The sequence below is a fragment of the Streptomyces sp. SP18CS02 genome (assembly GCF_036322365.1).
Lineage (GTDB): Bacteria > Actinomycetota > Actinomycetes > Streptomycetales > Streptomycetaceae > Streptomyces.
On sequence record NZ_JAQYXC010000245.1, the window covers coordinates 1 to 107,199 of the forward strand.

Below are 107,199 nucleotides of genomic sequence, written 5' to 3' on the forward strand. Positions count from 1 at the left end.
CCGCCTCGACGGCTACGAGATCCGCACCGCCGCCGTCGCCCGCGGCGTCCCCTGCCTCACCACCGTCCAGGCCCTCGCCGCCGCCGTCCAGGGCATCGAAGCACTCGGCCACGGCGACGTCGGCGTCCGATCACTCCAGGAACACGCGGCGCATCTGACCGCGGCCCGCGACTAGCAGCCCACAAGGGGGACACCGGAAACGGTGTCCCCCTCTTGGTGAGGACCCTTACATGTACAAGTTCTTCTTCAACCTGGTCTTCAAGCGGATGGACCCTGAGGACGCCCACCACCTGGCCTTCCGCTGGATCCGACTGGCCGCCCGCGTCCCCGTGCTGCGCACCTTCGTCGCCGCCGTCCTCGCACCCCGCCACAAGGAACTGCGCACCGAGGCCCTGGGCCTGCGCATGCACGGCCCGTTCGGTCTGGCGGCCGGCTTCGACAAGAACGCCGTCGCCATCGACGGCATGTCGATGCTCGGCTTCGACCACGTCGAGATCGGCACCGTCACCGGCGAGGCCCAGCCCGGCAACCCCAGGAAGCGCCTGTTCCGCCTCGTCCCGGACCGCGCGCTGATCAACCGGATGGGTTTCAACAACGAGGGCTCCGCGGCCGTCGCGGCCCGCCTCCAGGCGCGTGTGCCGGTCTTCCGGACCGTTGTCGGCGTCAACATCGGCAAGACCAAGGCAGTACCCGAGGCCGAGGCGGCCGCCGACTACGTGAAGTCGACCGAGCGGCTCGCCCGCCACGCCGACTACCTGGTCGTCAACGTCTCCTCGCCCAACACCCCGGGCCTGCGCGACCTCCAGGCCACCGAGGCGCTGCGGCCCCTGCTCAGCGCCGTACGCGAGGCCGCCGACCGCACCGTCACCGACCGCCGCGTCCCGCTGCTCGTCAAGATCGCTCCGGACCTCGCGGACGAGGACGTCGACTCCGTCGCGGACCTCGCCGTCGAGCTCGGCCTGGACGGCATCATCGCCACCAACACCACCATCGCCCGCGAGGGCCTCGGCCTGAAGTCCGACCCCGCCCTGATCAAGGAGACCGGCGGCCTGTCCGGCGCCCCCGTCAAGGCGCGCTCCCTGGAGGTGCTGCGCCGCCTCCACGCGCGCGTGGGTGACCGCATCACCCTGATCGGCGTCGGCGGCATCGAGAACGCCGAGGACGCCTGGCAGCGCATCCTCGCGGGCGCCACGCTGGTGCAGGGCTACAGCGCCTTCATCTACGAGGGCCCCTTCTACGCCCGCGCGATCCACAAGGGCCTCGCCGCCCGGCTGGGCGCCTCCCCGTACGCCACCCTCGCCGAGGCGGTAGGCGCCGACAACCGAAAGGCCGTGAAGCGGTGACCCTGGAACCCTTCGGTGCCCGACTGCGCCACGCCATGGACAGCCGCGGCCCGCTCTGCGTCGGCATCGACCCGCACGCGGCCCTGCTCTCCTCCTGGGGCCTGAACGACGACATCGCCGGCCTGGAGCGGTTCACCTTCACCGTCGTCGAGGCGCTCGCGGACTCCGTGGCCGTCTTCAAGCCGCAGAGCGCCTTCTTCGAGCGGTTCGGCTCGCGCGGCATCGCCGTACTGGAGAGGGCCGTCGCCGACCTGCGGGAGGCGGGCGCCCTGGTCGTCATGGACGCCAAGCGCGGGGACATCGGTTCGACCATGGCGGCCTACGCCGAGACCTTCCTGCGCGAGGACTCGCCGCTGTTCTCGGACGCCCTCACCGTCTCGCCCTACCTCGGCTACGGCTCGCTGCGGCCGGCCGTCGACCTGGCGCGCGAGAGCGGCGCCGGACTGTTCGTGCTCGCCCTCACCTCCAACCCGGAGGGTGCCGAGGTCCAGCGGGCGGTGCGCACCGACGACCCCGCCGGCCGCACGATCGGCGCGACCATGCTCGCCCACCTCGCGGGGGACAACGCCGGACAGGAGCCCATGGGCTCCTTCGGGGCCGTCGTCGGCGCGACGCTCGGCGACCTCTCCTCCTTCGACCTGGACATCAACGGTCCGCTGCTGGCCCCCGGCATCGGAGCCCAGGGCGCCACCCCCGCCGACCTGCCGCGCGTGTTCGGCTCCGCCGTGCGCAACGTGGTGCCCAGCGTCAGCCGGGGCGTACTGCGCCACGGTCCGGACGCCACGGGCCTGCGCGGGGCGGCCGACCGGTACGCGGACGAGGTGCGCCGGGCCGTCGGAGGCTGACCCCGGCTCCCCGGACGGAAACCCGTGCCCGCCCGGTGGCGGACGCGGGTTTCGGCGTTCCTGACGTGTGACGTCGATCACGTCGGAAGCCCCGCCGGTGGTCTCCTGCGGGCCGGGTGGTCCGTCCGTCGGCGGCCTCGTGCGGGCCGGGTGGTCCGTCCTGCGTCGGCTCGCGGTGGAATCTTGGCGCAAAACCCGGTCATTATGACTGGAATGTCTGGGTAGCTCGATGCTGACCAGGACTTTTCGTCTGTTCTCGCTGACTCCGGCGGTCATGGCCGCTAGTCTCCGTCGCAGAGCCAACGCGCATTTCGGTGCTCGTTGCTCCCCTGGTGTGGGCCGACTAGGTTCCTCACCGGTCCGTATCCGACAGTTCGACATCCGAGGTGACGTAGGCGTGGCTCTTCCGCCCCTTACCCCTGAACAGCGCGCAGCCGCGCTCGAAAAGGCCGCCGCGGCTCGCCGGGAGCGGGCCGAGGTCAAGAATCGACTCAAGCACTCCGGCGCCTCCCTCCACGAGGTCATCAAGCAGGGCCAGGAGAACGACGTCATCGGGAAGATGAAGGTCTCCGCCCTCCTCGAGTCCCTGCCCGGCGTGGGCAAGGTCCGCGCCAAGCAGATCATGGAGCGGCTCGGGATCTCCGAGAGCCGCCGGGTGCGCGGTCTCGGCTCCAACCAGATCGCGTCCCTGGAGCGCGAGTTCGGCAGCACCGGCGCCTGACGTCGAGGGCACCCCCGGGAAGCTGGAATAATCGCCCCATGGCTGCAACATCCCGGGGGACGACCCCCGAGCCCCCGGACGCACGTCCGCGGCTGACCGTGCTCTCCGGCCCCTCCGGGGTCGGCAAGAGCACGGTCGTCGCTCATATGCGCAAGGTCCACCCCGAAGTCTGGCTCTCGGTCTCCGCCACCACCCGCAGGCCGCGCCCCGGCGAGCGGGACGGCGTGCAGTACCACTTCGTCACCGACGAGGATTTCGACAAGCTGATCGCCAACGGCGAGCTGCTGGAGTGGGCCGAGTTCGCGGGCAACCGCTACGGCACGCCGCGTCGCGCCGTGCTGGAGCGGCTGGAGGCCGGCGAGCCCGTGCTGCTGGAGATCGACCTCCAGGGCGCGCGGCAGGTCCGTGAGTCGATGTCCGAGGCCCAGCTGGTCTTCCTGGCCCCGCCGAGCTGGGACGAGCTGGTCCGCCGGCTCACCGGCCGCGGGACCGAGTCGGCCGAGGTCATCGAGCGACGTCTCGACGCCGCGAAGATCGAACTCGCCGCCGAGGCGGAGTTCGATGTCACCCTGGTCAACACCTCCGTCGAGGACGTAGCACGTGAGCTGCTAGCCTTGATGCGAGTTGTTTGATCTTTGTTCCCTTTTTCTGGTTTTTCCAGAAGTTTTCGGAAGGTAGAGCGTGTCCTCTTCCATCACCGCGCCCGAGGGCATCATCAACCCGCCGATCGATGAGCTGCTCGAGGCCACTGACTCGAAGTACAGCCTCGTGATCTACGCGGCCAAGCGCGCGCGTCAGATCAACGCGTACTACTCGCAGCTCGGTGAGGGCCTGCTGGAGTACGTCGGTCCGCTGGTGGACACCCACGTCCACGAGAAGCCGCTGTCGATCGCCCTGCGTGAGATCAACGCGGGTCTGCTGACCTCCGAGGCCATCGAGGGCCCGGCCCAGTAGGCATATCCCTGCACGTCATTCACAGGCCCGGCAGTGGGCACCTCCCAGCGTCACACCAGGGGGAGTGTCCGCCGGGCCTGTGGTGTGTGAGGGATCGTGCAAGCGAGCAGACACGTAGTCGTACGAATCATCGGAGCGGGGAGACACGAGTGCAGAAGCCGAAGGTCGTCCTGGGCGTCAGTGGCGGCATCGCCGCGTACAAGGCGTGCGAGCTGCTGCGGCGGCTGACCGAGTCGGGCCATGACGTAAGGGTCGTCCCCACGGACTCGGCCCTCCACTTCGTGGGCGCCGCCACCTGGTCGGCCCTCTCCGGGAACCCGGTGTCGACCGAGGTCTGGTCGGACGTGCACGAGGTGCCGCACGTCCGGATCGGGCAGCACGCCGACCTCGTGGTCGTGGCCCCCGCAACCGCCGACCTGCTCGCCAAGGCCGCCCACGGCCTCGCCGACGACCTGCTCACCAACACCCTGCTCACCGCCCGGTGTCCCGTGGTGTTCGCGCCCGCGATGCACACCGAGATGTGGGAGCATCCCGCCACCCAGGAGAACGTCGCCACGCTGCGGCGCCGCGGGGCCGTCGTCATCGAGCCCGCCGTCGGCCGCCTCACCGGTGTCGACACGGGCAAGGGCCGGCTGCCCGAACCGGGGGAGATCTTCGAGGTCTGCCGTCGGGTGCTGGCCCGGGGTGTCGCGGAACCCGACCTCGCCGGGCGCCATGTCGTCGTCAGCGCGGGCGGTACGCGCGAGCCGCTGGACCCCGTCCGGTACCTGGGGAATCGTTCCTCCGGGAAGCAGGGGTACGCGCTCGCCAGGACCGCCGCGGCCCGGGGCGCACGAGTGACCCTGATCGAGGCGAACACGGGCCTCGCGGACCCCGCCGGTGTCGACGTCGTCCACGTGGGGACCGCCGTCCAGCTGCGCGAGGCCGTCCTCAAGGCGGCCGGGGACGCGGACGCCGTGGTGATGGCCGCGGCCGTCGCCGACTTCCGCCCGGCCGTGTACGCCGGCGGGAAGATCAAGAAGAAGGACGGCCAGGAGCCGGCGCCCGTCGAGCTCGTCCGCAATCCGGACATCCTTGCCGAGGTCTCCGCCGACCGCGCCCGACCGGGCCAGATCGTCGTCGGTTTCGCCGCCGAGACGGACGATGTTTTGGCCAACGGTCGCGAGAAGCTCCGCCGCAAGGGGTGCGACCTCCTCGTGGTGAACGAGGTCGGGGAGCACAAGACGTTCGGATCCGAGGAGAACGAAGCCGTTGTCCTGGCGGCCGACGGCGGGGAGACCCCCGTTCCGTACGGACCCAAGGAAGCCCTCGCCGACACGATCTGGGATCTCGTGGCACTCAAGTTGCGGTAAAGGCCCCATGAATTTCGCATTCGCCCCGACGGGCGGATGAAACCCCAAGAAAACCGGCGTTCCGGCCCGTCACGGGAGCCGATCCCCCCGTCGCGGAGGCGGTGAACGTGGCCGATCAGACTCCCACCGTGCGAGACACCTGGTCCGATGGCCGAGAGCGCCCGATAAACTGTTCTCGGAACGACGCGGGGCGCAGCCCCCTGCCGGTCCGCAAATGATCAGCCAGCAGCCGCTGCAAACACAGGGAGCGTTGTGTCCCGTCGTCTCTTCACCTCGGAGTCCGTGACCGAGGGTCACCCCGACAAGATCGCTGACCAGATCAGCGACACGATTCTCGACGCGCTGCTGCGGGAGGACCCCACCTCCCGCGTCGCCGTCGAGACGTTGATCACCACCGGCCTGGTCCACGTGGCCGGCGAGGTGACGACCAAGGCGTACGCCGACATCCCCACGCTGGTGCGCAACAAGATCCTGGAGATCGGTTACGACTCCTCGAAGAAGGGCTTCGACGGCGCTTCCTGCGGCGTCTCGGTCTCGATCGGCGCCCAGTCACCGGACATCGCGCAGGGTGTCGACACGGCGTACGAGAAGCGTGTCGAGGGCGACGAGGACGAGCTCGACAAGCAGGGCGCGGGCGACCAGGGCCTGATGTTCGGGTACGCGTCGGACGAGACCCCCGAGCTGATGCCGCTGCCGATCCACGTGGCCCACCGGCTGTCCCGCCGGCTGACCGAGGTCCGCAAGAACGGCACCATCCCCTACCTGCGCCCCGACGGCAAGACCCAGGTCACCATCGAGTACGACGGCGACAAGGCCGTCCGCCTCGACACGGTCGTGGTCTCCTCGCAGCACGCTTCCGACATCGACCTGGAGTCGCTGCTCGCGCCCGACATCCGCGAGTTCGTCGTCGAGCACGTGCTCAAGCAGCTCCTGGACGACGGCATCAAGCTGGAGACCGAGGGCTACCGCCTGCTGGTGAACCCGACCGGCCGTTTCGAGATCGGCGGCCCGATGGGCGACGCCGGCCTGACCGGCCGCAAGATCATCATCGACACCTACGGCGGCATGGCCCGCCACGGCGGCGGCGCCTTCTCCGGCAAGGACCCGTCCAAGGTGGACCGCTCCGCGGCCTACGCGATGCGCTGGGTGGCCAAGAACGTCGTGGCGGCCGGTCTCGCCTCCCGCTGCGAGGTCCAGGTCGCGTACGCGATCGGCAAGGCCGAGCCGGTCGGCCTGTTCGTCGAGACCTTCGGCACGGCCAAGGTGGACGTCGAGAAGATCGAGAACGCCATCGGCGAGGTCTTCGACCTCCGCCCGGCCGCGATCATCCGCGACCTCGACCTGCTGCGTCCGATCTACGCCCAGACCGCCGCCTACGGCCACTTCGGCCGCGAGCTCGCGGACTTCACCTGGGAGCGCACCGACCGCGTGGACGCGCTGCGCAAGGCCGCCGGCCTCTGACCGGCCCGCACCTGCTGACGCCCGGCCCCGGACCGAATCGGTCCGGGGCCGGCGTCGTTCCGCTCCACGGTCCCGGGCTTGACCACCGGCCACGGGGGAACGGGAAACGCGAGGCGCGGGGTGCGGCAGGGAACGCCGCGGGCCGCGCCCGCCGGATCGACGGCCGCCGTGGGGCCCGGCCTCCGGCCGCCGCCGCTGTCAGTGCCGTCTGGTAGGAATTTGGCTGTGAGCAGCGAGAACGGGAACGACGAGAGCGGGGCGGGCGAGCAGCCCGAACAGCTCGCGCTCATCCGGGAGACCGTGCGCAGGGCGAAGGTGCCGCGGGCCAAGCCGCGGACGTGGCGGGGCGCCGCGCTCGCCAAGGAGCTGCCCGTCGCGCGGGTCGTGGTCAACAAGGGCGTGCTGCACCTCGACCAGTTCTTCGACTACGCCGTGCCCGAGGAGCTCGACGCGATCGCGCAGCCCGGCGTCCGTGTGCGGGTGCGCTTCGGGGCCGGCTCCTACCAGGTGAGGGACGGGAGGCGCGAGGGCGGGCGGCTCATCGACGGATTCCTCGTCGAGCGGCGCGCCGAGTCCGACTACAACGGGCCGCTCGCCGCGCTCGCCGACGTGGTCTCGCCCGAGCCCGTCCTCGGCCCCGAACTGCTCGCACTGGCACGTGCCGTCGCCGACCGGTACGCCGGGAGCCTCGCCGACGTGCTCCAGCTCGCCGTTCCGCCGCGCAGCGCCCGGGCCGAGGCCAAACCCTCCCCGCCGCCCCTGCCGCCTCCCCCCGCGCCGGAGCCGGGGACCTGGGAGCGTTACGCACAGGGGCCGGCGTTCCTGACGACGCTCGCCCGGGGCGGAGCACCCCGGGCCGTGTGGAACGCGCTGCCCGGGCCGTTCTGGGCCGAGGAACTGGCGCGGGCCGTGGCGGCCACGCTGGCATCGGGGCGGGGCGCGCTCGTCGTGGTGCCCGACGGCCGGGCGGCCGCGCGGGTGGACGCCGCGCTGACCGCTCTCCTCGGCGAGGGGAGGCACGCACTGCTCACCGCCGAGGCCGGTCCCGAGAAGCGGTACGGACAGTGGCTCGCGGTGCGGCGGGGCGCCGTGCGCGCCGTCGTGGGGACCCGTGCCGCCATGTTCGCCCCGGTGAAGGACCTCGGGCTCGTGGCCATCTGGGACGACGGCGACTCCAGCCACAGCGAGCAGCACGCTCCGCTGCCGCACGCGCGCGAGGTGCTGCTGCTGCGCGCCGCCCACGACGGGTGCGGCTTCCTCCTGGGCGGGACGAGCTGCACCGTGGAGGCGGCCCAGCTGGTCGAGAGCGGCTGGGCGCGGCCGCTGGTGGCCCCCCGCGAGCAGGTGCGCGCGGCCGCCCCGCTCGTACGGACGGTGGGGGACGGGGAGCTGGCGCGGGACGAGGCGGCCCGCGCGGCCCGGCTGCCCAGCCTGGCGTGGCAGACCGTACGGGAGGGGCTCAGGACGGGGCCGGTCCTGGTGCAGGTGCCCCGGCGGGGGTACGTACCGCGGCTCTCCTGCGAGCGGTGCCGGACGCCCGCCCGCTGCCGGCACTGCGCGGGGCCGCTGGAGGCCCCCGAACAGCGGGAGCTGCGGTGCGGCTGGTGCGGGCGGGGCGAACCGGGCTGGCACTGCGCCGAGTGCGGCGGCACCCGGCTGCGGGCCCAGGTGGTCGGCGCCCGCCGCACGGCGGAGGAGCTGGGCCGGGCCTTCCCGGCCGTCCCGGTACGGACATCCGGACGGGACCACGTACTGGACACCGTCCCGGGCAGGCCCGCGCTGGTGGTGAGCACCCCCGGAGCGGAGCCGGTCGCCGAGGGCGGTTACGCCGCCGCGCTGCTGCTGGACGGCTGGGCGATGCTGGGGCGGCCGGACCTGCGGGCCGGTGAGGAGGCCCTTCGGCGCTGGATCGACGCGGCCTCGCTGGTGCGGGGGCAGGGCGAGGGCGGCACGGTGGTCGTGGTGGCCGAGCCGACGCTGCGTCCCGTCCAGGCGCTGGTGCGCTGGGACCCGGTGGGCCACGCCCAGCGAGAACTGGCCGAGCGGGCGGAGCTGGGCTTCCCGCCGGTGTCCCGGATGGCGGCCGTCACCGGGCGGCCCGAGGCGGTCGCCGCCCTCCTGGCCGCGGCGGACCTGCCGCGCGAGGCCGAGGTGCTGGGGCCGGTCCCGCTGACGCCCGCACCGGCGGGCGGCCCCCGCAGACCGGGTGACGTCCCGCAGGGCGAGACGTGGGAGCGCGCCCTGGTGCGGGTGCCGCCGGGCAGCGGGGCGGCGCTGGCCGCCTCGCTCAAGGCGGCCCAGGCGGCGAGGCTGGCCCGCGGCGCCGCCGCCGAGCCGGTACGCATCCGGGTGGACCCGCCCGACATCGGCTGAGCGCCAGGACCCGCCCGGCCGACGGGTCCGCCGCGCGGCCCGCTCCCGCCACCCGCCCGGTCCTCCGGCGGCCGCCGCGCCGGGCGGACACGACGGCCGCCCCTGCCGGGTCCCGGAAGGACGCGGGGGGCGGCCGAAGCGGCGTCAGCCGTTGCGCGGGCCGGGGAAGGCGGTGGGACGGGCCTCCTCACGGAGGGCCTGGGAACCCGCCGTGGGCTGCGGCGGCATCGAACGCGCCGCCGGGACCGCGGGCACCGCGGGCAGGGTCCGGGTCGTGCCCGGCTCCACCGCGCGCTCCGGCTCCACCGCTCCCGTCTGCGGAGCCGCCGCGCGCCGGGCACCGTACCGACGGTGCACCGCCTGCTTGGTGACCCCGAGCGCCGAGCCCACGGCGTCCCACGAGAAGCCCAGCGAGCGGTCGAAGTCCACGGCGGCGGTCACCAGTGTCTCGACGCTGTCCCGCAGCTCCTGGGCGAGCCGGACGGTGGGGGCCGGGGCCCTGCCGTAGACGACGAAGCCCGTGGAGGGCCCCGATCGCCGAGGGCGGTACACATTGCCCAGCTGAGCGGTGAGCGTGCGCAGTGCGTCCACCTGCCGGCGGACCCGCTCGATGTCCCGGACCAACAGGTGCAGGCTTGCCCGGGCTTGGGCGTCGTGGGTTGCGTGGTCGGCCATTTACAAGCCTCTCGAACCGGCGTTGAAAAGGGGCGGGCCGCACCGGTGGCGGCCCGTTTCGGTCAATCTCTCTTGACCAACGCGCCACCCGTGGTCGGGGTCACGCTGCGGGGGCGTATCCGCATAAGCGCGGGGCGCATCGGCATACGTACGCCCCCTGTCGCCCCGGTGTCTAGACTGGTGAGCTGCTCACCTCCGCCCCGAAACAGACAGGCAGTCAGCCACCGATGAAGCTCGTCTTCGCAGGCACCCCCGAGGTCGCCGTACCCGCCCTTGACGCCCTGATCGCCTCGGACCGGCACGAGGTGGCCGCCGTCGTCACCCGGCCCGACGCCCCGGCGGGTCGCGGCCGTCGGCTGGTCGCCAGCCCCGTCGCGCAGCGCGCCGAGGAGGCCGGCATCGAGGTGCTGAAGCCGGCCAGGCCCCGGGACGAGGAGTTCCTGGCCCGGCTCCGGGAGATCGCCCCTGACTGCTGCCCGGTCGTCGCCTACGGCGCGCTGCTGCCCCGGGTCGCCCTCGACGTGCCCGCCCAGGGCTGGGTCAACCTCCACTTCTCGCTGCTGCCCGCCTGGCGCGGCGCCGCCCCCGTCCAGCACTCGATCATGGCCGGTGACCAGGTGACCGGCGCCTCCACCTTCCAGATCGAGGAGGGGCTCGACTCCGGTCCCGTCTACGGTGTCGTCACCGAGGAGGTGCGGCCCACCGACACCAGCGGCGACCTGCTCACCCGGCTCGCCTTCGCCGGCGCCGGGCTGCTCGCCGCGACCATGGACGGCATCGAGGACGGCACCCTCAAGGCCGTACCGCAGCCCGTCGACGGCATCTCCCTGGCACCGAAGATCAGCGTCGAGAACGCCCACGTCGACTGGACGGCCCCGGCGCTGCGCGTCGACCGCGTGGTGCGCGGCTGCACGCCCGCGCCCGGCGCCTGGACCGTCTTCCGGGGCGAGCGGCTCAAGCTCGTCCAGGTCGCCCCGGTCGCCGACCGGGGCGACCTGGCCCCCGGCGAACTGTCGGCGGCGAAGAACAACGTGTACGTCGGGACCGGTTCCCACGCCGTCGAACTGCTCTGGGTCCAGCCGCAGGGCAAGAAGCCGATGCGGGGGGCCGACTGGGCGCGCGGCGTACGGATCGCCCCGGGCGAGCGGGTCGGCGGGACGGACGTAGGCTGAGGGGGTAAGACCCGTACCGAAAGCGGAGCACCTTTTGAGCGAGCAGTCCCGTCGCCGTCCCCACCAGCCGCACCGGCGCCCCAAGAAGGACCCCGTGCGGATCCTCGCCTTCGAGGTGCTGCGCGCCGTCGACGAGCGTGACGCCTACGCCAACCTCGTCCTGCCGCCGCTGCTGAAGAAGGCGCGGCAGAAGGAGGACTTCGACGGCCGGGACGCGGCTCTCGCCACCGAGCTGGTCTACGGCACGCTGCGCCGCCAGGGCACCTACGACGCGATCATCTCGGCCTGCATCGACCGGCCGCTGCGCGAGGTCGACCCGCCGGTGCTCGACGTGCTCGCGCTCGGCGCGCACCAGCTGCTCGGCACCCGCATCCCCACGCACGCGGCGGTCTCCGCCAGCGTCGAGCTGGCCCGGGTGGTCCTCGGTGACGGGCGGGCCAAGTTCGTCAACGCCGTACTGCGCAAGATCTCCCAGGACGACCTCGACGGCTGGCTGGAGCGGGTCGCCCCGCCCTACGAGGAGGACGCCGAGGACCACCTGGCGGTCGTGCACTCGCACCCGCGCTGGGTCGTGTCGGCGCTCTGGGACGCCCTCGGAGGCCCCCGCGCCGGCATCGAGGACCTCCTGGAGGCCGACAACGAGCGCCCGGAGGTCACCTTGGTGGCCCGGCCGGGACGGTCGACCACCGGCGAGCTGCTCGACGTGCTGGGCGAGGAGTCCGGGCTGCCCGGCCGCTGGTCCCCCTACGCCGTACGGCTCGCCGAGGGCGGCGAGCCGGGTGCCATCGAGGCCGTGCGCGACGGCCGGGCGGGCGTCCAGGACGAGGGCAGCCAGCTCGTCGCCGTCGCACTCGCGAACGCCCCCGTGGACGGCCCCGACGAGCGGTGGCTCGACGGGTGCGCGGGACCCGGCGGCAAGGCCGCGCTGCTCGGCGCCCTCGCGGCCGAACGCGGCGCCTCGCTGCTCGCCTCCGAGAAGCAGCCGCACCGGGCGCGCCTGGTCGAGCGGGCGCTGGCCGGCAACCCCGGCCCGTACCAGGTCATCGCCGCGGACGGGACGCGCCCGCCGTGGCGCCGGGGGTCCTTCGACCGCGTCCTGGTGGACGTGCCGTGCTCCGGCCTGGGCGCCCTGCGCCGCCGCCCCGAGGCGCGCTGGCGCCGCCGTCCGGAGGACCTGGAGGGCTTCGCCCCGCTGCAGCGCTCCCTGCTCACGGAGGCCCTGCACGCCGTGCGGGTGGGGGGCGTCGTCGGATACGCGACGTGCTCGCCGCACCTGGCGGAGACCCGCGTGGTCGTGGAGGACGTGCTGAAGGGGCGCGGCGGCGACCACGGCATGGAGGTCGAGTGGATCGACGCCAGGCCGCTGATGCCGGGCGTCCCGGCGCTGGGCGAGGGCCCCGACGTACAGCTGTGGCCGCATCTGCACGGCACCGACGCGATGTACCTGGCCCTGCTGCGGCGTACGGCCTGACGGGGGAGCGGGGGCTCTGAGGAGAGCCCGCCCGGGACGCTGACCGGGGAAGGCCGTCGCGGATCACGGCCCGTCCCGTCGGCCGTCTGCCCGGTTGCAGCCGAGAACGCCGTACGCCCCCCCGACCGGTGCCTGACGCCACCGCGGCACAGGCCCGGGGAGCGGCGCAGAACCGCGTGCGCGCGGCGCGGGGACGTCGAAGGGCCACCGTCAGCGGCGGCCCTTCACGGGCGGACCCCCCACCGCCCGTACCGCCGTGCCCGCCGTCGGGGCCCATGCCGCCGCGATCCCGTCGCACGGCGCCCACGGGCGCCCGTCGCGCCGTGCCCGCCCCGCGCACCGCTCGCCGGGCGGTCCGCCGGGCCCGGGAGAGCGCTCCGAAAGGCCGGGAATGCGCGGAACATTCCCGGCCGCCGGAAAGCCGGAGGGGCATCGGGGCAAGGAAGTGCCCCGGGACATGGCAGGCTTGGCACATGGCTCAGATCAACCCCAGCATTCTGTCCGCCGATTTCGCCCGCCTCGCCGACGAGACCAAGGCCGTGGAAGGCGCCGACTGGCTCCACGTGGATGTCATGGACAACCACTTCGTGCCCAACCTCACCCTGGGCGTGCCGGTCGTGGAAGCGCTCAGCCGGGCGACGCAGACACCGCTGGACTGCCATCTGATGATCGAGGACCCCGACCGCTGGGCCCCGCAGTACGTGGAAGCGGGGGCCGGCTCGGTCACCTTCCACGTCGAGGCGGCCGCCGCCCCGGTCCGGCTGGCCCGCGAGATCCGCGCCAAGGGCGCGCGCGCCTCGATGGCGCTGAAGCCCGCCACCCCGATCGAGCCGTACGAGGACCTGCTCCCCGAGCTCGACATGCTGCTGATCATGACCGTGGAGCCGGGCTTCGGCGGCCAGGCGTTCCTGGACATCATGCTGCCCAAGATCCGCCGTACCCGGGAGCTCATCTCCAAGCACGGTCTGGAGCTGTGGCTCCAGGTCGACGGCGGGGTCTCGGCCTCCACCATCGAGCAGTGCGCCGAGGCCGGGGCCGACGTCTTCGTCGCCGGCTCCGCGGTGTACGGCACCGACGACCCGGCCGCCGCGGTGCGCATGCTGCGCGCCCAGGCCGACGAAGCGACCGCCTCGGCCGCCTGGGCGTGCGGCCACTGAGCCACGGGCAGATGAACGCAGCCCAACAGGACCGATCAAGGACCGCCGGATCTGCAAGGATGGCGAGTCCCTAGTGTGAACAGCAGTGAGGAGAGCGCGGTGTCTGCTATGTCGGCGGGACGGCCAGCCCTGCGGATGGGACCCGCGGAGTTGGTGCAGGCGGCGGCCATGGCCCGCCGCTTCTATCTCGAGGGCAAATCCAAGATCCAGATCGCGGAGGAGTTCGGCGTCAGCCGCTTCAAGGTCGCCCGGGTCCTGGAGACCGCTCTGGAGCGCGACCTGGTACGGATCGAGATCCGGGTGCCCGCCGAGCTGGACGCGGAGCGCTCCGACGCGCTGCGCGCCCGCTACGGCCTGCGTCACGCGGTCGTGGTCGAGTCCCCGCCCGAGGGCGAGGACGAGTCGCCGGATCCGGAGAACCTCGGCGAGGTCGCCGCCGATCTGCTCGGCGAGCTCGTGAACGAGGGCGACGTGCTGGGCCTGGCCTGGGGCCGGTCCACCATCCACATGGCGGCCGCGCTCGACCGCCTTCCGCCCTGCACCGTCGTCCAGCTGACCGGTGTGTACGACGCCGGGACGGCGGAGCGCGGCTCGGTGGAGGCCGTCCGGCGGGCCGCCCAGGTCTCCGGCGGCGAGGCGCACCCCATCTACGCGCCCATGCTGCTGCCCGACCCGGCGACCGCCGCCGCGCTGCGCAGCCAGACCGGTATCGCCCGGGCCTTCGAGTACTTCGACAAGGTGACCGTCGCCGCGGTGTCCATCGGCTCCTGGGAGCCCGGCATCTCCACCGTCCACGACATGCTCACCGACGAGGAGCGGGCCCACTACGCCTCGCTGGGTGTCGCCGCCGAGATGTCGGCGCACCTCTTCGACGCCGCCGGCCGCCGGGTCGGGCGGGACCTCGGCGAGCGGTGCATCACGGTGGAGGCCGACCGGCTCCGCCGTATCCCGGAGGTCGTGGCCATCGCGGGCGGTCAGCGCAAGGCGGCGGCGATCGGCGCGGTGCTCCGCTCCGGACTCGTCACCAGCCTCGTCACGGACACCTCGGCCGCCGACTACCTGCTGACCGAGTCGGCGCCCGCCCCGCGCCCCGCGCTGGACCGCGCCGACCCGGACGACTGACCGGAACCACCACAGCGCCCGGAGGGTGACCCGGCCGGCGCACACAGAAACGCACAAGGGGCCGAAGGGCCCCGGTATCAGGCCCGCCCGGCCGTCGGGCGGGCCTGACGGCGTTCCACGGGTTTGGAGGAACGCACCAGTGCGTTCCCCGAGGCCTGGAGTTTTCGTCCGGCCCCGCCACGACACCCCTCATGGGAGAATGAAGTACGTGCGTTCTCCCCCCGGCTGAAATGCCCGGGGGCCGACTCCGAACGACTGGGATGTTCTGCACGTGCGTTTCCTCAATGACCTGAAGCCGCCGTACGACCTCACGTACGACGATGTGTTCATGGTGCCTAGCCGCTCGGCCGTGGGCTCCCGCCAGGGAGTGGACCTCTCGTCCCCCGACGGCACCGGCACCACCATTCCTCTGGTCGTCGCCAATATGACCGCCATCGCGGGCCGCCGCATGGCCGAGACCGTCGCCCGGCGCGGCGGCCTCGTCGTCATCCCCCAGGACATCCCGATCGAGGTCGTCACCGACGTCATCGGGTGGGTCAAGAGCCGTCATCACGTGCTCGACACCCCGATCGTGCTCAACCCGGCCCAGACCGTCGCCGACGCGCTGTCGCTGCTCCCCAAGCGGGCGCACAACGCGGGCGTCGTCGTGGACGCCGACCACCGGCCCGTGGGTGTCGTCACCGACCGGGACCTGACCGGCGTCGACCGCTTCACCCAGCTGTCCGAGGTCATGTCCAAGGACCTGCTGCTGCTCGACGCGGACATCGACCCGCGCGAGGCGTTCAACACCCTCGACCACCACAACCGCCGCTACGCCCCCGCGGTCGACAAGGACGGCCGTCTCGCGGGCATCCTCACCCGCAAGGGCGCGCTGCGCGCGACGCTCTACACACCGGCCCTCGACGCGCGGGGCAGACTGCGCATCGCCGCCGCCGTCGGCATCAACGGCGACGTCGCGGGCAAGGCCAAGCAGCTGCTCGACGCCGGCGCCGACACGCTCGTCGTGGACACCGCGCACGGCCACCAGGAGTCCATGATCGCCGCGATCAGGGCCGTCCGGGGCCTGGACCCGCACGTGCCGATCGTCGCGGGCAACATCGTCGCCGCCGAGGGCGTGCGCGACCTCATCGAGGCGGGCGCCGACATCATCAAGGTCGGTGTGGGCCCCGGCGCCATGTGCACCACCCGCATGATGACCGGCGTGGGGCGGCCGCAGTTCTCCGCCGTCCTGGAGTGTGCCGCCGAGGCCAAGAAGTACGGCAAGCACGTCTGGGCCGACGGTGGCGTCCGCCACCCGCGCGATGTCGCCATGGCGCTCGCCGCCGGCGCCTCCAACGTGATGGTCGGTTCCTGGTTCGCCGGTACGTACGAGTCCCCGGGCGACCTCCAGCACTCCGCCGACGGCCGTCCGTACAAGGAGTCCTTCGGCATGGCGTCCGCGCGCGCCGTCCGCAACCGCACGAGCGAGGAGTCCGCCTACGACCGGGCCCGCAAGGCGCTCTTCGAGGAGGGCATCTCCACCTCGCGGATGTTCCTCGACCCGGCGCGGCCGGGCGTCGAGGACCTGATCGACTCCGTCATCGCCGGCGTCCGCTCCTCGTGCACCTACGCGGGTGCGGGCACGCTGGAGGAGTTCGCCGAGAAGGCCATCGTCGGCATCCAGAGCGCGGCCGGTTACGCCGAGGGCAAGCCGCTGCACGCCAGCTGGAGCTGACACCGACCGGGCGGGAAACCCGGACGCGTGACGGCCGAGCCGTCCCCGCCTTCCGCGGGGGCGGCTTCCGCCTTGTCCGGCCCGCGGCACCTGCTCCGCCCGGAAGCCGTGACGTCCTCCGCGAGCGCCCGCCGCGCCCCGGACCGGTGTCTTCGCGCGCCGGACCGGTGTCTTCGCGCCGCGGCCGGCCGACCACGGCCGGATCCGTACGCGTGACCAGACCCCCCGGGGGTACACGGGCCCCTGCCAGTACGGCGACGGAAGCGGAGGGCACAGTGTCCATGGCGTCCACGATCTCGACCGGTACCGCAGCAGAGGCGGCCCGGATGCCCGGCCCGCACGCCCGTGAGCTCCCGCAGATCGTCGATCCGGGCGAGGTCGCCCCCCGGGACGCGAAGGAGCTCTCCAAGCGGTTCTTCGACCGGCTGGCCGTGCTGGAGGAGGGCACCGAGGAGTACCAGTACGTACGGAACACCCTCATCGAGCTGAATCTCTCCCTCGTCAGGTTCGCCGCGGCGCGCTTCCGCAGCCGGTCCGACCAGATGGAGGACATCGTCCAGGTCGGCACGATCGGTCTGATCAAGGCCATCGACCGGTTCGACCTGAGCCGCGAGGTGGAGTTCACGACCTTCGCGATGCCGTGCGTCGTCGGCGAGATCAAGCGGTTCTTCCGGGACACCAGCTGGTCCGTGCACGTGCCGCGACGGCTCCAGGAACTGCGCATCGACCTGGCCAGGGCGTCCGACGTCCTCTTCCAGCGGCTCGACCGCTCTCCGACGGTCCCCGAGCTCGCCGAGCACCTGGGCCTGGCGCAGGACGAGGTGGTCGAAGGGCTCATCGCCGCGAACGGCTACTCGGCGGGCTCCCTCGAACTGCCCCTCGACGACACGGCCGACAACGGCTCGCAGACGCTCGTGGACCGGCTGGGCGAGCCGGACCGGGAGCTGGAGACGTTCGAGAACATCCAGGCCCTCAAGCCGCTCATCGAGCGGTTCGAGGAGCGGGACAGGCGGATCCTCCATATGCGCTACGTGGACGAGATGACCCAGGCCCAGATCGGGGCCGAACTGGGCGTCTCCCAGATGCACGTCTCCCGGCTGCTGTCGAGGATCACCGCGCGGCTGCGCCGGGAACTGCTCGACGTGGAGTGACGCGCCGGGGCTTCGCGTCCCGCGCCGGCACCGGCCCGTGTACGTCTCGCTCTGCCGTCGTGGGCCGGGGGAGACCCTGTGGACACGAGGGGCGACCCCATGGACACGCCCTAGGCTTCGCGGGCCCGGGCGGAGAGCGAGGGCCGGTCCCAGACCGCTCGTACCGTCTTGCCCGTCGGCCGGGGCCTGATCTCCACCCGCCCCGCCAGGCGGCACACCATCGGCCAGCCGAAACCGCCCCCGCCGGTGAAGTCCGGCGTACGGGCGACCGGGACGGACCGGCTTGAGTCGTCGACCTCGACGCTCAGCTCGTCCGGTTCGGCGCGCAGCCGCAGCCGCCACCAGCCCTCGGTGTGCCGCAGCGCGTTGGTCAGCAGCTCCGTCACGACCAGCTGGACGTCGGCCGGGTCCGCCCACGGGCAGTGGTCGGACAGGAAACGGACGGTCATGGCGCGGGCGGCAGAGCTGTCGCAGGTCGGTGAATCCATGACAACCACAGGCGGCTCCTCTGTCATCGCGGCTCGTCTACCCAGCCGACGCGCCTTCAAGGCGCGAATCTCCGTACAGAGGCGCGCAGAAGGTGACCACGAGAGCGCAGAGGCGCGCACGGGCCGACACGGAGCTCCCGTCACGCCTGGTCGACCCGCCGGACCGTCAGGGCGACCGTGTCGTCCGGATGCAGGATGACGGTGTGCATCTCGTCGGCGATGGCGCCGGGGATCTCCTCTATCGGTCTGTGGCGATGGCGGCTCGCCGCGGCCGCCAGCCGCAGCTCGCCCTCGCGCGGATCACGCCGGCTCTCCGTCAGCCCGTCCGTGTAGAGCACCAGCAGGTCGCCCGGCTCCAGCCGGTCCCGCAGCAGTCGTTCGCTGCCGGGCAGCGGGAAGCCGATGCCGCGGCCCCGTACCTCCAGCAGCCGGGTGCTGCCGTCCCCACGCACCAGGAGTGCCGGCGGGTGGCTGCCGTTGGCCAGCACCAGGCCTCCGCCGGCCGGATCGAGCCGGGCCAGCTGGACCGTCGCCATCAGCTCGTGGTCGAAGGTCGCCAGCACCTCGTCCGTCCTCGCCACGATGGACTCCAGGGGGTGGCCCTCCAGCGCCAGGGTGCGCACGGCATGCGTGACGTTCAGCGCGCTCCGCGTACTGGTCAGCCCATGGCCGAGGGCGTCCACGACGGTGATGTGCACCGTTCCGTCGGGCAGGACGAACCAGTCGTACAGGTCGCCGCCGGTCGGCGCGTCCTTCTCCGCCGGTTCGTAGTGCACGGCCATCTCCAGACCGGGGACGCGGACGGGCGGCGGGCGCAGCGCGTCCTCCAGCTGGCGCAGCATCCGGCCGTGCGCCTGGCGGAGCTGCTCGTCGCGCTCCTCCAGCTGGACGTAGAGAGCCAGGACGCCGCTGTTGGTCTCGGCCAGCTCGTGCTTGAGCCGCTGGTGGTCCTCGGCCAGCGCGTCGGCCTGGCGCACCGCAGCGCTCAGTTCCTCCTCCAGCAGCTCGCTCAGGACCGGCGCCTTCCGGTCGTTCCCGGCAGGGCCGCCCGGTGCGGGGGCGTCCGGTCCCGCGCTGCCCAGGGCCGGTGCCGGCAGCCGCCACACGGCCGCCGTGCCGGGCCACCGCTCGGCGGGCAGGGGCAGGCCGTCCAGCGGTGGCTGGCGGCGCGCGTGGGGCAGGTGCAGCCGTACCGTCAGCCGACCGCCGTCCAGGGGCTGCGGCACGACCTCCAGCTGGACCGGGCGGCCCGCGGCCAGCTCGGCGGCGGCCACCCGGGACGCGGACAGGGCGAGGCGGTAGCGCACCTCGACGGGCAGGCTCGCCCGGTGGGCCAGGCGGCGCAGGGTGGTGCGCAGCCCGGCCAGCGAATGATGGATCGTGGTCTGCTGATTCATGTGTCTCTCCGGGCCTGGCCGATGGCCAGGGCGGTCGCGTCGTCGCGGGTGCGCCGGTGCCCGTGGACGAGGGCCCCGGCGAGCAGCGCGGCGGGCAGGCCGGTCAGGAACGGCGAGGGATCGTGCGCCCAGCGGGTGTCGACGCCGTCGGTGTGCAGCAGGACGATGGTCCCCGGCTCGGGTGCGATCCGCTGCACCCGGGGCTCGGGCATGTTCCAGCCCACCACCCCGGGCTGTCCGCCGAAGCGGGTGCGGACCGCGCCGGGGGCGACGATCTGGGCCCGCACGTTGCCCACGGAGCAGTGCTCGACGCCGTCGGGCGCCAGCCGCACCAGCGTGACGGCGGCCCCGCGGCTGCGCCGCAGGGCCCGGTTCATCGTCTTGAGCAGCTGCGGGAGCGGGAGCTGCGGATCGCGGTGGAAGCAGCGGACGGCGAGCCCCGCCGCCTCGGCCGCGGGAGCACCGTGCCCCAGGCCGTCCACGACGATCGCGGTGCGTACGCCGTCGATCTCGGCGATGCCCCAGGCGTCCCCGCACTCGGACTCGCCCGCCGCGGGCACGCAGACGGCCCCGACGGCGGGCGTGGGCGCGGGGGAGTGGCGCGCCGGGTCGCCGAGGCGGGCGGAGACCAGCGTGCCCGCGCCCGGCCTGGTCCGCAGCGTGAACTCGTCGGCTATCCGGCGCACCGCGCCCAGACCGGAGCCGAGTGTGCCGGTGGTGGTGTAGCCGTCGGCGAGGCACTGTTCCGGATCGGCCATCCCGGGGCCCCGGTCCACCGCGAGGACCTCCACCCCCGCGCGCAGGGGCAGCGGCTGGATGTACAGCGAGCCCTGCCGGGCGTGCTTGACGATGTTGCCCGCCAACTCGCTGGCCAGCACGGCGGCCCGGTCCGGCAGGGCGCCCGCGAGCTGCTGGTCCAGCGCTGTCCTGCGGGCCGCCGAAGCGGCCAGCTGGACAGCGCTGCCGTGGTCGATCCTGATGTGCTGGGTGACGGGCATCAGCGGTCGTTCCAGCGGGTCACCACCACGGTGGTGCCTCCGGCCGGGCCGCAGCGCACCTGGAAGTCGTGCATCAGCCGACGGGCGCCGCCCAGGCCGTGGCCCAGGCCGCCGCCGGTGGTGAAGCCGTCGGCGAGCGCGGTCTCCAGGTCCGGGATGCCGGGCCCGTCGTCGCGTACGACCAGGCGCAGTCCGCGCCGGCCGCGCGGACCGAGGACCTGGATCTCCAGGGTGCCGCCGCCGCCGTGCACATAGGCGTTGCGGGCCAGTTCGCTGGCGGCGGTCACGACACGGGTCTGGTCGACCAGACCGAAACCGGCCTCCACCGTGGCGGCGCGCACCGCGTGCCGCACCGTCAGCAGGTCCTCCTCGGAGGCGACGGAATAGGGCACCGGCTCCGCGCCCCACGCGTCCGGACCGGTCCGGTCCTCCTGGACCGGACCGGTCTCCTGCGCCGGAGCGCGCGGCGCGGCGATCGCGGGCCGCAGGGCAGGCCGTTCATCGAAGGGCGTCACGTCGGCCCTCCCCCGGTGGCTGTGGCATCCGGTGCCACCCCAGTGCGGTGAGCGCCTGCTCCGCGTTGAGCGCGGTCTCGACGCCGGTCAGCTGGAGGCCCAGCTCGACCAGGGTGATGGCGACCGCGGGACGCATCCCGGCCACGATGACCCGGGCCCCGAGCAGCCTGGCCATGGTGGTCAGCTCCATCAGGGTGCGTGCCACGAACGAGTCGATGATCTCCAGCCGGGAGATGTCGATCAGCACGCCGCGGGCGCCGTCACCGACGATCCGTTCCGTCAGTTCGTCGGTGAAGGCCACCGCCGACTGGTCGTCCAGCTCATTGAGCAGCCCGGTCACCAGGACGTCTCCGAGCCGCAGGATCGGCACACCGGTGGCGCGAGGGCCCGTCACGCCGTCACCTGCCCGGCGGCACCGGCGTCCACGGCGGGCTGGTCGGTGAGGCGGATCGCCGCGGCCAGGGCGTCCGCGAGGGTGGCCCGGGTCAGGATGGTCGACAGATCGATTCCCAGCTGCGCGATGGTCTGCGCGATCGGCGGACGGATGCCGCTGATGACGCAGTCGGCGCCCATCAGCCGTACCGCGTTGACGGTGTGCATCAGATGCTGGGCGACCGCCGTGTCCACCGCCGGTACGCCCGTGATGTCGATGATGGCGACCTGCGCCTCGTTGTCCTGGATCGCCTGGAGCAGGCTCTCCATCACCACCTGCGTACGCGCGGTGTCCAGCGTGCCGATCAGCGGCACGGCCAGGACATGGCGCCACAGCCGTACGACGGGGGTGGACAGTTCGAGGAGCTGACGGCTCTGACGCTGGATGATCTCCTCGCGTCCCTCGACGTACGTCTCGAAGGAGAGGGCCCCGGCGGCGTCCAGCAGCCGGTTGACGAGGATGGCGGCGGAGAACAGCTCGCCCGAGTCCCGGGTCGTGTGCTGGATCGCCGAGAGCAGCGCCTCCTTGAGCGAGAGCACGGCCATCGAGGTGGCGGTCGGCGTGGCGCCCGCCCTCGCCCGGCGCAGCGACAGCTCTATGACGGCCCGGCGAAGGTCGTTGCCCGCTGTCACCAGTCGCTCCACCGGGACGTCCCCGGCCAGGCCCTCCGCCAGCGCCGAGATCAGCAGATCGGCCTCTTCGCGCACCTCGTGCTCGCTCATGTCGGTGCTGAGCACCGCCTGCTCCAGCTGGAGCCGCACCCAGCGGTCCGCGATCTCCTCCTCGCGCTCCCGCAGTGCCTCGCACAGCAGGTCCCGCACGCTCGATTCGCTGGTGTTCACACGTACCTCTCGCCGGTCGGTGGCCGTCTTCGGTTCCCGCGGCCGGTGCGGATCGCCGCGGACGGTCGCCCGCGGTCCCGCACGTCGCACAACCGCTCCCGATCCCGCGTCACCGGCCGAGAACGCCCCTACCCAGACCGGCGCCGGACATTCCGTCCAGTTCCCCGGGGCGGGCGGGAGCCGGTGTCGCCGGGGGTGCCGCGCCCGTCGGCGGGCCGGCCCATCCCGCCCGCCGCACGGCGTCCGCCACCGCCGCCGCGACCCTCGCGTGGCCCGCGTCGTCGGGGTGGAGCCCGTCCGCCAGGTGCTGCGGCCCGAGCAGGTCCCGCCCGGACAGCAGGGCCAGGTGCCGGTCCCCGGCGCGGACCAGGTCGCGGGTGGCCGCCTCCATGGCCGCGCGCAGCTCGGCGTGGGTGGCGCCCAGGTCGTTGGCGGTCGACTCCGCCTCCGGTCGCAGCAGGGGCGAGAGCACCAGCAGGGGGGTGTCCGGGTGGCCGCCGCGCACCACGGTGACGAACGCCCGGGTCGTCTCGTACAGCAGGGCGGCGGAGGTGGGCACATCGCCCCAGCAGTTGGTGCCGAAGGCGAGCGTGAGCAGGTCGGCGGGGAGCGCGGCCAGCTGCTGGGCGACGGGCAGCTCCCCGCGCGCGCTGCCCGCGTAGCCGAGGTTGACCGTGTCCAGACCGAGCGCGCGTCCGGCGGCAGCGGGCCAGGCGTGCGCGGGCCGGGTGGACCACCAGCCCTCGGTGATGGAGTCTCCGTGGACCACCCAGCGGGGAAGCCGCCGGGCGGGCCGGACCGTGCCGCCGATGGCCCGCAGGCCGGTGATGACCGGTGCCCGGCTCTCGGGCGGGTGGACGGTGAACGGGCCGTCGGACGGGGGGAGCGGGAGGGTGACGGTCCCCTCCTCGGCCGGCTCGGCGAACGTCTCGCCGACGCACCGGTCGCCCTGCCACAGCGCGAAGCAGTGTGAGATCTCCCGCATGCCGTCGGTCGTGCGCGGCACGGTCGCGCGGTAGCGGATCCCGACCGCGCGGGTGCCGGCGCCCGCTGTGAACTCCAGGCGTACGCCGATGGGCAGCGCGGCCCGCTCGACCGTGTCGCGCGGCAGCCGGGCCAGACCGGCCGGGTCGGCACGCACCGCCCGGCCACCGGCGTCCCGCCAGGCCGTTCCGCGCAGGAACGGCTCGGGGTCCAGCCAGCTCATCGCGCCTCCGTTCATGTGGTTCCTCGGTCGATCGGCCCGTCGGGGGGAGACCGTCCCCCTTGCCGGGTCGTCGCGTCGTACGTCTCGTCGTACCCGCCGCGGGGCTCGCGCACCGGCTCGCGGGCCTGCCGTCCCGCCTCGTCTCCCCGTCGGTCGGACACGCTCCTGCCGCACGCCTACCCCGTCGCGGGCCGCCCATCACAGCTGTCCGTCCGCCCCCGCGCGACCCCCAATGTGCTGATTCGTGCGGCGGGGCGCAATGTTTCCCCGTCTGTGCCCGAAGTGCGCAATGATCATCCGTGCATGCGCAACAACGATGCATTACAAGCGCGAAGCTCTCCTCGTAGGCTCAGGGCCCGTACCTGGAGTGGCGGCGACCGTCTGCTCGGCGGTTCCCCCTTCCCCCGTGGGCTGCTCCCGCGCATGCCCGCGTACCGCCGCAGGTCGCCGTATCCCGACCGCAGCGATGAAGGAGCCACCGCAGTGCTGGACCAAGGCACAGCCGCGCCCGCCACCGAGCCACCCGCGCCCAAGGCGTCCGCGCTCTCCGTCCTGACCCGGCGCAAGCCCGTGGAAGCGCTGGTCTCCGAGGGTGGACAGGGTGAGGGCGGCAGTCTTCGCCGCTCGCTCTCCATGTGGCAGCTGACCATGATCAGCATCGGTGCCACGCTCGGCACCGGAATCTTCGTCGTCCTCGGCGAGGCCGTCCCCGAGGCAGGCCCGGCCGTCACCCTCGCTTTCGTCTTCGCGGGCCTCACGGCGCTGTTCTCGGCGCTGTCCTACGCGGAGCTGGCCGGCACCATCCCGGTCTCGGGCTCTTCGTATTCGTACGCGTACGCAACGCTGGGCGAACTCGTGGCCTGGATCTGCGGCTGGTGCCTGCTCCTGGAGTACGGCGTTTCCGTGGCCGCCGTGGCCGTCGGCTGGGGCGACTACCTCAACGAGCTCCTCGACGGCACGATCGGCGTCACGCTTCCCGCGGCGCTCAGCGCGCCCCCCGGCGACGGCGGCGTCTTCAACCTGCCGGCCCTGATCGTCGTCGTGCTCGCCATGCTGTTCCTGCTCGGCGGCGCCAAGGAGTCCGCCCGCGCCAACACGATCATGGTGATGGTCAAGATCGGCGCGCTGGTCCTCTTCTGCGCCGTCGGCGTCATGGGCTTCAAGTCCGGCAACTACAGCGACTTCATGCCGCTCGGCCTGGAGAGCGTCGGCGCGGCGGGCGCGATCCTGTTCTTCTCCTACATCGGCTTCGACGCCGCCTCCACCGCCGGTGAGGAGGCCAAGAACCCCAAGCGCGACCTGCCCCGGGCGATCATGCTCTCGCTGGTCATCGTCACCGCGCTGTACGTGCTGGTCGCCGCCGTCGCCGTGGGTGCCTGGGACTGGAAGAAGTTCGCCGGCACCGACGCCACCCTCGCCGCGATCATGAACGATGTCACCGGCCAGAGCTTCTGGGGCACCCTGCTCGCCGCCGGCGCGGTCATCTCCATCGCCAGCGTCGTCCTCACCGTCCTCTACGGCCAGACCCGCATCCTGTTCGCGATGTCCCGCGACGGACTGGTGCCCAAGGTCTTCGGCCGGGTGAACCCCAAGACCGGCACCCCGCGCGCCAACACCGTGATCGTCGCGCTGTTCTGCGGCGTCCTGGCCGCCGCCATCCCGCTCGGCGAGCTGGTCAACGCCACCAGCATCGGCACGCTGTTCGCCTTCGCCCTGGTCAATGTCGCGGTGATCGTGCTCCGCTTCACCCAGCCGACCATGGACCGGACCTTCAAGGTGCCGTTCGGCCCGCTCTTCCCCGTGCTGGGCTTCCTCTTCTGCGGCTACAGCATGTACAGCCTCGACGTGATCACCTGGGTGTACTTCGGTGTCTGGATGGCCGTGGGTCTCGTGGTCTACTTCCTGTACGGCATGCGCCGCTCCCGATTGGCCACGGCAGAGAAGTGATCCACCCGTAGTGCGACTCAACGATCTCGACGAACGCATCGTCCACGCCCTCGCCGAGGACGCCCGCCGCAGTTACGCCGACATCGGCGCACTCGTCGGCCTGTCCGCCCCGGCCGTCAAGCGCCGGGTGGACAGGCTGCGGGCCGAGGGGGCCATCACCGGCTTCACGGTGCGGGTCGACCCGGCGGCGCTCGGCTGGGAGACCGAGGGCTTCATCGAGATCTACTGCCGTCGCAACACCTCGCCCGAGGCCATCCAGCGTGGCCTTGAGCGGTACCCGGAAGTCGCGTCCGCCTCCACCGTGACCGGTGAGGCGGACGCGATCGTCCAGGTCTTCGCCTCCGACATGCGCCACTTCGAGCGCGTCCTGGAGCGGATCGCCGGCGAGCCGTTCGTGGAGCGCACCAAGTCGGTCCTGGTGCTCTCACCGCTGCTGCGGCGCTACTCCTCCGGCTCGCCCGCCTAGGGTCTCTCGACTGGTTCGTGCCGGGCTCGCGTGCCCCGGCACCGCGCCTCGCCGCGTAATCGTCGGTCGCCCACACTCCGCGTCGCCGCCCTCCTCCGCCGTGCGATCCCCGACACGCACGCCGCAGCCCCGGCCCTCCGGGCGGACGCCGACGCCTTCCGGACACTGCCTGGAGCCCCCGGGCCGGGTTCCCGCGGTCCGGGTCGCCGGGGCTGCCGGGGCGCGGCCTCCACCGGGCCGTCCCCGCTCACCCCGGCAGGTCCGGCACCGGGCGCACCGGCCCTCCGGCCGATGCCCCTCCGGCCGCCGTGTGCCTGCCACGGTCGTGCCCGTCCGGACGGCCTCGCCGATCCGCCCGCGCGCCGATCGCGACGCTCCCGCGGCGGGCGGCGAAGCCCGTCCGCCCCCCTGGCCCCACCCGTGACGCAATGAATCACCGCCCCCTCCGGCAACCGCGCAATGGATCGACGGTCGGTCCGCAACGGTCAGATCTTGTCCGGGGTGAGCAGCGGACCGTACCGTTTTGACGTCTTTCCACCACCGTTTCCGCCCCCTCGCACCCCGACAGAGGTCTGCCGATGCCGCCGCTGCGCACCGCCCTGCTCCAGAGCTCCGGACAGCCCGGTGACGTGGCCGCCAATCTCAAGGTCCTCGACGAGGCCGCCGCCCGCGCCGCCGCCACGGGTGCCGGACTGCTGGTCGCCCCCGAGATGTTCCTGACCGGGTACGCGATCGGCGCGGACGTGCCCCGGCTGGCAGAGGCCGCCGACGGCCCCTCCGCCGAGGCGGTCGCCGCCCTCGCCGTACGGCACGGCCTGGGAATCGTCTACGGCTACCCGGAGCGGGACGGCGAGCGGATCTTCAACGCCGCCCAGCTGATCGGCCCCGACGGCGCCCGGCTCGCGAACTACCGCAAGACCCATCTCTTCGGCGGCTTCGAGCAGGACTGGTTCACCCCCGGCGACCGGCCCGTCGTCCAGGCCGAGCTCGCCGGGCTGCGCCTGGGCGTGATGATCTGCTACGACGTCGAGTTCCCGGAGAACGTCCGGGCGCACGCCCTGGCCGGCACCGACCTGCTGCTGGTGCCCACCGCCCTGATGCACCCCGCCGAGGTCGTCGCCGACGCCGTCGTGCCGGTGCGCGCCTTCGAGAGCCAGCTGTACATCGCGTACGCCAACCGCGTCGGGCAGGAGGGCGAGTTCGAGTTCGTCGGACGGTCGGCCCTCGCCTGCCCCGACGGCACCACCCGGGCCCGAGCCGGACGCGAGGAGGAGCTGATCGTCGGCGACGCCGACCCGGAGCTCCTGCGCGCCTCCCGCGAGGCCAACCCCTATCTGCGCGACCGCCGCCCGGGCCTGTACGCGTCCCTGAGCTGAATCCGCACCGCCCCGCCCAGCCCCCCCCGCACGAGCTTTCCCCTGCAAGGAGTCCGTACCCCATGACGTCCACGGTGCCCACCGCCGTCCAGCACACCGACGCGCAGCCGCCGATCACCATGTTCGGTCCGGACTTCCCGTACGCCTACGACGACTTCCTGGCCCACCCGGCCGGTCTCGGGCAGATACCCGCGACCGAGCACGGCACCGAGGTCGCCGTCATCGGCGGCGGTCTCTCGGGCATCGTCGCCGCCTACGAGCTGATGAAGATGGGCCTCAAGCCGGTCGTCTACGAGGCCGACCAGATCGGTGGCCGGCTGCGCACCGTCGGCTTCGAGGGCTGTGAGCCCGGGCTGACGGCCGAGATGGGCGCGATGCGCTTCCCGCCGTCCTCGACCGCGCTCCAGCACTACATCGACCTGGTGGGCCTGGAGACCCGGCCGTTCCCCAACCCGCTCGCCGAGTCCACCCCCTCGACCGTCGTCGACCTCAAGGGCGAGTCGCACTACGCCGAGACCGTCGACGACCTGCCGCAGGTCTACCGCGACGTGGCGAACGCGTGGAACGCCTGCCTGGAGGAGGGCGCGGACTTCTCCGACATGAACCGCGCCATGCGTGAGCGCGACGTCCCGCGGATCCGCGAGATCTGGGCCAAGCTCGTCGAGAAGCTCGACAACCAGACCTTCTACGGCTTCCTGTGCGAGTCGGAGTCCTTCAAGTCCTTCCGCCACCGGGAGATCTTCGGACAGGTCGGCTTCGGCACCGGCGGCTGGGACACCGACTTCCCCAACTCCATCCTGGAGATCCTGCGGGTCGTCTACACCGAGGCCGACGACCACCACCGCGGCATCGTCGGCGGCTCCCAGCAGCTGCCGGTGCGCCTGTGGGAGCGCGAGCCGCGGAAGATGGTCCACTGGCCGCTCGGCACGTCGCTGAAGTCGCTGCACGACGGCGACCCGAAGCCCGCCGTGACCCGCCTGCACCGCACCGCGGGCAACCGGATCACCGTCACCGACTCCACCGGCGACATCCGCACCTACCAGGCGGCGATCTTCACCGCCCAGTCCTGGCTGCTGCTGTCCAAGATCGCCTGTGACGACTCGCTCTTCCCCATCGACCACTGGACGGCGATGGAGCGCACCCACTACATGGAGTCGTCCAAGCTGTTCGTGCCGGTCGACCGGCCGTTCTGGCTGGACAAGAACGAGAAGACCGGCCGGGACGTCATGTCGATGACGCTGACCGACCGGATGACGCGCGGTACGTACCTGCTGGACGACGGCCCGGACAAGCCGGCCGTCATCTGCCTCTCGTACACGTGGTGCGACGACAGCCTGAAGTGGCTGCCGCTGTCGGCGAACGAGCGCATGGAGGTCATGCTCAAGTCGCTCGGCGAGATCTACCCGGACGTCGACATCCGCAAGCACATCATCGGCAACCCGGTGACCGTGTCCTGGGAGAACGAGCCCTGGTTCATGGGCGCGTTCAAGGCCAACCTGCCCGGCCACTACCGCTACCAGCGGCGGCTGTTCACCCACTTCATGCAGGACCGGCTGCCCGAGGACAAGCGGGGCATCTTCCTCGCCGGCGACGACATCTCCTGGACGGCGGGCTGGGCCGAGGGCGCCGTCCAGACCGCGCTGAACGCGGTGTGGGGCGTCATGCGCCACTTCGGCGGCGCCACCGATGCCACCAACCCCGGCCCGGGCGACGTCTACGACGAGATCGCCCCCGTGGAACTCCCGGAGGACTGAGGGAGTTGGGGGAGTGGGGCGGAAGCACGGGTGTGAGGGCGTTCAGCCGCACCGTGTGAGCGGCGTCAGCAGCATCCGCCCCACCAGACCCACGGAGTGGTCGAGGCGTTCGGTGAACTCCTCGGCCAGCTCCGGCATCCGGCCCAGCCGCCACAGCGAGCGGCCGGCCAGCCAGGCCCCGTCCCGGGCCCGGTCCAGGCTCCAGCACCCCAGCAGATGGGTCAGCGGATCGGCGGCCTCCAGGAGATCGGGCCCCGGCATCAGCTCTTCGCGGATGCGTTCCTCCAGCAGCGCGAGGATGTCGCCCACCTGCCGGAACGGGGCCTCCAGGTCGACGGGTTCGCAGCCGAGCGTGCGACAGGTGTCCACCACCGCGAGCGCCAGATCGTGCCCGATGTGCGCATTGATACCGGCCAGGGCGAACTGCAGGGGCCGTACGCCGGGGTGGCTCCGGCACCGGAAGAGCGGCCGCCAGCAGGCCGGTGGCCGTCCGCCGGAGGCGACGGTGTCCACCGCCGCCAGATAGCGCTCGGCGAAGCGCACATCCAGGGTCACGGCGGCCCGCCGGTCGATGAATCCGCCCGCGTCGGCACACCGGCCGATCTCCTGGGTGACCGTCAGGTACACCCGATTGAAGACCGCCACCCCGTCCCTCGCCGGCCACAGCGAGCGGAACGCCTGCATCCGTTCCACCACCGCGTCGATCGACAGCCGGTCGGGTCCGGTCGCGGCGGTGAGCCGTCGGGTCTGCGCCATGGGGGCAGCGTCCCAGTCGGTAGGCTCTCGGTGGTGCCATCGAGCCGGGCGTCCCCGAAACGGGGGACCCGTCGACCGGCGGGCACCAGGGGGAGGGGATCCACGGTGTCAGGCGCGCGCGAACATCGCCGTACCGCACGACGGGAACGCCGGCGGACCAGGCGCCGCAACGTCATGGCCGCCGCGGCCTCGGCGGTCGTCGCCGTCGGCACGGTCTCGGGGCTGCTCTCGGTGTCGGAGGCCGACGGGAGGAGCGACACCGCCAGGCCGCTGGTCTCCGGCGCGCCGGTCCCGCAGCCCCTGCCCGCACGGCCCGAACCCCCCTCGCCGTCGCCGTCGCCCTCCCCGGCGAAGCCGTCGGCGTCGGCATCGGCGTCCCCGAAGCCCAAGGCGTCCCCGAAGGCCCCGAAGGCCCCGGCGCAGCGGCAGGTCCCGCTCGTCGACGCCGACCTGTACCGCCACCCCGACTCGCAGGTGCTCGACTGGATCAGGGCCAACGGCGACGACCCCCGCCGGGCGCTCATCGAGTCGAGGATCGCCGCCCAGCCGGCCGCCGTCTGGTTCGCCGAGTACGACCCCGGGGCCATCACCGGCAGGGTCCGCTCGGTGACCTCCGGTGCGGCAGCCGTCGGCCGGGTCCCGGTCCTCGTGCCGTACGCCATCCCGGACCGGGACTGCGGCGGGGCCTCGCAGGGCGGTGCCCCCGACCTGGACGCCTACGACGGGTGGATACGCGGATTCGCCGAGGGCCTCGGCAGCGGCCCCGTGATAGTGGTCCTGGAACCCGACTCGATCGCGCTCGCGGACTGCCTGTCGGACAGCGGCCGGGCCGCGCGGTACGCGTCACTGGCCCGGGCGGGCAGGGCGTTGAAGGCCGCCAACCCGCAGGCGAGGGTGTACTTCGACGCGGGGCACTCCGGCTGGCACCCGGCCACGGAGATGGCCTCCGCCCTGCGCGCGGCGGGCGCGGCGAGCAGCGGCGACGGCATCTTCACCAATGTGTCGAACTTCCACCGGACCGCGGACGAGGTGGCCTACGCGCGTCGGGTGCTCGCGGCGCTCGGCGGCCCTTCCCGGCTCGGCGCGGTCATCGACACCAGCCGCAACGGGAACGGCGCCCCCGCCCCCGGCGAGTGGTGCGACCCCTCCGGCCGCGCTCTCGGCCAGACGCCGACGACCGGGACCGGCGCGGCCCGGATCGACGCCTATCTGTGGATCAAGCTGCCGGGGGAGTCCGACGGCTGCAAGGGCGCCGCCGGATCGTTCACCCCCGACTACGCCTACGACTTGGCGACCGGCTGATCCCCGCCGCCCTCGTACGAGCTGGTACCCGCGTCCAGGAGCGGTTCCTGTTCCTTCATGTGGGCGGGGGCGAAGGCGCGCAGCACGTGGTAGCCGGTGATGACGACGATGGTGCCGAGCGCGATGCCGCTGAGCTCGAAGGTGTCGGTGAACTTCAGGCTGACGCCGCCGACGCCGATGATGATGCCCGCGGCGGCCGGGACGAGGTTCAGCGGATTGCGCAGATCGACCTTGGCGTTGATCCAGATCTGCGCGCCGAGCAGGCCGATCATTCCGTACAGGATGACGGTGATGCCGCCGAGGACACCGCCGGGGATCGCGGCCACGACGGCGCCGAACTTGGGGCAGAGCCCGAAGAGCAGCGCGAAGCCGGCGGCGGCCCAGTAGGCGGCGGTGGAGTAGACCCGGGTGGCGGCCATGACGCCGATGTTCTCGGAGTACGTGGTGTTGGGCGGGCCGCCCACGGCGGTGGAGAGCATCGAGGCGGCGCCGTCGGCGGCGATGGCGGTGCCCAGCTTGTCGTCGAGCGACTCGCCGGTCATCTCCCCGACGGCTTTGACGTGTCCGGCGTTCTCGGCGATCAGCGCGATGACGACCGGGAGCGCGACCAGGATGGCGGACCACTCGAAGCTCGGGGCGTGGAAGGACGGAAGGCCGATCCAGTCGGCCTTCCCGACGCCGGACAGATCCAGCCGCCAGTGGTCGACGGCCTCGGCACCCCCGGCCGGGGAGTGGATGCGGCCGAAGATCCGGTCGAAGACCCAGGAGATGCCGTAGCCGAAGACCAGCCCGAGGAAGATCGCGATACGTGACCAGAAGCCGCGCAGACAGACCACGGCGAGCCCGGTGAACAGCATCACCAGCAGCGCCGTCCACTGGTCCTGAGGCCAGTACGTCGAGGCGGTCACCGGCGCGAGGTTGAACCCGATGAGCATGACCACGGCGCCGGTGACGATCGGCGGCATCGCCGCGTGGATGATCCGGGCGCCGAACCGCTGCACGGCGAGCCCCGCCAGGAAGAGCACGACACCGACGACCAGCACCGCGCCGGTCACGGTGGCGCTGGTGCCGCCGGTGGCCCGGATGGTGGCGGCCACGCCCACGAACGAGAGCGAGCAGCCCAGGTAGCTGGGCACCTTCCCCTTCGTGGCGAGCAGGAAGATCACCGTCGCGACGCCGGACATCATGATCGCGAGGTTGGGGTCGAGCCCCATCAGGACCGGAGCGACGAACGACGCACCGAACATGGCCACCACGTGCTGGGCGCCGAGCCCGACCGTACGGGGCCAGGAAAGCCGCTCGTCGGGGCGGACGACGGCTCCGGGAGCGGGTGTCCGTCCGTCGCCGTGCAGGGTCCAGCGCACGCCGAGGTTCATGGGGGGTCGCTCCAGTTCTCCGGTTCGGGGGGCCGTCGCGGGGCCGGGGCGGCCGCTTCGCGGGACAGCGGAAGACCAGCGCAATGGTAGTGCGCCTTCTGTGCGGTTTCCGCCCGGCGTCCTCCGGGTGGGCGCGGCCCCGGGGCCGGGCGGGGGCGCCGCCCGCCCGTGGTCCTGGCCGCCCCGGAACCGCCCCCGTGCAGGTGCTCACCCGCCGGCCGGGCGCGCTGCTCCCCGCTTCCGGCGCGGGTGAGGCCGGAGTGGTGTCAGTTGCGGGCCCCGGGAGCGGCCGTGTCGACGGCGGGGGTCTCCGCCCGCTCCCGGCTCTTGCCCCGCAGCACGCCGGCGCCCAGCACCAGACCGAACGCCAGCAGCGTGACCAGGCCGAACGAGACCGTCAGCGACGTCGCGTCGGCGATCCCGCCGATCGCCGACGGGGCGATGAGCCCCGAGGTGTACGTGATGGTGGCGACGCCCGCGATCGCCTGGCTCGGGTTGGGGCCGCTGCGCCCGGCGGCCGCGAAGGCCAGGGGCACGACGACGGCCACGCCGAGGCCGAGCAGCCCGAACCCGGCCAGCGCGGCGGCCGGGTGAGGTGCGACCACCACCAGCAGGCCGCCCGCCGTCGCCGCCACGCCGCCGACCCGTACGGTGCGCACCGCCCCGAACCGGTCCACGATCCGGTCGCCGACCAGCCGGGCCACCGCCATGGTCAGCGCGAACGCGGTCGTGGAGGCCGCGGCGAGCCCCGCCGACGTCCCCAGTTCGTCGCGCAGGTAGACCGCCGACCAGTCCAGGCTCGCGCCCTCCGCGAACACGCCGCAGAAGCCGATCGCCCCGATGACCAGTGCCGACTTCGGCGGCAGGGCGAACCGTGGCGGCGGCTCCTCGTCCGGGGTGCTGCGCAGGTCCAGGACTCCCTGGCAGAACAGCGCGCCCAGGGCGGTGAGCACCAGGGCCGCGACGAGGTGGTGCAGCCGGGCGTCCCCGCCCAGGTGGGCGGCGACCGTGCCCGCGGCCGAGCCGAGCAGGGCACCCACGCTCCACATGCCGTGCAGCCCCGACATGATCGACTTGTCGAGCCGGTTCTCGACCTCGACACCGAGGGCGTTCATCGCCACGTCCGACATGCCGGCGGTGGCGCCGTACACGAAGAGCGCGCCGCACAGGCCGTAGATGTTCGGCGCCAGTGAGGGGAGCGTCAGGGACATCGTCCACAGCGCGAGCAGCCCGCGCAGCGCGGTGCGGGCGCCGAAGCGGTGGCTGATCGCACCCGCGAGCGGCATCGCCACCGAGGCGCCCAGCGCGGGGAAGGCGAGGGCCAGGCCCAGCTGGCCCGCGCTGACCCCGGCGTGGTCCTGGATCCAGGGGACGCGGGTGGCGAAGCTGCCGGTGACCGCTCCGTGCACGCAGAACACGGCTGCCACGGCGTAGCGCGCCCGTCGCAGCCGCTCCCCGCCGAACACCACTCCACTCGCCACAGGCCCTCCCCGGTCGGCGTCCGCCCGCGCGGGGTCGCGCGAGCTCGGCGGTAAATTATCAGGAAGCCTGCCTGATAGTAAGTTCATATGCTGAATCTGAGAGGATCCAGGCATGCCCGCCTCCCCGAGCACCGCCAGGGCCATCAACGACAGGCTCGCCCTGCGACTGCTCCAGGACGAGGGCCCGTTGACGGCAGGTCAGCTGAAGACGATGACCGGTCTGTCCCGTCCCACGGTCGCCGACCTCGTCGAGCGCCTCCAGGAATCGGGTCTGGTCCGGGTGGTCGGTGAGACGGGTGCCCGGCGCAGGGGCCCCAACGCGCGGCTGTACGGGATCGCGGCCGACCGGGCGCACCTCGCGGCTCTCGACGTCCGCCTGCGCAGCGTGTCGGTCGTCGTCACCGACCTGGTCGGCGAGACGCTCGCCGAGGCGACCCTGCCCATGGGCGACGGCACCGGCACCGGCCCGGCCGTCGAGCGGGCGGCCTCCCTCCTGGAGAGCACCGCACGCAAGGCGGGCGTGGGGCATCTGCACACCGTGGGCATCGGGGCGCCCGGACTGATCGACCCCGCCACCTCCGAGCTGCGCGACTCCACCGGGCTGCCCGCCTGGCACCGCCGGCTCGTCACCGTCCTCCAGGAGCGCCTGCCCGCGACGGTCCTCGTCGAGAACGAGACCAACCTCGCGGCCGTCGCCGAACAGCGCCAGGGCGCCGCACGCGACCGCGACACCTTCGTCCTGCTCTGGCTCGGCCACGGCGTCGGCGCGGCCGTCGTCCTGGACGGCAGACTGCGGCGGGGGGCCTCCGGCGGCGCGGGCGAGATCGGTTTCCTGCCCGTCCCCGGTACGGCCGGGCTGCCGTCGGCGACCGACTGCGACGGAGGCTTCCACTCCCTGGCGGGCTCGTCCGCCATCCGGGACCTGGCGCGGGAGTACGGCTTCGGGGCCGCCGAGGGCAACCTCGAACCGTCCGGGGCGTCGGCCGTCCGTGCCGCGCTGGCCGGCGGGCCCTCGCCCCGGGGCGACGCCTTCCTGGACGCGCTCGCCGACCGGCTGGCCCTCGGGGTCGCCGCCGTCAGCTCCGTGCTCGACCCGGGCTGTGTCGTCCTGGGCGGCGAGACGGGCCATGCCGGGGGCGCCGCGCTGGCCGGCCGCGTCGAGAAGCGGCTGGCCGCGCTGACACCGCTGCGCACCGAGGTGCGGGCGAGCGGTCTGGGGGGCGCCGCGGTGCTCCGGGGCGCGCTGTTCATGTCGCGGGACGCGGCGCAGGACGAGTTGTTCCCCGGCGGGGCCTGACCCGTCCGGCGGTCCGCTTCCGGGCGGCGCCCGCCCCTGCGGCGGTGGCTCGCCCGGCGGCGCGGAACCGTCCTTCGCACGCTCGCGTGCACGCACGCGGGGACGTAGGCATGCGCGCACGCACGGGCCCCGGCCCCGGAAAGGAAACCGGGGCCGGGGCCGGGGCCCGCGGGTGCACCGCGTGCCACGTCGCAGGACGCGGGCGTGCGAAGAGGCCCGGCGGCGGCAAGGGCCGTGAGCGCCACCGGGCCTCTCCATGTGGGGACGGCCGGCCGATCCCGCCGGGCGGGATCCGCCGGCCGTCCCCGGTCCCTACCGGGTCAGCAGGCGCCGAGGTCCTGCCAGACACCCCATTCGCCGGTGGTGCCGGGCTCCTGGCCCTTCGTCCACCACTTCGCCTTCCAGGTGCGGGACGCGTGGGAGACCACGGTGCCGGAACCGTACTCGGCGGTCGCGCTCCACGCGGCCGGCGTGCACTGCCCGCCCGGTGTCGGGTCGGGGGACGGTCCCGGGCCGGGGTTCGTCCCGGTGCCGGGCTCGACCCGCTTCGTGCCCCGGGCCAGGTCACCCGTCAGGGCGTAGGACTTGCCGCCGAAGGTCACCGTCCAGTTGGACGGGGTGGACGTCGGCAGGTAGTAGACGAAGTCCAGCTCCACCGACGCGCCGGGAGCCAGGGTCTGCCAGGCCGGCAGCTTGAGCGAGACCCGGTGGTAGTCGCCCTTCAGCCCGCCGACGTTGCTGCCGCTGTGATCGCTGCGGACGATCGTCGTACCGAATCCGGACTGGTCCTTGGCGTTGGCGGGCGCCGACGTCGCGTAGTCGAACTGGAACTCCGTGCCGCCCGGAAGCGCCGTCTTCGTGTTGTTGGTGATCTTCAGTTTGGGGCTGATCGGGTAGTTGGAGTCGCCGAGGGCGAACTGCCCGAAGTCCACGGCCACGTCGACGGCGTCGGTCGGCAGCGTGGTCGTCGCGCGCTTGGCGCCGTACGGGGCGGCCGCCTTGAACTTCTCGTACATCGCCGTCGTCAGCGTGTCGCCGGTCTCGTACTGGCCCTTGGCCGCGTTCCAGTCGTAGTCGCCGGCCAGCTCCCAGACCATCGTGCCGCCGATGCCCTTGTCGACCACGTAGTCGGCCTTGGCCTTCACCGACTGCTCGTCCTCGGTCGAGAGGAACACCTTCTTCTCGGCGTTCCACAGCCACGGCGCGACCAGCGTCGGGTCGTACTTGCGGACGTAGGTGCCGGTCAGCCTGGTGGAGGCGGGGAAGCCGTAGCGGGAGACGTAGTCGCCGACGACGCCCTTCTCCAGGTTCTTCGCGTGCCACATCGGGTTGGAGCCCGCCGGGGACTCCTTGCCGGCGGTGTCCTTGTCGTGCCACAGGTTGTCGATGCCGACCGCGCCGTCACCGCACTTGGTCAGCCCCGCGCCCGCCGGGCACGTCGTGGCGGGCGCCTTGCCCCACAGGCCGTCCGTGCCGCCCTGCACGTTCTTGAAGCCGCGGGTGTAGTACGGCAGGCCGATGTTGATGCGCCCGGCCGGCATCGAACCGCGGAAGTAGTGGTACGCCCAGTCGGTGTTGAGGTAACCCGTCTGGCCGTACTGCGAGGTGGAGTACACGCCCGCGGCGGCCAGCTCGCTGTCCTTGCCGTCGTCGAAGAGGGAGGCGTTCGGCCCCACGTGCTCGTTCCAGGCGCCGTGCAGGTCGTAGGACATGATGTTGACGTAGTCCAGGTACTTCTGCATCTGGAACGTCTCCATGCCGCGCAGCAGATAGCCGGAGGACGGCGCGGCGACGGTCAGGAGGTAGTGCCTGCCGTCGGCGGCGCCCGCGCGGTCGAGCTTCTCGCGCAGCGTCTTCATCAGCGCCGCGTAGCCCTTGACCAGGCCGGCGCGGCGTCCGTTGGACAGCTGCCAGTCCAGCGGGTTGCCCGCGTCCTTCATCGTCGTCGGGTACTCGTAGTCGATGTCGACGCCGTTGAAGCCGTACTTCTTGATGAAGGCGACGGCGGAGTCCGAGAAGGTGTCGATGCCTGCCTGGTTGACGGAGCCGTCGGCGTTGGTGGCCATGGAGTAGAAGCCGCCGGAGTTCACCCGGTTGCCGCTGTCGTCGAAGTAGCCGCCGGTCTCGGCCCAGCCGCCCACCGAGATCAGCGTCTTGACGTCGGGGTGCTGCTTCTTGAACTTGTTCAGCAGGTTGAAGTGCCCCTTGTAGGTGTACGAGGGGTCCATCTCGGCGCCCGCGACCCCGGGCCAGGTCATCCCGGTCGCGGCGTTGTTCGGGCCGTCGGCGCCGACCGAGAGCTTGTGGGCGGAGTCGATGTGCCCGAAGGCGTAGTTGATGTGGGTGACCTTGTCCCACGGGACGTCGGAGGCGAGATAGGCGGGCGTCCCGTCCTTGCCGGTGCGCCAGCCGGTGAAGTAGCCGATGACGCGGCGCTGGTGGTCGGCGCCCATCTTCTCGCGGCCGTCGGCGTCGTAGACGGAGCAGTACGGCACGTCGACGCCGGGTGTCGCGTAGAGCCCGTCCGGGCGACAGGACTCTCCCGCGAGGACGTCGTCCTGGGAGGACCCCCAGGCGGCGGGGGCGCCGGAGAGCGAGCCGAGCAGCAGCCCGGCGGCGGCCGCTGCGGACGAGAGCAGCGTGGCTCTCCTGCGTATGGGGGACAGCACGGTTCGGTTCCTCCCGGGTGGGGATCGCACAACTGGCAAGGGGCAGAGGTCGTGTCGGGCCCTGGTGTGCGCACACCGTCGGGCCGGCTCCGTGGAGGTGACGCAGAGATTAAAAGGACTAGACCAAAGCGTCAATAGGTCTGGACCAGTTGGGCGACAAGGCCGGGCTGTGAGCCAGCACACAGAGGTGCGTCCGCCTGGGCGACGGGCCGGCGTGGCACACTTGCCCTGTATCAGCAGCAGCGCACTCCGGGGTCGGTGTAATTCCGAACCGGCGGTTACAGTCCGCGACCCGGCCGCATCCAGTGGCCGGTTGATCAGGTGAAATTCCTGGACCGACGGTGAAAGTCCGGATGGGAGGCAGTGCGCGGCGGGTGTGACCCTCATGGGTGTGCCGGCCGTATGTCCGCTGATCGCCGTTCCCGGCGATCGGCGTCCTCGGTCCTGGCGCCCCTCGTGCGGTGTCGTCCTCTCCCGCTCTCTGTCGTCATCGACAGGCCCCGGAGTCCGTGCCCGAAGAGGCAGGAGGACCCGGTGGCCACCGCAGCCGACGTGAACGCCATGCGCCGAGCCATCGCGCTCGCCGCCCGCGGACTCGGCTCCACCAGCCCCAACCCGGTCGTCGGGTGCGTCGTCCTCGACGCCTCCGGCCACGAGGCCGGCGCCGGCTACCACCAGCGTGCCGGCGGCCCCCACGCCGAGGTCCACGCCCTGCGCCAGGCAGGCGCCCTCGCCCGCGGCGGCACCGCCTACGTCACCCTCGAACCCTGCAACCACACCGGCCGCACCGGCCCCTGCGCGCAGGCGCTGATCGAGGCCGGCGTCGACCGGGTCGTGTACGCCGTCGGCGACCCGGACCCGCGGGCCACCGGCGGCGCCGGGACCCTGCGCGCGGCCGGCGTCCAGGTCGAGGGCGGCCTCCTCGCCGACGAGGCCGAGGCCGGGAACGCCGCCTGGCTCACCTCCGTACGCCTCGGCCGTCCTTACGTCCTGTGGAAGTACGCGGCCACCCTCGACGGCCGCGTCGCCGCCCAGGACGGCACCAGCCGCTGGATCACCTCGCCCGAGTCCCGCGCCGACGTCCACCGGCTGCGCGCGCAGGCCGACGCCGTGCTCGTCGGCTCCGGCACCGCCCGCGCCGACGACCCGCATCTCGCCGTCCGCGGGATCGACGGAGCCGTCCAGCCGCTGCGCGTCGTCGTCGACACCGGGGCCACCGCGGTCAGGCCCGGCGCCCGCGTCCTGGACGACGCGGCTCCCACTCTGATCGCGGTCGCGGAGGACGCGGATCCGGACCTTCCCGCCGGCGTGGACATCGTCCGGCTGCCCCGCGCGGAGGACGGCCGCGGTCTCTCGGTGCCCGCCCTCCTGGACGCCCTGCACGGCCGCGGCGTCCGCTCCGTACTCCTCGAAGGCGGCCCGGCCCTCGCCGGGGCCTTCGTCCGCGCGGGAGCCGTCGACAAGGTCGTCGGCTACCTCGCCCCGGTCCTCCTCGGCGCGGGCCCCGAGGCCCTGACCGACGCCGGAATCACCACCATCACCGAAGCGTTGCGGCTCGACATGAACGAGGCCGTACGCATCGGACCCGATCTGCGCATCACCGCCACCGTCGCATCGAAGGAGCACTGAGTGTTCACCGGAATCGTCGAAGAGCTGGGTGAGGTCACCGCCGTCGAGAACCTCGGTGACGCCTCCCGCTTCCGCCTGCGTGGGCCCCTCGTCTGCGAGGACGCGAAGCACGGCGACTCGATCGCCGTCAACGGCGTGTGCCTCACCGTGGTCGAGTGCGGCGACGGTGAGTTCACCGCCGACGTGATGGCCGAAACGCTCAAGCGCTCCAGCCTCGGCGCCCTGGAGCCGGGATCCCGGGTCAACCTGGAGCGCCCCATGGCGGTCGGCGACCGGCTCGGCGGGCACATCGTCCAGGGCCACGTCGATTCCGTCGGCACCATCCTCGACCGCACGCCCTCCGAGAACTGGGAGATCGTCAAGGTCTCCCTGCCCGCCGGCCTCACCCGTTACGTGGTCGAGAAGGGCTCCATCACGGTGGACGGCGTGAGCCTCACCGTCGTCGACGCGGGCCGCGACTACTTCACCATCAGCCTCATCCCCACCACCCTCGCGCTGACCACGCTCGGCATCAAGGAGCCCGGCGACCCGGTCAACCTGGAGGTCGACGTCATCGCCAAGTACGTCGAGCGGCTGGTCGCGCCCACCGCCGGCCCGACCGAGGAGAACCCCAAGTGAGCGCCCTGACCTGGCTGAACGGAGAAGCGTTCAGCGCCTTCGGCCAGCACATCATGTGGTCCGACATGATCGGCAACACGATCGGTCTGGCCGCACTCGCCCTCGGCTGGCGGCGCTCCATCTGGACCTGGCCCGCCCAGTTCCTCTCCGGCCTCATCCTGGTCGGCGCCTACGCGTCCGCCCAGCTCAGCGGTGGCGTCGGCAAGCAGCTGCTGGTCATCGCCGTGGCGCTGTGGGGCTGGCGCCAGTGGCACCGGGGAAGCCGGCAGGCCCAGGACGGCTCCATCGCCGTCCGCTTCGCCTCCTGGAAGGAGCGCGGCCTGCTCCTGGCGGGCGCGGTGCTCGGCACGCTCGCCGTCGGCGGCCTCTTCACCCTGTACCCGTCGCTGTCGTGGAGCCCCTGGGCCGACGCGTACATCTTCGTCGGCACCCTCGTCGCCATGGTCGCCCAGGCCCGCGGCCTCGTGGAGTTCTGGTTCGCCTGGCTCCTCGTCGACCTGGTCGGCGTACCGCTCGCCTTCAGCAGCGGTCTCGCCTTCTCCGGTCTCGTGTACGTGATCTACTTCGCCCTCGTCATGTGGGGCATGCGCGACTGGTGGCTCAGGTCGCGCACTCCCGCTCTGGAAGGAGCTCCGGCATGACCGCGCTGCCCATGTGGGACGCCACCGACCTGGCCCTCGACCCGGTCGAGCAGGCCATTCGCGACATCGCCGCCGGCCGGCCCGTCGTGGTCGTCGACGACGAGGACCGCGAGAACGAGGGCGACCTCGTCATCGCCGCCGAAATGGCCACCCCCGAGATCGTCGCCTTCATGATGAGCGAGTGCCGCGGCCTGATCTGCGCTCCCATGGAGGGCGACGAGCTGGAGCGCCTGCGGCTCCCGCAGATGGTCGAGGACAACACCGAGTCGATGAGGACGGCCTTCACCGTCTCCGTCGACGCGGCCCCCGTCCACGGCGTCACCACCGGGATCTCCGCCGCCGACCGCGCCACCACCCTCCGGCTGCTGGCGGGCGGCCGGGCCGAGGCCGCCGACTTCGTCCGCCCCGGGCACGTCTTCCCGCTGCGGGCCCAGCCCGGCGGCGTACTCGTCCGCAACGGCCACACCGAGGCGGCCGTCGACCTCGCCCGGCTCGCCGGACTGCGCCCGGCCGGCGCCATCGTCGAGATCGCCGGTGAGGACGGGGTGATGCTGCGCCTGCCCGAGCTGGTCCCCTTCGCCCGCAAGCACGGCCTCACGATCATCTCGATCGAGGACCTCATCGCGTACCGCCGCAGCGCCGAACCGACCGTCCGCCGCGAGGCCGAGGTCCACCTGCCGACCGCCCACGGCGAGTTCACCGCGTACGGTTACCGCTCCACCGTCGACGGGGTCGAGCACATCGCGCTCGTCCACGGCGACATCGGGGACGGCCAGGACGTCCTCGTGCGGATCCACTCCGAGTGCCTCACCGGCGACATCTTCCACTCGATGCGCTGCGACTGCGGCCCCCAGCTGGAAGCGTCCATGGAACGCGTCACCGAGGCGGGCCGCGGCGTCGTCGTCTACCTGCGCGGCCACGAGGGACGCGGCATCGGCCTGCTGTCCAAGCTGCGCGCCTACGAACTCCAGGAGCGCGGCCGCGACACCCTCGACGCCAACCTGGAGCTCGGCCTGCCCGCCGACGCCCGGGACTACGCCGCCGGTGCCCAGATGCTCGACGACCTCGGCGTGCGCAGCCTGCGGCTGATGACCAACAACCCCGACAAGGTCGCCGCCCTGGCCCGGCACGGACTGACCGTGACCCGGCGCGAGCCCATGCCGGTCCACGCCGGCGAGCACAACCTCCGCTACCTGCGCACCAAGCGGGACCGGATGGGACACGACCTGCCCTGGCTCGACGCGGCCGGCGCGTCCCCCTGCACCAACCAGTAGGCACAGCGCGACACAGCGACACAGCAACAACGCAACACAGCGACGAAGGCACGAAGGAGAGACGTGAGCGGCAAGGGCGCACCCGAACTGAGCGTGAAGAACTGCGGCGACCTGCGGGTCGCGGTCATCGCGGCGCAGTGGCACGAGAAGATCATGGACGGACTCGTCGACGGTGCCCTGCGCGCCCTGCACGAGCTCGGCATCGACGAGCCGACCGTGCTGCGGGTCCCCGGCAGCTTCGAGCTCCCGGTCGTCGCCAAGGTCCTCGCCGGCCGCGGCTACGACGCGATCGTGGCGCTCGGCGTCGTCATCCGCGGCGGCACGCCGCACTTCGAGTACGTGTGCCAGGGCGTCACCCAGGGCCTCGTCCAGGTCTCCGTCGACACCGGCGTACCCGTCGGCTTCGGCGTACTGACCTGCGACACCGAGGAGCAGGCCCTGGACCGGGCGGGCCTGGCGGACTCGCACGAGGACAAGGGGCACGAGGCGGTCACCGCCGCCGTCGCCACCGCGACCACACTGCGCACGGTCAGCGAACCCTGGCGCTGAGTGGGCGGCCCCCACCCCGTACTCTTAGGACATCATGGCGAACAAAACCTTCGAAGAGCTCTTCGCCGAGCTGGAGCTCAAGGCCAAGACCGGCGACCCCGCCACCTCCCGCACCGCCGAGCTGGTGGACAAGGGCGTCCATGCCATCGGCAAGAAGGTCGTCGAGGAGGCCGCCGAGGTCTGGATGGCCGCCGAGTACGAGAGCAAGGAAGCCGCCGCCGAGGAGATCTCGCAGCTGCTGTACCACGTCCAGGTGATGATGGTCGCCCGCGGGATCTCGCTCGACGACGTCTACGCCCACCTCTGAGCACCGCCCCCGATCCGGAGCCCACCGGGTCCGAAGCCCCGCACCACCTCCCCAGCACCCCTTCAGAGCAAAGGAAGCCCACCGCATGCTGCGCATCGCCGTCCCCAACAAGGGTTCACTGTCAGGGCCTGCGTCGGCGATGCTCCATGAGGCCGGCTACCAGCAGCGCAAGGAGTCCAAGGAGCTGGTCCTGGTCGACCCGGAGAACGAGGTCGAGTTCTTCTACCTCCGCCCCCGCGACATCGCGATCTATGTGAGCTCCGGCCGGCTCGACGTCGGCATCACCGGCCGCGACCTGCTGCTGGACTCCGGCGCCAACGCCGAGGAGATCCTCCAGCTCGGCTTCGCCCGCTCCACCTTCCGGTACGCCACCAAGCCCGGCACGGCCACCGGACCCGCCGACTTCGGCGGCATGACGATCGCCACCTCCTACGAGGGCATCGTCGCCAAGCACCTCGCCGACCAGGGCATCGACGCCTCGGTCGTCCACCTCGACGGCGCGGTGGAGACCGCGATCGAGCTGGGCGTCGCCCAGGTCATCGCCGATGTCGTGGAGACCGGGACCTCGCTGCGCAACGCCGGTCTGGAGGTCATCGGTGAGCCGATCCTCACCTCCGAGGCCGTGGTCATCCGCCCCCTGCCTTCGGCGGGAGCTGTCCCCGGCGCCGGCACCGCCGACGAATCCGTACAGCCGAAGGTCGAGCAGTTCCTGCGCCGCCTCCAGGGCGTCCTGGTGGCCCGCTCGTACGTGATGATGGACTACGACTGCCGCGCCGAACACCTGGAGCAGGCCGTCGCCCTCACCCCCGGCCTGGAGTCGCCGACCATCTCCCCGCTGCACAACGAGGGCTGGGTCGCCGTCCGTGCCATGGTGCCGGCGAAGGAGGCGCAGCGGATCATGGACGATCTGTACGCCCTGGGAGCCCGCGCCATCCTGACGACATCCATCCACGCCTGCCGCCTCTGAGACACCGCCTCCGAGACCATCGCCTCCGAGGCCACCGCCTCCGACGGACCGCCGAAGGACCCCGCACGTCATGTCCGACATCCCCCTGCCGGCGCTCCCGGTCACGTTCCGGCCGACCCGCACCCGGGCGGTCCTGCTGACCGTGGGCACGGTGATGTTCGCCGTCATCACGGCGGTCGCCCTGATGCTGGAGAACCTGGGTGGGGGTGAGCGCGCGAGCTTCATCTTCACCGCGGCGCTCTTCTTCGGCGTCCTGGCCCTGCTGAGCCGCCCCAAGGTCGTCGCCGACGACGAGGGCGTCGTCGTCGTCAACCTCACCCGGACACGCCGACTGGCATGGGCCGAGATCCTGCGGGTGAATCTGCGCGAGGGCGACCCCTGGGTCTTCCTCGACCTGAGCGACGGCACCAGCATGCCCGCCCTGGGCATCCAGCCCGGCATCGGCAAGCAGCAGGCCATCCGCGACGCCCGGACACTGCGCGCCCTCGCGGAGAACCGGGGCACCGGTTCCGAGCGCGGCTGAGACCCGCGCGCCCGTCCAGGTCCCCCGTACGGGCGCCGACCCCGTGCCCCACCTGCCCGTGCCGTGATTACTCTTGAGGCGGTGGCGCCGAACGCGCCACCGCCTCGCGCAGACGGCAGCACACGGGCCGGCGGGGCACCTGCGACCCGAGGAGTGACTCCCTCCAGCAATGGACGGATCGTCCGGTAGTACCTGCGCCGCCCCTTCGCACGAGGCGGCGGCATGATCATCCCCCTTCTGCTGCTTGCCGCGGCATTCCTTCTGATCCTTGCCAACGGCTTCTTCGTGGCGGCCGAGTTCGGCCTCGTCACCGTGGAGCGGGCGGACGCCGAACGGGCCGCCGCCGAAGGCGACCGGCGTGCCCGCACCGTCGTCAAGGCCCTGCGGGAGCTGTCCTTCCAGCTCTCCGGCACCCAGCTCGGCATCACCATCACCTCGCTCGTCGTCGGCATGCTCGCCGAACCGGCGCTCGCACGGCTCCTGGACGGACCGCTCACCGCGACCGGACTGCCCGAAGGGGTCGTCTCCGGGGTGGCGGTCGCCATCGGCATGCTGGCCGCGTCCGCCGTCCAGATGGTGATCGGCGAACTCGTCCCGAAGAACTGGGCGGTCTCCCGCCCGCTGCAGGTCGCGCGGTTCGTCGCGGGCCCGCAGCACGCCTTCTCGTCCGCCTTCAGGCCGGTGATCGCCGTGCTCAACGCGGTCGCCAACCGGCTCGTGCGGCTGCTGGGCGTCGAGCCCACCGAGGAGCTCGCCTCCGCCCGTACCCCCGGTGAACTGGTCTCGCTGGCCCGGCACTCCGCCCAGGCCGGCGCCCTCGAACAGGACACCGCCGACCTCTTCGTGCGCACCCTCTCGCTCGGCGGCCTCACCGCCCAGCACGTGATGACGCCGCGGGTGAAGGTCAGCGCGCTCCAGACGGACGCCACCGCGGCCGACGTCCTCAACCTGACCCGGGCCACCGGGCTCTCCCGCTTCCCGGTCTACCGGGACCGCATCGACGAGATCGTCGGCATGGTGCACCTCAAGGACGCGCTCGCCGTGCCGGTGCACGAGCGGCTGCGCACCCCGGTCGGGCGGGTCGCCGTCCCCCCGCTGCTGGTCCCCGAGACGCTCCCGGCGCAGACACTCCTCGAACGGCTGCGCAGCGAGCAGCCCATCGCGGTCGTCGTCGACGAGTACGGCGGCACGGCCGGCGTGGTCACCCTGGAGGACATCGTGGAGGAGCTCGTCGGCGAGGTCCGCGACGAGCACGACGACGAGGGCGACGACCTGCCCGAGCTGGCCGCCGTCGCGGCCGAGGACGGGCACGCCGCCTGGGAGGCCGACGGCAGCTGCCGGGTCCACACCCTGCGCAGGATAGGTCTCGAAGTCCCCGACGGGCCGTACGAGACCGTCGCCGGCCTCGTCGCCGATCTGCTCGGACGCATCCCCGCCCCGGGCGACCGCGCCGAACTGCCCGGCTGGCGCCTGTCCGTGCGCCAGGTCGACCGCAACCGCGCCGAGCGCGTCCGGCTGGTCCGTACCGCCGGCCTCCCGGGCACCAGCGGTGCGCCGGCCGCGGCCGATGTGGCGGAGGCCGTCCGATGAGCGTGCTGCAACTGCTCTTCGCGGGCCTTCTGGTGCTCGCCAACGGGTTCTTCGTGGGCGCGGAGTTCGCCCTGGTCTCGGTGCGCCGCAGCCAGATCGAGCCGCTCGGTTCCAAGCGGGCCCGCCAGGTGCTGTACGGCCTGGAGAACCTGCCGCGGATGATGGCCGCGGCACAGTTCGGCATCACCATGTGCTCGCTGACCCTGGGCGCCGTCGCCGAACCGACCGTCGCGCGGCTGCTGGAGCCGGTGTTCCACGCCGTCCACCTGCCCGAGGGCCTGATCCATCCGCTCGGGTACGTCATCGCGCTGGCCGTGGTGGTCTTCCTGCACCTGGTCATCGGCGAGATGCTCCCGAAGAACCTGGCCATGGCGGCGCCGGAGCGGACCGCGCTGTGGCTCAGCCCCGGCCTGGTCGGCTTCGCCCGGCTGTGCCGCCCGGTGACGGCGGCCCTCGGCGCCTGCGCCCGTCTCGTCCTCAAGGCCTTCCGGGTGGAGCCCAAGGACGAGGTCGAGGCGGTCTTCACCAGCGCCCAGCTCGGCCGGCTCGTCGAGGACTCCGGCCTGGCCGGACTGCTCGACCCCGCCGAGCAGGAGCGGCTGGAGGACGCGCTGGAGCTGGGCAGCCGCCCGGTGTCGGACGTGCTGATCCCGCGTACGGCCCTGGTCACCGTCCTTCCCTCGGTCACCCCGAGCAGGATCGAGGAACTGACCGTCCGCACCGGGTACTCGCGTTTCCCGGTGTGCGCGGAGGGCGGCGGTGCCTACATGGGCTTCGTGCACGTCAAGGACGTGCTCGACCTGGAGGACGGGGACAGGGCCGTGCCCCAGCGCCTGTGGCGGCCGATGGCCACCCTGCGGGCGGAGCTGCCGCTCGACGACGCCCTCACCGTGATGCGCCGTGCGGCCACCCATCTGGCCCAGGTCGCGGACGGCTCCGGGCGGGTGCTCGGCCTGGTCGCGCTGGAGGACGTCCTGGAGATGCTCGTCGGTGAGGTGCGCGACCCGGCGCACCGTACCGGCACCCCTCCGGTGCCGCTCGTCACCGAGCCCCGCCCCGCCCCCGCCGAAGGGGTCCTCACGGGCTGACGCCACCGTCGGCCTTCGACGCTCCCGGGACCCCGCCCGTCAGAAGCCGGGCGGGTCCTGGGGGCCGCGGTCCACCGGGCCCCGGCCCGACAGCACCTCGCCGTACGCCTGCATCAGATCGGCCAGTCGCAGGGTCGCCAGCTCCGAGCGGGTGGGCGTCACGGCGTACCCGGACAGCCGCAGATCGCGGTACGCGCACGCCTTCTCGTACAGGGTGCGCAGGAAGCGGCCGTTGCCCAGCTCGTCGATCCAGCCCTGCTCCACCACATGGGCGCTGACCGAGCGGAGCTCCTCCAGGGCCTCCTCGTCCCAGACGTCGTCGTTCGCCGCCGCCAGTACCCGGCCGATCGCCGTCAGTTCCGCGGGACGGTACGAGGGGAAGTCCACCCGGGTCGTGAAGCGGGACGAGAGCCCGGGGTTGGCGGCGAGCAGCCGGTCCATGCCCTCCGGATAGCCGGCCAGGATCACCACCAGATGGTCCCGGTTGTCCTCCGCGCGCTTGAGCAGCACCTGGAGGGCCTCGTCGCCGTAGGCGTCGCCCTTGCTGTAGCCGGTGTTCGACAGCGAGTACGCCTCGTCGACGAAGAGCACCCCGCCCAGCGCCGAATCGATCAGCTCGTTGGCCTTCACCCCGGTCTGGCCGAGGAACTCACCCACCAGGTCGGAGCGTTGCGCCTCCACCAGATGGTCGCCGCCGAGCAGCCCGAGCGCGTAGAACACCCGCCCGAGGATGCGGGCCACCGTGGTCTTTCCGGTGCCGGAGGGGCCGGAGAAGACAAAGTGACGTTTCGGCGGCTGCACGGGCAACCCCTGCCCGGCGCGCAGCCGAGCCATCTCCAGCTGCGCCGACAAGGCCTTGACCTGGCGCTTCACCGGTTCCAGGCCCACCATCCGCTCCAGCTCGGCGAGGGCCGCCGCCAGCAGCCCGGGGTCGGTGGAGCCTGCGGGGAAGGGCGGGTGCCCGGGCCGGCGCGGCGCGGCCGCCTTCTCCCGTACCTTGTCGGGCGCGGGGGAGGGGCCCGGCATTCCCATGGGCGGCTGGGGGTCGCCGCCCATCCTCAGCCCGTCGCCGGACGGCGACAGATCCGTGACCTCCTGCGTCTCGACGGTGTCCCGGCCGTCCAGAACGTCCTGTCCGGCGCCGGCCCCGGCCAGCGAGAGGGTGGCCATACCGGCCGCCTCCTCGGAGCCCTCGAACCCGTCGTACTCCGCGATCGCCGCGAGCCTGGCGGCGGTGTCCATGAACGCCGGATCGATCCGGTGCACGGCCCGGTACAGCGGAAGGGCGGCGGCGCTGCGGCCCGTCCCCTCATGGGCGCGGGCCAGCCAGTACCGCAGCTCCTTGCGCTGGGGCTGCTCGCTGCGGCAGCGCATCAGCGAGGCGGACAGCAGCGGCTCCGCCTGCCCGTACATCTCCAGCCGGACCCGCGCCATCCCGCCGAACAGTCCTGCCTCGATGCCCAGCAGCGGATCGTCGACGAGCGGCTCGGTGTGGCGCACCAGCTGGTCCCAGTCCTTGACCAGGTACGCCCGGCAGGCGTGCAGGAACCGCACCTGCGCGTCCGTGTCGACGGGCGGCAGCTCCGCCAGTGCCCGGTCCAGCTCCGGCACATGACGGCCGTCCAGCCAGTGCGAGGCGTGCGCGAGCAGCAGATCGCGCGGGCTCTCCAGCACCGGCTGCACCCACCAGCCCAGCCAGTACCAGGAGTTGAGTCTGCGGCGGTGGCGGGCGCGCTGCTCGCCGAACCTCTCCCGGTTGCGGTACATCCGCAGCAGCGCCGTGGTCGTGTCGACCCGTAACGCGTGCAGTCCGAGCCAGCCGTCGGCCATGGCGGGGTCGATCCGGACAGCGGTCCGGAATTCCTCCTCCGCCTGCGGATACGCGCCCATGGTGTAGGCGTCCACGCCGCGCATCCAGGCGAGGTCGGCCGGGGCATGTGAGCCCTGTGTGCCGATGTCCATCGGGTCCCCCACAACCGTGCCCCGTACCTGTCCCGCCGGGCGGTCGCCCGTCGGAAGCTTGCCCATCGCCCTCTCATGAACGGGATTCGACCGCACCGAGGGGCATCGTACCTGCGCAGGGGTGTGGGCTTAAGGGCGCTGCGAGCGTTCCCGCGGTGGTGACCCAGGGTGAGCGTCAGGTGCTCCAACAGCCCGGGAAGAGGGGAACGAGGGCAGAACGAAGCCCCCGATCACGGGGGAACAACCGGGGGCTTCGTGTCCGCGGCGGCTCCGGAAAGCCGCACATTGAGAACGTAAGACCTGTAAGCCCCGTCGGTCAAGCGAAGTTGGGGCACTCTCGGCGGCTGATTTCCGACTGCTCAGTACGGTCGGGGATGTCGGTCACGGTGAGTAATGATCCGGTTTGCGTCTGCTGCCGAATGAGGCCCCGGGAGCCACTCGTACCCCTCACGACACTCACGTATCAGAGCATCGGCGAACGGGCGGGAAGGGTCCGTCGCGAAATGGCGTATCTCCGCCACCGTCCATCCGTCCCAGAAATCGGACTGGGCCGGTCCGTCGCGGTCACGGCCCCGGTTCCATGACTCCTCGGGCCCGCGCTCCATCCACAGCAGCCGCGCCAGAAGGGGCCGCAGAGCGCGCCGCCCGGCCCCCACGCCCTCGATGAGGACCACGGGCGCGGGCGGCAGGGCCAGCGGCGGCCCGAAGCGGCGCAGGTTCCAGTCGTACGGGTGAAGGTGTGCGACCTCACCGCGCCTCATCGGTTCGAGTACGTCCACGCGCAGCCGGTCCGTCCAGGCGAAGAGCTCGTCGTGCGTGGCGATGTCGTCGAGGCGCAGCACGGGGGCGCCGCCGAGCGCTGCCGCCAGACGCGACGCGAAGGTGGACTTGCCGGAACCGGCGTGACCGTCGACGGCGATCAGCCGGACGGGGCCGCACGAGGGGGGAAGCGCGCGCAGCTCGTCGGCCCGGCGGTCGAGGGGGTCCATACCGTCACCCTACAAAGCCCCGTCCGGGCCGCCGCAGCTCACGCCACTGGTCGGGACCAATATTGCTCCGGCGACGCGTGGCGAATCGCTGGCAGGTGCGGCCCCGGAGGCGGGATAGTGACGGCTGTCGTGCACCCGCCGCCCCGTCCGTCGTCCCGTCTGGGGGTCATCGCCATGACCGGTTCCACCCCGCGCAGAGCCGTGCTCGCCGCCGCGCTCGCCGTCGCCGGCACGGCGGCGGCCCCCGCCGCCGCCCTTCCACGGACCGCGGACGCCTCGCGGACGGACGGCGTCCCGCTCCCGCACGGGCACGGGTCCGGGCCCGGTCTCGTCGACAACCGTTTCTGGTCCACCTATGCCGACTGGCGCTCCGGAACGGGCGCCGGAACCCGCGTGCTCGCCGGCCGCCGTCCCGGCCTGGTGATCGACGCCCCCGCCGGACGCACGGACTACCGCGACCCCCACACCGGAACGACCGCCACCTGGGAGTACGCGACCTGGACCTCGCCGCGTCACACCTCCACCGTCCCGGCGACCGAGGCCATCGCCTCCTGGAACGCCCAGACCCCCGCGGGCACCTGGATCGCCGTCGAGCTGAGCGGCCGCTACTCGGACGGCACCGACACCCCCTGGTACGTACTGGGCCGCTGGGCGAGCGGTGACGGCGACACGGACATCCGGCGCACCTCCGTCGACGGCCAGGGCGACGGGAGGAGCTCCGTCCGGACCGACACCTTCTCCATCGACGACGCCGCGAGCGGGCTGCGCCTGGCGTCGTACCGGCTGCGGCTGACGCTGCACCGCACGCCCGGCACCAGGGCGACGCCGACCGTCACGCGGATCGGCGCCATGGCCTCGGACATCCCCGACCGCTTCTCGGTGCCCGCCTCGCAGCCGGGGCAGGGCCGGGAACTGGTCGTCCCGCGCTACTCGCAGAACACCCACATCGGGCAGTACCCGGAGTACGACAACGGCGGTGAGGCGTGGTGCAGCCCCACCTCGTCGCAGATGATCATCGAATACTGGGGGCGCGGGCCCACCGCCCAGGACCTGGCCTGGGTCGATCCGGCCTTCGCCGACCCCCAGGTCTGCCACGCCGCCCGCCACACCTTCGACCACCAGTACGACGGCTGCGGCAACTGGCCCTTCAACGCCGCCTACGCCGCGACCTACGACGACCTGAGCGCGGTGGTCACCCGGCTGCGGTCGCTGACGGAGCTGGAACTCCTCGTCCGGGCCGGCATCCCGGTCATCACGTCCCAGTCCTTCCTGAAGGAGGAGCTGACCGGCGCGGGGTACGGAACGGCCGGCCATCTGATGACCGTGATCGGCTTCACCGCCGAGGGCGATGTGATCGCCAACGACCCCGCCTCGCCGAGCAACGATGCCGTCCGCCGGGTCTACCGGCGCCGCGAGTGGGAGAACATCTGGCTGCGTACGAAGAGGTACAACGCCTCCGGCAAAGTGGCGTCGGGCACAGGCGGCGTCTGCTATCTGTACTGGCCCGCCCACCCCACAACCGCTCAACGCCAGGCCCTGGCGGCCGTCGGTGTCCGCTGAACCCGCCCGGGGCGGGCGCCGGGTGCGCAGGGGGAGTGAGGTACGTCTCTACCCGTCGGGCGTTTGCGCTGGCACTGTGGTCTGGGAGACCGGGGGGACGTCCACAGCCGGCCAGACAGACAGAGCGAGAAGCCATGACCACGACCACCGCTGTTGCCGCCCGCGCCCGCACCGGAGGCCCCCAGGAGGACGGCCCCAAGCTGCTGGAGCACGCCCTGGGATGGGTTCTCGTCGTCGTCTTCGCGATGCTCGTCACCCAGGTCGGCCTGTTCTGATCCGCGTCCCGGAGGGTGGGCGGCCCGCCCATCCTCCCCCCGCGTGGGGACACCCCGCCCGTCCGGGTCACGGACGGGCGGGGTGTCGCATGGGGGGTGGCGTCAGTTGATCGCCTTGATCAGCTCACCGTTCGAGGTGTCGCCGCTGAGCTCCCAGAAGAAGGTGCCGCCGAGACCCTGCTGGTTCTTGTAGGTCATCTTCCCGGCGATGGTGGCGGGGGTGTCGTAGCTCCACCAGTCGGTGCCGCAGTGCGCGTAGGCGGTTCCGGCGACCGTGCCGTTCGCCGGGCACTTGGTCTTGAGGACCTTGTAGTCGTCGATGCCCTGCTCGTACGTACCGGCGGCGGGCCCGGTGGCGGTGCCTCCCGGTGCCTTCTGGGTGACGCCGGTCCAGCCCCGGCCGTAGAAGCCGATGCCCAGCAGCAGCTTCTGGGGCGGGACGCCCAGGCCCTTGAGCTTCTTGATCGCCGAGTCCGTGTCGAAGCCCTGCTGCGGGATGCCCGCGTAGGACGTGAGCGGGGAGTGCGGGGCGGTCGGGCCCTTCGCGGACCAGGCTCCGAAGAAGTCGTAGGTCATCGGGTTGTACCAGTCGAGGTACTGCGCGGCGCCCGCGTAGTCGGTGGCGTCGATCTTGCCGCCGGCCGAGGCGTCGGCGGTGATCGCCGCGGTCAGCAGATTGCCGGTCCCGAACTTCGCGCGCAGCGCCGCCATCAGCTTCTTGAAGGCGTCGCGGCCGCTCGTGTCGCAGCTGAGGCCGCAGGAGTTGGGGTACTCCCAGTCGATGTCGATGCCGTCGAAGACATCGGCCCAGCGCGGGTCCTCGACCAGTTTGTAGCAGGACTCGGCGAAGGCGGCGGGGTTCTTCGCCGCCTCGGTGAAGCCGCCGGACCAGGTCCAGCCGCCGAAGGACCAGATCACCTTGAGGTTCGGGTTGAGCTTCTTCAGCTTGCGCAGCTGGTTGAAGTTGCCGCGCAGGGGCTGGTCCCAGGTGTCGGCCTTGCCGTCGACGGACTGGTCGGCGGTGTACGCCTTCTCGTGGTCGGCGAAGGCGTCGCCGATGGCGCACTTGCCGCCGGTGACGTTGCCGAACGCGTAGTTGATGTGGGTGAGTTTGGCCGCCGAGCCCGACGTCTGGATGTTCTTGACGTGGTAATTGCGGCCGTAGACACCCCAGTTGGTGAAGTATCCGACGACCTTCGAACCGGCCGCAGCCGGCGCCGCGGGGGCGGCGGCCGCGGCGGGGGCCTGCGCCGGTTCGCCGGCGGAGGCGGTGCCGGCGACACCCAGCAGGCCCGCGCCGAGAACGACGCTGCAGGCCGCGGCGACCAGCGCGCGGAAGCGGGTGGGGGGACGGTGGAGCGGTCCGGGCATGCGTGTCTCCTCGTGGGGGAGGCAGAGCGAGTGGGGATCTGCGGATCGACATGACATGAACGCGACGTCGTGCTCGGGGGAACCGTAGATGGACTAGACCAGTGAGGTCAATGGTGCGTACCAATACGGCCGCTGAACGGGCCGTAGCGGAAGGCTCCCTTCCACCCAGTGACGGGAGCCCGCCGATCGGGCATACTCAAGCCGCCACAGCCGCTGGTCAGCCGTTTCCGTGATCCGGGAGGGCAGCATCGGCAAGGCAGTGAGACCCGGCGGCGCCGCCCAACCCTTCGCGCGCGCCCGCCGCAGCGCCCGACAGGGAGGAGAGCGCCGCAATGCCCGACCGCGCCCCGCAGCCGGTGGAACGTCAGCTGCCCACCGAGGAATCCAGGGACCTCTTGACCCTGGTGCGCGACATCGTCCAGCGGGAGATCGCTCCCCGGGCGGCCGAGGAGGAGGACGCCGGCCGCTTCCCCCGCGAAGTCTTCTCGCTGCTCTCCGAGGCAGGGCTGCTCGGCCTGCCCTACGACTCCGGTTTCGGGGGCGGGGACCAGCCCTACGAGGTCTATCTGCAGGTGCTGGAGGAGCTGGCGGGTGCCCGCCTGACCGTCGGCCTCGGCGTCAGCGTGCACTCGCTCGCCTGCCACGCCCTCGCCGGATACGGCACCAAGGAGCAGCGGGCCGAGCACCTGCCCGCCATGCTCGGCGGGGGGCTCCTGGGCGCGTACTGCCTCTCCGAGCCGTCCTCCGGATCCGACGCCGCCAGCCTGCGCACCAAAGCCGTACGGGACGGTGACGACTGGATCATCACCGGTACCAAGGCATGGATCACCCATGGCGGGGTCGCCGACTTCTGCACGGTGCTGGCCCGTACCGGCGGCGAGGGCGCGCGGGGCATCACCGCCTTCCTCGTGCCGGGTGACGCGGAGGGCCTGTCCGCCGCCGTGCCCGAGAAGAAGATGGGCATGAAGGGGTCGCCCACGGCCCAGCTCCACTTCGACGGCGTACGCGTCCCGGACGCGCGCCGCATCGGGGACGAGGGCCAGGGCTTCGCGATCGCCCTGTCGGCGCTCGACTCCGGACGGCTGGGCATCGCGGCCTGCGCGATCGGTGTCGCGCAGGCGGCCCTGGACGAGGCCGTGGCCTATGCGACCGACCGGCGGCAGTTCGGCCGCCCCATCGCGGACTTCCAGGGACTGCGCTTCATGCTCGCCGACATGGCCACACAGATCGAGGCGGGCCGTGCGCTCTACCTCTCCGCGGCCCGGCTGCGCGACGCGGGGCGGCCGTTCTCCCGTGAGGCGGCGATGGCCAAGCTGTTCTGCACGGACGCGGCGATGAAGGTCACCGTCGACGCGGTCCAGGTCCTCGGCGGGTACGGCTACACCGCCGACTTCCCCGTCGAGCGCTACATGCGTGAGGCGAAGGTGCTCCAGATCGTCGAGGGCACCAACCAGATCCAGCGCATGGTCATCGCCCGTCACGTCGCGGGCCCCGAGACCCGCTGATCTCCCCGGGCAGGGTCCATACCGGCGCCGCCACGAGCCGGGCCCACTCCTGGTCCCGGCGGCCCGGTACGGTCCGGCCGCTGGTGGTCCAGGAGTGGACCAGGGCACGGTAGATGGGCGGATCGGAGGGCTGCGGAACCGATTCTTCCGAGCCCTGGACCAACACGTGGCCCCGGCCGTAGCCGCTCGTCGAGTGGAACGAGGTCATGCACAGCCAAACGCGGCCCCTCCCGCGTGGTCACCCCCGGCGGCATTAGCGCGGGAGTTCGCGACGTACCCGCCGACGCGGTCCGCGGCCCGCCGCCCGACGGGGCCGCCGACCCGATGACCGCGTGGGGCGCGGCGTCGGGCGGAACCCCATCGCTCACCACCCGGTCGCACCGGGTGGTGAGGAACAGGGGTGTGGCCGGCGGGTTGTGGGGGACCAGGGCCCCGGGCTCCGGTCTGCCCGACTCCGTCGCGCCGGGAGGCGGGTGCCGCTGCACCGGGGTGCGGGACACCGGAACCACGGGACCGGACCCCGGGACCCCGTCCCGTCGCCCCGTCCCGTCGCGATCCCTCGTACGGGAATCCCTCGCACCGCACCGGTTACCCGTCGCATCCGCGGCCTCGTCCGCGAACCGGGAAGCTCCTGAGCGGGGTGGGTGGGCCGGTGGCCGGGGTCGCGCGGCGCCGGTGGGCGAGGGATCACCACTCGCCTCACACGGCTCGTCAGGCGCAGTCCGGGACCGGGCGGGTCCCGGGCGCGGGCTTCAGGCGGCGCGGCGCATCTGCGGCACCTTGATCGGACGGGAGCCGGGACCGCCCACGTGCGAGAAGGGCTGGGTACGCCAGTCCAGTCCCTGCGGGAGCGTCAGCAGCAGCGCGGTGTCCTGCTCCTGGAGCTCCAGGGTCTCATCGGCGGGGCGTGCGTCGGAGGCCGCCCGGCCGGTTCCGGAGCACACCGACAGTACGAACGGATTCCACGGCGTCGGGCACAGGGCGTGCTCCGGAAGCACGTCCTCGTCCGCGAGCAGCGCGATCGGCTGTGCGCAGTCCGGGCAGATCACCCGGAACATCTCGAAAGTGTCGTATGCGTCTCGCTCGTCGTCCTCGTGGGATTCGACGGAATCAACAGGCTCCTGCATGGAGAATCTCCCCCTCGGGTGGGCCGTCCAGGCATATGCGGCCGCGACCAAAGCAAGCACTTCCCTCCCGGCCCGGAAGGTAACCATCAGGTCTCGGAACAGCTGTGCCGCAAACCTGTGGTGTTCGTCACATGCCGCTCGCAGGTGCCCCTTTGCGCCGCCTCCGACTGTGCCGCGAGGCACCCGGGGCAATAGGTTGATCCGCATGGAGGAGCTGGATCGTCAGATCGTCGAGTTGCTCGTCAAGGACGGGCGCATGAGCTACACCGACCTGGGCAAGGCCACTGGCCTGTCCACCTCGGCGGTGCATCAGCGCGTGCGCCGGCTTGAACAGCGCGGTGTCATCCGTGGCTATGCCGCCGTCGTCGACCCCGAGGCGGTCGGCCTGCCCCTCACCGCGTTCATCTCGGTCAAACCGTTCGACCCCAGCGCCCCCGACGACATCGCGGACCGGCTCGCCGACATCTCCGAGATCGAGGCCTGCCACAGCGTCGCGGGCGACGAGAACTACATCCTCAAGGTGCGGGTCGGGACCCCCCTGGAGCTGGAACACCTGCTCACCCGCATCCGTTCCCAGTCCGGTGTCTCCACCCGTACGACCGTCGTGCTCTCCACTCCGTACGAGGCCCGGCCGCCGCGCGTCTAGCGGGAATCTAGGCTGGTCACCATGACCGAGAGCGAACACCGCACCGTGCTGCTGCGCGGTGGAGAAGTCCACAGCCCCGCCGACCCCTTCGCCACGGCGATGGTGGTCGAACGCGGGCACGTCGCCTGGGTGGGCTCCGAAGGCGCGGCCGACGCCTTCGCCTCCGGCGTGGACGAGGTGATCGACCTCGAAGGAGCGCTGGTCACCCCGGCCTTCACCGACGCCCATGTGCACACCACCGCCACCGGGCTCGCCCTCACCGGCCTCGACCTCTCGGCCGCCCGCACGCTGGGGGAGGCGCTGGCGCTCGTACGGGCGCACAGCGCCGCGCACCCCGGCGACCGCGTGCTCCTCGGGCACGGCTGGGACGCCGCCCGCTGGCCCGAGCGGCGGCCGCCGTCCCGTGCGGAACTGGACGAGGCGGCCGGCGGGCGTCCCCTCTACCTGCCCCGCGTCGACGTCCACTCGGCCGTCGTGACGAGCGCCCTCCTCGACCTGGTCCCGGGCGTCACCGGCCTCGTCGGCTACCAGCCCGACGCGCCCCTCACCGCCGCCGCCCACCACGCCGTCCGCGCCGCCGCGCACGGCGCCGTCACACCGGGCCAGCGCGCCGCCGCCCAGCGCGCCGCGCTGCGCCACGCCGCCTCCCTCGGCATCGGCACGGTCCACGAGTGCGCGGGGCCCGAGATCTCCGACGAGGAGGACTTCACCTCCCTGCTGCGCCTCGCGGGCGACGCGGGGGAGCCCGGTCCCCGGGTGGTCGGCTACTGGGCCGAGCCGGTCGCGGGGGAGAAGGACGCCCGGCGTATCCGCGAGCTCGGCGCCGTCGGCGCGGCCGGCGACCTCTTCGTCGACGGCTCGCTCGGCTCCCACACCGCCTGCCTGCACCAGCCGTACGCGGACGCCGACCACACCGGCACCGCCCACCTCGACGCGGCCGCCGTCGCCGCCCATGTCACCGCCTGCACCGAGGCGGGGCTCCAGGCCGGGTTCCACGCCATCGGGGACGCCGCCGTCGGCGCCGTCGTGGCGGGGGTGCGCGCGGCCGCCGGGACGCTCGGCCTCGCCCGGGTGCGCGCCGCCCGCCATCGCGTCGAGCACGCCGAGATGCTCACGCCCGAGACCATCGCCGCCTTCGCGGAACTGGGCCTCACCGCCTCCGTCCAGCCCGCCTTCGACGCGGCCTGGGGCGGTGACGACGGCATGTACGCCCAGCGCCTGGGTGTCGAGCGGGCCCGCACCCTCAACCCGTACGCCGCGATGCTGCGCGCGGGCGTGCCCCTCGCCTTCGGTTCGGACAGCCCGGTGACGCCGCTCGACCCGTGGGGGACCGTCCGCGCGGCCGCCTTCCACCGCACGCCCGAGCACCGCGTCTCGGTACGCGCCGCCTTCACCGCCCATACGCGTGGCGGCTGGCGCGCCACCGGCCGCGACGACGCGGGCACCCTGGTGCCCGGCGCGCCGGCGGACTACGCGGTCTGGCGCACCGGTGAACTGGTGGTGCAGGCGCCCGACGACCGGGTGGCCCGCTGGTCCACCGACCCGCGTTCGGGAACGCCCGGCCTGCCGGACCTGACGCCCGGCGCCGCCCTGCCGGTCTGCCTGCGGACCGTGGTCTTCGGACAAACGGTCTTCGTGCGACCGAACGAGTGACGTAGGGACATTTCGTACGCCGGGTGCCGCCCCCGGGTCTCGTCCGCGACCTGCGGATCTTCCCCTCTGACCTGCTGCTTCACTCAATCGCCGCAGGTGGGGCGGCTGTTGACAGCGAGCGGTCGGCGGCGGGTAGGTTCGGCCGGGTCCACCACAGGACGTCCGACCGGTCGACCTCCCCGCTCTCGTCGAACGCCGCTGGGTCATGGGGTGGTGTGCCGCACCGGCTCACCACCACTGGGAGCCAGGTTCAGCGCCCGAGTCCCGGGAGCGAGGGCAGGCTTCTCCGGTCGGGGTCCCCCCTGCTCCGCGGGAGCCCGGGGGGTGCGACCGGGTGGGGCCCGGACGTTCAGTAGACAACGGCTTTCGGTCGACCCGCAGCCAGCGGGCGCCAGGTCGGCCCGAAGGGCGCCGGGCCCCGATCGGTGATTCCCCGCCACGGTTCCACGGCTCCTGCCGCACCGCGTCCGCTGCCTCACCCCCGTACCGGGAGGGGACGGCGTCATGGGCTCGCTAAGGTGGAGATCTGTGTACGGACGTAAGGGGCAGCAGTGAACGATGTCGGCCAGAGGCGGTACGGTCCGCTCGGCAGGGCCTTGGTGATCATCCCGACCTACAACGAGGCCGAGAACATCAAGGCGATCGTCTCCCGGGTGCGTGCGTCCGTACCCGACGCCGACGTCCTGGTCGCCGACGACAACAGCCCGGACGGCACCGGAAAGCTGGCCGACGAGCTCGCCGCCGAGGACACCCACGTCCACGTCCTGCACCGCAAGGGCAAGGAAGGGCTCGGCGCGGCCTATCTGGCCGGCTTCCGCTGGGGCATCGAGCACGACTACGGCGTCCTCGTCGAGATGGACGCCGACGGATCCCACCAGCCCGAGGAGCTGCCGCGGCTGCTGACCGCCCTCAAGGGTGCCGACCTGGTGCTGGGCTCCCGCTGGGTGCCGGGCGGACGGGTGGTCAACTGGCCCAAGTCCCGGGAGTACCTTTCCCGTGGCGGCAGCACCTACTCCCGTCTGCTCCTCGACGTCCCGATCCGCGACGTCACCGGCGGTTTCCGGGCCTTCCGGCGGGAGACGCTGGAAGGGCTCGGTCTGGACGAGGTGTCGTCCCAGGGGTACTGCTTCCAGGTCGACCTGGCCCGTCGGGCCGTCGCCGCCGGCTTCCATGTCGTCGAGGTGCCCATCACCTTCGTGGAGCGTGAGCTCGGCGACTCCAAGATGAGCCGGGACATCGTCGTCGAGGCGCTGTGGCGGGTCACCGCGTGGGGGGTCGGGTCCCGGGCCCGTCGCCTCCTGGGCCGCAAGCCCGCCTGAGCTCATCTTTCCTTTACGCCGTCCTGGCGCGCTCTTGGGCACACTGGGAGCATGACGACCGGCTCACCGCCCCCTTCCGCCCGCAAGCGCTCACGCGCCCGCTCCCTCGTCCCCCTCGGCGTGGCCGCCTGGCTGGTGCTGGAGATCTGGCTGCTGACCCTCGTGGCGGGCGCCGCCGGCGGACTCACCGTCTTCGCCCTCCTGGTCGGCGGGGGTCTGCTCGGCGCCGCGGTGATCAAGCGAGCGGGGCGGCGTGCCTTCCGTACGCTGACCGAAACGCTTCAGCGGCAGCAGTCGGGGGCGGCGCCCGGCCCGGACAGGGGGAGTACCGGCAACGGCTTCCTGATGCTCGGCGGCCTGCTGCTGATGGTGCCCGGTCCGATCTCCGACGTGGCGGGCCTGCTGCTGCTCCTTCCGCCGGTCCGCGCGATGGCCGGCCGGTACGCGGAGAAGGCGCTCGACCGGCGGGTGAGGGCCATGGTCCCCGGCTCCCTGGGGGACGCCTTCCAGCAGGCCCGTATGCATCGCCCCGACGGCAAGGTCGTCCAGGGTGAGGTCATCCGCGACGACGCGCCCGGCCGGCGCTCTCCCTACGAGGACCGGCGCCCGCCCCTGACGCCCTGATCCGACGCGAGGGGCGGACGCTCCGGCACCCGACGCCTCGCCGTTGCCAGAGAGACGCCTGTCCGCGACGCGTCGCCATGAGGGACGCCTGCCCGCCGGCCCCCGCACGAGTGCGCGGGGGCCGGGGGCAGGCCATCGGCCCGTCGCGTGCGGCTGTGGCGAGACGCCGCCGGCCGCGGCCGGGCACGGCCGAAGACCACGGTCCGGCCGTGTGCGGGCATGGCGAAAAGCCGTGGGGCGGTGCGGCACACTCGGTGCCCCACCGCCCCACGGCTTTTCGCTTGTTGCGGTCGCTTTACGCGATCACGCGGACTTCCGGCTGTCGCGCGGATGCACTGCGATGTTCATGGCGCCGGAGCGCAGGACGGCCAGCCTTTCGGCCAGCACCTCCTCCAGCTCCTCGCGGGTGCGCCGCTCCATGAGCATGTCCCAGTGCGTACGCGCCGGCTTGCCCTTCTTTTCCTCGGGGCCATCCCCGTCCACGAGGAGTGCCTGGCTTCCGCAGACCTTGCACTCCCACTCCGGCGGAATCTCCGCCTCGACCGAGAAGGGCATCTCGAAACGATGCCCCTTCTCGCATGCGTACTCCACCGCCTGGCGCGGGGCCAGATCGATGCCGCGGTCGGTCTCGTAGCTGGTCACCACGAGGCGCGTGCCGCGAAGAGCTCGCTCACTCATGAATCGTGCCTCCCGGGCTTGTCGCCCACAGGACAGGTGTCGCTGTCGTCGTCATCCGGTCAACGTCCGGTCGGCCATAAAGATTCCCGTTGCGGGTCCTGCGTCGCCCGTCGTGCCGCCCCTTGTTGTACCCACCAGTGCCCGGTTTGTCACATCTGGCAGCAGATGTCACCCAGCGTCTTTACTTCTTCAGCGCGCAGTAACGGTCCGCCTGGCAAGCCAAAGGCGTACACTACCGGCCTTTCACTTGGACGTCTAAATCCGGTCCGGAACCGGGTTCCCCGCAGCGGCCACCGCACGCCTCATCGGGACGCGCGCCAACAGGACGAACCCCAGCGCGAAGAAGATCACCAACGAGATGATGGCATCCCGGTAGCTCCCGGTCAGCTGATAGGCGAGCCCGAACACCAGTGGCCCCAGCCAGCTCAGACCCCGGTCGCTCATCTCGTAGGCCGAGAAGTACTCGGCCTCCTTGCCCGCCGGCACCAGATGTGAGAACAGGGACCGTGACAGCGCCTGGCTGCCGCCCAGCACCAGGCCGATCGCCGCCGCGAGGCCGAAGAACCAGACGGGCGCCCCGGCCGGCAGGAAGTAGCCGGCCGCCAGGATCAGCGTCCACACGGCCAGCGAACCGAGGATCGTGCGCCTGGCGCCGTACGAACGGGCCAGCCGTCCCATTCCCAGGGCGCCGGCCACCGCCAGCACCTGGACCAGCAGTACGGCGACGATCAGCGTCGTCTGGTCCAGCCCCAGCTCCTCCGAGCCGTAGATCGACGCCTGCGAGATCACCGTCTGCACCCCGTCGTTGTAGACGAGATACGCGAGGAGGAACGAGAGCGTCAGCGGATGGCGGCGCATGTCGCGCAGGGTTCCCAGGAGTTGGCGCCAGCCCGACGGGACCGTGCCCTCCCCGCCCGGTGGCACCCGGCGGTCGCGCAGCCGGTGCAGCGGTATCAGCGTGAAGGCGCCCCACCACAGACCGGCCGAGGCCAGGCAGATCCGTACCGCCTCGGACTCGGAGAGCCCGAACGCGTCATGGCCCGTGTAGAGGACGAGGTCCAGGACGAGGACCAGTGCCCCCGACGCGTAGCCGAACGCCCAGCCGCGCGAGGAGACCGCGTCGCGCTCCGCGGGCTGCGCTATCTGCGGGAGGTAGGCGTTGTACAGCACCATCGAGACGGCCAGCGAGGCGTTGGCCACGATGAGCAGGAACGCGCCCAGGAGATAGCGGTCCCCGTCCAGGAAGAACATCCCGGCCGTGGCGGCCGCCCCCAGATACGCGGACGCGGCCAGCAGGGGCTTCTTGCGGCCGGTGCGGTCGGCCGCCGCCCCCGCCAGCGGCATCACCAGGACGGCCAGCAGTACGGACACGGACACCGCGTACGCGAACACCGAGCCCGCGCGGACCGGGATCCCCAGCGGATGGACGAAGCCGTCGGCGTCGGCCGCCGCCTTGGCGACGGACGTCAGATACGGACCGACGAAAACGGTCAGCACGCTCGTCGAGTAGACGGAGCACGCGAAGTCGTAGAAGTACCAGCCGCGTTGTTCGCGTCGTCTGCTCCCCGGCGCGTCGTCCGCTGCCCGGTCTGCGGTCTCGGCGGTCACGCGCCCCCCTTTTTTCGTCCCCGTGGCCGGCCGACGCCGTCAGGCCCAGACCCCCCTGTCGGTCAGCACCTCGCGCAGCGTCTCCAGATGATCGGTCATGATGCCATCCACCCCGAGGTCCAGGAGGGCGGTCATCCGTTCCGGATCGTTCACCGTCCAGACGTGGACCTGGATCCCGCGCGCGTGCGCCGCCCGCACGAAGCGCCGGTCCACCACCCGCACGCCGTTCTGGGTCTCCGGCACCTGCGCCGCGATCGCCCCGGCGCGCACCGCCGCGGGGATCCCGTACGAGCGCAGCCGCAGTCCCAGCACGCCCCGCACCCCGTACGAGGTGGCCAGGCGCGGGCCCGCGAGGCGCAGGGCCCGGCCCACCCGGCCCTCGTTGAAGGAGCCCACGCACACCCGGTCCCAGGCACCCGTCCTGCGGATCAGCGCGACGAGCGGGGCGAGGGCGGACTCCGCCTTGAGGTCCACGTTCCACCGGGCGTCCGGGAACTCCTCCAGCAGCTCCTCGAAGAGCGCCAGCGGTTCGCTGCCCGCCACCCTCGCCTCACGGACCGCGCTCCAGGGCAGCTCCCGGATGCGGCCGCGGCGGTCGGTCACGCGGTCGAGCGTGGCGTCGTGGAACGCGACCAGCCTGCCGTCCGCCGTGGTGTGCACATCGGTCTCGAAGTAGCGGTAGCCGGCCGTCGAGGCGCGCCGGAACGCGGCCGCGGTGTTCTCCAGCCCGTCCGCGGCGCCGCCGCGGTGGGCGAAGGGTATGAGCGCGGGATGGTCCAGGTAGGGGTGTCGCGTGCGGGTCACCGCCGCAGTATGGCCTGCTCCGGTGTCCCCGGGGTGACCACCGTGCCGCCGCCGTCCGTGGCGGGGACGGCGAACACGCGCAGGAAGAGCTGGGCGAGGGGCCCGATCGACACCGCGTAGAGCACCGTGGCCACGCCGAGCGAGCCGCCGAGGAGGAAGCCCGTGATGACGACGGTGATCTCGATGGCCGTACGGACCAGGCGGATCGAGCGGCCGGTGACGCGGTGCAGGCCGGTCATCAGGCCGTCGCGGGGGCCGGGGCCGAAGCGCGCCGCGATGTACAGGCCCGTCGCGACGCCGTTGAGGACGATGCCGGCGATCATCAGCGGGATCCGCGCCGGAAGGCCGTGCACGTCCGGCACGAGGGCGAGGGTGACGTCCATGGCGATACCGATCACGAAGACGTTCGAGACGGTGCCCAGCCCCGGCCGCTGCCGGATCGGCAGCCACAGCAGCAGCACCGCGGCGCCCACGATGATCGAGATGACGCCCATCGTCAGACCGGTCAGCTCCGCCAGGCCCTGGTGGAGGACGCCCCACGGTTCGAGGCCCAGGCCGCCCCGCACGAGCAGCGCCGAACTCGCGCCGTACAGCGCGAGCCCCGCGTAGAGCTGCGACAGCCTGCGGGGGAGGTGGCGCCCCCGCAGACGCCCGGTTCCGGATGCCCGCGGGCCGGATGTGCTGGCCAAGTTGTGCTCCCCGATGTGATGGTGGTGGACTGGTTCATGTCACTCTGTGGCGGGGAATTGGATGCCAACCATGGCCAATTCCAGGAAGGTGGACTGAATTCCATGGCTCAGTGGACCTCGGCGGTAGGGCCGGCCCAGCTCGCGCGGCAGCTGAACGCACAGCAGTCCCGGCCGGCCGGTCCCGGCACGCGCAAGCCACCCGCCTACCGCGCTCTCGCCGACGGTATCCGGCTGCTGGTCCTGGAGGGCCGCGTGCCGGTCGCCGCCAGGCTGCCCGCCGAGCGCGAACTCGCGCTGGCGCTGGCCGTCAGCCGCACCACCGTGGCCGCCGCCTACGAGGCGCTGCGCGCCGAGGGCTTTCTGGAATCGCGCCGCGGGGCGGGCAGCTGGACCGCAGTCCCGGCCGGCAACCCGCTGCCGGCGCGGGGACTGGAGCCCCTCCCGCCGGAGTCCCTCGGCTCCATGATCGACCTCGGCTGCGCGGCCCTGCCGGCGCCCGAGCCCTGGCTCACCCGCGGCATCCAGGGCGCGCTGGAGGAGCTGGCGCCCTACGCCCACACGCACGGCGACTACCCGGCCGGACTGCCCGCCCTGCGCCAGATGCTCGCCGACCGCTATACGGAACGGGGCATCCCCACGATGCCCGAGCAGATCATGGTGACGACCGGTGCCATGGGCGCGATCGACGCGATCTGCCATCTCTTCGCCGGGCGGGGTGAGCGGATCGCCGTCGAGTCGCCCTCCTACGCCAACATCCTCCAGCTGATGCGGGAGGCCGGCGCCCGGCTGGTGCCCGTGGCGATGGCGGACGGCCTGACGGGCTGGGACCTGCCGCGCTGGCGCCAGGTGCTCCGGGACGCCGCGCCCCGGCTGGCCTACGTGGTCGCCGACTTCCACAATCCGACCGGCGCGCTGGCCGACGAGGACCAGCGGCGCCAGCTGGTCGACGCCGCCCGGTCGGCCGGGACGGTGCTCGTCGTCGACGAGACCATGTCGGAGCTGGACCTGGAGGACGGGGAGATGCCGCGGCGGGTCTGCGCCTTCGACCCGGCGGGCAGCACCGTGCTCACGGTCGGTTCGGCCAGCAAGGCGTTCTGGGCCGGGATGCGCATCGGCTGGGTGCGGGCGGCCCCCGATGTGATCCGCTCGCTGGTCGCCGCCCGGGCCTACGCCGACATGGGGACACCGGTGCTGGAACAGCTGGGCGTCAACTGGCTGATGCGTACGGGCGGCTGGGAGGAGGCCGTCTCGCTGCGCCGCGCGCAGGCACGGGAGAACCGGGACGCGCTGGTCGACGCGGTACGCGCCGAGCTGCCCGAGTGGGAGTTCGAGGTGCCGCGCGGCGGCCTGACCCTGTGGGTGCGGACCGGCGGGCTGTCGGGGTCCAGGCTCGCCGAGGTGGGGGAGCGGGTCGGCGTACGGGTGCCCTCGGGGCCCCGTTTCGGTGTCGACGGTGCCTTCGAGGGGTACGTGCGCCTGCCGTTCACGGTCGGCGGGCCGGTCGCCAAGGAGGCGGCGACCCGGCTGGCGGCGGCGGCGCGGCTGGTGGAGGCCGGAGCGAACGGGAGCGGGGGAGCGGAGGCGCCGCGGACGTTCGTCGCCTGACCGGTGGGTGAGCCACCGGCGGTCGGCGGCTGGGCCGGCCACCGGCGCCGGCTGCCGGCCCTGCGGGGCCGTCAGCCGGGCGTCAGCTGTCCGCTGTCGGTCGCCGACGGCACGGCCGCCGAGGCCGATGCGGCTGTCGGTGCCGGGGGGACGACTGTCGTGGCGCTCGGCGCCGGCTCCTGCTCCGGCTCCGGCGCCCCGTCGTCCGGTACCGCCTCCAGGGGCGCCGTCTGGTGCTCCGGCAGCAGTTCCAGTACGGCCTGCCGGAGCGCCTCGCTCGTCGCGTCGTCGTACGGATCGGGGGTGGCCGGAACCTGCAGCCGCAGCACGGGGCCCGTACCGAGCCTGGCGTAGCCGCGCCCCGGGGGAACGTCGGGGGTGGGAGTGGTGTGCGGTGCCACGCCGAGGACCCCCTGCACCGTCGTCGGTGCGGCGGGCCCGAGCACGACCCGCGCCCGCGTATGGGTGCGCACCGCCTCGCTCAGCGCTTCCACGCTGTCGAACTGCTCGGCCACGACGACCGTCACGTTCGCGGCCCTGCCGTGGCGCAGCGGAACCTCCAGCAGGTGCTGCGGATCCGGGCGCCCGTCGGCCGCCGCCAGGTGACCGAAGACGCTCGGCCGGTCCAGCAGGATCCACAGCGGCCGCCTGGTGTCCTCGGGAGCCGGGTGCCCCGCCTGCCGGGAACGGTTGGCCGCGATCAGCCGGCGTTCCGTCTCGTGGGCCGCCCACTCCAGGCTGGACAGCGCCCCGCTGAGGCCGCACTCGACGGCCAGCACGCCGAAGCGGCCGGTCAGGCAGGCGTACTCGCCGGTCCCGCTGCCCTCGACGATCAGCACGTCGCCGTGTTGCAGCGCCTGGAGCGCGATCGAACGCAGCAGGGTCGTGGTGCCGCTGCCGGGCTGGCCGACGGCGAGCAGATGCGGCTCCGTCGAACGCGGCCCGGTGCGCCAGATCACCGGAGGCGCGTCCCTCGTCACGTCGCCCTCCCGCACCGGCACGGTCCGCTGCACCGCGTCGGCGTCCGTGAAGCCGAGCACCGTCTCCCCCGGAACGGTGACGAACCGCTGGGCGGCGATGGCGGTGGACAGGGCCGGCAGCACGCTCATCAGGAGCTCGTTGCCCTCCTCGTCCCAGTGGAAGAGGTACTCGCGGCCGCGCCCGGACTTGGTGTGCAGAAGCTGCTCGATCCGGGCCCGGGAGGCGGGCTCGCCGTCCGTGAAGTGCGCGGGGTACGCCACCCGCAGCCGGGTGAGCCGGCCGTCGCCGTCGAACTCGAAGTCGCTGAACACATCGGCCCACTTCCCGCCGTGGGCGTAGAGCGGGCTCGGGTCGTCGGCGACGGAGAAGTACGGCACCAGGGCCTCGTACAGCGCCCGGAGCCGCTCGGTCTCCGCCTCGTCCGGCCCGTTCTTGACGGCCGGACGCTCGCGCCCCTTCCACGCGGCTGCTCCCATCACCGAGATCAGGGCCAGCATCGGCCCGTACGGGATGAGCGCCACGACCAGGACGCAGGCCGCGCCCAGGAACAGCGAGGGACCGCGCCGCTCCTTGGGTGTCGCGGCCCATCGGGCACGTCCGGCCGAGGCCAGCCTCCGCAGACCACGAGTGATCGTGATCAGTGGATGGAGGATGTCCGTGGCGCTGTCGGCGGCCGTGCGCGCGATCTCTCGACTGCGAGCGATCTGGGCGCCGCCGCTGCTCAGAATGCGGGGGAGTGGTCGCCGGGCCACGTCGTCCTCCTGAAGTCGTGGAAGGGGGAGCGGGGCGTCAGAACTTGATCCCGCCCAGCAGGCTGGCCAGGCTCGCGCCGCCCGCCTTGATGCTCGGCGCGATCGCGGTGCCGGCGAGGTAGAAGCCGAAGAGTGCGCAGACGAAGGCGTGGGAAGCCTTGAGTCCGTCCTTCCTGAAGAACAGGAAGACGATGATGCCGAGCAGTACCACGCCGGAGATGGAGAGGATCATGAGAGGTGCTCCTGGGTGAGGGGACAGTCACCATGAGTCCTTCCAAGCTCGCAGGAAGTATTGATGCGACAAAAGGTGCGAAAGAGTGAAATGTCGGCGTTTTCACTTGACTGGCGGACGTCGGGGGGGCGTCCCGGCCGGACGTCGGTGGGGGCGGGCGCGGTGGCCGGTGGCGATGATCCTCGCCGTCGATGCCGGGCCGGGGTCCGACGGCGCCCGGGCAGTACCCTGTCGATTCACTCGTTCGGCCCTCGTGCCGGGCGCGCGGGCCCGCACGGGACCGTGCGGATCGGCGCCGCAGGGCGGGCGGTGCGGGGTCGGGCGGCGCCGTGCGGCGTCACCGGGTTCCACCGGGCCCGTCCAACGGCCCGACCCGTGAGCTCCACCCGGCGGCTCGACGGAAGCCCGACGGAAGCCCGACGACAGCCCCGAGAAAAAGCTCGACAGACACGCTCGACCGACATGTTCGACGAACAGGTGCGACCGGACTCGACCGATCCTCAGCGGTCTCAGGGGCCTGATGGGTCCCATGGCCGATGGCGGCCGGGTGAGGTCAACAACATGAAAGGCGGTTCATCCCATGAGTGAAGCCCCGGACCCCGAGGTGATCGAGCTGGCGACCAAGGTCTTCGCCCTGGCGCGCCAGGGCGACGCCGAGACGCTCGCCGCGTACCTGGACGCGGGGGTGCCCCCGAACCTCACCAACGACAGGGGGGATTCCCTGGTGATGCTCGCCGCCTACCACGGCCACGCGACGGCGGTGGAGGTCCTCCTCGCCCGTGGCGCGGACGGGAACAGCGCCAACGACCGCGGGCAGACGCCGCTGGCCGGAGCCGTCTTCAAGGGGCAGGACGAGGTGATCCGCGCGCTGCTGGCCGGCGGCGCGAATCCGGAGGCAGGGACTCCGTCCGCCGTGGATACCGCGAGGATGTTCGGGAAGACAGAACTCCTGGAGCTGTTCGAGTCCCGGTGAACGGACGCTGAACGCCAGGTGGGAGCTACGGCGTAAATGTGGTCGCGGTGGCGAAATGGCTGGGTCATCATGACGTCGGGCCCATAGGGGGCCACCGACGAGAGGCAGAGGAAGATGGTCAACACCAAGCGGAAGACGACGAGCGGCTCCACATGTTGCTGCGCGGCCTAGGCGATCACCGTTCTCCGGTTCCCCCGGTTGCGTCTACAGCTTGATGTGAGGCATTTTCCATGTTCGATCCAGTCATAGCGCCGAGCGGCACCTTGCTCGGCCTGCTGCAGCGGGGCCGCGGCGACGGCACGCTGCACGCGCTCGCCGCGCCACGCGCCGAAGCCCTCGCGGCCCTCAACCACTGCGTCCTCGGCGACCCCCGCCAGGACTGGCAGGTGGAGAACCGCTCCCTGTACTACGCGCGCCTCTACCTGGATCTTCACGGCGGACTCGGCGAGATCGAGGCCCACCTCTTCGGAGCCGAGGACCACCTGGACACCGAGGAGTCACGGACCGGGCTCGCGCTCGCCGTCCTCGGGCACCTCGCCTCCTACGGCCGCGAGGACGCCCTCGCACTGCTGAGGCGGTACGCCGCCGCCGGCTCCAACTGGGCCTGGGCCCTCGACGAACTGGCGCTGCGGGACGACGACAACGGTCTGCGCACCCTGGCCGTGCCCGTTCTGTCCCGGTTCCCGGCCACTGCCGAGGGCGACGCCGAGCTGGCCGCCGCCGTACGGGACGCCTTCGAACCGCGACCCTGGCGCCTGTGGGCCGAGGATCAGCGGGACGCGGTCGGCGCCCGGGTGCGCGCCGCCCAGGAACAGGGGTCCTTCGACCGCTGGCAGCGGCAGATGCGCCCGACCGGGCCCCGGCCCGGCTGGAGCGTGCAGGCCGTCTTCGACTGGGCCCAGCAGGGTCTGGAACGCGGCACCACGCTCCATCTGCCCGCTGCCCGCTGCCTGACCGCCGTGGCGGGCCCCGACGACCGGGAGACGATCGTCGAGGCCGCCCGCGGCGGCCCCGACGGCGCCCGGTGCGCCGCCCTGCACTACCTCGCCGAGGCGCGGGACCCCGCCGTGCTCGACCTCATCGAGGCCGCGGCCCTCAGCGACTCCCGTACCGTCGCCGACGCCGCCGTGGCGGCCTTCGAGCGGATGAGCGGCGAGGCCGCCGTCGACCGCGCGCGGGGCTGGGTGCACCGGCCCGACGCGCTCGGGGTGTCGGCGGCCGGCGTGCTCGCCTGCCGGGGCACCGCACAGGACGCCGCCCTGGTGCTGGGAGCACTGCGCGAGGCCGTGCGGACCGACGGCCCCGACGCCCACTCCCTCTACGCGCTCGTCGACGGGACGGGCCGGCTGGGCATCGCGTGCGCGGCCCCCGTCCTGCGGCACATCTACCGCGAGACCGCGGCCTCCCAGCTCCGGGGGCGTGCGGCCCGCGCCCTCGCCGCCACGGACCCCTCCTTCGCCACCGGCTTCGCCGTCGAGTGCCTGTGGGACTGCGAGGAGACCACACGGGAGATCGCCGCGCTGCACGCCGAGACCGGCGATGTGCGGGTGGCCGAGCGCCTGCGCCGGCTCGCCGCCGATCCCGCCGAGGAGGACGAGGTGCAGACCGCCGTACGGAGCAGGATCGGTCCGGACATGACCGCGCTGTAGGAGCTGCCGACGTTCCGCGGAGCCCGGGCGGACGCGCGAGCGGCCCCGGGCTCCGCAGGGCGCCGGACCGGCCCGGACCGTGGGCGACCCGGGCGACCGGGCCCCGACCCGGCCTCCCGTGTCGCGCCCCCTGTCGCCGTGTTCCGGGTTTGCGGGTCCCCCGGGCCCGGGGAACCGTCGGCCCGACCCCGGCGGCACTCGGGCGGAGGAGCGGGTGCGGGGGACAACGCTCACGGGACGTTCCCCAGGCGGAAAGATCCAAGTCGGCGCAGCCTCTCCGGGCGGGACGACAACACGGTTATGCGTGTCGTCATCGTCACCGAGTCCTTCCCTCCCGACGTCAACGGTGTGGCGCACTGCGCCCTGCAGACCGCCCGGCACCTCGCCGTACGCGGTCACCACCCCCTCGTCATAGCCCCCGCGGCCCCCGCCGGGGCGGCCGTCGGGGACGCGCCCTGCCCGGTCGTACGCGTGCCCTCCCTCCCCCTGCCCGGCTACCCGCAGGTGCGGGTGGCCCTGCCCGGCAGGCGGCTGGCCGCCACGATCGCCGCGCACCGCGCCGACCTCGTCCACCTCGCCGGCCCCTTCGTGCTCGGCGTACGGGGCATGGCGGCCGCCACCCGGCTCGGTCTGCCCGCCGTCGCCGTCTACCAGACCGACCTGGCCGGGTACGCCCGCACCTATGTGGGCGCGGGCGAGGGCGCCGCGTGGCGGCGGTTGCGGGCCGTGCACCGCGCCGCCGACCTCACCCTGGCGCCGTCCACGGCGGCCGTCCGCGACCTGGAGGCGCACGAGGTGACGCGCGTACGGCTCTGGCCGCGCGGGGTGGACGGCGTCCGTTTCGGCCCGCGACTGCGGGACGAGGCCCTGCGCCGCCGGCTGGCCCCGGGCGGTGAGGTGCTCGTCGGGTACGTCGGGCGGCTCGCGCCCGAGAAGCGCGTCGAGCTCCTGGCCGGCGTGTGCGCACTGCCCGGCGTGCGCGTGGTGGTCGTGGGCGACGGGCCGAGCGGGGCGGCCCTGCGCGCCGCCCTTCCCGGCGCCGTCTTCCTCGGCCGCCGTACCGGCGATGAACTCGCCCGGATCTTCGCCTCGCTCGACGTCTTCGCGCACACCGGCCCCCACGAGACGTTCTGCCAGACCGTGCAGGAGGCCATGGCCAGCGGCGTCGCGGTCGTGGCACCCGCGGCCGGGGGTCCGCTGGACCTGGTGGACCACGGGCGCACCGGACTGCTCGTCGCGCCGCACGACGCCGACGCGCTCCGGGACGCGGTCGCCACCCTGGCCGCCGATCCCGGACGCCGTACGGCCTACGGGCGCGCCGGAAGAGCCGCCGTCGAGGGCCGTACCTGGGCGGTCGTCGGGGATCAGCTGCTCGGCCACTACGCCGAGGTGCTGCGGGAGCGGACGGCGGTGGCGGCATGACACCGCGGAGGCTGCGCATCGTCCGGCTGACCAACTTCGTCACTCCGTCCTCCGGGGGACTGAGCACCGCCCTGGACGAACTCGGCCGCGGGTACCTCGCGGCCGGGCACGAACCGGTGCTGGTCGTGCCGGGGGACACCGGGAGCGACCGGCATACCCCGCAGGGGCGGGTGATCACCCTGCCGGGGCCGGCCCTCCCGGGCACCGGCGGCTACCGCGTCCTCGCCGACCGGGGGCGGCTGCGCGAACTGCTGGAGGAGCTCGCCCCCGATCGTCTGGAGGTCTCCGACCGCACCACCCTGCGCTGGACGGGGGAGTGGGCGCGCCGCGCCCGGGTGCCCGCCGTCATGGTGTCCCACGAGACGGCGGAGGGGGTCCTGCGCACCTGGGGCGTGCCCGCCGCCGCGGCCGCCCGGACGGCCGACCGGCTCAACCGCCGCAGCGCCTGGGCCTACGCACGCGTCGTGTGCACCACGGAGTGGGCGGAGCGCGAGTTCCTACGGGTCGGTGCCCGCAACGTGGTCCGGGCACCCCTCGGGGTCGACCTGCTGCGGTGCAGGCCAGGCCGGCGCAGCACCGCCACACGGTCCCGGTACGCGGGCGGGGCGGACGTGCTGCTTCTGCTCTGCTCACGGCTGTCGGTGGAGAAGCGCCCGGGGACGGCGCTGGACGCGCTCGCGGAGCTGCGGGCGCGGGGCGTCCGGGCGGCCCTGGTCGTCGCGGGGGACGGACCCCTGCGCGGCGCCCTGGAACGCCGGGCCCGCGCGCGGTCGCTGCCCGTCCGCTTCCTCGGCCACGTGCCCGACCGCGAGACGGTGGCCGATCTCCAGGCGGCGGCGGACCTCTGCCTGGCGCCCGGTCCCGCGGAATCGTTCGGCCTGGCCGCTCTGGAGGCGCTCGCCTGCGGCACTCCCGTCGTGGCCAGTGCGGCCTCGGCCCTGTCCGAGGTGATGGGGGACGCGGGAGCGGCCGCCCTCGACACCCCGGCCGCGTTCGCCGACGCCGTCACCGACCTGCTGCGCCGCCCCGAGGCGCAGCGGCGCGCCGCCGCGCGGGCGCGCGCCGGGCTCTTCGGATGGGACAGGGCGGTGGCGGCCTTCCTGAGCGCCCATGACGCCGCTCCGGTGCCCGAAACCCCTCGGCGGGACATGACCGGTGTCCCGGTGACAGGGACCCCGGTCGACGGCGTCCCGGGCGCGGGCGCGGGGCCGGGGGTGGCGGCGTGAGACCCGCTGCGACACCGTCCATCTGCACACGGCCGACGCCCGCCGGGTAGCGGACCGGTCCCTGTGGAGCGCCGGCCGGCCGCACCCCGGCGAGCGGGGGCACCGGGTGGTCGCGGGCCGGTTCCACGTCCTGCTCGGGGAGCGGGGCCTGGCACTCGGCGCGCGGCCGGGCGCTGAACCCGGAAGTCCGCCCCCCCCGGCCGGGCGCAGACCCCCCGGGTGGCCGGCCACCGCCGGTACCGGCTGGGTGGCACGGCGCTGCCACGACCTGCTGCCCCAGCCGCTGAGGCCGGCGGGCGAGGAGTACGCCACCGGGCCGGGGGCACCGGCGCCGCGCTCCTCGACCGGCGGGCCGAGCACGCCCTGTCGGCCGCGCTCGCCGCCCTGACGCCGCCCGTACCGCTTGCCAGAATGGGTGGATGAACGGGCGGTGGGAGTTCTGGATCGACCGTGGCGGCACGTTCACGGACATCGTGGGCCGACGGCCGGACGGCCGTCTGGTCACCCGCAAGCTGCTCTCGCACGACCCCGGGCGGTACCGGGACGCGGCCGTCGCCGGGATCCGTCTGCTGCTCGGGCTCGCCCCGGACGAACCGGTCCCGGCAGACCGGATCAGCACCGTCCGGATGGGCACGACGGTGGCCACCAACGCCCTGTTGCAACGGCGCGGCGAGCCGACCGTCCTCCTGGTCACCGAGGGCTTCGGGGACGCCCTGCGGATCGCCTACCAGAACCGCCCCCGCATCTTCGACCGGCACATCCGGCTGCCCGAAGCGGTCTACGGCCGGGTCATCGAGGTGCCCGAGCGGACCGACGCGCACGGCACCGTCGTACGGCCCCTCGAAACGGACATCGTCGAGGAGCGGCTGCGGGCCGCCTGGAACGACGGCTTCCGCAGCGCCGCGGTCGTCCTCATGCACGGCTACCGCCATCCCGGCCACGAGACGCGGGTCGCCGAGGCAGCCCGCGCGGCGGGCTTCACCCAGATCAGCTGCTCCCACGAGGTCAGCCCACTGATCAAGCTGGTGCCACGCGGTGACACCACCGTGGTCGACGCCTGTCTCTCGCCCGTGCTGCGGCGGTACGTCGACGAGGTGGCGGCCGAGCTCTCCGGGATCCGGCTGCTGTTCATGCAGTCCAACGGAGGACTGAGGGAGGCGGCGCACTTCCGGGGGAAGGACGCGGTGCTCTCGGGACCGGCCGGCGGGGTCGTCGGCATGGCACGTACGTCCGCGCAGGCCGGTCACGACCGTGTCATCGGTTTCGACATGGGCGGCACGTCCACCGATGTGTCGCACTACGCGGGCGAGTTCGAGCGGGAGCTCGGCACCGAGGTCGCCGGGGTCCGGATGCGGGCGCCGATGATGAGCATCCACACGGTCGCGGCGGGCGGCGGCTCGGTCCTGCACTTCGACGGGCAGCGCTACCGGGTCGGGCCCGACTCGGCCGGTGCCGACCCCGGGCCCGCCTGCTACCGGCGCGGAGGCCCGCTGACGGTGACCGACGCCAACGTCATGCTCGGGCGCGTCCAGCCGGCGCACTTCCCCGCCGTCTTCGGCCCCCGCGGCGACGAGCCGATCGACGCGGACGTGGTGCGGCGACGCTTCACCGAGCTGGCCCGGGAGGTGCTGCGGCGGACGGGCGTGAGCCGCACACCGGAGGAGGTCGCGGCCGGCTTCCTGGAGATCGCCGTCCTCGGCATGGCGAACGCCGTCAGGAAGATCTCCGTCCAGCGCGGACACGACGTCACCCGCTACGCCCTCACCAGCTTCGGCGGGGCGGGCGGCCAGCACGCCTGCGCCGTCGCCGACGCCCTCGGCATCGACACCGTCCTGGTGCCCCCGCTCGCCGGAGTCCTCTCCGCGTACGGCATCGGGCTCGCCGACGCCACCGCCATGCGGGAGCGGTCCGTCGAGGCGGAGCTGGACGACGCCGCGCACGCGCGCGTGCGGCAGCTCTGCGCCCGTCTCTCCGACCGGACCAGGGCGGAACTGCGCGCCGACGGCCTGGCCGACAGCGCGATCCGCACCCACGCGCGGGTGCACCTGCGGTACGCCGGTACCGACGCGAGTCTTCCCGTGCCGCTCGGCCCGGCCGCCGCCATGCGGGAGGAGTTCGCCCGGATCCACCGCGCGCGGTACGCCTTCACCATGGACAAGCCGCTGGTCGTGGCCGCCGTCTCGGTGGAAGCGGTCGCGGAGGCGGGACCGCACGGCCCGGTGGAGGCCGGCCACGCTCCCCGCCCGGCCGGGCTGCGGCCGCGTGCGACGGTACGGATGTTCGTGGAGGGCGCGCACGACGACGCCCCGCTGTACCGGCGCGAGGACATGCGGCCCGCCGACACCGTGACGGGGCCGGCCGTGATCGCGGAGCCCGACGCCACCACCGTCCTCGACGCGGGCTGGCGGGCGGCCGTGACCGACGGCGGGCACCTCCGGCTGACCCGTGAACGGCCGAGGCCCGTCCGTACCGCCGTGGGCACGGACGTCGACCCGGTCCTGCTGGAGGTGTTCAACAGCCTCTTCATGTCCATCGCCGAGCAGATGGGAGTGCGCCTGGAGAACACGGCCCACTCCGTCAACATCAAGGAGCGGCTGGACTTCTCCTGTGCCCTCTTCGACGCCGAGGGCAACCTGATCGCCAACGCTCCCCACATCCCCGTCCACCTCGGTTCGATGGGAGAGTCGATCAAGGAAGTGCTCCGGCGCGACCAGGGCGCCATGCGACCGGGAGACGTGTACGCGGTCAACGATCCCTACCACGGTGGCACGCACCTGCCCGATGTCACGGTGGTGACCCCCGTCTTCGGTCCCGACGGCACGCTGCGCTTCCTGGTGGCATCGCGCGGACACCATGCCGAGATCGGCGGCATCACCCCCGGATCCATGCCGGCCTTCAGCCGCACCGTCCACGAGGAGGGCGTCCTCTTCGACAACTGGCTGCTGGTCAGGGACGGCCGTCTGCGGGAGACCGCGACCAGGGACCTCCTCACGGGCGCCGCCCACCCCTCCCGCGACCCCGACACCAACCTCGCCGATCTGCGCGCCCAGATCGCCGCGAACGAGAAGGGCGTCGAGGAACTGCGGCGCATGGTCGACCAGTTCGGGCTCGACGTCGTCCAGGCGTACATGCGGCACGTCAGGAACAACGCGGCGGAGTCGGTACGCCGGATCATCGAGACCCTCAAGGACGGCGCGTACCGCTACGAGACGGACAGCGGCGCCGTCATCCGGGTCTCCCTGCGCGTGGACCGGGAGCGCCGCCGCGCGGTCCTCGACTTCACCGGTACGTCGCCTCAGCAGCCGGGCAACGCCAACGCTCCCACATCCGTGGTGATGGCAGCGGTGCTCTATGTCTTCCGGACCCTGGTCGACGACGACATCCCGCTCAACAGCGGCTGCCTGGAGCCGCTGGAAGTGATCGTGCCGCCCGGCTCCATGCTCGCGCCCGTCTTCCCGGCGGCGACGGTCGCGGGCAACGTCGAGACCTCGCAGGCCGTCACCGGGGCGCTGTACGCGGCCCTGGGGGTCCAGGCCGAGGGCTCCGGCACGATGAACAACCTGACCTTCGGCAACGACCGGGTGCAGTACTACGAGACGGTGGCCAGCGGGTCGGGCGCGGGGGACGGCTTCGCGGGAGCCGACGCCGTGCAGACCCATATGACCAACTCGCGGCTCACCGACCCCGAGATCCTGGAGTGGCGGTTCCCGGTGAGGGTCGACGCGTTCGCCGTACGGGACGACAGCGGCGGACGTGGCCGGTGGCGTGGCGGCAACGGGGTCGTACGGCGGATCCGGTTCCTGGAACCGATGACCGTGACGCTGCTCACCGGTCACCGGCGGGTGCCCCCTTACGGGATGGCGGGCGGCGGGCCCGGCTCGCTCGGCGAGAACGCGGTGGAACGCGCCGACGGCACGCGGCAGGTCCTCGGCGGCGTCGACGCGGTGGAGGTCGGCCCCGGCGACGTACTCGTCATCAGGACGCCGGGCGGCGGCGGATACGGCCCTGCCGGGGACTGACCGGACCATGGCCGTGGGACGGCCCCGCCCGGGGCCGGGGGACACCCGCCCGCCGTACCCGGCGGCCCGTGGGCGCCGGGTACCCGGATCACGGACGGCCCCCGCCCACCGGCACGAAACGGACGGGTGTCCCGGGCACGGCCTGGGCGGCCGCCGCGAGGTCACGCTCCCGCACCACCGCCACCACCGGATAGCCGCCCGTCGTGGGGTGGTCCGCCAGGAACACCACGGGGCACCCGTCCGGGGGGACCTGCACGGCTCCCAGCACCATGCCCTCGCTGGGCAGCTCGCCCGCAACGGCCCGCTCCAGGGGCGGCCCGCTCGTCCGCAGCCCGATCCGGTTGCCGGCCGGCGACACCCGGTACGGCCGCGTGGCGAACGTGCGCAGGGCCGCCTCCGTGAACCAGTCGTGGCGCGGCCCCAGCCGGACCCGCAGGACGAGCTCGTCCGGGGGCGCCGGCCACGGCGTCGTCCCGAACCGGGCGGGACCGGGCGGCGGCGGGCCCAGCGGCAGGACCGTCCCGTCGCCCAGCGGTGCGGGGCCGAGGCCAGAGAGCAGGTCCGTGGAACGGCTGCCGAGCACCGGTTCGACGGCGACGCCCCCGCCGAACGCCACGTAGGAGCGCACGCCCCGGACCGCGCGGCCCACCTCCAGCAGGGCGCCCGCGGCCACCCGTACCGCCGATCCCCAGGCGACCGGTCGGCCGTCCACGGTGACCGGGCAGGGCGCGCCGCCCACCGCGACGGTGACCGCGCAACGCGGCCGCACCGCGCACCCGTCGAGCGTCGTCTCCAGCACGGCGGCGTCCACCGCGTTGCCGGCCAGCCGGTTGACCAGCCGGCTCGCGTACGGATCGAGAGCACCGGAACGCGGCACACCCAGGTGGGCGTGGCCGGGGCGTCCGAGGTCCTGCACGGTGGTCAGCGCCCCCGCCCGGACGACGGCCAGGGCACGGTCGGTCATCGGAGCCCCTCGGGCACGAACCGCACCCGCGTCCCGGGCGACAGCAGCGCGGCGGGCTCCCGCCCCGTGTCCCAGAGCACCACGTCCGTCGTGCCGATCAGCTGCCAGCCGCCGGGCGACGAGCGCGGGTACACCCCCGTGTAGGGCCCGGCCAGGGCGACCGACCCCGGCGGGACGGCGGTGCGCGGCGTGGCCCGGCGAGGCACGTCGTACCGGTCGGGCAGCCCCGTGAGATAGCCGAAGCCGGGGGCGAACCCGCAGAAGGCCACCCGGTACTCCGCCGCGGCGTGGATGCCCGCCACCTCGTCCGGGCGCACGCCCCACAGGGAGGCGACGTCCGGCAGGTCCGGCCCGTCGTAGCGGACCGGGACCTCGACGGCCGGCTCCACGCGCGCGCGGACGGGTCCGACCGCCCACCCCCGGATCCCGGCGGCCAGACGTCCGGGTTCCGCCACCCCGTCGAGCAGGACCGTCCGGGCCGCGGGGACGATCTCCCGTACGGGGGGCAGAGCACCGTCCGCCCTGCGGCGCAGCAGCTCGGCGTGGAACGCCTCGGTGGCCTCGGCGCTGTCGAGCTCGACCAGCAGGGCGTGCTCTCCCACCGGAAGGGTTCTCATACGAACGCCTCCACACGCACGCCCGCGGCCTCCAGCCGGGACCGCACCCGGCGGGCCAGCCCCACCGCGCCCGGCGTGTCCCCGTGGAGGCAGAGCGAGCGCGCGCGGACGGGCACCGACCGCCCGCACACGGAGGTCACGACGCCGAAGCGGGCCATCGCCACGGACCGTTCCACCACGGCCGCCGGGTCGGTGACGACGGCCCCCTCCTCGCGCCGCGGCACCAGGGTGCCGGCGGCGGTGTAGGCGCGGTCGGCGAATGCCTCGGTGACGACGGGCAGGCCGGCCTTCTCGGCCGTCCGGTGCAGGCGCGAGCCGGGCAGCCCGAGCAGCGGAAGCCGCTCGCCGGTCAGCAGGACCCCCTCGACGACCGCCTGGGCCTGCTCCTCGTCGTGCACGACCCGGTTGTACAGGGCGCCGTGCGGCTTGACGTACGACACGCGCGCGCCGGCGGCCCTGGCGAACACCTCCAGAGCGCCGATCTGATAGGCGATCTCGGCGGTCAGCTCGTGCGCGGGCACGTCCATGGAGCGGCGTCCGAACCCCGCCAGGTCGCGGTAGGAGACCTGGGCGCCGATCCTCACCCCTCGCTCGGCGGCGAGGGCGCAGACGTGCCGCATGGTGGCGGCGTCCCCGGCGTGGAAGCCGCAGGCGACGTTGGCGCTGGTGACGACGGACAGCAGTTGTTCGTCGTCGGTCAGCCGCCAGCGTCCGAAGCCCTCACCGAGGTCCGCGTTGAGGTCGATCGAAGCCCAGGTCATGGTGGTCACTCCTTGCCGAAGTGCGTCGTCGGTGCGGTCACGCCAGCTCTCGGCCACGGGTCTCCGGCAGGCCGAACAGGGCCAGCACGGCGATCGCGTACCCCACGGCGCCGAAGACCAGGGCTCCGCCCACGCCCCAGCTGCCGGCGAGGAACCCGACCATGGCGGGGAAGAAGGCACCCACCGCGCGGCCCGTGTTGTAGGTGAAGCCCTGGCCCGTTCCGCGCACCGCCGTCGGATAGAGCTCCGCCAGGAACGAGCCGAATCCGCTGAAGATGGCCGACATGCAGAAGCCGAGCGGGAAGCCCAGCACGAGCAGCAGGCTGTTCGCCCCCGACGGGATGTTGGTGTAGGCCAGGATGCACAGCCCCGAAAGGACCGCGAACAGCGCGATGTTGCGTTTGCGGCCCAGACGGTCCGTGAGATAGCCGCCGGTCAGATACCCGATGAAGGCCCCGGATATGAGGAACGCCAGATAGCCGCCGGTACCCACGACGGTCAGGCCGCGCTCGCCCTTGAGATAGGTCGGAACCCAGGTGGCGAGCGTGTAGTAGCCGCCCTGGACACCGGTGGAGAGCAGCACGGCGCACAGCGTCGTGCGCAGCATGCCGCCGCGGAAGACGGCCGTGAAGGAGCCGCGCTCGCCGCTGGCCCGGCGCTGCTCGGCCGCCCGGGGCGCGTCCTCGACGTTCCGCCTGATGTAGACGACCAGGAGCGCGGGCAGGGCGCCCGTCCAGAACATCACGCGCCAGGCGGTGTCCGCGTCGACGAACTGGAAGACCAGGGTGTAGACGACGACCGCGAGGGCCCATCCGGCGGCCCAGGCGCTCTGGACGGCGCCGAGCGTACGGCCCCGGTGCCTGGCCGAGGCGTACTCGGCGACCAGGATGGCGCCGACCGCCCACTCGCCGCCGAAGCCGAGGCCCTGCAGCGCGCGGAAGACCAGCAGCGTCTCGTAGTCGGGCGCGAAGCCGCACAGGACGGTGAAGAGGGCGTACATGACCACGGTGATCATCAGCGCCCGCACCCGGCCGATCCGGTCGGCGAGGATCCCGGCCAGTACGCCGCCGATCGCCGAGACCACGAGCGTGACGGTGGTGAGCAGGCCGGTCTGGCCGCTGTCGAGGCTGAAGTAGGCGGCGATGGCCACCATGCTCAGCGGCAGCGTGAAGAAGTCGTAGGAGTCCAGGGCGTATCCGCCGAACGCGCCGCCGAAGGCGCGCCGGCCGCGGGGGCCGAGCGCGCGCAGCCAGGCGAACGCGCCGCTGTCCTCGGGCAGTTCGCCCGGGACGGACCGGGGGGTCTGGGTCGTACTCATCTGCACCTCGCAGAGGGGGAGGAGCGTGCCTGAGCGGAAAGGACGGAACCGGAACCGTGAGGTGTCCCACAAGGTAGGGGATTGTTGAACGATCCGACAAGAGGTTCGTCACCTCGTTCTCCCTCCCTCGCTCATCCCTCGCTCATCCCTCGCTCATCCTGCGCGGACCGGATCTACGATTGGCCCGGCCCGCCCCCGCGAGGCCGATGGACGAGGGGCGGCGACGGAGGAGAAGAGGGCGCTGTGGGGACGACGGGCTCCGAGGCCGGAGGGCTGGCCGACGACCGTGCGCTGCTCGGACGTACGAGCACGGCGGAGCGGGTCGCCGACATCCTGCGCACCCGCGTCGCGGAGGGCTTCTTCAAGCCCGGGACCCGGCTCTCCGAGGACAGCATCGGCGGCGCGCTGGGCGTGTCGCGCAACACGCTGCGCGAGGCGTTCCGGCTGCTCACCCACGAGCGGCTGCTCGTCCACGAACTCAACCGGGGCGTCTTCGTGCGGGTGCTCGCGGTCGAGGACGTCCTGGACATCTACCGCACCCGCCGGCTCGTCGAGTGTGCCGTCGTGCGCGGCCTGGGCGAGCCCCCCTTCGCTCTCGACGGCCTGATCGGGGCGGTCGCGAGCGGCGAGCGCGACGCGCGTGACGGCGACTGGAAGGGTGTCTCGACCGCCAACATCCACTTCCACCGCGAACTGGTGGCGCTGGCCGGCAGCGACCGCACGGACGAGCTGATGCGGAGCGTCCTCGCCGAACTCCGGCTCGCCTTCCACATGGTGGACGACCCGCGCGCCCTGCACGAGCCCTACCTCGCCCGCAACCGGGAGATCCTGGACGTCCTGCGCGCCGGGGACCGGACGAACGCCGAGCGGCTGCTCGCCGACTATCTCGACGACTCCCGCACCCGGCTGGTCGACGTCTACGCGCACCTGGTCGGGGCGGACGGCCCGGCGGACACCTGAGCGCCGGCCCGCGACCGGCCCCGCGGCTCCGTCCGGCCCGGAGGGGACCGGGCGGCGTCCGCACGCGCCCCTGCCCCGGGCCCCGGCGGGCCGTGCGGGACACCCGGGTCCCGGGCGGGTGAGGACCTGGCGGGGCGGCTGCCGTCCGGCGCTGCGGAGGCCCGGTGCACCGGGGCCTTCTGCGCCGTTTCGACCGTTGTCGGTGCGAGGACCTAATCTGTGCAGCGTGACTTCGCCTGCCTCGACGGAATTCGTTCCGCCCCAGCTCAGCGCGGGGCCGCGGCCCGCGCAGGGCCCGGCCGCCGACGAAGGGCTCGCGCGGCGGCTGCGCGCGCTCGCCTGCACCGCGCCCCTGCACGACCTGGACGCCCGCAAGGCGAACCTCGCAGGTGAGTACACGGTCTACGCGATGGCCGAGGTCGCCCTCGCCGCGATCGACCTCGTCACGCTCAACATGGACTTCGACACCGGCGCCGACCACGAGCAGATCGTCGCCCGGCTGCTGCCCCGGGTCGCCGCCCAGGCCCCGCGGCGCCCAGCGGCCGAGCACGAACGGGTCGCCCGCTGGGTCCTGGAGAACCTGATCAACGTCGGCAGCGTGGACCGGGGCTTCCGCGCGGTGTACGGCACCTTCGGCACCGACGGGGTGTACACGCGCCGGGACTACGACTTCAAACTCATCGAGGAGGTCCCCGGACACGGGGGCACCGTCTACCTCCGCACCACCGACGAGGCGGTCAACGTCCTCGTGGGCGCCCTCGACACCGATGTCACCAGCGCGCAGATCGCCGCCGAGGTGAAGCTGGAGGTGCTGATCAGCCGGGGCCGCCTGGCCGACGCCCAGCTCGCCGCCGAGCAGGCGCGCTACCGCACCGTGCAGTACGCCGAGACCCTCCGCAAGACCCTGGAGGCGACCCGTCGCAACGTCCGGGCCGTGGACTGGCTCGACGCCGTACCGGACATGATCGACGAGGCACTCGACCACGTGGCCGACCGCTACCGCCACGAGAACGCCATCCTGACCAACATCCGCAAGGCCCGCGACGAGGCGGAGAGCGGGCTCGGCCCCAGGACCGCCGAGCACAAGCGCCGGGCCGCCGAGCTCGTCGACATCGTCAAGGACTGCATCCGCCGCCACACCCAGCTCCAGGCACGCCTGCTGGAGGCGGGCCCGCTGTTCCGCGCGGAGCAGGACCGCCAGGCGTTCGCCCGGCCCACTTCGCGCGTGGGCCTGGACCTCTACGGCCAACTGGTCGCCCCCCTGCTGCCGATGCCGGTGGAGCGGGCCACCCGGGTCACCGACGCGTTCTTCGCGCGCGGCACCGGCCTGCGCACCCCCGTGTCGGTACGGGTGGGAGACCTGGTCGACCTGCTGCTGACCCCGCCGCAGGAGCGGGAGCACCTGGGCGCCGAGATGCCCGAGCCGGACCTGATCGCCACGCCCGACGACAGCAGGTTCAGCGAGGAGCAGCTGGCGGCCGCCATGGAGCTGCTCGACCTGGAGTACGACGCCCCGCGCCGGCTGTCCGGACTCCTCGCGGAGGCCCGGGAGCGCGACCCCGAACTGCCCTACCTGGTGGCCCTCCTGGCCGTCCACGCCGCGAGTCCCCCGGTCGGCACCGCCTACCGGCAGGGTGAGGAGCGGCTGCTGTTCGCGGTCGACGACGGCGCGGTACTGGACGACCCGGAGTTCGGCGGCGCCGACCTCATCGTCGGCACCGCCCTGCTGGACGCGGCGGGCATGGCCGCGGACCGCACGGACGCCGCATGACGCGCCCCCCGCTTCGTACACCGACCGACCCGCACCAAGGAGCCCCCGCCGTGAGCGACGACCACGCAGAGCACACCGACGCGTGGAGCGAGCCGGACGCCCCCCGGACGCCCGGACCCGCCGCGCCCGGCGCCTTCACCCCCGCGGACGCGGCCGACGCGGCCCGGCTCGTCTCCTTCGGGCTCCAGCCCAAGCTGCTCCCCGCCCGCGACGCCGAGTACGCCGACCTGCTCCGGCGCTACCGGGAGGAGCCCGCCTTCGGACGCCTCGCCGACGCCGTCGCCACCGGCCTCGGCCTCATCGTGCTGGAGGTCTCCCCCCGCGCCGGGATGGCCGTCACCGCCGCCGAGGACTCCGTCTTCGCCGTCCGCATGGGCGACTACGCCCGCCGCGCCTCCACCGACGCCGCCGACCGGTTCCTGCACGGACTGGCCCACCTGGCCGTCGCCGCCATGGCCTTCCCCCGCCCCGAGGACCTCGCGGACGACGGGTACATCGGCCGCATCACCGTCAACGGCGTCGACGCGTTCGTGCGCCAGGCGTGCCGCCGCCTTGAGGAGCGGGCCGAGGAGCAGGGCGAGAACACCGACCCGGCCACGGACGCGCCGGGCCTGGAGGCCGCATGGCGCATCTACGCGCGCCGCAGCGCCACCGGAGCCACCAAGGACGCCCGCAGGCTCGCCGGATCCACCACCGGCATCATCGGCAAGGCCGTCGCCTTCCTCACCGAATCCGGCTTCCTCCAGCGCACCGGCGAGGACGCCGGAGGCTCCTACCGCACCACCGCCCGCTATCAGCTGCAGGTCCGCGACATGGCCGGCAGCGCCGCGATGGCCGAACTGCTGGAGCTGGGCGTCGTCGCCGTGTCGGACGGCTCCGCCACCCTGCTGCCGCCGTCCGACGCCGACGACCTGGACCTGGTCGCCGACGCGGGCCTGCCGTTCCACGCCTAGACCCCGGCGGACCCCGCCCCCCGCCCGCCCCGCCCCAGCAAACCGCCCTCAGCTTCCGCCTCACCGCCGGACGACGACCGAAAGCCCGCCGCCATGTACGAGTTGTCCCGGGTCCGCCTCTACTCCATCGGGCCCGCCGGTGCGCGTTACGCCGACACCGTGCTGGACCTGCGAGGAGTGGGCGAGCCCGTCCCCCACCCCGCTCCCACCCAGGCGGAGTTCTTCGAGGACGAGCCGGTCGGACCGCCGCGCCGCCCCGCCCCGGCGGGCGTGCTCTTCCTGGAGAACGGCGGAGGCAAGTCCGTCCTGCTCAAGCTGATCTTCTCGGTGATGCTCCCCGGCCACCGCAACACCCTGGGCGGCGCAAGCTCCGGCGTGCTGCGCAAGTTCCTCCTCGCCGACGACTGCGGCCATGTCGCCCTGGAGTGGCAGCACACCCTCACCGGCGAGCTCGTGGTCGTCGGCAAGGCCAGCGAGTGGCGGGGACGCCAGGTCTCCAACGACCCCCGCAAGTTCGCCGAGGCGTGGTACTCCTTCCGCCCCGGACCCGGTCTCAGCCTCGACTCGCTGCCGGTCGCCGAGGCCACCTCCGTACGCCCCGCAACCGAAGGCACCTCGGGCGCCCAGGGCCGCCGCCGCACGATGAAGGGCTTCCGCGACGCGATCACGGAGGCCGGCAAGGCGTACCCGCACCTGGACGTGTACTGGGAGGAGATCCACGACCGCTGGAACGAACACCTCGGCGACCTGGGCCTCGACCCCGAACTCTTCCGCTACCAGCGCGAGATGAACGCCGACGAGGGCGAGGCGGCCGGCCTCTTCGCGGTCAAGAAGGACTCCGACTTCACCGACCTGCTGCTTCGCGCCGTCACCGACACCCGCGACACGGACGGCCTCGCCGACCTGGTCAGCGGCTTCGGCAACAAGCTGGGCCGCCGGGCCGAGCTCACCGCCGAACGCGACTTCACCGCCGGCTCCGTCGACCTCCTCGGCCGGATCGTCGAGGCGGCCGGCACCCGCGCCCGGGCCCGGGACGTCCACGCGGCCGCCGAGCGCCGTACCCGCACGCTCTCCCGCCGCCTCTCCGCCCGCGCCGCCGTCGAACGGGGCCGCACCGCCGAACTGGCGCAGCGCGTCACCGCGGCCGCCCACACCGTCACCGAGGCCGAGCGGGAACGAGGCCGCAGCTCGCTCATCGCCGCCGAACTGGCCTACCGGCACGCCTCGCTGGCCCTCGCCGCGGCAGAGAAGGGCGCCGCTTCGCTGCGCCGCGAGCTCTCCGACGCCCGCACCCTGCACTCCGCCTGGCAGGCCGCCGAGGCGGTGCTGCGCCACCGCGCCGCCGCCGACCGCTCCGCGCGCGTCGCCGCCGCCATCCGCGAGGCCGAGCGCGACGCCGCCCCCGCCCTCGCCGCCCGCGCCGAGGCGGCCGCCGACCTCGTCCGCGCCCTCCACTCCGCCGCCGAGGCGGGCGAGCGCCGCGCCGACGAGGAGGAGGAGCGCTCCGCCGCCCTCCAGGAGGCGGGCGAGACCGCGCACCGCGACGCCACCGCGGCCGCGACCGACGCCCAGCGCGCCCGCAGCGAGGCCGGCCATCTGCGCCAGCGCCTCGCCGAGGTCGAGCAGGAGACCGCCGAGGCGGTACGGGCCGGCTGGCTCGACGACACCGCCCCGGACGCCGACCCGGCCCGCGCCGCGCTCGCCGCGAGCGACGCCGAGAAGACCACCGTCGCCGCCTGGGACGCCGCCCGCGAAGCCGCCCGCGCCGCCGCCGACCGCGCCCGCGAGGCCGCCGCCACGGACAGCCGCGCCGAACTCGCGGCCGCCCGTGCCGCCGACGCCGCGCGGGCGGCGGAGCAGGCGTACCAGGCAGAGCGCCGCGCCGCCGAGTCCATCGCCGCCGAGGAGCGCCTCGCGGACCTGCTGAGCCTCCCGCCCGTCAGGACGGCCGGCGTCCCGCAGCCCCGTCAGGGCGCCGCGCCGCAGGACGCCCGCACCGCCGCCGGCCGGCCCGACGGCGGCACGGCGCACCGCCGCACCGCCGAGGGCCCCCTCACCGCGGAGGAGCTCGACCGGTACGCCGACGAGCTGCGCGAACTGCTCGACCAGGGCATCGCGTCGGCCGAACGCAAACTCTTCGAGCTGCGCACCGCCGCCGCCGACGACTCCCGCATCCTGGGCGCCCTCGGCGACGGCGGACTGCTGCCGCCGGGCCCCGACGTCCTCGCGACCGTGGAGTTCCTGGGCGAGCAGGGCATCCCCGCCCTGCCCGGCTGGCGCTACCTGGCCCAGGCCGTCGACCCCGCCGACCACGCCGCCGTGCTCGCCGCCCGGCCCGAACTGGTCGACGGCGTCGTGATCACCGACCCCGTCTCCTACGCCAGGGCCCGTGAGGTCCTCGCCGGCGCCGCCCTCCTGCCGCGCTCCGCGGTCGCCGTCGGCACCGCCGCCGCGCTGCTGGCCCCCGTCCCCGCCCCGGGCACCGGCACCGACGGCGACGTCTTCCTCGTACCGCCCAACCCGGCCATGCACGACGAGCACGCCGCCGACGAGGAGCGGCAGGCGCTCCGCGCCCGCGCCGCCGCCCGCGACGAGGAGATCCGCGGCCTCGCGGCGCGCCTCACCCAAGACCGCTCCCTCGCCGCCCGCATCGGCTCCTGGCGCGCCGACTGCCCGCCCGGCATGCTCACCGAGCTCGCCGCCGCGGCCGCCGCCGCGGGCGAGACGGCCGAAGCGGCCCGTGCGGCGCTCGCCGAGGCCCGCGCGGCCCGGGCCGAGGCCGACGAGACGGCTGCCGAGACCGCGCGCGTACGGGACGAGCGGCAGGAGGCCGCCCAGCGCGCCCGGCGGACCGCCGACGCACTGGCCGGCCTGGCGTACCGCCTGCGGGAACGGGCCGGCTGGCAGGTCAGGCTGCGCGAACTGGCCGACGAGACCGCCGAGTACGAAGCCAGGGCCCAGACCTGCCTGGAGCGGGCCCGCGCGGCCGACGAGGACCGCCGGGCCGCCCAGCGCGCCGCCGACGACGCCCACCGCACCGCCCGCGCACTGCGGGCGGAGCGGGCCGAGATCGCCGGAGCCCCCGAGAACCTCCCGGAGAGCGGGGACGGGGATCCCGCCCCGCGCGCCGCGCTGCCCACCCTGCGCGAGGCGTACCGGGCCGCCTCCCAGCTGTACGAGAAGGTCGGCGTCGGCGCGGACCTGCGGGCCGAGCAGGCCCGGGCCGAGAGCGACGAGAGCGCGGCCCTCGCCGAACTGGACCGGCTCACCAACAAGGTGCGCACCCGCGCCGCCCAGCTCCTCGAAGGCACCGACGGGGCCGACGGCCCGTCCCGCCAGGCCGCCGCCGCCCGCGCCGAATCCCTCGTCCAGATGCTGGAGACACGCGCCTCGGACGCCAGCGAGAAGCTGGGCCGCCTCCGCGGCGAGGCCGAGCGCCTGGCTCCCGAGGAGGGTGAGACGCACACCGAGCTGCCCGCGGAGCTGCTCCCGGCCGACGCCGAGCAGGCCCAGTCCCTGCTCCGTACCGCCACGACCGACCTGGCCGCCCGCACCGACGCGCTGGAGACCGCCCGCGCCACCCACAACGGGCTGCTCCAGGACCACCGCGCCGCCGAGGACGCGGCGGGCGGCTTCGACGAGACGGCCGCTCTCCTGCGCGACCTGCTCAGGGAGCACCCGGACGAGGAGGAAGAGGCACCCGAGCCGTATCCGGGCACCCTGGAGGAGGCCAGGAGCGCCGCCACCGAGGCCCGGCGCTCCCTGCGGGGCTGCGCGGGCGACCTGTCCGCCGCGGACGCCGCCGTACGGGAGGCGTCCGACGTCCTGGTGCGCCACGCCAACTCCACCCGTTACGAGCAGGTCCGCACGCCGGCCCGGCAGCAGATCCGGGAGCTGCCCGCCGCGGCCCTGCCCGAGCACGCCGCCCGGTGGGCGGACGCCTTCGCGCCCCGCCTGCGGGTGCTGACCGACGAGCTGGCCCAGCTGGAGCGCAACCGCGACTCGATCGTGGACCGGCTCCGCGGCCTGGTGGAGTCCGCCCTCACCACCCTCCGATCGGCGCAGCGTCTGTCCCGGCTCCCCGAGGGACTCGGGGAGTGGTCGGGCCAGGAGTTCCTGCGGATCCGCTTCGAGGAGCCCGACCAGGCGACGCTCGTCGAACGGCTCGGCGAGGTCATCGACGAGGCCACCCGCGCCGCCGTCAGGAAGAACTCCGACCTGCGCCGGGACGGCATGTCCCTGCTGCTGCGCGGTGTCGAGGCGGCCCTCCGGCCCAAGGGCATCGCCGTGGAGATCCTCAAGCCCGACGCGGTGCTGCGCGCCGAGCGGGTTCCGGTCGGACAGATGGGCGACGTCTTCTCCGGCGGACAGCTCCTCACCGCGGCCATCGCCCTCTACTGCACGATGGCCGCACTGCGGAGCAACGACCGCGGCCGTGACAAGCACCGGCACGCCGGCACGCTGTTCCTGGACAACCCGATCGGCCGCGCCAACGCGACGTACCTGCTGGAGCTGCAGCGGGCCGTCTCGGACGCGCTCGGCGTCCAGCTGCTCTACACGACGGGCCTGTTCGACACCACCGCGCTCGCCGAGTTCCCGCTCGTCATCCGGCTGCGCAACGACGCGGACCTGCGCGCGGGGCTGAAGTACATCAGCGTCGAGGAGCATCTGCGTCCCGGCCTGCCGCAGCAGAGCACGGAGGGGGAGACGGTGCACGGCGAGATCACCGCGACCCGCATGTTCAGGCGCAGCCCCGCGGAACCGGCACCGGGGTCACGGACCGAGTAGCGCCGGACCGCGGCGCCGCCCGCCCGGCCCGCCCGGCCCGCCCGGACCGGGCGCCCGCGCGGACCGGGCGCCCGGCCCGGCCCGTCCGGCCGACGGCGCGCCCGTTCGTGCCCGGTCGCTCACGGCGGGCGCCGACGCCGAGGGGCCCGGGGCCCTCAGGCCCGTGACAGGCCGCCCGCGCCCCGGCGCCGTATCCGTGCCGCTTCGCGCGCCGCGGCCCGGGCCGTACGGCGGGCCGTACGCCGCTCGCGCCGCAGCTGCCGGGCCGTGCTGCTCGGCACCGACACCACGCCGTGGCGCTGGTTCCACACCTGCCGTGTCACCCACACGTCCAGCACGGCCCAGGTCGCGAGCACCGTCGCGGCCACGCTGCTCAGCACCATCGGGAAGGCCAGCCAGGAGCCCGTGACCGAGCAGAAGAACGCCACCATCGCCTGGATCAGCGCCACCGCGGCCACGAGCACCGCGCGCACCGCCGCCGTACGGACCGGATCGGGCAACCGCCTCCGTACCGCCGGTTCCTCGACCCACAGTTCTCGCCGTGCCGTCTCCATCGCGCTGCCACTCCCCACCGACCGACCGTCTTCAGGGGTGGGTGCCCGTCCTGCGCCGCTTTACGCGGACGGCCTCCGCTCCCCCTGTTCACCAGGACGCTCGGGCGGGCGCGAAGATTCCCGGGAACGCTGAATTCCAGCCAACCGTTACCGCGGGGAAAGTGACGCCCTGCCAGGTGTCCTGTAGCACAGTCGTGAATGTCAACTCCTCGAATACCAGGACAACTCATGATCAACGCTCCCCGGAGCGGCCGAAAATAGTCCGGACGTCCCTTCGAGTTGTCCGTGACGCAGTAGTAGGCTCACGCCGTTTGTTGATGTGTTGATGTGTACACCCGCGCCGGGCGGGGCGAGCTGGGGGAGGCCATGCGCTTTCGCGGGAAGTCGATCCGCAGGAAGATCGTGGCGTTGCTGCTCGTGCCGCTTGTCTCCCTCACCGGGCTCTGGGGATTCTCGACACTCCTCACCGGACGCGAGGCCGCCCAGCTCATGGACGTCGGCCATATCGTCGAAAAGGTCGGCCTTCCGCTTGAGGACGCCGTCCGCGTCATCCAGCAGGAACGCCGCCAGAGCCTCGTGTATCTCGCGGATCCCCGTGCTTCCGACGCGCTTCCGGCTCTGCGCCGCGACCGGACCAGCACCGACCGGGCCATTGCCGAGATCCGCGCCAACGCGCGGGATTCCGGCGTCACCGACGCCCTGCAACCCCAGGCCGCGCGTCGTCTGAATTCGCTCCTCGGAGCCCTCGACGGACTCACCTCGCTGCGCCGGTCCGTGGAAAACCGCGCCATAAGCCGTATGCGGACGCTGGACTTCTACAACCGGCTCGTCGACCCGTACTACAGCTTCCTGATGCAGCTGCACGCGATCGACAACGTGGAGATGGACAAGCAGGGCCGTGCGCTCGTCGGTGTGGCGCGCGCCAGGGAAATGCTCTCCCGTGAAGACGCCCTGGTGGTCTCCTCGCTGATCAGCAAGCGGATCACCGCCACGGAGATCCGCGCCGTCTCCGACCTCGTCGCCAAGCGGGAACTCCTCTACGAGGTCAATCTGGAGGCCCTGCCCGCTTCCGAACGTGAAATCTTCGAGCGGTACTGGCGCAGCCCGGACACCGGGCCGCTGCGCGACGCGGAGGACGCCCTCATCGCCGCCGGACCCACCGAGCGGCCGCGCACTGTCACCGCCGCGGGCTGGCAGGAACTCGCCGCCCCCGTCCTCGACGACCTCGGCGCCGAGAACACCGAGTCGGGCGACCGCTACCAGGACCGCGTGCGCCCCGCCGCGTACAGCGTCGTGCTGAAGGCGGGGATCGCGGGTGTGCTCGGCTTCCTCGCGCTGCTCGTCTCGGTCGTCGTCTCCGTGCGCATAGGCCGGGACCTCGTCCGTGACCTGCGCCGGCTGCGCAAGGAGGCCCAGGAGGTCTCCGGCGTACGCCTGCCGAGCGTGATGCGGCGTCTCGCCGCGGGCGAGCAGGTCGACGTCGAGACCGAGGTACCGCACCTCCAGTACGAGCGGGACGAGGTCGGCCAGGTCGGCCAGGCCCTCAACACCCTGCAGCGCGCGGCCGTCGAAGCCGCGGTCAAGCAGGCCGACATGCGACGCGGGGTCTCCGAGGTGTTCGTCAACCTCGCCCGCCGCAACCAGGTGCTGCTCCACCGCCAGCTCACCCTCCTGGACACCATGGAGCGGCGCACCGAGGACACCGACGAGCTCGCCGACCTGTTCCGGCTCGACCACCTGACCACCCGTATGCGCCGGCACGCCGAGGGCCTGGTGATCCTCTCGGGCGCCGCCCCGTCCCGTCAGTGGCGCAAGCCGGTCCAGCTGATGGACGTCGTACGGGCCGCGGTCGCCGAGGTCGAGGACTACGAGCGCATCGAGGTCCGCAGGCTGCCCCGCATCGGGGTGGGCGGCCCGGCCGTGGCCGACCTCACCCACCTCATCGCCGAACTCCTGGAGAACGCCACGGTGTTCTCACCGCCGCACACCGCGGTCCAGGTGCACGGCGAGCGGGTCGCCAACGGCTTCACCCTCGAAATCCACGACCGCGGCCTCGGCATGGCGCCGGACGCCCTGCTCGACGCCAATCTGCGTCTGGCCGAGACACCCGAGTTCGAGCTCTCCGACACCGACCGGCTCGGTCTCTTCGTCATCAGCCGTCTCGCGCAGCGCCAGAACGTGCGTGTCTCGCTGCAGCCCTCGCCGTACGGCGGCACCACCGCGGTCGTCTTCATCCCGGCCGCCCTGCTCACGGAGGCCCCCGAGACCCAGGGCACCGGCTTCCGGCTGGACCGCAAGGGCGGGGAGGTCCCGTCACGTCGTGCCGCGCTCTCCCAGGGACCGTCCGGGCTGGGCGGAACGGGGCCGTCCGTCCTCGACGGCCCGATCGAGCTGGAGCCGCCCATCGGCGCGCCGGGGCTGGGGGAGCGGCTGGCCGGACGGCACCGCGGCCTCGACGAGTTCACCGGCCTGGACGAGTTCACCGGGCTCGACGGCCTCGGCGGCCTCGACGGCGTGGACGAGAGGACCGGACGAGGTGGCGCCGGCCGTGCCGCGGAGGTTCCCGACGGTGAGGCCACGGACGGCGGTGGGCTCGGCGGACCGTCGCGGCCCCGGGGCCGGCTGCGTCCCGCGGATCTGCCGCGGCACGCCGCGGACGGCCACGAGCAGCACCAGCAGGCGTCCGACCAGGCCCCCGAACGCGCCGCGGGTCCCGCCCCGCTGCCCCGCCGCAGGCCCCCGACGCTCATCGCGGACAACGGACGGCGCCTCGACGAGGCCGGCCGTGCCCACCCGGCCCCGCACACCGCGCCGGTCCCCGCCCCGTACGCCGCGCCGGCCCCCTCCCAGGCCCCGGCCGTCCGGCCGGCCGAGGACCCGTTCGTACGGGCCGCGGAGGAGTCCGCCGCGCGCGCAGCCCGCGCCCCGGCCCCGCCCGCCGACCCGGATCGGCCCGGACCCGCCGTCCGCGAGGACGCCCGGCGCCAGGCGAGGGAGGGTGACGGCGGCCCCGGGGCCCCCGCGCCGGACGAGAGCGGCGGCACGCGCGCCCCGCTGCTCGGCGGCCTGCCCCGCCGGGTACGCCAGGCCAGCCTCGCCCCCCAGCTCAGGGAGACAGCCGAACGCTCCGTACCGTCGGAGGCCCACACGGCCGACGACGCCGAGCGCGACGCGGAACTCGTACGCAACCGCATGGCCGCGATGCAGCGCGGCTGGCAACGCGGCCGTCGGCACAACGCCGAGGGCGCGCGGCCGGCCGGCCGCGGCGGGACAGCACCAGGAACGACATCGGAGGGGGACGGTCGATGACCGCACCGAACGCCGCAGCACCCAACTCAACCGGCGAGCTCAACTGGCTCCTCGACGAACTGGTCGAACGCGTCGGCTCCATCCGCAAGGCGTTGGTGCTCTCCGGCGACGGACTGCCCACCGGTTCCTCCAAGGACCTCACCCGAGAGGACAGCGAGCACATGGCCGCCGTCGCCTCCGGGTTCCACAGCCTCGCCAAGGGCGTCGGCCGTCACTTCGACGCGGGCCGCGTCCGCCAGACCGTCGTGGAGCTGGAGGACGCCTTCCTCTTCGTCACGGCGGCCGGTGACGGCAGCTGCCTGGCCGTGCTGGCCGACGCCGACTCGGACGTCGGTCTCGTCGCGTACGAGATGACGCTCATGGTCAAGCGGGTCGGGGTCCACCTCGCGACGGCACCACGGACCGGTCTGCCCACCGGAGGGTGAGTGGGATGCGATGAGTGACGCAGGTCAGCAGGGACCGCAGAGTCAGGACCTCCACCACTGGTTCGACGACGAAGCGGGCCCCGTGGTCCGCCCGTACGCCATGACGCGCGGCCGTACCAGCAGCGCCACCCGCCACCGCCTCGACCTGATCGCGGTGGTCGTCCCCGAACCGGCGGCCGACGACCCCGGCCGTGACCAGACGCTCTCGCCGGAGCATGTGGAGATCGTCGAGCGCTGTGGCGACCTCCCCCAGTCGATCGCCGAGCTCGCCGCCGGACTGGATCTGCCCGTCGGGGTGGTCCGCGTCCTGGTGGGCGATCTCGTCGAGGAAGAGCTCGTCCACGTAACCCGTCCCGTTCCGCCGGCCGAACTGCCGGACGTGAGCATTCTGCGTGAGGTGATCAATGGCCTTCGGGCGCTCTAGCCGCAAGAAGCGGCCCGTCGAGCCGGTGACGCTGAAGATCCTCGTCGCGGGTGGGTTCGGCGTGGGCAAGACCACGCTGGTGGGCGCGGTCAGCGAGATCAGACCGCTGCGTACCGAGGAGGCCCTCAGCGAGGCCGGCCGGCCCGTCGACGACGTGCAGGGCGTCGAGGGCAAGGTCACCACCACGGTGGCCATGGACTTCGGGCGCATCACCCTGCGCGAGGACCTGGTGCTGTACCTGTTCGGCACGCCGGGCCAGAACCGCTTCTGGTTCCTCTGGGACGAACTGGCCCAGGGCGCGCTGGGCGCGGTCGTCCTCGCCGACACCCGGCGCCTGGAGGACTGCTTCGCGGCCATCGACTACTTCGAGCGGCGCGGCATCGCCTTCACGGTGGCCGTCAACTGCTTCGAGGGCGCCGATCTCTTCCCCGCCGAGACGGTCCGTGCCGCGCTCGATCTCGACCCGGACGTGCCGCTGCTGATGTGCGACGCGAGGGACCGGGAGTCGGTCAAGAGCGTGCTGGTCGGTGTCGTCGAGCACGCGGTGGCCCTCACCGGCCGCCTGCCGGAGCCGGTCACCGGCTGACCGAAGGACGCCCGCAAACCGAAGGGCGCCAACGGCTCCGGGACACAGCCAGGGACCTGGGGACGGCCGTGGACCCGAGGCGCCCCCGCCGTCCGCGACGGGCGCGCGTGGACGATCCGGGGCCCCAGATCGCGGGCCGGGTCGATGGCGTGACCCGCCGGCCGGGCCGCGTCCACCGGACCGGCCCGGTCCCGGGGAAGTCCTGGGCTCCGGCCCCCGCCGGGACCCGGCCGCGGCGACCACGGCGGGGCGCGCTCGCCGGCCGCCGCGGGGGAGCGGCGCGGGGTCAGCGGTTCTCCGCGAGCCACGTGGCCGCGGTCCCGGCCAGCTCCCGGTCGCGGCCTGCCAGCATCATCCGGATCATCTGCGCGTCACCCCGCAGCGACCAGGCCGGGTTCCCGAAGGTCGCCGGGTTGTTCCGCTCGATCAGGAAGTGGGCGGGCCACGCGGTCCCGTAGCCGATGAGCGGCAGGGCGGCCGCATACCGCCAGCGGCCCCGGGCGAGCCCGTAGGCGCTCACCGCCAGGCCGGTCAGCGTCCCCGCCAGGTGGATCCAGCGGGTCGCCGCCCTGGAGTGCATCGCCACGTAGTAGGGCCAGAACTCCTCGTACGTCTCAAAGGTCTGCTCAGCCATACCGGCACCGTATTCGCCCGCCGCTCAACCCGATACGGCCGGGCGGCGTCGACAGGAGTGGACGGACGGCCGGAGCCCACGGGGGTGGTACCGGTCGTCCGTCCCGCCGGACTCAGTGCCCGGCCACCGAGCGGCGCGCGACCGGGAAGTCGAAGTAGGTGTCGGGGAAGAGCTCCGGCTTGTACGTGAAGTGCCACCACTCCTCCGGCAGGTTCACGAAGCCCTCGGCCCCCAGCGTGCCCTTCAGCAGCCGGCGCGAGGCGCGCTGCGTCCCCTGGACGCGCGGATCGTCGGTGTGGGACAGGGTGTCGAAGCAGTCGAAACCCGTGCCCATGTCGACCGAGTTGTCGGGGAACCGCTCGGACCGGGGCGCGTGGCACTCCACCAGCTCCTCGCCGGGCACGTACGGACGGGTCGGCGCCGCCGGCAGCCTCACGATCGTCAGGTCGACGGTCGAGCCCCGGCTGTGCCCCGACTTCTCGGCGATGTAGCCGTCCGCGAACAGCCGCGACTTGTCGACCCGCGGGTAGAACTCCTTCTTCATCCGCTCGTCCCGGAGGTCCTTCGCCCACCGTACGAAGTGGTCCACGGCCCGCTGCGGCCGGTAGCAGTCGTACACCTTCAGCGAGTAGCCCTGCCGCAGCAGCCGTGTCTGGGCCCGGTGCAGCGCCCGCGCCGCCGGGCGGGTCAGGATGCACAGCGGCTGGCGGTAGCCGTCCACCGGTTCACCGATGAAGTTGTGCGCGGTCGTGTACCGCATCTCCTGGATGATCGTCGGATCCACGGAGCGCAGCGACACGAACTCCTCGGGCGCCCTGGGCTCGGGCCCGGCCTGTGCGGCGGGCGCGGCGGCGGTGACCGCGAGCAGACCGGCGGTGGCGGTCGCCACCAGGGCGCGGAGTACGGAAGCAAGTGCTGTCATGTACATCATTTACCAGTCCGGGGCCCGTACGGCACAGGGGTCGCGGCCGCCGCACGGACCGCCCGGCCCCGACGGGTCGGTACAGTCCGTCGCCGTGAAGGACTCCCACTGCACCAGCTGCGGCTCCCCGTACCCCTCCGACGCCACCTGGCCCCGCGCCTGCCCCGCCTGCGGCGCCACCGCCTACCGCAATCCGCTGCCCGTCGCGGTGGCCCTGCTTCCGGTGAGCGGCCCGCGCGGCACCGGCCTCGTCGTCATCACCCGCACCATCGAACCCCAGCGGGGCGGCATCGCCCTGCCCGGAGGGTTCATCGACCACGCGGAGGACTGGCGGGACGCGGTGGTACGGGAGCTGCGGGAGGAGACCGGCATCGCCGCCCGTCCCGAGGACGTCAGGCTGGCCGACGCGCTCAGCTCGCCCGCCGGCCACCTGCTGCTCTTCGGTCTGCTGCCCGAACGCCCCGCCGCGGAGCTGCCGCCGTCGGCACCCACCGACGAGACGGAGGGCTACCACCTCCTGCACGGACCCGCCGAGCTGGCGTTCCCGCTGCACACCGCGGCGGTACGCGACTGGTTCGCCGGCCGGTACGCCTGAGGCGCCCCGGGCCGCGCGACTCACCACCGACGCGGCCCGAGCTCCCGTCCACGGCGACCGCGCCCCGGGACCGTCCCCTCAGCGCGTCTCCGGCCCCCGGACCGTCACCCGCTGCTGCACCTCCACCGGGCCGGCGTCCGTGACCCGCTCCACGACGACGCGCCCGTCCGCCAGCCGGGTCGTGTAGCGCTCGACCTCCGCCGGCTCCCAGCCGTCCCCGGTGTCCCGCACCACGAGACCGCCCCCGGTCCGTCCCCCGGCCGGCGCCCATACCTCCAGCTCGTCCGTACCGTCCTCGCCCCGCACCGGGATCACCGCACCGGCGCGCGCGAGCACCGGGATGCGCGACAGCGGCGCGTCCAGCAGCACCTGTCCCGGCCCCTCGTAGGCCCTGCCCGTCGCCGTGTCGTACCAGAGCCCGCGCGGCAGCCGGACCGCCCGCCGGTCCGTGCCGCGCGCCAGAACCGGTGCCACCAGCAGCGCGTCCCCCAGCAGGAACGCGTCGTCGCAGTCGCGCAGCGCCCGGTCCTCGGGAGCCCCCCACCACACGGGCCGGGCGTACGGGGCGCCCGTGAGCCGGGCGAGCTGCGCGAGGGTGACGAAGTACGGCCGCAACCGCTCCCGTTCGGCCAGCGCGGAGCGCGCGTACTCCAGGACCTTCGGTCCGAACTCCCACGGCTCGCGCCGTCCCGCGTCGATGGCCGCGTGCGTACGGAACAGGGGCAGCCACGCCCCCAGCTGGAACCAGCGCAGGAAGAGCTCCGGGGACGGGCTGCCGTCGAAGCCGCCCACATCCGGCCCGGAGTAGGGCACCCCGCACAGCCCCAGCCCCAGCACCAGGGAGAGCGAGGCCCGCAGTCCCGGCCATCCGGTCGACACATCGCCCGACCAGGTCCCCCCGTACCGCTGCATCCCGGCCCAGCCGGACCGTGAGAAGAGGAACGGCCGCTCGTCCGGGCGCAGCCGCCGCAGCCCTTCGTACCCGGCCCGGGCCATGGTCAGCCCGTACACGTTGTGGGCCTCGCGATGGTCGCCGCCGCGGCCCTCCATCGAGTGCCGGGACGAGCGCGGCAGCGTCATGTCGCCGAACGGCGCGAACGACACCGGTTCGTTCATGTCGTGCCACACCCCGCAGAACCCCTGCGCGAGCCGTTCCCCGTAGAGGCCGCCCCACCACTCCCGCACCGAGGGGTCGGTGAAGTCCGGATAGGCGCAGTCGCCCGGCCACACCGTGCCCCGCACCTCGTTGCCCCGCGCGTCCCGGACGAAGGCCCCGGACGAACCGACCGCCCGCCCGCTCTCGTACACGGCGTCACCCGGCTCGGCCTTGACCCCCGGGTCGACGATCGACACCAGCCGTACTCCGTCCGCCCGCAGGTCGCGGGCGAGCCCGGGCAGGTCGGGGAAGCGCCCCCGGTCGACGGTGAAGACCCGGTGGCCGTCGTAGTGGTCGATGTCCAGATGGATCACCGACAGCGGCAGGTTCCGGTCGCGGTAGCCGGCCGCCACCCGGCGCACCTCCTGCTCGCTGCCGAACCCCCACCGCGCGTGCTGCGGCCCCAGCGCCCACGACGGAGGCAGCGCGGGCGCGCCCGTCAGCGCCGTCCACCCGTGCAGTACGCGCGCGGGGGTGCCCACCACGACCCAGCAGCGCAGGGGCCCGCCGCTCATGCGCACTTCGCTCGCCCCCGGCCGGTCGTGGCCGGAGCCCGCCCCCTCCTCCCCTTCGCGCAGGGTGACCTGCCCGTCCCAGGAGTTGTCGTGGAAGGCCAGATGGGTGCCCGCGTCCGCCACCACCAGCTGCACCGGCATCGTGAGGTAGAGAGGGTCGTCGCCCGGGCCGAAGCTGCCACGGGGATCGGTGTTCCACAGCCGGTACGATCCGTCCCGCAGCCGCGGCCCGGACGACCTCCCGCCCAGCCCGAAGAACCGTGCGTCGGCGGGCACCTCACTGCGCTGCACCCACCGGGCGGGCCCCCCGTCGACCGGTTCCCACCAGCGGGGCGGCAGATCCCGCCGCAGGACGACCCCGCCGGGGGTGCGGATCTCCACGGCGCCGTTCCGCGAGACCGCCACCGTCACCCGTTCGGCCACCACCCGCCAGCCGCCGTCCGTGTCGGGCTCCAGCCTGACCCGCGGATCGGCCTCGGGCGGCTCGCCCGCCAGCGCGTACGACGGATGCGGTTCCGCCCCGTCCCAGCCCCAGAAGACGGTGCCGCCGCTCGCGACGCACACCCGCAACTCGGAACGGGCGAACCGGACGATCCCGCCGCCCGGCAGTGGCTCGGCACCCTCGACCGGCCCGGGCACGCGCGCCCGTTCCACCCCGTGCGGCCGGAGCCCCCACGCGTCCGCCCGCCGCTGCCGCCACGCCGAGCGCATCGCCCGCAGCCCCCGTACCGTTCCGAACACCTTGACCGAGCGCACCAGCTCACGACCGTCCATGCCGATCACCCTGCCATTCGACCGGTGGGGCAGGTGGGCCGTTCAACTGCCGTTCACCCATGGTGGGAGCACATATTCAACCCCGCGACCATGGGTGGGAAGCCCTGGTGCGAAGGACGATCACATGGCATCGTCCCTGTCAGCCGCGTCACGCGCACACCCCAGCACGTGCGCGCGATACACGCAGACCCGCGTACAGCCAGGGAGCCACTCCATGACGTCAGCGACCGCGCCCTCCGAGCCGCTCTGGCAGCCGGACCGGAGCCGCATCGACTCCGCCGCGATCACCCGCTTCCAGGCCTGGGCCGCCGAGCGTCACGGAGCACCGGCCGACGGCGGATACCCGGCCCTGCACCGCTGGTCGGTCGACCAGCTGGAGACCTTCTGGGGGGCCGTGGCGGAGTGGTTCGACATCCGCTTCTCCACGCCGTACGAGCGCGTCCTCGGCGACCGCTCCATGCCCGGCGCCCAGTGGTTCCCCGGGGCCACGCTCAACTACGCCGAGCACGCCCTGCGCGCGGCCGCCGACCGCCCGGACGAGCCGGCGCTGCTGCATGTGGACGAAACCCATGAGCCGTCCCCGATCAGCTGGTCGGAGCTGCGCCGCCAGGTGGGCGCGCTCGCCGCCGAGCTGCGTGCCCTCGGCGTACGCCCCGGCGACCGGGTCAGCGGCTACCTGCCCAACATCCCGCAGGCCGTCACCGCCTTCCTCGCCACCGCCGCGGTGGGCGCCGTCTGGACCTCCTGCGCCCCCGACTTCGGGGCCCGCAGCGTCCTGGACCGGTTCCAGCAGGTCGAACCCGTCGTCCTGTTCACCGTCGACGGCTACCGCTACGGCGGCAAGGAGCACGACCGGAGCGCCACCGTCGCCGAGCTCCGCCGCGAACTTCCCACCCTGCGGGCCGTCGTCCACATCCCGCTCCTGGGCACGGACGCCCCCGACGGCGCCCTCGACTGGTCCGCCGTCACCTCCGGCAGCACCGAGCCCGTCTTCGAGCCGGTCCCCTTCGACCACCCGCTGTGGGTGCTCTACTCGTCGGGCACCACCGGCCTGCCCAAGGCCATCGTCCAGTCCCAGGGCGGCATCCTCCTCGAACACTTCAAGCAGCTCGGGCTGCACTGCGACCTCGGCCCGCAGGACCGCTTCTTCTGGTACACCTCCACCGGCTGGATGATGTGGAACTTCCTCGTCTCGGGCCTGCTGACCGGCACCACCGTGGTCGTGTACGACGGCAGCCCCGGCTACCCCGACACGGGCGCCCAGTGGCGCGTCGCCGAACGCACGGGAGCCACGCTGTACGGCACCTCGGCCGCGTACGTCATGGCTTGCCGCAAGGCGGGCGTCCACCCGTCCCGCGACCACGACCTGTCCCGCGTCAAGTGCGTGGCCACCACCGGGTCGCCCCTTCCCCCCGACGGCTTCCGCTGGCTGCACGAAGAGGTGGCGGACGACCTGTGGATCGCCTCCGTCAGCGGGGGAACGGACGTGTGCAGCTGCTTCGCGGGTGCGGTGCCCACCCTCCCGGTCCACATCGGGGAGCTCCAGGCGGCCTGCCTGGGCACCGACCTCCAGGCCTGGGACCCGCAGGGCGAACCGGTCACCGGCGAGGTGGGGGAGCTGGTCGTCACCAACCCCATGCCGTCCATGCCCATCCGCTTCTGGAACGACCCGGACGGCAGCCGCTACCGCGACAGCTACTTCGAGATGTACCCCGGCGTCTGGCGCCACGGCGACTGGATCACCCTCACCGACCACGGATCGGTGATCATCCACGGCCGTTCCGACTCCACGCTCAACCGGCAGGGCGTCCGGATGGGGAGCGCCGACATCTACGAGGCGGTGGAACGCCTCCCCGAGATCCGCGAATCCCTCGTCATCGGCCTGGAGGAACCGGACGGCGGCTACTGGATGCCGCTCTTCGTCCACCTCGCCGAAGGGGCCACGCTCGACGAGGCGCTGATCGGCCGCATCAACGCGACCATCCGCGCGCAGCTCTCGCCGCGCCACGTCCCGGACGAGATCATCGAGGTCCCGGGGGTTCCGCACACCCTCACCGGCAAGCGCATCGAGGTTCCGGTCAAGCGCCTCCTCCAGGGCACGGAGCTCGCCAAGGCGGTCAACCCCGGCTCGGTCGACAACCTCGGCCTGCTCCGCTTCTACGAGGACCTGGCCCGCGAACGCGGCCACGGCAAGGACTGACGCCTCCCCCGGGCGGACGGCCGCGCTCCGGCCCGCCGACCGCGCCCTTCAGCCGCCGTACGTCGCCTCGGACTCGCCCAGCACCCGGGCGAAGTCCGAGGCGAGCCGTGCCGCCTCCGCCGGCTCCAGCGTCGCCGTGGTGACCCGTACCGCCGTCGGCGACGCGATGCGGAAGCGGGCCCCCGCCGCGATCCACCACCCCAGTGAACGCAGGCCGTTGACGACCGCCGACTCGTCGCGCACCGGCACCCACACGTTCAGCCCGCTCGCCCCGTGCGCGGCGATACCGTGGTCCGCCAGCGCGCCGGTGAACGCCGACCGCCGCTCGCCGTAGACCCGTTCGGCCCGCCCCACGAGCGCCTTCACCCCGTCGTCGGCCAGCAGCCCGGCCACCGTCTCCTGGAGTATGTGGCTCACCCACCCGGACGTCAGCAGCATCCTTCCGTCGTGCCGGGCCAGCGTCGTCGGGTCGCAGGCCAGCCCGGCCCAGCGCAGATCGATGCCCAGGTGCTTGGAGACCGTGCGCACCTGGGCCCACCGCGGCAGACCGGCCTCGGCCAGTGAGTGCGACGGCGCTCCCGAGATGTCGGCGTTGTGATCGTCCTCGACCACCAGTACATCGGGGAAGCCGGCCAGAACCGCCGCGAGCTCGTCCCGGCGCGCCCGTGAGAAGCAGCCCCCCAGCGGGCTCTGACCGCGCGGACTGCACACCAGCGCCCGCACCCCCGCGCGCAACGCGTCCAGCAGCGCCCCGGGAACCAGCCCCTCGTCGTCCACGGCGACCGGCACCATGCGCAACCCCAGCGCCGGCACCAAATCCAGCAGATGGTGGAAGCCCGGATCCTCCACGGCCACCGCGTCACCGGGCCTCAGCTCCGTGGACAGCAGCCGGGAGACGCAGTCGAGCGCCCCGTGGGCGAACGTCACCTCCCGCGCGGGCACCCCGTCCCGCGCGAACCACCGGCGCGTCAGCTCCTCCAACGACTCCAGGCGCGGCGCCGCCCGGTGCGACCCGGGCACCGGACGCACCAGCGCGGGCGGCCGCAGCTCCGGCAGGAACGCCGGATCCGGGTGACCGCCCGCCAGATCGCGCACACCGGCCGGTACCCGGGGCGGGCGCCTCGAACCGACCGACGGGGCGGATGCCACCACCGTCCCGCCCCGCCCTCGCGTGACCACGATCCCGCGCTGCCGAAGCTCCTTGTAGGCCGTCGCCACGGTCCCGGGACTGACTCCCAGGTCCTCCGCGAGACGCCGCACCGGGGGCAGCGCGCCCCCCGGCCCGAGCACTCCGTCCGCCACCGCCCGTTCCACGGACGCGGCGATTCCCTTGGCCGTCGAACCGACGATCCCATATTGTGTTGCCACGTACATGACTATGTATCAATACATAAGCCGCGTCAAGGGGGAACGGTGGGTCTGCGACAGCGCCGGGCGACACTCGTCAGGCACATACCAGGAGGCCCCGACGGCCGCCGTATGCTGGCCGTCGCCTTCATCGACAAGACCGGAACCGGACTGTGGGCCACCGCCGCGGCCCTCTACTTCACCCACGTCACCGGCATGTCCATCGCGCAGGTCGGCGTCCTCCTCGGCGTCTCGGGCGCCATCGGCATCGCCGGCGCCCCCCTCGCCGGACGCCTCGCCGACCGGTTCCCCCTCACCCGGGTCCTGATCGCCGCCCAACTCCTGCGCGCCGCCGCGCTGTTCGCCCTCCTCACCACCCACGACCACGCGCTGCTGCTGGCCTTCTCCGCCCTCGGCAGCCTCCCCGACCGCGCCTCCAACGTCCTCACCAAGCTCTACGCGGCACGCGTCGCAGGCCCGCACCGGGCCCGCTACCAGGCCATCAACAGAACGGTCGCCAACCTCGGCTGGGCCGTCGGCGGCCTCGCCGCGGCAGCAGCCCTCGCGGCCGCCACCACCACCGCCTACCAGGCCCTGCTCATCGGCAACACGCTCTCGTACGTCGTCATCGCCGCCCTCACCCTCCGCTGCGCCGAACCCCCGGCCCCTTCCAGAGTGGTCGCCGACTCCACCACGCCCGCCGGTACCGGCCCGGCCGGCCCCTGGCGCGACCGCACCTTCCTCCTCTATACGGCGACGGAAGCCGTGCTCTTCCTCGACGACGCGATCCTCCAGGTCGGCATGCCGCTGTGGATCGTGCACGCCACGGAGGCCCCCGTGGGCCTCGCACCCCTGCTGCTGGTCCTCAATTCCGTACTGGTGGTCCTCTTCCAGGTGCCCCTGGCCCGTTTCGGCGCCACCCCGAAAGCCGCACGCAGCCTGCTCCTGCCCCTGGCCGGCGCGTGCGCCGTGGGCACCCTCGCGATGGCCGTATCCGCCACCGGCGGCCGCTGGCCCGCCATCGCCGCCCTCACCCTGGCGGCCGTCGCCCTCACCTTCGCCGAGATGATCCACGCCACCGCGTCCTGGGAACTCTCCGTCGCCCTCGCCCCGGCCCGGGCCCAGGGCGCCTACCTCGGCGTCCACGGCCTCGCCGCCGCCACCCAGCGCAGCGCCGGCCCGCTCGTCGTCACCGCCGTCATCGCCGCCGGCCCCCTGGCCTGGCCCGTCCTGGGCGCCGGCCTCGTCGCCACCTGCTTCGCCCAGCGCCGACTCGTACGCGACCGGCTTCCCGCCGGGGCACTGTCAGTCCCCCCGGTTACTGTGAGTGAGCATCAGTGAACAAGGGGGATTCATGGCAGACAGCAGCACCACACGCATGCGGCGAGCCCTGCGCCGCGAAGTGCCGAGCACGGTCGCCCTCCTGGCGGACGAGCAGGACTTCGCCGCCATGCGGAACTACCGCACCTTCACCTTCGACGACCACACCACCTACCTCCGCCAGGTCGAGGACCTCCTGAGGTCCCTCGCCTCACGGGGCGGACACACCACCGTCGCCCTCTTCGACCCCGAGGACTTCGCGGAGTACTGCGCGGACACCGGTCTCGACCCGGACGACCCCGCGAGCCGAAGCCGCTTCACCGCCGAGGTCGCCGCCGGCGGCGCCTGCGTCGCCTATACGGGACAGCCCATGGACCGGCTCGTGCCGCTCCTGATCAACCGGGCCGTGCGGCAGGCCACCTGGGAGTACGCCACCATGATCCTCGCCGATGTCGGGGACTGCGCCGACTGCGGCCGGGACATCGGCCGCGCCGCCTTCGACAAGGCGTCGCATCTGCTCACCCGGATCCTCGACGAGGCCGGCCCCGGAGCCCACCACCTCGTGTGCAGCGTCCCGGTCGCCGGCCAGCAACTCCTCGCGGCCCTCCACACCACCCGCACCACCGCGGGCCCCGCCGAGTTCGACACCGCGCAGGGAGCGGAGCTCGTCACCGTCCTGGCAGTGGGCATCGCGCTGGAGAGCCGCGGAGGAGTGGTCCTGCGCTCCACCACGCCCGACGCCCCCGACCGCGTGCACGGCTGGCGCATGGACCGAGGACAGCTCCTCCCGCTGACCGAGGCGGAGGTCTTCGACGCCTACTGCACCGACGCGGACACCGGCGAGCCGCTCCCGCCGGAGCCCGGTGTCGAATACCGCGCCGGCTTCCCCCTGACCTGACCCCGCCCACGCCGAAGGGGTCTTCCCGCCACCGTGGCGGGAAGACCCCTTCGGGAAGGTCAGCGGTCGGCCGGGGTCCGCGTCACTCGCCGGACAGCACCGCCTGCGCGGCCACCCGGGCCTCCTCGGCGGTGTCCGCGGCACGTGCCGCGGCCGCGGCACGCTCGCACTGCGCCAGCGTGTACTTGGCCAGCGTCGCCCGCACGTAGGGAATCGAGGCGGCACCCATCGACAGGGAGGTGACACCCAGACCGGTCAGCACACAGGCCAGCAGCGGATCCGAGGCCGCCTCACCGCACACACCGCAGCTCTTCCCCTCGGCCCTCGCGGCCTCGGCCGCCAGCGCCACCAGGTCGAGCAGTGCCGGCTGCCACGGGTCCTGGAGCCGGGAGACCGCGCCGACCTGCCGGTCGGCCGCGAAGGTGTACTGCGCCAGGTCGTTCGTGCCCAGCGACAGGAACTCGACCTCCCGCAGGATCGAGCGCGCCCGCAGCGCGGCCGACGGGATCTCCACCATCGCACCGAACTTCGCCGAGAGACCCGCCTCACGGCAAGCGTCCGCGAACGCCTTGGCGTCCGTACGGTCGGCCACCATCGGCGCCATGACCTCAAGGTGGACCGGCAGCCCCTCGGCCGCCTTCGCCAGAGCGGTCAGCTGGGTCCGCAGCACATCCGGGTGGTCCAGCAGCGACCGCAGACCACGCACACCCAGCGCCGGGTTCGGCTCGTCGGCCGGGGTCAGGAAGTCCAGCGGCTTGTCGGCGCCCGCGTCCAGCACACGCACCACGACACGCCCCTCGGGGAACGCTTCGAGCACCTTGCGGTACGCCTCGACCTGCTTCTCCTGCGACGGCGCCTGCTTGCTGTCGTCGAGGAACAGGAACTCGGTACGGAACAGACCGACACCCTCGGCACCGGCCTCCACGGCGGCCGGCACGTCGGCGGGCCCGCCGACGTTCGCCAGCAGCGGCACCCTGTGCCCGTCGGAGGTGGCACCCGGGCCGGTCGCGGCCGACAGGGCGGCCTTGCGCGCGGCGGCGGCCGCCTCCATCTCGGCGCGCTTCTCGGCGCTCGGCTCGACGAAGATCTCACCGGAGCTGCCGTCCACCGCGATCACGGTGCCCTCGGCCAGCTCGCCGGCGCCCGGCAGCGCCACCACTGCGGGCACTCCCAGGGCACGCGCGAGGATCGCGCTGTGGCTGGTCGGCCCGCCCTCCTCGGTCACGAAGCCGAGGACCAGCGTCGGGTCGAGCAGCGCGGTGTCGGCGGGAGCCAGGTCGCGGGCGATCAGTACATACGGCTCGTCGCTGTCCGGCACACCCGGCATCGGTACACCCAGCAGCCGCGCCACGATCCGGTTGCGGACGTCGTCGAGGTCGGCCACCCGGCCCGCGAGGTACTCGCCGGCGGCGGCCAGCAGCGCCCGGTACGCGGCGAAGGCGTCGTACACGGCCCGCTCCGCGGTGCTGCCCACGGCGACACGACGGTCGACGTCGGCCATGAGCTCCGGGTCCTGGGCCATCATGGCCTGGGCCTCCAGAACGGCCTGGGCCTCGCCGCCGGCCAGATTGCCGCGGGCGATCAGGTCGGCGGCCACGGCCTCGACGGCCTTGCGCGCACGGCCCTGCTCGCGCTCCGCGTCCTCCGCCGGGATCTGCTTGGCCGGCGGTTCGAGGACGGCCGTGCCCATGTGGCGCACCTCGCCGATCGCCACACCGTGACTGACACCGACGCCTCGCAGCGTTGTCTCCATTACACCTGTCTCCGATAGAGCGGCGGTCCCGGCCGCCGCGTTGAAAATCCGACCCGCTGCCGTCAGGACGACGGCGCTGGCATCACTGCCAGGAGAAGAGGGAGTCGCCGGGCTTCACGTCGCCGTCCTCGACAAGGCCGGAGAGGGAGTCGGCGGTGGCCTCCAGGGCCACGATCGGGCAGATGGGAGACTTCCCCGCCGCTTCGACGTCCGCCGGGTTCCACCGCACGACGGCCTGGCCGCGCGTCACGGTGTCCCCCTTGTTGACGAGCAGCTCGAAACCCTCGCCGTTGAGCTGCACGGTGTCGATGCCCAGGTGCGTCAGCACTCCGTGTCCCTGGTCGTCGACCACGACGAAGGCGTGGGGGTGGAGGGAGACGACGATGCCGTCGACGGGGGAGACAGCCTCGGACGCCTCACGTGCCGGGTCGATGGCGGTACCCGGGCCGACCATGGCACCGGAGAAAACCGGGTCGGGTACAGCGGCGAGTCCGATGGCACGGCCGACAAGTGGCGAGGTCACGGTGGTCATGGGGAGCCTCCCAGGGGGCGGAGATTCTGTGTCGCCGTCACTACCTGTCCTGGACGGCGTACTGTTCTGAAGCGTATGTCATGAGAAGTCCCGGTTCCGCACGGTTCGCACCGGTTCGTGCACCTAGGGACTACCGCAAACGATTTGCCTCATGTATCGGCGGCATGTACTGTCGTACCCCTGCCTGACCCCAACGCGACATCGAGTCGTGGGTCGGCAGCGCCTCCATCAAGCCGAGATACTAACTGGTCTACACCACTGGTCTACACCTCTGCATGCCTGCAGGGTGGTGGTCAGAAGGCCGGGAAAAGGCTGATAGAGTCGGAACCGCCGGAAAGGGAAACGCGAAAGCGGAGAACGGCCCGGCAGCCCGCTCCAGCGGGTGGCGGAAACGGAAATCGGATCTGCTAAGCTGGAAACACGAAAGACCGAAGGGAAGCGCCCGGAGGAAAG

88 protein-coding genes and 1 riboswitch are annotated in these 107,199 nt (G+C 73.1%); of the genes, 55 read left to right on the plus strand and 33 right to left on the minus strand.

Annotated features, from left to right (window positions below; genetic code table 11):
- Positions 1 to 230: 230 nt before the first annotated feature.
- From PUR26_RS02830 to PUR26_RS02865, 8 genes are all read left to right on the plus strand, one after another.
- The gene (locus tag PUR26_RS02830; protein WP_329868789.1) at positions 231 to 1,343 is read left to right on the plus strand and encodes a quinone-dependent dihydroorotate dehydrogenase; all 1,113 of its coding nucleotides are present in this window, start codon (positions 231 to 233) and stop codon (positions 1,341 to 1,343) included.
- The gene (pyrF, locus tag PUR26_RS02835) at positions 1,340 to 2,188 is read left to right on the plus strand and encodes an orotidine-5'-phosphate decarboxylase (RefSeq protein WP_329868791.1); all 849 of its coding nucleotides are present in this window, start codon (positions 1,340 to 1,342) and stop codon (positions 2,186 to 2,188) included. The genes PUR26_RS02830 and pyrF overlap by 4 nt, the downstream gene beginning before the upstream one ends.
- Before the next feature lie 397 nt (positions 2,189 to 2,585).
- Positions 2,586 to 2,909: an integration host factor gene (locus PUR26_RS02840; protein ID WP_026246651.1), complete on the plus strand. Its 324-nt coding sequence runs from the start codon at positions 2,586 to 2,588 to the stop codon at positions 2,907 to 2,909.
- 38 nt (positions 2,910 to 2,947) lie between these two features.
- Positions 2,948 to 3,541, plus strand: coding sequence for a guanylate kinase (gmk, locus tag PUR26_RS02845; RefSeq protein ID WP_329868801.1), 594 nt, complete (start codon positions 2,948 to 2,950; stop codon positions 3,539 to 3,541).
- 49 nt (positions 3,542 to 3,590) lie between these two features.
- Positions 3,591 to 3,863 (plus strand): DNA-directed RNA polymerase subunit omega, encoded by a 273-nt coding sequence (gene rpoZ, locus PUR26_RS02850; protein ID WP_005319902.1) that lies wholly within the window; start codon positions 3,591 to 3,593, stop codon positions 3,861 to 3,863.
- A gap of 149 nt (positions 3,864 to 4,012) precedes the next feature.
- Complete coding sequence (gene coaBC / locus PUR26_RS02855; protein ID WP_329868833.1) at positions 4,013 to 5,215, plus strand: bifunctional phosphopantothenoylcysteine decarboxylase/phosphopantothenate--cysteine ligase CoaBC; 1,203 nt, start codon at positions 4,013 to 4,015, stop codon at positions 5,213 to 5,215.
- A gap of 252 nt (positions 5,216 to 5,467) precedes the next feature.
- On the plus strand, positions 5,468 to 6,676 hold the full coding sequence (gene metK, locus PUR26_RS02860; protein ID WP_329868835.1) for a methionine adenosyltransferase: 1,209 nt from the start codon (positions 5,468 to 5,470) through the stop codon (positions 6,674 to 6,676).
- Positions 6,677 to 6,901: 225 nt separating this feature from the next.
- The gene (locus PUR26_RS02865) at positions 6,902 to 9,049 is read left to right on the plus strand and encodes a primosomal protein N' (protein WP_329868837.1); all 2,148 of its coding nucleotides are present in this window, start codon (positions 6,902 to 6,904) and stop codon (positions 9,047 to 9,049) included.
- Positions 9,050 to 9,193: 144 nt separating this feature from the next.
- On the opposite strand, the gene PUR26_RS02870 is transcribed toward PUR26_RS02865, so the two are convergent.
- Positions 9,194 to 9,724, minus strand: coding sequence for a hypothetical protein (locus PUR26_RS02870; RefSeq protein WP_329868839.1), 531 nt, complete (start codon positions 9,722 to 9,724; stop codon positions 9,194 to 9,196).
- Positions 9,725 to 9,951: 227 nt separating this feature from the next.
- Here PUR26_RS02870 and fmt point away from each other — a divergent pair, with 227 nt between their 5' ends.
- From fmt to PUR26_RS02900, 6 genes are all read left to right on the plus strand, one after another.
- A complete protein-coding gene (gene fmt, locus PUR26_RS02875; protein WP_329868841.1) occupies positions 9,952 to 10,896 on the plus strand; it encodes a methionyl-tRNA formyltransferase in 945 nt (314 codons plus the stop codon).
- 34 nt (positions 10,897 to 10,930) lie between these two features.
- Positions 10,931 to 12,367: an RsmB/NOP family class I SAM-dependent RNA methyltransferase gene (locus PUR26_RS02880; protein WP_329868843.1), complete on the plus strand. Its 1,437-nt coding sequence runs from the start codon at positions 10,931 to 10,933 to the stop codon at positions 12,365 to 12,367.
- Between the two features lie 473 nt (positions 12,368 to 12,840).
- On the plus strand, positions 12,841 to 13,524 hold the full coding sequence (gene rpe, locus PUR26_RS02885; RefSeq protein ID WP_329868845.1) for a ribulose-phosphate 3-epimerase: 684 nt from the start codon (positions 12,841 to 12,843) through the stop codon (positions 13,522 to 13,524).
- Between the two features lie 108 nt (positions 13,525 to 13,632).
- On the plus strand, positions 13,633 to 14,646 hold the full coding sequence (locus tag PUR26_RS02890) for a sugar-binding transcriptional regulator (RefSeq protein ID WP_443076952.1): 1,014 nt from the start codon (positions 13,633 to 13,635) through the stop codon (positions 14,644 to 14,646).
- Positions 14,647 to 14,917: 271 nt separating this feature from the next.
- On the plus strand, positions 14,918 to 16,360 hold the full coding sequence (locus tag PUR26_RS02895; RefSeq protein WP_329868849.1) for a GuaB1 family IMP dehydrogenase-related protein: 1,443 nt from the start codon (positions 14,918 to 14,920) through the stop codon (positions 16,358 to 16,360).
- Positions 16,361 to 16,641: 281 nt separating this feature from the next.
- On the plus strand, positions 16,642 to 17,511 hold the full coding sequence (locus PUR26_RS02900) for a SigB/SigF/SigG family RNA polymerase sigma factor (protein ID WP_443076947.1): 870 nt from the start codon (positions 16,642 to 16,644) through the stop codon (positions 17,509 to 17,511).
- A gap of 110 nt (positions 17,512 to 17,621) precedes the next feature.
- On the opposite strand, the gene PUR26_RS02905 is transcribed toward PUR26_RS02900, so the two are convergent.
- The 7 genes from PUR26_RS02905 to PUR26_RS02935 all read right to left on the minus strand — a co-directional run bounded on the left by PUR26_RS02905 (position 17,622) and on the right by PUR26_RS02935 (position 23,406).
- Entirely contained in the window at positions 17,622 to 17,999 is a 378-nt protein-coding gene (locus PUR26_RS02905; RefSeq protein WP_329868975.1) for an ATP-binding protein, read from the minus strand.
- 140 nt (positions 18,000 to 18,139) lie between these two features.
- A complete protein-coding gene (locus PUR26_RS02910; protein WP_329868851.1) occupies positions 18,140 to 19,396 on the minus strand; it encodes a PP2C family protein-serine/threonine phosphatase in 1,257 nt (418 codons plus the stop codon).
- Positions 19,393 to 20,394, minus strand: coding sequence for a SpoIIE family protein phosphatase (locus PUR26_RS02915; protein WP_329868853.1), 1,002 nt, complete (start codon positions 20,392 to 20,394; stop codon positions 19,393 to 19,395). Before PUR26_RS02915 ends, PUR26_RS02910 begins: the two co-directional genes overlap by 4 nt.
- Positions 20,394 to 20,786 (minus strand): ATP-binding protein, encoded by a 393-nt coding sequence (locus tag PUR26_RS02920; protein WP_329868977.1) that lies wholly within the window; start codon positions 20,784 to 20,786, stop codon positions 20,394 to 20,396. Before PUR26_RS02920 ends, PUR26_RS02915 begins: the two co-directional genes overlap by 1 nt.
- Positions 20,787 to 20,892: 106 nt before the next feature.
- On the minus strand, positions 20,893 to 21,303 hold the full coding sequence (locus PUR26_RS02925) for an STAS domain-containing protein (protein WP_329868855.1): 411 nt from the start codon (positions 21,301 to 21,303) through the stop codon (positions 20,893 to 20,895).
- Positions 21,300 to 22,184 carry an STAS domain-containing protein gene (locus tag PUR26_RS02930; protein ID WP_329868857.1) on the minus strand — a complete coding sequence of 295 codons (885 nt, stop codon included), beginning with the start codon at positions 22,182 to 22,184 and terminating at the stop codon, positions 21,300 to 21,302. Before PUR26_RS02930 ends, PUR26_RS02925 begins: the two co-directional genes overlap by 4 nt.
- 109 nt (positions 22,185 to 22,293) lie before the next feature.
- A complete protein-coding gene (locus PUR26_RS02935; protein WP_443076948.1) occupies positions 22,294 to 23,406 on the minus strand; it encodes a GDSL-type esterase/lipase family protein in 1,113 nt (370 codons plus the stop codon).
- A gap of 468 nt (positions 23,407 to 23,874) precedes the next feature.
- Here PUR26_RS02935 and PUR26_RS02940 point away from each other — a divergent pair, with 468 nt between their 5' ends.
- From PUR26_RS02940 to PUR26_RS02955, 4 genes are all read left to right on the plus strand, one after another.
- Entirely contained in the window at positions 23,875 to 25,338 is a 1,464-nt protein-coding gene (locus PUR26_RS02940; protein ID WP_329868858.1) for an amino acid permease, read from the plus strand.
- 10 nt (positions 25,339 to 25,348) lie between these two features.
- A complete protein-coding gene (locus tag PUR26_RS02945) occupies positions 25,349 to 25,804 on the plus strand; it encodes an Lrp/AsnC family transcriptional regulator (protein ID WP_329868860.1) in 456 nt (151 codons plus the stop codon).
- Positions 25,805 to 26,382: 578 nt separating this feature from the next.
- Entirely contained in the window at positions 26,383 to 27,180 is a 798-nt protein-coding gene (locus PUR26_RS02950; protein WP_329868862.1) for a carbon-nitrogen hydrolase family protein, read from the plus strand.
- Positions 27,181 to 27,242: 62 nt separating this feature from the next.
- Positions 27,243 to 28,934 (plus strand): flavin monoamine oxidase family protein, encoded by a 1,692-nt coding sequence (locus PUR26_RS02955; protein WP_329868864.1) that lies wholly within the window; start codon positions 27,243 to 27,245, stop codon positions 28,932 to 28,934.
- Between the two features lie 42 nt (positions 28,935 to 28,976).
- On the opposite strand, the gene PUR26_RS02960 is transcribed toward PUR26_RS02955, so the two are convergent.
- Positions 28,977 to 29,690 carry a DUF5995 family protein gene (locus tag PUR26_RS02960; protein ID WP_329868866.1) on the minus strand — a complete coding sequence of 238 codons (714 nt, stop codon included), beginning with the start codon at positions 29,688 to 29,690 and terminating at the stop codon, positions 28,977 to 28,979.
- Between the two features lie 174 nt (positions 29,691 to 29,864).
- On the opposite strand from PUR26_RS02960, the gene PUR26_RS02965 reads away from it, so the two are divergent.
- On the plus strand, positions 29,865 to 30,992 hold the full coding sequence (locus PUR26_RS02965) for a glycoside hydrolase family 6 protein (protein WP_329868868.1): 1,128 nt from the start codon (positions 29,865 to 29,867) through the stop codon (positions 30,990 to 30,992).
- Here PUR26_RS02965 and PUR26_RS02970 read toward each other — a convergent pair.
- Together PUR26_RS02970 and PUR26_RS02975 are read right to left on the minus strand one after the other, a co-directional pair.
- Positions 30,971 to 32,368: a uracil-xanthine permease family protein gene (locus PUR26_RS02970; RefSeq protein WP_329868870.1), complete on the minus strand. Its 1,398-nt coding sequence runs from the start codon at positions 32,366 to 32,368 to the stop codon at positions 30,971 to 30,973. The genes PUR26_RS02965 and PUR26_RS02970 overlap by 22 nt on opposite strands.
- Before the next feature lie 266 nt (positions 32,369 to 32,634).
- The gene (locus tag PUR26_RS02975) at positions 32,635 to 33,849 is read right to left on the minus strand and encodes an MFS transporter (protein ID WP_329868871.1); all 1,215 of its coding nucleotides are present in this window, start codon (positions 33,847 to 33,849) and stop codon (positions 32,635 to 32,637) included.
- 112 nt (positions 33,850 to 33,961) lie between these two features.
- Between PUR26_RS02975 and PUR26_RS02980 the strand changes: the two genes are divergently transcribed.
- A complete protein-coding gene (locus tag PUR26_RS02980; RefSeq protein ID WP_329868873.1) occupies positions 33,962 to 35,146 on the plus strand; it encodes an ROK family transcriptional regulator in 1,185 nt (394 codons plus the stop codon).
- Between the two features lie 320 nt (positions 35,147 to 35,466).
- On the opposite strand, the gene PUR26_RS02985 is transcribed toward PUR26_RS02980, so the two are convergent.
- The gene (locus PUR26_RS02985; RefSeq protein ID WP_329868875.1) at positions 35,467 to 37,815 is read right to left on the minus strand and encodes a chitinase C-terminal domain-containing protein; all 2,349 of its coding nucleotides are present in this window, start codon (positions 37,813 to 37,815) and stop codon (positions 35,467 to 35,469) included.
- Between the two features lie 240 nt (positions 37,816 to 38,055).
- Positions 38,056 to 38,186: riboswitch (FMN riboswitch) on the plus strand.
- Positions 38,187 to 38,349: 163 nt separating this feature from the next.
- On the opposite strand from PUR26_RS02985, the gene ribD reads away from it, so the two are divergent.
- The 10 genes from ribD to PUR26_RS03035 all read left to right on the plus strand — a co-directional run bounded on the left by ribD (position 38,350) and on the right by PUR26_RS03035 (position 47,001).
- Positions 38,350 to 39,444, plus strand: a complete 1,095-nt coding sequence (gene ribD / locus PUR26_RS02990) for a bifunctional diaminohydroxyphosphoribosylaminopyrimidine deaminase/5-amino-6-(5-phosphoribosylamino)uracil reductase RibD (protein WP_329868877.1) — start codon at positions 38,350 to 38,352, stop codon at positions 39,442 to 39,444.
- The gene (locus tag PUR26_RS02995) at positions 39,445 to 40,062 is read left to right on the plus strand and encodes a riboflavin synthase (protein ID WP_329868879.1); all 618 of its coding nucleotides are present in this window, start codon (positions 39,445 to 39,447) and stop codon (positions 40,060 to 40,062) included.
- Entirely contained in the window at positions 40,059 to 40,703 is a 645-nt protein-coding gene (locus PUR26_RS03000; protein ID WP_329868881.1) for a nicotinamide mononucleotide transporter family protein, read from the plus strand. Before PUR26_RS02995 ends, PUR26_RS03000 begins: the two co-directional genes overlap by 4 nt.
- Complete coding sequence (locus PUR26_RS03005) at positions 40,700 to 41,977, plus strand: bifunctional 3,4-dihydroxy-2-butanone-4-phosphate synthase/GTP cyclohydrolase II (RefSeq protein ID WP_329868882.1); 1,278 nt, start codon at positions 40,700 to 40,702, stop codon at positions 41,975 to 41,977. Before PUR26_RS03000 ends, PUR26_RS03005 begins: the two co-directional genes overlap by 4 nt.
- Before the next feature lie 63 nt (positions 41,978 to 42,040).
- The gene (gene ribH, locus PUR26_RS03010) at positions 42,041 to 42,526 is read left to right on the plus strand and encodes a 6,7-dimethyl-8-ribityllumazine synthase (protein WP_329868884.1); all 486 of its coding nucleotides are present in this window, start codon (positions 42,041 to 42,043) and stop codon (positions 42,524 to 42,526) included.
- A 34-nt stretch (positions 42,527 to 42,560) separates the two neighbouring features.
- The gene (locus PUR26_RS03015) at positions 42,561 to 42,833 is read left to right on the plus strand and encodes a phosphoribosyl-ATP diphosphatase (protein WP_329868885.1); all 273 of its coding nucleotides are present in this window, start codon (positions 42,561 to 42,563) and stop codon (positions 42,831 to 42,833) included.
- An 85-nt stretch (positions 42,834 to 42,918) separates the two neighbouring features.
- Positions 42,919 to 43,800 carry an ATP phosphoribosyltransferase gene (hisG, locus tag PUR26_RS03020; RefSeq protein WP_329868887.1) on the plus strand — a complete coding sequence of 294 codons (882 nt, stop codon included), beginning with the start codon at positions 42,919 to 42,921 and terminating at the stop codon, positions 43,798 to 43,800.
- A 70-nt stretch (positions 43,801 to 43,870) separates the two neighbouring features.
- A complete protein-coding gene (locus PUR26_RS03025) occupies positions 43,871 to 44,323 on the plus strand; it encodes a PH domain-containing protein (RefSeq protein WP_329868889.1) in 453 nt (150 codons plus the stop codon).
- A gap of 222 nt (positions 44,324 to 44,545) precedes the next feature.
- On the plus strand, positions 44,546 to 45,913 hold the full coding sequence (locus tag PUR26_RS03030) for a hemolysin family protein (protein ID WP_329868891.1): 1,368 nt from the start codon (positions 44,546 to 44,548) through the stop codon (positions 45,911 to 45,913).
- Positions 45,910 to 47,001, plus strand: coding sequence for a hemolysin family protein (locus PUR26_RS03035; protein ID WP_329868893.1), 1,092 nt, complete (start codon positions 45,910 to 45,912; stop codon positions 46,999 to 47,001). Before PUR26_RS03030 ends, PUR26_RS03035 begins: the two co-directional genes overlap by 4 nt.
- Before the next feature lie 39 nt (positions 47,002 to 47,040).
- On the opposite strand, the gene PUR26_RS03040 is transcribed toward PUR26_RS03035, so the two are convergent.
- Both PUR26_RS03040 and PUR26_RS03045 read right to left on the minus strand, forming a co-directional pair.
- The gene (locus PUR26_RS03040; RefSeq protein WP_329868981.1) at positions 47,041 to 48,963 is read right to left on the minus strand and encodes an AAA family ATPase; all 1,923 of its coding nucleotides are present in this window, start codon (positions 48,961 to 48,963) and stop codon (positions 47,041 to 47,043) included.
- Between the two features lie 359 nt (positions 48,964 to 49,322).
- Entirely contained in the window at positions 49,323 to 49,952 is a 630-nt protein-coding gene (locus PUR26_RS03045) for a hypothetical protein (RefSeq protein ID WP_329868895.1), read from the minus strand.
- A 174-nt stretch (positions 49,953 to 50,126) separates the two neighbouring features.
- Here PUR26_RS03045 and PUR26_RS03050 point away from each other — a divergent pair, with 174 nt between their 5' ends.
- Both PUR26_RS03050 and PUR26_RS03055 read left to right on the plus strand, forming a co-directional pair.
- On the plus strand, positions 50,127 to 51,512 hold the full coding sequence (locus PUR26_RS03050; RefSeq protein WP_329868896.1) for a peptidase C39 family protein: 1,386 nt from the start codon (positions 50,127 to 50,129) through the stop codon (positions 51,510 to 51,512).
- Positions 51,513 to 51,646: 134 nt separating this feature from the next.
- On the plus strand, positions 51,647 to 51,787 hold the full coding sequence (locus PUR26_RS03055; protein ID WP_329868897.1) for an SCO1431 family membrane protein: 141 nt from the start codon (positions 51,647 to 51,649) through the stop codon (positions 51,785 to 51,787).
- Between the two features lie 102 nt (positions 51,788 to 51,889).
- Here PUR26_RS03055 and PUR26_RS03060 read toward each other — a convergent pair whose 3' ends face one another.
- A complete protein-coding gene (locus tag PUR26_RS03060) occupies positions 51,890 to 53,158 on the minus strand; it encodes a glycoside hydrolase family 18 protein (RefSeq protein WP_329868899.1) in 1,269 nt (422 codons plus the stop codon).
- Positions 53,159 to 53,490: 332 nt separating this feature from the next.
- Between PUR26_RS03060 and PUR26_RS03065 the strand changes: the two genes are divergently transcribed.
- Positions 53,491 to 54,663, plus strand: a complete 1,173-nt coding sequence (locus PUR26_RS03065; protein WP_329868901.1) for an acyl-CoA dehydrogenase — start codon at positions 53,491 to 53,493, stop codon at positions 54,661 to 54,663.
- A 752-nt stretch (positions 54,664 to 55,415) separates the two neighbouring features.
- Here PUR26_RS03065 and PUR26_RS03070 read toward each other — a convergent pair.
- On the minus strand, positions 55,416 to 55,790 hold the full coding sequence (locus tag PUR26_RS03070; protein WP_329868903.1) for a hypothetical protein: 375 nt from the start codon (positions 55,788 to 55,790) through the stop codon (positions 55,416 to 55,418).
- 205 nt (positions 55,791 to 55,995) lie between these two features.
- Here PUR26_RS03070 and PUR26_RS03075 point away from each other — a divergent pair, with 205 nt between their 5' ends.
- From PUR26_RS03075 to fxsA, 4 genes are all read left to right on the plus strand, one after another.
- The gene (locus PUR26_RS03075) at positions 55,996 to 56,436 is read left to right on the plus strand and encodes an Lrp/AsnC family transcriptional regulator (protein WP_329868905.1); all 441 of its coding nucleotides are present in this window, start codon (positions 55,996 to 55,998) and stop codon (positions 56,434 to 56,436) included.
- 21 nt (positions 56,437 to 56,457) lie between these two features.
- Positions 56,458 to 58,089, plus strand: a complete 1,632-nt coding sequence (locus tag PUR26_RS03080; RefSeq protein ID WP_329868907.1) for an amidohydrolase — start codon at positions 56,458 to 56,460, stop codon at positions 58,087 to 58,089.
- 551 nt (positions 58,090 to 58,640) lie between these two features.
- Positions 58,641 to 59,408: a polyprenol monophosphomannose synthase gene (locus PUR26_RS03085; protein ID WP_329868909.1), complete on the plus strand. Its 768-nt coding sequence runs from the start codon at positions 58,641 to 58,643 to the stop codon at positions 59,406 to 59,408.
- A 51-nt stretch (positions 59,409 to 59,459) separates the two neighbouring features.
- Positions 59,460 to 60,032, plus strand: coding sequence for an FxsA family membrane protein (gene fxsA / locus PUR26_RS03090; RefSeq protein WP_329868911.1), 573 nt, complete (start codon positions 59,460 to 59,462; stop codon positions 60,030 to 60,032).
- A gap of 303 nt (positions 60,033 to 60,335) precedes the next feature.
- On the opposite strand, the gene PUR26_RS03095 is transcribed toward fxsA, so the two are convergent.
- The 4 genes from PUR26_RS03095 to yczE form a co-directional block, all read right to left on the minus strand.
- Entirely contained in the window at positions 60,336 to 60,710 is a 375-nt protein-coding gene (locus tag PUR26_RS03095; RefSeq protein WP_026278069.1) for an RNA polymerase-binding protein RbpA, read from the minus strand.
- Positions 60,711 to 60,965: 255 nt separating this feature from the next.
- Positions 60,966 to 62,318, minus strand: coding sequence for an MFS transporter (locus PUR26_RS03100; protein WP_329868916.1), 1,353 nt, complete (start codon positions 62,316 to 62,318; stop codon positions 60,966 to 60,968).
- Between the two features lie 39 nt (positions 62,319 to 62,357).
- Positions 62,358 to 63,122, minus strand: coding sequence for a glycerophosphodiester phosphodiesterase family protein (locus PUR26_RS03105; protein ID WP_329868918.1), 765 nt, complete (start codon positions 63,120 to 63,122; stop codon positions 62,358 to 62,360).
- A complete protein-coding gene (gene yczE / locus PUR26_RS03110) occupies positions 63,119 to 63,811 on the minus strand; it encodes a membrane protein YczE (protein WP_443076949.1) in 693 nt (230 codons plus the stop codon). Before yczE ends, PUR26_RS03105 begins: the two co-directional genes overlap by 4 nt.
- 102 nt (positions 63,812 to 63,913) lie before the next feature.
- Between yczE and PUR26_RS03115 the strand changes: the two genes are divergently transcribed.
- The gene (locus PUR26_RS03115) at positions 63,914 to 65,416 is read left to right on the plus strand and encodes an SCO1417 family MocR-like transcription factor (RefSeq protein WP_329868919.1); all 1,503 of its coding nucleotides are present in this window, start codon (positions 63,914 to 63,916) and stop codon (positions 65,414 to 65,416) included.
- A gap of 71 nt (positions 65,417 to 65,487) precedes the next feature.
- Here the strand turns inward: PUR26_RS03115 and PUR26_RS03120 are convergent, their stop codons facing one another.
- Positions 65,488 to 67,149, minus strand: a complete 1,662-nt coding sequence (locus tag PUR26_RS03120; protein WP_329868920.1) for a hypothetical protein — start codon at positions 67,147 to 67,149, stop codon at positions 65,488 to 65,490.
- A gap of 37 nt (positions 67,150 to 67,186) precedes the next feature.
- Positions 67,187 to 67,381 carry a hypothetical protein gene (locus PUR26_RS03125; RefSeq protein ID WP_329868922.1) on the minus strand — a complete coding sequence of 65 codons (195 nt, stop codon included), beginning with the start codon at positions 67,379 to 67,381 and terminating at the stop codon, positions 67,187 to 67,189.
- 580 nt (positions 67,382 to 67,961) lie between these two features.
- Between PUR26_RS03125 and PUR26_RS03130 the strand changes: the two genes are divergently transcribed.
- The 5 genes from PUR26_RS03130 to PUR26_RS03150 all read left to right on the plus strand — a co-directional run bounded on the left by PUR26_RS03130 (position 67,962) and on the right by PUR26_RS03150 (position 76,670).
- A complete protein-coding gene (locus tag PUR26_RS03130) occupies positions 67,962 to 68,354 on the plus strand; it encodes an ankyrin repeat domain-containing protein (RefSeq protein WP_329868924.1) in 393 nt (130 codons plus the stop codon).
- A gap of 230 nt (positions 68,355 to 68,584) precedes the next feature.
- Positions 68,585 to 70,003: a HEAT repeat domain-containing protein gene (locus PUR26_RS03135; protein ID WP_329868926.1), complete on the plus strand. Its 1,419-nt coding sequence runs from the start codon at positions 68,585 to 68,587 to the stop codon at positions 70,001 to 70,003.
- A 300-nt stretch (positions 70,004 to 70,303) separates the two neighbouring features.
- On the plus strand, positions 70,304 to 71,425 hold the full coding sequence (locus PUR26_RS03140) for a glycosyltransferase family 4 protein (RefSeq protein WP_329868927.1): 1,122 nt from the start codon (positions 70,304 to 70,306) through the stop codon (positions 71,423 to 71,425).
- Positions 71,422 to 72,651: a glycosyltransferase gene (locus tag PUR26_RS03145; RefSeq protein WP_329868929.1), complete on the plus strand. Its 1,230-nt coding sequence runs from the start codon at positions 71,422 to 71,424 to the stop codon at positions 72,649 to 72,651. The genes PUR26_RS03140 and PUR26_RS03145 overlap by 4 nt, the downstream gene beginning before the upstream one ends.
- A 419-nt stretch (positions 72,652 to 73,070) precedes the next feature.
- Positions 73,071 to 76,670, plus strand: coding sequence for a hydantoinase B/oxoprolinase family protein (locus PUR26_RS03150; RefSeq protein WP_329868930.1), 3,600 nt, complete (start codon positions 73,071 to 73,073; stop codon positions 76,668 to 76,670).
- 88 nt (positions 76,671 to 76,758) lie between these two features.
- Here PUR26_RS03150 and PUR26_RS03155 read toward each other — a convergent pair whose 3' ends face one another.
- The 4 genes from PUR26_RS03155 to PUR26_RS03170 are packed head-to-tail and all read right to left on the minus strand — an operon-like array spanning position 76,759 to position 80,330.
- The gene (locus tag PUR26_RS03155) at positions 76,759 to 77,634 is read right to left on the minus strand and encodes a biotin-dependent carboxyltransferase family protein (RefSeq protein ID WP_329868931.1); all 876 of its coding nucleotides are present in this window, start codon (positions 77,632 to 77,634) and stop codon (positions 76,759 to 76,761) included.
- Positions 77,631 to 78,251, minus strand: coding sequence for a 5-oxoprolinase subunit B family protein (locus PUR26_RS03160; RefSeq protein WP_329868933.1), 621 nt, complete (start codon positions 78,249 to 78,251; stop codon positions 77,631 to 77,633). The genes PUR26_RS03155 and PUR26_RS03160 overlap by 4 nt, the downstream gene beginning before the upstream one ends.
- Positions 78,248 to 79,012, minus strand: a complete 765-nt coding sequence (locus PUR26_RS03165; RefSeq protein ID WP_329868934.1) for a LamB/YcsF family protein — start codon at positions 79,010 to 79,012, stop codon at positions 78,248 to 78,250. Before PUR26_RS03165 ends, PUR26_RS03160 begins: the two co-directional genes overlap by 4 nt.
- Positions 79,013 to 79,049: 37 nt before the next feature.
- Positions 79,050 to 80,330: an MFS transporter gene (locus tag PUR26_RS03170; RefSeq protein WP_329868936.1), complete on the minus strand. Its 1,281-nt coding sequence runs from the start codon at positions 80,328 to 80,330 to the stop codon at positions 79,050 to 79,052.
- A 243-nt stretch (positions 80,331 to 80,573) separates the two neighbouring features.
- On the opposite strand from PUR26_RS03170, the gene PUR26_RS03175 reads away from it, so the two are divergent.
- From PUR26_RS03175 to PUR26_RS03190, 4 genes are all read left to right on the plus strand, one after another.
- Positions 80,574 to 81,290, plus strand: a complete 717-nt coding sequence (locus PUR26_RS03175) for a GntR family transcriptional regulator (protein WP_329868938.1) — start codon at positions 80,574 to 80,576, stop codon at positions 81,288 to 81,290.
- A gap of 226 nt (positions 81,291 to 81,516) precedes the next feature.
- The gene (locus PUR26_RS03180) at positions 81,517 to 83,061 is read left to right on the plus strand and encodes a hypothetical protein (RefSeq protein ID WP_329868940.1); all 1,545 of its coding nucleotides are present in this window, start codon (positions 81,517 to 81,519) and stop codon (positions 83,059 to 83,061) included.
- A gap of 50 nt (positions 83,062 to 83,111) precedes the next feature.
- Positions 83,112 to 84,014, plus strand: a complete 903-nt coding sequence (locus PUR26_RS03185) for a hypothetical protein (protein ID WP_329868942.1) — start codon at positions 83,112 to 83,114, stop codon at positions 84,012 to 84,014.
- A gap of 93 nt (positions 84,015 to 84,107) precedes the next feature.
- Positions 84,108 to 88,802, plus strand: a complete 4,695-nt coding sequence (locus PUR26_RS03190; RefSeq protein ID WP_329868944.1) for a hypothetical protein — start codon at positions 84,108 to 84,110, stop codon at positions 88,800 to 88,802.
- A 155-nt stretch (positions 88,803 to 88,957) separates the two neighbouring features.
- Here PUR26_RS03190 and PUR26_RS03195 read toward each other — a convergent pair whose 3' ends face one another.
- Entirely contained in the window at positions 88,958 to 89,356 is a 399-nt protein-coding gene (locus tag PUR26_RS03195) for a hypothetical protein (protein ID WP_329868985.1), read from the minus strand.
- Between the two features lie 366 nt (positions 89,357 to 89,722).
- On the opposite strand from PUR26_RS03195, the gene PUR26_RS03200 reads away from it, so the two are divergent.
- Genes PUR26_RS03200 through PUR26_RS03215 form a run of 4 tightly spaced genes read left to right on the plus strand, consistent with a single transcriptional unit; the run spans position 89,723 to position 94,100 of the window.
- Positions 89,723 to 92,665: a sensor histidine kinase gene (locus PUR26_RS03200; RefSeq protein WP_329868946.1), complete on the plus strand. Its 2,943-nt coding sequence runs from the start codon at positions 89,723 to 89,725 to the stop codon at positions 92,663 to 92,665.
- Entirely contained in the window at positions 92,662 to 93,090 is a 429-nt protein-coding gene (locus PUR26_RS03205) for a roadblock/LC7 domain-containing protein (protein WP_329868948.1), read from the plus strand. Before PUR26_RS03200 ends, PUR26_RS03205 begins: the two co-directional genes overlap by 4 nt.
- A 10-nt stretch (positions 93,091 to 93,100) precedes the next feature.
- The gene (locus tag PUR26_RS03210) at positions 93,101 to 93,514 is read left to right on the plus strand and encodes a DUF742 domain-containing protein (RefSeq protein WP_329868950.1); all 414 of its coding nucleotides are present in this window, start codon (positions 93,101 to 93,103) and stop codon (positions 93,512 to 93,514) included.
- Entirely contained in the window at positions 93,495 to 94,100 is a 606-nt protein-coding gene (locus PUR26_RS03215) for a GTP-binding protein (RefSeq protein ID WP_329868952.1), read from the plus strand. The genes PUR26_RS03210 and PUR26_RS03215 overlap by 20 nt, the downstream gene beginning before the upstream one ends.
- 286 nt (positions 94,101 to 94,386) lie before the next feature.
- Here the strand turns inward: PUR26_RS03215 and PUR26_RS03220 are convergent, their stop codons facing one another.
- A complete protein-coding gene (locus PUR26_RS03220) occupies positions 94,387 to 94,734 on the minus strand; it encodes a DUF962 domain-containing protein (protein ID WP_329868954.1) in 348 nt (115 codons plus the stop codon).
- Between the two features lie 112 nt (positions 94,735 to 94,846).
- A complete protein-coding gene (locus PUR26_RS03225; protein ID WP_329868956.1) occupies positions 94,847 to 95,656 on the minus strand; it encodes a M15 family metallopeptidase in 810 nt (269 codons plus the stop codon).
- Here PUR26_RS03225 and PUR26_RS03230 point away from each other — a divergent pair.
- Complete coding sequence (locus PUR26_RS03230) at positions 95,655 to 96,251, plus strand: NUDIX domain-containing protein (protein ID WP_443076950.1); 597 nt, start codon at positions 95,655 to 95,657, stop codon at positions 96,249 to 96,251. The two genes, PUR26_RS03225 and PUR26_RS03230, sit on opposite strands and share 2 nt — an antisense overlap.
- Positions 96,252 to 96,329: 78 nt before the next feature.
- Here the strand turns inward: PUR26_RS03230 and PUR26_RS03235 are convergent, their stop codons facing one another.
- The gene (locus PUR26_RS03235; protein WP_329868960.1) at positions 96,330 to 98,696 is read right to left on the minus strand and encodes a glycoside hydrolase family 31 protein; all 2,367 of its coding nucleotides are present in this window, start codon (positions 98,694 to 98,696) and stop codon (positions 96,330 to 96,332) included.
- Between the two features lie 214 nt (positions 98,697 to 98,910).
- Here PUR26_RS03235 and PUR26_RS03240 point away from each other — a divergent pair, with 214 nt between their 5' ends.
- Positions 98,911 to 100,896 carry an acetoacetate--CoA ligase gene (locus PUR26_RS03240; protein WP_329868962.1) on the plus strand — a complete coding sequence of 662 codons (1,986 nt, stop codon included), beginning with the start codon at positions 98,911 to 98,913 and terminating at the stop codon, positions 100,894 to 100,896.
- Between the two features lie 48 nt (positions 100,897 to 100,944).
- Here PUR26_RS03240 and PUR26_RS03245 read toward each other — a convergent pair whose 3' ends face one another.
- Entirely contained in the window at positions 100,945 to 102,264 is a 1,320-nt protein-coding gene (locus PUR26_RS03245) for an aminotransferase class I/II-fold pyridoxal phosphate-dependent enzyme (RefSeq protein ID WP_443076951.1), read from the minus strand.
- Between the two features lie 45 nt (positions 102,265 to 102,309).
- Between PUR26_RS03245 and PUR26_RS03250 the strand changes: the two genes are divergently transcribed.
- Together PUR26_RS03250 and PUR26_RS03255 are read left to right on the plus strand one after the other, a co-directional pair.
- Positions 102,310 to 103,584: an MFS transporter gene (locus PUR26_RS03250; RefSeq protein WP_329868965.1), complete on the plus strand. Its 1,275-nt coding sequence runs from the start codon at positions 102,310 to 102,312 to the stop codon at positions 103,582 to 103,584.
- 13 nt (positions 103,585 to 103,597) lie between these two features.
- Entirely contained in the window at positions 103,598 to 104,461 is an 864-nt protein-coding gene (locus PUR26_RS03255) for a hypothetical protein (protein ID WP_329868967.1), read from the plus strand.
- A gap of 82 nt (positions 104,462 to 104,543) precedes the next feature.
- On the opposite strand, the gene ptsP is transcribed toward PUR26_RS03255, so the two are convergent.
- Both ptsP and PUR26_RS03265 read right to left on the minus strand, forming a co-directional pair.
- Positions 104,544 to 106,214 (minus strand): phosphoenolpyruvate--protein phosphotransferase, encoded by a 1,671-nt coding sequence (gene ptsP / locus PUR26_RS03260; protein WP_329868969.1) that lies wholly within the window; start codon positions 106,212 to 106,214, stop codon positions 104,544 to 104,546.
- Positions 106,215 to 106,296: 82 nt separating this feature from the next.
- Positions 106,297 to 106,746, minus strand: a complete 450-nt coding sequence (locus PUR26_RS03265; RefSeq protein WP_329868971.1) for a PTS sugar transporter subunit IIA — start codon at positions 106,744 to 106,746, stop codon at positions 106,297 to 106,299.
- Positions 106,747 to 107,199: the final 453 nt, after the last annotated feature.

Coding starts and splice junctions, on each gene's coding strand:
- PUR26_RS03265 (WP_329868971.1), bottom strand. CDS start 106,746: ATGACCACCGTGACCTCGCCACTTGTCGGCCGTGCCATCGGACTCGCC.
- PUR26_RS02970 (WP_329868870.1), bottom strand. CDS start 32,368: ATGAACCTCGGCGTGCGCTGGACCCTGCACGGCGACGGACGGACACCC.
- fmt (WP_329868841.1), top strand. CDS start 9,952: ATGAAGCTCGTCTTCGCAGGCACCCCCGAGGTCGCCGTACCCGCCCTT.
- PUR26_RS02890 (WP_443076952.1), top strand. CDS start 13,633: ATGTCGGCGGGACGGCCAGCCCTGCGGATGGGACCCGCGGAGTTGGTG.
- PUR26_RS02870 (WP_329868839.1), bottom strand. CDS start 9,724: ATGGCCGACCACGCAACCCACGACGCCCAAGCCCGGGCAAGCCTGCAC.
- PUR26_RS02830 (WP_329868789.1), top strand. CDS start 231: ATGTACAAGTTCTTCTTCAACCTGGTCTTCAAGCGGATGGACCCTGAG.
- PUR26_RS02935 (WP_443076948.1), bottom strand. CDS start 23,406: ATGAACGGAGGCGCGATGAGCTGGCTGGACCCCGAGCCGTTCCTGCGC.
- gmk (WP_329868801.1), top strand. CDS start 2,948: ATGGCTGCAACATCCCGGGGGACGACCCCCGAGCCCCCGGACGCACGT.
- PUR26_RS03060 (WP_329868899.1), bottom strand. CDS start 53,158: ATGCCCGGACCGCTCCACCGTCCCCCCACCCGCTTCCGCGCGCTGGTC.
- PUR26_RS02905 (WP_329868975.1), bottom strand. CDS start 17,999: ATGGATTCACCGACCTGCGACAGCTCTGCCGCCCGCGCCATGACCGTC.
- hisG (WP_329868887.1), top strand. CDS start 42,919: ATGCTGCGCATCGCCGTCCCCAACAAGGGTTCACTGTCAGGGCCTGCG.
- PUR26_RS03205 (WP_329868948.1), top strand. CDS start 92,662: ATGACCGCACCGAACGCCGCAGCACCCAACTCAACCGGCGAGCTCAAC.
- ptsP (WP_329868969.1), bottom strand. CDS start 106,214: ATGGAGACAACGCTGCGAGGCGTCGGTGTCAGTCACGGTGTGGCGATC.
- PUR26_RS03255 (WP_329868967.1), top strand. CDS start 103,598: ATGGCAGACAGCAGCACCACACGCATGCGGCGAGCCCTGCGCCGCGAA.
- PUR26_RS03195 (WP_329868985.1), bottom strand. CDS start 89,356: ATGGAGACGGCACGGCGAGAACTGTGGGTCGAGGAACCGGCGGTACGG.
- PUR26_RS02960 (WP_329868866.1), bottom strand. CDS start 29,690: ATGGCGCAGACCCGACGGCTCACCGCCGCGACCGGACCCGACCGGCTG.
- PUR26_RS02910 (WP_329868851.1), bottom strand. CDS start 19,396: ATGAATCAGCAGACCACGATCCATCATTCGCTGGCCGGGCTGCGCACC.
- PUR26_RS02980 (WP_329868873.1), top strand. CDS start 33,962: ATGCCCGCCTCCCCGAGCACCGCCAGGGCCATCAACGACAGGCTCGCC.
- PUR26_RS03240 (WP_329868962.1), top strand. CDS start 98,911: ATGACGTCAGCGACCGCGCCCTCCGAGCCGCTCTGGCAGCCGGACCGG.
- PUR26_RS03225 (WP_329868956.1), bottom strand. CDS start 95,656: ATGACAGCACTTGCTTCCGTACTCCGCGCCCTGGTGGCGACCGCCACC.
- PUR26_RS03140 (WP_329868927.1), top strand. CDS start 70,304: ATGCGTGTCGTCATCGTCACCGAGTCCTTCCCTCCCGACGTCAACGGT.
- PUR26_RS03005 (WP_329868882.1), top strand. CDS start 40,700: ATGACCGCGCTGCCCATGTGGGACGCCACCGACCTGGCCCTCGACCCG.
- PUR26_RS03135 (WP_329868926.1), top strand. CDS start 68,585: ATGTTCGATCCAGTCATAGCGCCGAGCGGCACCTTGCTCGGCCTGCTG.
- PUR26_RS03015 (WP_329868885.1), top strand. CDS start 42,561: ATGGCGAACAAAACCTTCGAAGAGCTCTTCGCCGAGCTGGAGCTCAAG.
- PUR26_RS03155 (WP_329868931.1), bottom strand. CDS start 77,634: ATGACCGACCGTGCCCTGGCCGTCGTCCGGGCGGGGGCGCTGACCACC.
- PUR26_RS03215 (WP_329868952.1), top strand. CDS start 93,495: ATGGCCTTCGGGCGCTCTAGCCGCAAGAAGCGGCCCGTCGAGCCGGTG.
- PUR26_RS03025 (WP_329868889.1), top strand. CDS start 43,871: ATGTCCGACATCCCCCTGCCGGCGCTCCCGGTCACGTTCCGGCCGACC.
- PUR26_RS02955 (WP_329868864.1), top strand. CDS start 27,243: ATGACGTCCACGGTGCCCACCGCCGTCCAGCACACCGACGCGCAGCCG.
- PUR26_RS03160 (WP_329868933.1), bottom strand. CDS start 78,251: ATGAGAACCCTTCCGGTGGGAGAGCACGCCCTGCTGGTCGAGCTCGAC.
- PUR26_RS03235 (WP_329868960.1), bottom strand. CDS start 98,696: ATGGACGGTCGTGAGCTGGTGCGCTCGGTCAAGGTGTTCGGAACGGTA.
- PUR26_RS03045 (WP_329868895.1), bottom strand. CDS start 49,952: ATGGACCCCCTCGACCGCCGGGCCGACGAGCTGCGCGCGCTTCCCCCC.
- PUR26_RS03030 (WP_329868891.1), top strand. CDS start 44,546: ATGATCATCCCCCTTCTGCTGCTTGCCGCGGCATTCCTTCTGATCCTT.
- PUR26_RS03115 (WP_329868919.1), top strand. CDS start 63,914: ATGGCTCAGTGGACCTCGGCGGTAGGGCCGGCCCAGCTCGCGCGGCAG.
- PUR26_RS03040 (WP_329868981.1), bottom strand. CDS start 48,963: ATGGACATCGGCACACAGGGCTCACATGCCCCGGCCGACCTCGCCTGG.
- PUR26_RS03145 (WP_329868929.1), top strand. CDS start 71,422: ATGACACCGCGGAGGCTGCGCATCGTCCGGCTGACCAACTTCGTCACT.
- PUR26_RS03165 (WP_329868934.1), bottom strand. CDS start 79,012: ATGACCTGGGCTTCGATCGACCTCAACGCGGACCTCGGTGAGGGCTTC.
- PUR26_RS03125 (WP_329868922.1), bottom strand. CDS start 67,381: ATGATCCTCTCCATCTCCGGCGTGGTACTGCTCGGCATCATCGTCTTC.
- PUR26_RS03200 (WP_329868946.1), top strand. CDS start 89,723: ATGCGCTTTCGCGGGAAGTCGATCCGCAGGAAGATCGTGGCGTTGCTG.
- PUR26_RS02950 (WP_329868862.1), top strand. CDS start 26,383: ATGCCGCCGCTGCGCACCGCCCTGCTCCAGAGCTCCGGACAGCCCGGT.
- PUR26_RS03210 (WP_329868950.1), top strand. CDS start 93,101: ATGAGTGACGCAGGTCAGCAGGGACCGCAGAGTCAGGACCTCCACCAC.
- PUR26_RS02915 (WP_329868853.1), bottom strand. CDS start 20,394: ATGCCCGTCACCCAGCACATCAGGATCGACCACGGCAGCGCTGTCCAG.
- PUR26_RS03035 (WP_329868893.1), top strand. CDS start 45,910: ATGAGCGTGCTGCAACTGCTCTTCGCGGGCCTTCTGGTGCTCGCCAAC.
- PUR26_RS02900 (WP_443076947.1), top strand. CDS start 16,642: ATGGCGTCCACGATCTCGACCGGTACCGCAGCAGAGGCGGCCCGGATG.
- PUR26_RS03050 (WP_329868896.1), top strand. CDS start 50,127: ATGACCGGTTCCACCCCGCGCAGAGCCGTGCTCGCCGCCGCGCTCGCC.
- PUR26_RS03170 (WP_329868936.1), bottom strand. CDS start 80,330: ATGAGTACGACCCAGACCCCCCGGTCCGTCCCGGGCGAACTGCCCGAG.
- PUR26_RS03055 (WP_329868897.1), top strand. CDS start 51,647: ATGACCACGACCACCGCTGTTGCCGCCCGCGCCCGCACCGGAGGCCCC.
- PUR26_RS03080 (WP_329868907.1), top strand. CDS start 56,458: ATGACCGAGAGCGAACACCGCACCGTGCTGCTGCGCGGTGGAGAAGTC.
- PUR26_RS03070 (WP_329868903.1), bottom strand. CDS start 55,790: ATGCAGGAGCCTGTTGATTCCGTCGAATCCCACGAGGACGACGAGCGA.
- fxsA (WP_329868911.1), top strand. CDS start 59,460: ATGACGACCGGCTCACCGCCCCCTTCCGCCCGCAAGCGCTCACGCGCC.
- PUR26_RS03075 (WP_329868905.1), top strand. CDS start 55,996: ATGGAGGAGCTGGATCGTCAGATCGTCGAGTTGCTCGTCAAGGACGGG.
- PUR26_RS03150 (WP_329868930.1), top strand. CDS start 73,071: ATGAACGGGCGGTGGGAGTTCTGGATCGACCGTGGCGGCACGTTCACG.
- PUR26_RS03065 (WP_329868901.1), top strand. CDS start 53,491: ATGCCCGACCGCGCCCCGCAGCCGGTGGAACGTCAGCTGCCCACCGAG.
- PUR26_RS03095 (WP_026278069.1), bottom strand. CDS start 60,710: ATGAGTGAGCGAGCTCTTCGCGGCACGCGCCTCGTGGTGACCAGCTAC.
- PUR26_RS03190 (WP_329868944.1), top strand. CDS start 84,108: ATGTACGAGTTGTCCCGGGTCCGCCTCTACTCCATCGGGCCCGCCGGT.
- PUR26_RS03220 (WP_329868954.1), bottom strand. CDS start 94,734: ATGGCTGAGCAGACCTTTGAGACGTACGAGGAGTTCTGGCCCTACTAC.
- PUR26_RS02965 (WP_329868868.1), top strand. CDS start 29,865: ATGGCCGCCGCGGCCTCGGCGGTCGTCGCCGTCGGCACGGTCTCGGGG.
- PUR26_RS03230 (WP_443076950.1), top strand. CDS start 95,655: ATGTACATCATTTACCAGTCCGGGGCCCGTACGGCACAGGGGTCGCGG.
- rpe (WP_329868845.1), top strand. CDS start 12,841: ATGGCTCAGATCAACCCCAGCATTCTGTCCGCCGATTTCGCCCGCCTC.
- PUR26_RS03130 (WP_329868924.1), top strand. CDS start 67,962: ATGAGTGAAGCCCCGGACCCCGAGGTGATCGAGCTGGCGACCAAGGTC.